At 72.8% G+C, this 88,513-nt stretch carries 68 protein-coding genes and 2 pseudogenes (1 of these 70 running past the window's edge); 48 read left to right on the top strand and 22 right to left on the bottom strand.

Features of this window, described 5'->3' with window-relative positions; translation table 11 throughout:
- Positions 1-77, top strand: partial view of an ABC transporter permease gene (locus ACFY2L_RS32390; protein WP_390661280.1) — the end only. It extends 1,525 nt beyond the left edge of the window; the window shows 77 of its 1,602 coding nt (coding positions 1,526-1,602); its start codon lies beyond the left edge, outside the window; it ends in the stop codon at positions 75-77.
- On the top strand, positions 77-1,099 hold the full coding sequence (locus tag ACFY2L_RS32395; protein WP_390824128.1) for an ABC transporter ATP-binding protein: 1,023 nt from the start codon (positions 77-79) through the stop codon (positions 1,097-1,099). Before ACFY2L_RS32390 ends, ACFY2L_RS32395 begins: the two co-directional genes overlap by 1 nt.
- Positions 1,100-1,222: 123 nt before the next feature.
- Here ACFY2L_RS32395 and ACFY2L_RS32400 read toward each other — a convergent pair whose 3' ends face one another.
- From ACFY2L_RS32400 to ACFY2L_RS32430, 7 genes and pseudogenes are all read right to left on the bottom strand, one after another.
- Positions 1,223-1,933: an LAETG motif-containing sortase-dependent surface protein gene (locus ACFY2L_RS32400; protein ID WP_390824129.1), complete on the bottom strand. Its 711-nt coding sequence runs from the start codon at positions 1,931-1,933 to the stop codon at positions 1,223-1,225.
- A gap of 163 nt (positions 1,934-2,096) precedes the next feature.
- Positions 2,097-2,426: a hypothetical protein gene (locus ACFY2L_RS32405; RefSeq protein ID WP_390824185.1), complete on the bottom strand. Its 330-nt coding sequence runs from the start codon at positions 2,424-2,426 to the stop codon at positions 2,097-2,099.
- A gap of 35 nt (positions 2,427-2,461) precedes the next feature.
- Entirely contained in the window at positions 2,462-2,881 is a 420-nt protein-coding gene (locus ACFY2L_RS32410; protein WP_390661277.1) for a VOC family protein, read from the bottom strand.
- A gap of 128 nt (positions 2,882-3,009) precedes the next feature.
- Positions 3,010-4,365 (bottom strand): hypothetical protein, encoded by a 1,356-nt coding sequence (locus ACFY2L_RS32415; RefSeq protein ID WP_390824130.1) that lies wholly within the window; start codon positions 4,363-4,365, stop codon positions 3,010-3,012.
- A gap of 353 nt (positions 4,366-4,718) precedes the next feature.
- Positions 4,719-5,435 (bottom strand): annotated as a pseudogene (locus ACFY2L_RS32420) (ABC transporter ATP-binding protein); the annotation flags it as partial.
- A gap of 195 nt (positions 5,436-5,630) precedes the next feature.
- Positions 5,631-6,995 carry an aspartate aminotransferase family protein gene (locus ACFY2L_RS32425; RefSeq protein ID WP_390661275.1) on the bottom strand — a complete coding sequence of 455 codons (1,365 nt, stop codon included), beginning with the start codon at positions 6,993-6,995 and terminating at the stop codon, positions 5,631-5,633.
- 19 nt (positions 6,996-7,014) lie between these two features.
- Entirely contained in the window at positions 7,015-7,533 is a 519-nt protein-coding gene (locus tag ACFY2L_RS32430) for an Lrp/AsnC family transcriptional regulator (protein WP_390661274.1), read from the bottom strand.
- Between the two features lie 174 nt (positions 7,534-7,707).
- On the opposite strand from ACFY2L_RS32430, the gene ACFY2L_RS32435 reads away from it, so the two are divergent.
- A complete protein-coding gene (locus ACFY2L_RS32435) occupies positions 7,708-9,147 on the top strand; it encodes a gamma-aminobutyraldehyde dehydrogenase (protein ID WP_390824131.1) in 1,440 nt (479 codons plus the stop codon).
- A 36-nt stretch (positions 9,148-9,183) separates the two neighbouring features.
- A pseudogene (locus ACFY2L_RS32440) lies at positions 9,184-10,372 on the top strand (PotD/PotF family extracellular solute-binding protein).
- 64 nt (positions 10,373-10,436) lie between these two features.
- Here ACFY2L_RS32440 and ACFY2L_RS32445 read toward each other — a convergent pair.
- Entirely contained in the window at positions 10,437-11,099 is a 663-nt protein-coding gene (locus ACFY2L_RS32445) for a YceI family protein (protein ID WP_390824132.1), read from the bottom strand.
- Between the two features lie 284 nt (positions 11,100-11,383).
- On the opposite strand from ACFY2L_RS32445, the gene ACFY2L_RS32450 reads away from it, so the two are divergent.
- The 7 genes from ACFY2L_RS32450 to ACFY2L_RS32480 all read left to right on the top strand — a co-directional run bounded on the left by ACFY2L_RS32450 (position 11,384) and on the right by ACFY2L_RS32480 (position 15,953).
- The gene (locus tag ACFY2L_RS32450; RefSeq protein WP_390661459.1) at positions 11,384-11,713 is read left to right on the top strand and encodes a sortase-dependent protein; all 330 of its coding nucleotides are present in this window, start codon (positions 11,384-11,386) and stop codon (positions 11,711-11,713) included.
- A complete protein-coding gene (locus tag ACFY2L_RS32455; protein ID WP_390824133.1) occupies positions 11,710-12,351 on the top strand; it encodes a class F sortase in 642 nt (213 codons plus the stop codon). Before ACFY2L_RS32450 ends, ACFY2L_RS32455 begins: the two co-directional genes overlap by 4 nt.
- Positions 12,348-12,854, top strand: a complete 507-nt coding sequence (locus ACFY2L_RS32460; RefSeq protein ID WP_390661267.1) for an RNA polymerase sigma factor — start codon at positions 12,348-12,350, stop codon at positions 12,852-12,854. Before ACFY2L_RS32455 ends, ACFY2L_RS32460 begins: the two co-directional genes overlap by 4 nt.
- Positions 12,838-13,368 (top strand): hypothetical protein, encoded by a 531-nt coding sequence (locus tag ACFY2L_RS32465; RefSeq protein ID WP_390824134.1) that lies wholly within the window; start codon positions 12,838-12,840, stop codon positions 13,366-13,368. Before ACFY2L_RS32460 ends, ACFY2L_RS32465 begins: the two co-directional genes overlap by 17 nt.
- 77 nt (positions 13,369-13,445) lie before the next feature.
- On the top strand, positions 13,446-14,405 hold the full coding sequence (locus ACFY2L_RS32470) for a hypothetical protein (protein ID WP_390661264.1): 960 nt from the start codon (positions 13,446-13,448) through the stop codon (positions 14,403-14,405).
- Positions 14,402-15,097, top strand: a complete 696-nt coding sequence (locus tag ACFY2L_RS32475; protein ID WP_390661262.1) for a hypothetical protein — start codon at positions 14,402-14,404, stop codon at positions 15,095-15,097. The genes ACFY2L_RS32470 and ACFY2L_RS32475 overlap by 4 nt, the downstream gene beginning before the upstream one ends.
- A complete protein-coding gene (locus ACFY2L_RS32480; protein WP_390824135.1) occupies positions 15,072-15,953 on the top strand; it encodes an inositol monophosphatase family protein in 882 nt (293 codons plus the stop codon). The genes ACFY2L_RS32475 and ACFY2L_RS32480 overlap by 26 nt, the downstream gene beginning before the upstream one ends.
- A 171-nt stretch (positions 15,954-16,124) precedes the next feature.
- Here ACFY2L_RS32480 and ACFY2L_RS32485 read toward each other — a convergent pair whose 3' ends face one another.
- On the bottom strand, positions 16,125-17,393 hold the full coding sequence (locus ACFY2L_RS32485) for an SLC13 family permease (RefSeq protein WP_390824136.1): 1,269 nt from the start codon (positions 17,391-17,393) through the stop codon (positions 16,125-16,127).
- Positions 17,394-17,485: 92 nt separating this feature from the next.
- Between ACFY2L_RS32485 and ACFY2L_RS32490 the strand changes: the two genes are divergently transcribed.
- Positions 17,486-23,275 carry a TIR domain-containing protein gene (locus ACFY2L_RS32490; RefSeq protein ID WP_390824137.1) on the top strand — a complete coding sequence of 1,930 codons (5,790 nt, stop codon included), beginning with the start codon at positions 17,486-17,488 and terminating at the stop codon, positions 23,273-23,275.
- 116 nt (positions 23,276-23,391) lie between these two features.
- On the opposite strand, the gene ACFY2L_RS32495 is transcribed toward ACFY2L_RS32490, so the two are convergent.
- Positions 23,392-24,264 carry a hypothetical protein gene (locus ACFY2L_RS32495; protein ID WP_390661258.1) on the bottom strand — a complete coding sequence of 291 codons (873 nt, stop codon included), beginning with the start codon at positions 24,262-24,264 and terminating at the stop codon, positions 23,392-23,394.
- Positions 24,265-24,607: 343 nt separating this feature from the next.
- On the opposite strand from ACFY2L_RS32495, the gene ACFY2L_RS32500 reads away from it, so the two are divergent.
- On the top strand, positions 24,608-26,308 hold the full coding sequence (locus tag ACFY2L_RS32500; protein ID WP_390824138.1) for an RNA polymerase sigma factor: 1,701 nt from the start codon (positions 24,608-24,610) through the stop codon (positions 26,306-26,308).
- 9 nt (positions 26,309-26,317) lie between these two features.
- On the opposite strand, the gene ACFY2L_RS32505 is transcribed toward ACFY2L_RS32500, so the two are convergent.
- Entirely contained in the window at positions 26,318-27,004 is a 687-nt protein-coding gene (locus tag ACFY2L_RS32505) for a glycerophosphodiester phosphodiesterase (RefSeq protein ID WP_390824139.1), read from the bottom strand.
- 23 nt (positions 27,005-27,027) lie between these two features.
- Complete coding sequence (locus tag ACFY2L_RS32510; protein ID WP_390824182.1) at positions 27,028-28,263, bottom strand: adenosine deaminase; 1,236 nt, start codon at positions 28,261-28,263, stop codon at positions 27,028-27,030.
- A 124-nt stretch (positions 28,264-28,387) separates the two neighbouring features.
- Here ACFY2L_RS32510 and ACFY2L_RS32515 point away from each other — a divergent pair, with 124 nt between their 5' ends.
- Positions 28,388-29,431 (top strand): hypothetical protein, encoded by a 1,044-nt coding sequence (locus ACFY2L_RS32515; RefSeq protein WP_390824140.1) that lies wholly within the window; start codon positions 28,388-28,390, stop codon positions 29,429-29,431.
- 40 nt (positions 29,432-29,471) lie between these two features.
- Here ACFY2L_RS32515 and ACFY2L_RS32520 read toward each other — a convergent pair whose 3' ends face one another.
- Positions 29,472-30,029, bottom strand: coding sequence for an NADAR family protein (locus tag ACFY2L_RS32520; RefSeq protein WP_390661254.1), 558 nt, complete (start codon positions 30,027-30,029; stop codon positions 29,472-29,474).
- 211 nt (positions 30,030-30,240) lie between these two features.
- Between ACFY2L_RS32520 and ACFY2L_RS32525 the strand changes: the two genes are divergently transcribed.
- The 7 genes from ACFY2L_RS32525 to ACFY2L_RS32555 all read left to right on the top strand — a co-directional run bounded on the left by ACFY2L_RS32525 (position 30,241) and on the right by ACFY2L_RS32555 (position 38,005).
- A complete protein-coding gene (locus ACFY2L_RS32525; protein WP_390661253.1) occupies positions 30,241-31,785 on the top strand; it encodes a gamma-aminobutyraldehyde dehydrogenase in 1,545 nt (514 codons plus the stop codon).
- 55 nt (positions 31,786-31,840) lie between these two features.
- Positions 31,841-33,088 (top strand): PotD/PotF family extracellular solute-binding protein, encoded by a 1,248-nt coding sequence (locus ACFY2L_RS32530; RefSeq protein ID WP_390661252.1) that lies wholly within the window; start codon positions 31,841-31,843, stop codon positions 33,086-33,088.
- Positions 33,085-34,245, top strand: coding sequence for an ABC transporter ATP-binding protein (locus ACFY2L_RS32535; protein ID WP_390661251.1), 1,161 nt, complete (start codon positions 33,085-33,087; stop codon positions 34,243-34,245). Before ACFY2L_RS32530 ends, ACFY2L_RS32535 begins: the two co-directional genes overlap by 4 nt.
- Entirely contained in the window at positions 34,245-35,174 is a 930-nt protein-coding gene (locus ACFY2L_RS32540; protein WP_390661250.1) for an ABC transporter permease, read from the top strand. Before ACFY2L_RS32535 ends, ACFY2L_RS32540 begins: the two co-directional genes overlap by 1 nt.
- Positions 35,175-35,975 (top strand): ABC transporter permease, encoded by an 801-nt coding sequence (locus ACFY2L_RS32545; RefSeq protein WP_390661249.1) that lies wholly within the window; start codon positions 35,175-35,177, stop codon positions 35,973-35,975.
- Positions 35,976-36,008: 33 nt separating this feature from the next.
- Positions 36,009-37,445, top strand: a complete 1,437-nt coding sequence (locus ACFY2L_RS32550; protein WP_390661248.1) for an NAD(P)/FAD-dependent oxidoreductase — start codon at positions 36,009-36,011, stop codon at positions 37,443-37,445.
- A 107-nt stretch (positions 37,446-37,552) separates the two neighbouring features.
- On the top strand, positions 37,553-38,005 hold the full coding sequence (locus tag ACFY2L_RS32555) for a hypothetical protein (RefSeq protein WP_390661247.1): 453 nt from the start codon (positions 37,553-37,555) through the stop codon (positions 38,003-38,005).
- A 119-nt stretch (positions 38,006-38,124) separates the two neighbouring features.
- Here ACFY2L_RS32555 and ACFY2L_RS32560 read toward each other — a convergent pair whose 3' ends face one another.
- Positions 38,125-39,738, bottom strand: coding sequence for a PucR family transcriptional regulator (locus ACFY2L_RS32560; protein WP_390824141.1), 1,614 nt, complete (start codon positions 39,736-39,738; stop codon positions 38,125-38,127).
- 95 nt (positions 39,739-39,833) lie between these two features.
- Positions 39,834-42,191: an ATP/GTP-binding protein gene (locus ACFY2L_RS32565; RefSeq protein WP_390824142.1), complete on the bottom strand. Its 2,358-nt coding sequence runs from the start codon at positions 42,189-42,191 to the stop codon at positions 39,834-39,836.
- Between the two features lie 253 nt (positions 42,192-42,444).
- On the opposite strand from ACFY2L_RS32565, the gene gabT reads away from it, so the two are divergent.
- From gabT to ACFY2L_RS32585, 4 genes are all read left to right on the top strand, one after another.
- The gene (gabT, locus tag ACFY2L_RS32570; RefSeq protein WP_390661244.1) at positions 42,445-43,779 is read left to right on the top strand and encodes a 4-aminobutyrate--2-oxoglutarate transaminase; all 1,335 of its coding nucleotides are present in this window, start codon (positions 42,445-42,447) and stop codon (positions 43,777-43,779) included.
- Between the two features lie 590 nt (positions 43,780-44,369).
- A complete protein-coding gene (locus tag ACFY2L_RS32575; RefSeq protein ID WP_390824144.1) occupies positions 44,370-46,058 on the top strand; it encodes a glycosyltransferase family 2 protein in 1,689 nt (562 codons plus the stop codon).
- Between the two features lie 175 nt (positions 46,059-46,233).
- Positions 46,234-46,968 (top strand): phosphatase PAP2 family protein, encoded by a 735-nt coding sequence (locus ACFY2L_RS32580; protein WP_390661242.1) that lies wholly within the window; start codon positions 46,234-46,236, stop codon positions 46,966-46,968.
- Positions 46,969-47,082: 114 nt separating this feature from the next.
- Positions 47,083-48,528 (top strand): aldehyde dehydrogenase family protein, encoded by a 1,446-nt coding sequence (locus ACFY2L_RS32585; protein ID WP_390824146.1) that lies wholly within the window; start codon positions 47,083-47,085, stop codon positions 48,526-48,528.
- A 97-nt stretch (positions 48,529-48,625) separates the two neighbouring features.
- On the opposite strand, the gene ACFY2L_RS32590 is transcribed toward ACFY2L_RS32585, so the two are convergent.
- The gene (locus ACFY2L_RS32590) at positions 48,626-51,463 is read right to left on the bottom strand and encodes a glycoside hydrolase family 3 C-terminal domain-containing protein (protein WP_390824147.1); all 2,838 of its coding nucleotides are present in this window, start codon (positions 51,461-51,463) and stop codon (positions 48,626-48,628) included.
- A gap of 327 nt (positions 51,464-51,790) precedes the next feature.
- Between ACFY2L_RS32590 and ACFY2L_RS32595 the strand changes: the two genes are divergently transcribed.
- The 7 genes from ACFY2L_RS32595 (at position 51,791) to ACFY2L_RS32625 (ending at position 62,871) form a co-directional block, all read left to right on the top strand.
- Complete coding sequence (locus ACFY2L_RS32595; protein WP_390824148.1) at positions 51,791-53,479, top strand: extracellular solute-binding protein; 1,689 nt, start codon at positions 51,791-51,793, stop codon at positions 53,477-53,479.
- Positions 53,479-54,531, top strand: coding sequence for an ABC transporter permease (locus ACFY2L_RS32600; RefSeq protein ID WP_390824149.1), 1,053 nt, complete (start codon positions 53,479-53,481; stop codon positions 54,529-54,531). The genes ACFY2L_RS32595 and ACFY2L_RS32600 overlap by 1 nt, the downstream gene beginning before the upstream one ends.
- On the top strand, positions 54,528-55,454 hold the full coding sequence (locus tag ACFY2L_RS32605; RefSeq protein ID WP_390661237.1) for a carbohydrate ABC transporter permease: 927 nt from the start codon (positions 54,528-54,530) through the stop codon (positions 55,452-55,454). The genes ACFY2L_RS32600 and ACFY2L_RS32605 overlap by 4 nt, the downstream gene beginning before the upstream one ends.
- Before the next feature lie 265 nt (positions 55,455-55,719).
- Positions 55,720-57,945 carry a 1,4-beta-glucanase gene (locus ACFY2L_RS32610; RefSeq protein ID WP_390824150.1) on the top strand — a complete coding sequence of 742 codons (2,226 nt, stop codon included), beginning with the start codon at positions 55,720-55,722 and terminating at the stop codon, positions 57,943-57,945.
- Entirely contained in the window at positions 57,942-59,930 is a 1,989-nt protein-coding gene (locus tag ACFY2L_RS32615) for a beta-galactosidase (RefSeq protein WP_390661235.1), read from the top strand. The genes ACFY2L_RS32610 and ACFY2L_RS32615 overlap by 4 nt, the downstream gene beginning before the upstream one ends.
- The gene (locus ACFY2L_RS32620) at positions 59,927-62,128 is read left to right on the top strand and encodes a glycoside hydrolase N-terminal domain-containing protein (protein WP_390824151.1); all 2,202 of its coding nucleotides are present in this window, start codon (positions 59,927-59,929) and stop codon (positions 62,126-62,128) included. Before ACFY2L_RS32615 ends, ACFY2L_RS32620 begins: the two co-directional genes overlap by 4 nt.
- A 26-nt stretch (positions 62,129-62,154) precedes the next feature.
- The gene (locus tag ACFY2L_RS32625; RefSeq protein ID WP_390661233.1) at positions 62,155-62,871 is read left to right on the top strand and encodes a hypothetical protein; all 717 of its coding nucleotides are present in this window, start codon (positions 62,155-62,157) and stop codon (positions 62,869-62,871) included.
- A 28-nt stretch (positions 62,872-62,899) separates the two neighbouring features.
- Here the strand turns inward: ACFY2L_RS32625 and ACFY2L_RS32630 are convergent, their stop codons facing one another.
- The 3 genes from ACFY2L_RS32630 to ACFY2L_RS32640 form a co-directional block, all read right to left on the bottom strand.
- The gene (locus tag ACFY2L_RS32630) at positions 62,900-64,081 is read right to left on the bottom strand and encodes a sulfotransferase family protein (RefSeq protein ID WP_390661232.1); all 1,182 of its coding nucleotides are present in this window, start codon (positions 64,079-64,081) and stop codon (positions 62,900-62,902) included.
- 118 nt (positions 64,082-64,199) lie between these two features.
- Positions 64,200-66,239, bottom strand: coding sequence for a TIM-barrel domain-containing protein (locus ACFY2L_RS32635; RefSeq protein ID WP_390824152.1), 2,040 nt, complete (start codon positions 66,237-66,239; stop codon positions 64,200-64,202).
- A gap of 114 nt (positions 66,240-66,353) precedes the next feature.
- Positions 66,354-67,367, bottom strand: coding sequence for a LacI family DNA-binding transcriptional regulator (locus ACFY2L_RS32640; RefSeq protein WP_390661229.1), 1,014 nt, complete (start codon positions 67,365-67,367; stop codon positions 66,354-66,356).
- A gap of 454 nt (positions 67,368-67,821) precedes the next feature.
- Here ACFY2L_RS32640 and ACFY2L_RS32645 point away from each other — a divergent pair, with 454 nt between their 5' ends.
- The 12 genes from ACFY2L_RS32645 (at position 67,822) to ACFY2L_RS32700 (ending at position 80,896) form a co-directional block, all read left to right on the top strand.
- On the top strand, positions 67,822-69,759 hold the full coding sequence (locus tag ACFY2L_RS32645; protein WP_390661228.1) for an acyl-CoA dehydrogenase family protein: 1,938 nt from the start codon (positions 67,822-67,824) through the stop codon (positions 69,757-69,759).
- Positions 69,760-69,842: 83 nt separating this feature from the next.
- Positions 69,843-71,096: a 1-deoxy-D-xylulose-5-phosphate reductoisomerase gene (gene dxr, locus ACFY2L_RS32650; RefSeq protein ID WP_390824153.1), complete on the top strand. Its 1,254-nt coding sequence runs from the start codon at positions 69,843-69,845 to the stop codon at positions 71,094-71,096.
- An 8-nt stretch (positions 71,097-71,104) separates the two neighbouring features.
- The gene (locus tag ACFY2L_RS32655) at positions 71,105-72,397 is read left to right on the top strand and encodes a M50 family metallopeptidase (RefSeq protein WP_390824183.1); all 1,293 of its coding nucleotides are present in this window, start codon (positions 71,105-71,107) and stop codon (positions 72,395-72,397) included.
- A gap of 202 nt (positions 72,398-72,599) precedes the next feature.
- Complete coding sequence (ispG, locus tag ACFY2L_RS32660; RefSeq protein WP_390824154.1) at positions 72,600-73,757, top strand: flavodoxin-dependent (E)-4-hydroxy-3-methylbut-2-enyl-diphosphate synthase; 1,158 nt, start codon at positions 72,600-72,602, stop codon at positions 73,755-73,757.
- 475 nt (positions 73,758-74,232) lie between these two features.
- A complete protein-coding gene (locus ACFY2L_RS32665) occupies positions 74,233-75,081 on the top strand; it encodes a GNAT family N-acetyltransferase (RefSeq protein ID WP_390662640.1) in 849 nt (282 codons plus the stop codon).
- Positions 75,082-75,102: 21 nt separating this feature from the next.
- Positions 75,103-75,636, top strand: coding sequence for a GNAT family N-acetyltransferase (locus ACFY2L_RS32670; RefSeq protein WP_390824155.1), 534 nt, complete (start codon positions 75,103-75,105; stop codon positions 75,634-75,636).
- Positions 75,637-75,708: 72 nt separating this feature from the next.
- Positions 75,709-77,412, top strand: a complete 1,704-nt coding sequence (locus tag ACFY2L_RS32675) for a proline--tRNA ligase (protein ID WP_390662642.1) — start codon at positions 75,709-75,711, stop codon at positions 77,410-77,412.
- 117 nt (positions 77,413-77,529) lie between these two features.
- Positions 77,530-77,922 (top strand): hypothetical protein, encoded by a 393-nt coding sequence (locus tag ACFY2L_RS32680; protein WP_390824156.1) that lies wholly within the window; start codon positions 77,530-77,532, stop codon positions 77,920-77,922.
- Positions 77,922-78,887 carry an FAD:protein FMN transferase gene (locus ACFY2L_RS32685; RefSeq protein WP_390824157.1) on the top strand — a complete coding sequence of 322 codons (966 nt, stop codon included), beginning with the start codon at positions 77,922-77,924 and terminating at the stop codon, positions 78,885-78,887. Before ACFY2L_RS32680 ends, ACFY2L_RS32685 begins: the two co-directional genes overlap by 1 nt.
- Positions 78,884-79,465: a ferric reductase-like transmembrane domain-containing protein gene (locus ACFY2L_RS32690; RefSeq protein WP_390824158.1), complete on the top strand. Its 582-nt coding sequence runs from the start codon at positions 78,884-78,886 to the stop codon at positions 79,463-79,465. Before ACFY2L_RS32685 ends, ACFY2L_RS32690 begins: the two co-directional genes overlap by 4 nt.
- Positions 79,462-80,679, top strand: a complete 1,218-nt coding sequence (locus ACFY2L_RS32695) for an NADH-ubiquinone oxidoreductase-F iron-sulfur binding region domain-containing protein (RefSeq protein WP_390662646.1) — start codon at positions 79,462-79,464, stop codon at positions 80,677-80,679. The genes ACFY2L_RS32690 and ACFY2L_RS32695 overlap by 4 nt, the downstream gene beginning before the upstream one ends.
- Before the next feature lies 1 nt (position 80,680).
- Positions 80,681-80,896 (top strand): ferredoxin, encoded by a 216-nt coding sequence (locus ACFY2L_RS32700; RefSeq protein ID WP_390662647.1) that lies wholly within the window; start codon positions 80,681-80,683, stop codon positions 80,894-80,896.
- A 60-nt stretch (positions 80,897-80,956) separates the two neighbouring features.
- Here ACFY2L_RS32700 and ACFY2L_RS32705 read toward each other — a convergent pair whose 3' ends face one another.
- The 3 genes from ACFY2L_RS32705 to ACFY2L_RS32715 are packed head-to-tail and all read right to left on the bottom strand — an operon-like array spanning position 80,957 to position 82,981.
- On the bottom strand, positions 80,957-81,880 hold the full coding sequence (locus tag ACFY2L_RS32705) for an aminoglycoside phosphotransferase family protein (RefSeq protein WP_390662648.1): 924 nt from the start codon (positions 81,878-81,880) through the stop codon (positions 80,957-80,959).
- A 28-nt stretch (positions 81,881-81,908) separates the two neighbouring features.
- Positions 81,909-82,394 (bottom strand): ferritin-like domain-containing protein, encoded by a 486-nt coding sequence (locus ACFY2L_RS32710; protein WP_390824159.1) that lies wholly within the window; start codon positions 82,392-82,394, stop codon positions 81,909-81,911.
- Positions 82,391-82,981 carry a hypothetical protein gene (locus ACFY2L_RS32715; protein ID WP_390662650.1) on the bottom strand — a complete coding sequence of 197 codons (591 nt, stop codon included), beginning with the start codon at positions 82,979-82,981 and terminating at the stop codon, positions 82,391-82,393. Before ACFY2L_RS32715 ends, ACFY2L_RS32710 begins: the two co-directional genes overlap by 4 nt.
- Positions 82,982-83,184: 203 nt before the next feature.
- Between ACFY2L_RS32715 and rimP the strand changes: the two genes are divergently transcribed.
- The 4 genes from rimP to infB all read left to right on the top strand — a co-directional run bounded on the left by rimP (position 83,185) and on the right by infB (position 88,343).
- On the top strand, positions 83,185-83,688 hold the full coding sequence (rimP, locus tag ACFY2L_RS32720; protein ID WP_390662651.1) for a ribosome maturation factor RimP: 504 nt from the start codon (positions 83,185-83,187) through the stop codon (positions 83,686-83,688).
- Between the two features lie 2 nt (positions 83,689-83,690).
- Positions 83,691-84,677, top strand: a complete 987-nt coding sequence (nusA, locus tag ACFY2L_RS32725; protein WP_390662652.1) for a transcription termination factor NusA — start codon at positions 83,691-83,693, stop codon at positions 84,675-84,677.
- A gap of 136 nt (positions 84,678-84,813) precedes the next feature.
- Complete coding sequence (locus ACFY2L_RS32730) at positions 84,814-85,110, top strand: YlxR family protein (protein ID WP_390662653.1); 297 nt, start codon at positions 84,814-84,816, stop codon at positions 85,108-85,110.
- Positions 85,111-85,259: 149 nt separating this feature from the next.
- On the top strand, positions 85,260-88,343 hold the full coding sequence (gene infB / locus ACFY2L_RS32735) for a translation initiation factor IF-2 (RefSeq protein ID WP_390824160.1): 3,084 nt from the start codon (positions 85,260-85,262) through the stop codon (positions 88,341-88,343).
- The last annotated feature ends 170 nt before the right edge of the window (positions 88,344-88,513 follow it).

Here is an 88,513-nt window from a genome sequence, read left to right on the forward strand (position 1 = left end):
CGATTCTGATGGTGGTGTGCGCGGTGGCCCTGCTGGTGCTGGAGCGGCTGCGGACCGACCGGACGGGGGAGTTCTGATGCCACTGCTCGAACTGGAGCGTGCCACCGTGCGGTTCGGCGGACGGGCGGTGCTCGACGCCGTGGACCTGGGGGTCGCCGAGCACGAGGTGGTGTGTGTGCTCGGGCCGAGCGGCAGCGGCAAGTCGACGCTGCTGCGGGCGGTCGCCGGGCTCCAGCCCCTGGACGCCGGGCGGGTCTCGCTCGACGGGCGGGACCAGGCGGGAGTGCCCGCGCACCGGCGGGAGCTCGGGCTGATGTTCCAGGACCACCAGCTCTTCCCGCAGCGGGACGTCGGCGGCAACGTGGCCTTCGGGCTGCGCATGCACGGCGCCTCCAGGAAGGAACAGGAGCAGCGGGTACGGGAGTTGCTCGACCTCGTCGGTCTGCCCGGGGCCGGCCGCCGGGCCGTCGCCGCGCTGTCCGGCGGTGAGCAGCAGCGGGTGGCGCTGGCCCGTGCGCTGGCGCCCCGGCCGCGGCTGCTGATGCTGGACGAGCCGCTCGGCCAGCTGGACCGTTCACTGCGGGAGCGGCTGGTCGTCGAACTCAGGGAGCTCTTCGGGCGGTTGGGCACCACGGTCCTCGCGGTCACCCACGACCAGGGCGAGGCGTTCGCGCTCGCCGACCGGGTCGTGGTGATGCGGGACGGGCAGATCGCCCAGTCCGGTACGCCCGTCGCGGTGTGGCAGCGGCCCGCCGACGCGTTCGTCGCCCGCTTCCTCGGCTTCGAGAACGTGGTGGAGGCGACGGTCGCCGGGGAGGTCGCGGTCACGCCCTGGGGCAAGGTGCCGGTGCCGGACGGCTCCCCGCAGGGACCGCGCACGCTGCTCGTCCGCCCCGCCGGAGTACGCCTGACCGACGCCGACGAGGGCCTGCGCTGCACGGTCGTCGCCCGCACCTTCAAGGGCACCCATGTCGCCGTCCACCTCCAGCCGGAGGGCGCACCGCGACTGGAGGCCGCCTGCCCCCTGCACGAGGCGCCGGAGGCCGGCGCCACGGTCGGAGTGATCTTCGACCCGACGGAAACCACGGTGCTCGGCTGACGGGCGCACGCCTGGGTGCAGCGCCGGTACGGGCGGGAGAACGCGGCCCTGTAAGCCCGAGCCCGCCCCTGCTGAAGCACAGGGGCGGGCTCGTCCAGGGCAGGAACTCCGATGGGGCGCGGGTCAGCGGTTGTTGGAGCCGCGGCGGCGCATGCCGAAGAAGACCGCGCCGCCGCCGATGACGACCAGCAGGGCCGCGATGCCGGCGATCAGACCGGTGTTGGAGGCGCCGGTCTCGGCGAGGTTGGACTCCTGGGCCGCGGGCGACGGGGCGTTGCTCGCGGACGGCGCGGCGCCGTCGTCCGCCGAGTCCGACGGGCTCGGCGACGCGGTGTCGGCCGGGGTCGAGGCGGAGTCCGACGGCTTCCCGGACTCCGGCTCCGACTCCGAGGGCGCGGTGGACGGGGTGGAGGTGTCGTCGGCCTCGCAGGCCTCGGCCGGGGTGGTCAGGTTGCCGGCGATGTCCTCGTCCACCAGGACCTTGCTGTTCTTGGTGGCCTTGACGTGGATCCGGTAGACGGCGTTGGGCGCCCAGTCCTCGGTGAAGGCGATGGTGACGCCCTTCTTGGACCCCTCGACCGTCTGCTCGCCGACCTGCCTGAGGTCGGCGCCGTTGTTCTCGAGGAAGACGGTGACGACGGCCGGGGTGCCCGACGGGTCCTTGTCGGTGACGGTGATGACGCCCTTGGCGCCGTCACAGCCGGCAGCCGCGGAGAAGTCACCTATCTCGCAGGCCAGCGCGGTGCCGGCGGCACTGAACGCGAGGGCGGCGGAGGCGGCGGTGACACCGAGGAAACGCACCGAACGGGCGGCGGTACGGCGGGAAAGGGACACGTTTGTCCTTTACGGGAAGCGCAACTGCGGGGGGTGGAGGGGGAGATGGCGCCCCCGGTGATGCCGAGTGCGTCACCATCCCCAGCAGGCTCACAGGTCTATAAGCGTTCCATAAGAAGTGTCAATGCGGGGACGCCTCGGAGCCGTTGGCTTTGCCCGCTTATTAACCACCGAGACGTTTCAACGCCTCCGGAGCCTCCTCGATCCGGTCAACGAGGGCGATACGGGACTCCATCGACCGCCGCCCTTCCTCATCGCCCACCATCCGTGCCCCGGCGAGCAGTTCGTCGAGCGCGTTCGACGTCGCCGTCGGACGTCGTCCGCTGGGGCCAGGCGTAGGTCCGGGCGGCAGGACCAGGGCGTCCGAGGTGTTCAGGGCGAGCAGGGCGGCCGTACGGGCCGTCAGGTCGACGGCCTGGACACGACGGGGGAGGGAGAGGACCTCACGGTCGGGGGAACCGTCGAACGGCTGGGCGGGTGTCGTCGGACGCACCCGCCCTTGCCGGGCACGGCCGGGCGGGAGGAGGGTCAGCTCTCGATGGCCGCCGGGTCCATCCAGACGATCTCCCAGGTGTGACCGTCGAGGTCGTCGAAGGAACGGCCGTACATGAAGCCCATGTCCTGCGTCTCGCCGCCGACCGAGCCGCCGAGCGACAGCGCCCGGTCGACCAGTTCGTCGACCTTCTCGCGGCTCTCGGCACTCAGCGCGATCAGGACCTCGCTGGTCTTCGTGGCGTCCGCGATCTCCTTCTTGGTGAAGGTCGAGTAGAACGGCTTGGTGAGCAGCATCGCGACGATCGTCTCGCTGATGACCACGGAGGCCGCGTTGTCGTCGCTGAACTGCGGGTTGATCGAGTAGCCCAGCTCCGTGAAGAACTTCTTCGAGGCGTCGAGGTCGTTCACGGGCAGGTTGACGAAGATCATCTGCTGGTAGGCGGGGGCGGTCATCGGTCTCTCCCATCGGGTGGATGCGGGGGTGCGTCTCGTGTGTGCTGTTCGGTGGGGTAGACCGGGGGGCCGCGCGGAACTCATCGGTGCGCGCGGTCCTTTCCCTACGGGTTTTCGGTGCGCGTTCCTCAGCGGGCCAGCGGGAGCGACGCCAGCTCCGCCACCACCAGGGTCAGCGGGACGAAGAGGCTCAGCAGGGCACCGGTGCGCAGCGCGGCCGCAGTGCGCAGCGTCCTGGTGGGGGCGCCGAGGCGGAGCAGGGCGGCGGTAGTGTCGGCGCGGGCCTGCCGGGCCTCCACGGCGGCCGTGAGGAGCGTGGCGACCGTGCAGCCCGCCACGACCGAGGCGCCGAGGGCGGTGAGGGGACCGGAGGAGGGGTCGGCGGGGTCGTACAGGGCGGCCACCGCGTACGCGCCCGAGGCCACCGCGCAGACCACGCCCAGGGGGCCGCCGATGCGGGAGGCCTCCTGCATGAGGCCGCGGCCCGCGAGCAGGCGCAGCGCGCCGGGGCGGGCGGTCTGCAGGAGGCGGCCGCAGAGGTGGGTGAGGCCGGGGCCGGCCAGGGCCAGGCCGAGCGCGGTGAGGGTCCAGCCGAGGAGGACCGCCGTGGGGGCGGTGGGCAGGCCGGTGGGGAGGGTGAGGTCGGCGGCGGTGGAGGTGCGGCTGGCGTAGCCCTCCACCGCCAGCCCGGTGGCGAGGAGGGCGGCGCCCCAGGGGAGGGCCGTGGGGTTGAGGGGCGGGGGGTCGTGGGGGGTGAGGTCGGGCAGAGGGGACGGGGTGTGCCGGGTGCCGTCGGCGGGGGCGGCGGCCGGGGCTGCGGCAGCGGCCGGCGCTGGGCGCGCGGGCTGGACGGTGCGGCTGCCGAACCGCCCGTACGTCCCGGAGCGCGCCCCGGGTCCACGACCGCCGCCGATGTTGCCGATCCCGCCGAAGCGGCCGAGGAGCCCGGTGGCCGACTGCGCTGCCAGGAGGGTGTCGCGGGGGCGGAGCATCAGGGCCACCGACACCGACGCCGTGACCGGGACCAGCGACAGGAGGGTGAGCGCCGCCGGCAGCGGCAGGGGGTGGTCCGCCGCCAGGAAGTCCGCTGCCGCCCCGTCGAAGGGCATGCCCGTCAGGTCCCCGCGCAGGTGGAGGAAGAGGAGGAGGGCCAGCATCGAGCCGAGGAGGGTGGACAGGGCCGTGGTGGTCGCCGAGACGGCCATCAGACGGGCCGGGCCCAGGCCGATGGCCGCCAGGCCGGGGCGGGGCCGGGTGCCGGGGTCGGTGCGGGCGACCGCGAGGGCGAGGTGGACCGTCGCCGCCAGGGGAACCGCGCACCAGGCCAGGCGGAGGAGGGAGGCCGGTGAGGCATCGGGGTGGGTCAGGGCGTTGCCGAGGGTGGAGAGGAGAAGGAAGCCGGTGGCCGCCGAGGCCGCCGCGACCAGCAGACGGCGCAGCTGGACGGCGGGGTGGGCGCTGCGGGTCAGACGGAGAGCGAGCACGTGGCCCCCTGGCCTTCCGGTTCGGCCCCCTGCCCTCGCGGCTCCCCCCGACCGTCCGTCTCGTCCGGCCCGCTCCCGCGGCGGTCCGCGTCGCTCCTGCGGTGTTCCGAGCCGGCCTCCTCCCGGTGGTCCGGCCCGGTCTCCTGGCCTTGCGGTTCGCTCTGCCGACCGTCCGGCCCGGTCGTCCGGCCGTGCGCCTCGGCCCCGTGGGCGTCCAGCTCCGGCCTCCGGTCTTCCGGGGCGGCCTCCCGGCCTTCGTGCTCCGTTGTGCGATCAAGCTGCTCGGTCCCCCGGCCGTCCGGCTCGGAGGGCTCGGGTCTGCGGGCGGGTCCCTGGGGTTTCGGGGTGGGGGGCCGGGTGTTCGGGTGGGTGATCGGGGGGAGGTGGATCGTTGTGACGCGGCGGCCGTCCAGGAGGGTGATCCGGCGGTCGGCCAGGGCCGCGGTCTCCGTGTCGTCGGTGGCCAGGACCACCGTGATGCCGTGCGAGCGGGCCGCCGTGGTGAGCGTCCGCAGGACGTGGGCCCGGTCCGCCCGGTGCAGCGGGGCCGTCGGTTCGTCCGCGAAGAGGATGGAGGGAGCCGGTGCGAGCGCGCGGGTGATGCAGACGCGCTGGCGTTCGGCCTGGGTGAGTTCGTGCGGGCGGCTGCGGGACTTGTCGCCGACGTCGAGGCGTTCCAGCCACTCCAGCGCGGCGGCCTTGGCCCGGCGGCGGCTGGTGCCGCGCAGCATCAGGGGGAGGGCCGCGTTCTCCCATACGTTCAGCTCGGGGACCAGGACCGGCGCGGGGTCGATCCAGCCGAAGCGGTCACGGCGCAGCCGCTCGCGGGCCATCGGACCCATGGTGTGCAGGGGCACGCTGTTGAACCAGACCTCGCCGCGCTGGGCGGGCACCAGGCCGGACAGACAGTGCAGCAGGGTCGTCTTGCCGCTGCCGCGCGGGCCGCTGACGGCGAGGATCTCCCCCTCCCGCACGCCCAGCGAGACACCGCCGAGGGCGGGGGAGCCGTCGCGGTGCGTGAAGTGCAGCGAGCGTGCCCAGAGCACGTCGTGGTCCGGCGGGGCCTCCATGGGCGTACACCTCGGTTCAGATCCGTGATTCCGTGCCGTCCCCCGTCCGGGGGAACGAAGGCAGGGCCGATCGGTCACGAGCACGCTAGGCAGGCGTGGGGGGATGGCCGGACAGCACACGGCCCCGGCCCGCCGTTTCTCACTCGAACGGCAGACGCCGGGGCCGGTGTTGATCAGCTGATCAGGCCGTGACGATCACAGCTTCGTCCACGCCTCCGTCAGCGTGGCGCGCAGGATCTGCTCGATCTCGTCGAAGGTCTCCTGGTTGGAGATCAGCGGCGGGGCGAGCTGGACGACCGGGTCGCCGCGGTCGTCGGCACGGCAGTACAGGCCGTTGTCGAAGAGGGCCTTGGACAGGAAGCCGTACAGGACGCGCTCGGTCTCCTCGGCGTTGAAGGACTCCTTCGTCGCCTTGTCCTTGACCAGTTCGATGCCGTAGAAGAAGCCGTTGCCGCGGACGTCGCCGACGATCGGCAGGTCGTGCAGCTTCTGCAGCGTCTGCAGGAACGCGCCCTCGTTGTCGAGGACGTGCTGGTTGATGCCCTCGCGCTCGAACAGGTCGAGGTTGGCCAGGCCCACGGCCGCCGAGACCGGGTGGCCGCCGAACGTGTAGCCGTGCAGGAAGGTGTTGTCGCCCTTGTAGAAGGGCTCGGCCAGCCGGTCGGAGATGATGCAGGCGCCGATGGGGGAGTAGCCCGAGGTCATGCCCTTGGCGCAGGTGATCATGTCCGGGACGTAGCCGAACTTGTCGCAGGCGAACATCGTGCCCAGGCGGCCGAAGGCGCAGATGACCTCGTCCGAGACGAGCAGGACGTCGTACTGGTCGCAGATCTCGCGGACGCGCTGGAAGTAGCCGGGCGGCGGCGGGAAGCAGCCGCCGGCGTTCTGCACCGGCTCCAGGAAGACCGCGGCGACTGTCTCCGGGCCCTCGAAGAGGATCTGCTGCTCGATCTGGTCGGCGGCCCAGCGGCCGAAGGCCTCGGGGTCGTCGCCGAAGATCGGGGCGCGGTAGATGTTGGTGTTCGGGACCTTGTGGGCACCCGGGACGAGCGGCTCGAAGGGGGCCTTCAGTCCGGGCAGGCCGGTGATGGACAGGGCGCCCTGCGGGGTGCCGTGGTAGGCGACCGCGCGGGAGATGACCTTGTACTTGTTCGGCTTGCCGGTGAGCTTGAAGTACTGCTTGGCGAGCTTCCAGGCGGTCTCGACCGCCTCGCCGCCGCCGGTGGTGAAGAAGACCTTGTTCAGGTCACCGGGCGCGTGGTCGGCGAGCCGTTCCGCCAGCTCGACGGCCTTGGGGTGGGCGTAGGACCAGACGGGGAAGAACGCGAGTTCCTGGGCCTGCTTGAAGGCGGTCTCCGCGAGCTCCGTGCGGCCGTGACCGGCCTGCACCACGAACAGGCCGGCGAGACCGTCGAGGTAGCGCTTGCCCTTGTCGTCGTAGATGTAGGTGCCCTCGCCCCGGACTATCGTCGGGACCGGGGAGTTCTCGTACGAGGACATGCGGGTGAAGTGCATCCACAGGTGGTCGTACGCGGTGCGGCTGAGGTCCTTGGTGCTCACGGTTATCGGGTCCTCACGGTTATCGGGTTCCCCACATGTAGGTCTGCTTCTTCAGCTTCAGGTAGACGAAGCTCTCGGTGGAGCGCACGCCGGGCAGGGCACGCATGCGTTTGTTGATGACGTCCAGCAGGTGGTCGTCGTCCTCGCAGACGATCTCCGCGAGGATGTCGAAGGAGCCCGCGGTCATCACCACGTACTCGACCTCGGGCATGCCGGTGAGCGCGTCGGCCACGGACTCCACGTCGCCCTCGACGTTGATCCCGACCATCGCCTGCCGGCGGAAGCCCACGGTGAGCGGGTCCGTGACGGCGACGATCTGCATCACGCCCTGGTCGAGCAGCTTCTGGACGCGCTGGCGCACGGCCGCCTCGGACAGGCCCACCGCCTTGCCGATCGCGGCGTACGGCCGGCGGCCGTCCTCCTGGAGCTGTTCGATGATGGCGAGGCTCACGGCATCCAGGTGAGGGGTGCTGCCGTTCCTGGACTCGCGGGAGTCCCTGTGCTCTGCGCTTCGACTGGCCACGGCCTCACTGTGCACGACGTCTCGACAGTTCCGCAAGGCCGGGGCGATGAAATTCGTTGTTTACGTGAGTGAGATCTACGGATTCCGCAGCGCCGGTGGGATCGGGGGTGTTGAAAACGTCGGGGCAACGATTAGTGTGGTGTCTCAGTCATTGGACACATGGCACACGCGAACTTGGAGGGCCGGTCAGTGAGCACCGAGCTGCGTCGTCTGCGCAACTACATCGACGGTGAGTTCCGGGACGCCGCCGACGGACGGACCACCGAGGTGGTCAACCCGGCGACGGGCGAGGCGTACGCGACCGCGCCGCTGTCCGGCCCGGCGGACGTGGACGCCGCGATGGCGGCCGCCGCCGCGGCCTTCCCGGGCTGGCGGGACACCACGCCCGCCGAGCGCCAGAAGGCCCTGCTGAAGATCGCGGACGCCTTCGAGGAGCGCGCCGAGGAACTCATCGCGGCCGAGGTGGAGAACACGGGCAAGCCGATCGGGCTGACCCGCTCCGAGGAGATCCCGCCGATGGTCGACCAGATCCGCTTCTTCGCGGGCGCGGCCCGGATGCTGGAGGGGCGCAGCGCCGGCGAGTACATGGAGGGGATGACGTCGATCGTCCGCCGTGAGCCGGTCGGCGTCTGCGCGCAGGTCGCGCCCTGGAACTACCCGATGATGATGGCCGTGTGGAAGTTCGCCCCCGCGATCGCGGCGGGCAACACGGTCGTCCTGAAGCCCTCGGACACCACCCCGGCCTCCACCGTCCTGATCGCCGACATCGTCGGCTCGATCCTGCCCAAGGGCGTCTTCAACGTCGTCACCGGCGACCGCGACACCGGGCGGCTGATGGTCGAGCACCCCACCCCGGCGATGGCCTCCATCACCGGCTCGGTCCGCGCCGGCATGTCCGTCGCCGAGTCCGCGTCCAAGGACCTCAAGCGCGTCCACCTGGAGCTGGGCGGCAAGGCGCCGGTCGTCGTGTTCGAGGACACCGACATCGCCAAGGCCGTCGAGGACATCTCCGTGGCGGGCTTCTTCAACGCCGGACAGGACTGTACGGCGGCCACCCGCGTCCTCGTCCAGGAGTCGATCCACGACGAGTTCGTGGCCACGCTCGCCAAGGCCGCGTCCGAGACGAAGACCGGGCAGCCGGACGACGAGGACGTGCTGTACGGGCCGCTGAACAACCCCAACCAGCTGAAGCAGGTCTCCGGCTTCATCGAGCGCCTGCCCGCCCACGCCAAGGTCGAGGCGGGTGGCCACCAGGTCGGCGACAAGGGCTACTTCTACGCGCCGACCGTCGTCTCCGGGCTGAAGCAGGACGACGAGATCATCCAGAAGGAGGTCTTCGGACCGGTCATCACCGTCCAGTCCTTCTCGGACGAGGAGCAGGCGGTGAACTGGGCCAACGGCGTCGAGTACGCCCTCGCCTCCTCGGTGTGGACCAAGGACCACGGGCGCGCGATGCGCATGTCCAAGAAGCTCGACTTCGGCTGCGTGTGGATCAACACCCACATCCCGCTCGTCGCCGAGATGCCGCACGGCGGCTTCAAGAAGTCCGGCTACGGCAAGGACCTTTCGGCGTACGGCTTCGACGACTACACGCGGATCAAGCACGTGATGACGTCCCTGGACGCGTGATTGCCGGTCCACAGGGGTGAGGGGCATGCTGCGCGCATGCCCCTCAGCCCGAACCCGCCCCCGCCGTCCCGCCGTTCCCTGCTGGGCGCCCTCGGCGGCACCGCCGCCCTCGGCGCGCTCGCCGGCTGCGGGGTGCGGGCCGCGTACGTGGCGCCCGGTGAGCGGGCCGCCGTCGACGTCTCCGCCACGGACAAGCGGCTGACCTGGGCGAACTGGCCGCTCTACATCGACACGGACGACGACGACCCGACGCGGCGGCCGACGCTGGACGCCTTCGAGAAGAGCACCGGCATCTCCGTCGGCTACGCCGAGGAGATCAACGACAACGACGAGTTCTTCGGCAAGATCAGTCCCGCCCTGATGAACCACCAGCAGACCGGCCGGGACCTGATCGTCGTCAGCGACTGGATGCGCGCGGTTCGTCCGGCTGGGCTGGGTGCAGGAGATGGACCGGGACCGCCAGCCGAACGTCGCCGAGCACCTCGACCCGCTGCTGCGTTCACCCGCCTTCGACCCCGGGCGCAGGCACACCGTGCCCTGGCAGTCCGGCATCACCGGCATCGCCTACGACCGCCGCGCGCTCGGCCGCGAGATACGCGCCGTGTCCGAGCTGTGGGCGAACGACCTGAAAGGCCGCGTCACCCTGCTGTCCGGCCTGGACGAGGCGTTCGCGCTGCTCATGCAGGGCAACGGCGTCGACATCACCCGGTGGACGGCCGACGACTTCCACACCGTGTGCGACGAGGTGGAGAAGCGGGTCGGCGACGGCCGGATCCGCCGCTTCACCGGCAACGACTACACCAAGGACCTGGTCAGCGGCGACGTCCTGGCCTGCCAGGCGTACTCCGGCGACGCCCTCCAGCTCCAGGCGGACAACCCCGGCATCCGCTTCGTGGTGCCCGAGGAGGGCGGGGAGCTGTGGTCGGACTCCCTGATGATCCCCGACCTCGCCCGGCACAAGAGCAACGCCGAGCGCCTCGTCGACCACTACTACCAGCCCGAGGTGGCCGCCGAACTCGCGGCCTGGGTCTCCTACGTCTGCCCCGTCCCCGCCGCCCAGGCGGTCCTCGCCGACTCCGGCGACGAGGAGACGGCGGCCCTGGCGGACAACCCGCTGATCTTCCCCGACGCGGCGATGCGCGACCGCCTCGCCGTCGCACGCGACATCACCTCCACGGAACGCCTGGAGTTCGCCCGACGGTGGAACGCGATCGTGGGCCTGTAGGAGACCGGTCCCGGTCCTGCGGCCGGTGCCGCCGGTCCCGGTCCTGCGGGTTGGTGCCGCCGGCTCAGCCGCCCGGGATCGTGCGGATGGCGGCGATGTCGAACTGCAGGCGCACCTTCTCGCTCACCATCGCGCCGCCCTCCGCGAGCCGCTGGTTGTACGTCAGACCCCACTCGGAGCGGTTGATGGTGGTCGTGCCGTCGAAGCCGACCCGCTCGTAGCCGAAGGGGTCGGTGACATGACCGATGTAGGTCAGTTCCAGATCCACGGGGCGGGTGGTGTCCTTGATGGTGAGGTCGCCGGTCATGCGGTAGACATCGTTGCCGTCGAGCCGCACGGCCGTGCTCGTGAAGCGCATGCGCGGATAGGCCGCGGCGTCCAGGAAGTCACGGCCGGTGAGGTGGGCGTCGCGTTGCTCGACCCCCGTGTCGACGGAAGCCGTCGACAGGATGATCTCGGCCCGGGAACGGGCGGGATCACGGCCGTCGAAGTAGAGCCGGCTCCGGTACTCGGTGAAAGCACCGCGCACGGTCGTCACCAGGGCATGGCGGACGGAGAAACCGATACGGCTGTGTGCGGGGTCGATCATCCATTCCCCGGTCAGCGCCGCCAGGGCGGGATCGGGCAGTCCGCCGCCGGGAGCGAACGCCGCGAGGTCGTGGGGGAGTGGGGAGTCCGTGGGGGGAGCCGGGCGGCGCCGGGACGCAGCACGGGTGAACAGGTTCATGATTCACGTGACTACGCCACGGCGGAAAGCGCCGCAAGTGTGCTCCAGGACTCGCGCACAGGGTCACCACGAATTCTCCCGAGGCGTCGGGGGAGTTCGCCCGGGCGGGGCGCGAAAAAGCGGGAAGAATCGCCTTCTCGCGCCCACCCCGCGCCATGACGCGCGGCGGGCACGGTCCGGGCGCACGGCGGCTTTGCCATCTCTTTGCAACGCGTGTCCCCGCTGCCTCGTCTCTCCGCTCGATCCGTCAACGGACCGATGAAAGAGAGCGACACATGCGACTCATGTCCCGAACGGGCCTCGCCGCCCTGGCCCTCGGCACCGCCCTGCTGGCGGGAGCGGCGCCGGCGTTCGCCGACGAGGCGGCGACCCCCGTGCCCAGCGGCACCGAGGCGGCCGAGGCCACCCCCGCCCCCGCGGAGGACCGCGGCGCGGCCCCGTCCGCCGTGCCGAGCCAGGTCGGCGTCGTGCCCAGGGGCGCGGCCGACACCGGCGTGGGGGAGACCTCCGAGGGCCACGGCGGGCTGATCGGCGGCGGTGCGGCCGCCGCGGCGGCCGCAGCGGCCGGCGCGGGCGTCCTCGTCGTACGCCGCCGGAGGGCGACCGGCGCATGAGCCCCCTCTCCAGGCGCGCCCCGGCCGCCGCGGCCCTCGCCGTCCTGCTCGTGGGCTGCGGCGGCTCCCCGGCCGACCGGGCCACGGACCGGCCCGCGGACCGGTCCACCGCACGCACCGCCGGCGGCACGTCCCCGGCGTCCCCCTCGCGGACCGGGCGGGCCGCGCGGCCCCTCGCGCGCTCGGTGCCGGTCGCGCTGCGGATCCCGGCCATCGGCGTCGACACCCCGGTGATGCGGCTGGGGCTGGCGGCGGACGGCACGGTGCAGGTGCCCCCGGTCGAGGCACACGACCGGGCGGGCTGGTACGGGCACTCGCCGACGCCGGGGCAGACCGGACCGTCGGTGATCCTCGGCCATGTCACCGTGGGCGAGTACGGCGACGGTGTCTTCCGGCACCTCGACCGGCTGCGCCGGGGCGACCGGATCACGGCGCGCCTGGGGAACGGCACGACGGCCGAGTTCGCCGTCACCGCGGTACGGACCGTCGACAAGGCGGACTTCCCGACCGAGGACGTCTACGGGAACGTGGACCGGCCGGAGTTGCGTCTCATCACGTGCGGAGGTCCCCGCAGCGGGGACGGATACCGCGACAACGTGATCGTCTTCGCCGCCCTGACCTCCGCGGGAGAACGTTGAAACGGCCCGCTCGCTCCCGTGAGCGTGAGAGGGCGGCGTCCGAACTGTTCGCCGCCCTCTACCCACGCCTCGCCGGCTGGTGCCGCCGGCTCGTCGACGACGACGGGACCGCCCACGAGATCGCCTCGGAGGCGTTCACCCGGCTCTGGGCCCGCTGGACGTCGGTGGCGGAACCCCAGGGCTTCCTCTACGTCACCGCCGCCAACCTGGTCCGCGACCACTGGCGCAAGCTGGAGCGCGAACGCCGGGCCGTGCGCCGGGCCACCGCCGAGGCCGCGACGAGCCCGCCGGCCGCGGCGGACGACCCGTCGGTCCGTCTGCTCGTGCAGTCGCTGCCGGACCGGCTGCGCGTGCCGATCATGCTGCACTACTACGCTGACATGCCGATCCGGGAGGTGTCCGTGCTGACCGGGCGCAAGGAAGGGACCGTCAAGGCCGACCTGCACGCGGCCCGCGAACTGCTCCGCGCCCACTTGAGGAGAAGCCTTGATCACACCCGCTGACGACTTCGACGACGGCCCGGACCTCGACCGCCCCGACCCCGACGACCCGCTCACCGTCGTCCTGCGGCCCGCCCACGGACACCTCGCCCCGCCGCCCGGCCGCTATGCGGAGATCCGCCGGGGCGCGGCCCGCCGCCGGGTGCTGCGCGCGGCGGCCGGGGTCGGCGCGACCTGCGCCGTCGCCGCGCTCGCCGTACTGCTGCCGCTGCGGCTCACGGCGCACGACGCACCGGTGCGTCCGGCGGTCCCGCTCGCCCCGCCGCCGGCGAGCAGCCCGTCGGCCGGCGCCGGCACCCCGACCGCACCGGACACCTCCGCCACGCCCGGCCCGTCGACCGTGCCCGACCGGTCGGCGACCCCCCGGCCGAGCGCGCCGGCCCCCGCCGGGGAAACCCGCGGCGCCGAGGCCCGCGACACGGGCGACATCCGCGGTGCCGCTCCCACCGGCAGCCGCTCGTCCACCGGTACGGACGCGCCCTCGGAAGCGCCCTCGGCGTCAAGTACGCGCCGCTGAGGCCGATTTGCACGCCGTAGCCGTCGGCCGGTCGATGCTCCTACCATGGAAGTCGCCGTCGGGGGAGGGTGGGGGACGTGTCGCGCAGCACACCGCAGCCGTCAGGGCGCCGGCTGGAGGACTCGATCGCCTGGGCGGTCAGGAACGCGGACGGGGTCGTCGCCCTCGGCGTCGCCCTGACCGTCGGCCTGCTGGACATCACGGACAAGGGCTTCGACAAGGACAACGACATCGTCTCCGGCGCCATCCTGCTGGTGCTGGCCGCCCTGGTCTTCGGCTCGCTGACCGAGCGCCGGCGGCGGATGGCCGACATCCGGGCCGCCACCGCCGCGACCGGGCGGGCGATCGAGGACCTGGCCATGGTGCGCACCCTGGCCGGTCCCGAGGTGGGCCTGGCGCACGAACAGGCCCGGCGCTCCACCTCCCGCTGGGTGTTCAAGGGCGGCACCGGCACCTACCTGCGGGCCGTCACCCTGCCGCAGTGCGTGCTGGAGGCCCAGCGGCAGCGCCGTGCCCTCAGCATGAAGATCGACATCGTCAACCCGGCCGACGACCGGGTCTGCGAGGCCTACGCCCGCTTCAGACGCACCTTCGGCCACGGCGACACCGGCGGCTGGACCACCGAACGCACGCGCAAGGAGTCGTACGCCACCGTCCTGGCCGCCGGCTGGCACCGGCAGCGGCTGGACACCCTGGAGATCGACGTGCACCTGAGCTCCGTGGCCCCCGCCCTGCGCTTCGACCTGTCCGACACCTGCCTGATCATCACCCAGGACGACCCGCGCCGCGTCAGCCTCTGCGTGGAGCGGGACCGGCCGCTGTACGACTACTACGTCACCGAGCTGCACCAGAGCCGCGAGCAGGCCGTCAAGCTCGATCTGCGGGAGGCCACCGAGCTGAGCGACGAACCGACCGTCGACGAGGTCAGACGGCTCCTGGACCGGCTCGGGCTGCCGCTGCCGACGAGCTACACCGACCGTGACGTCGGCGACATCATCGACAAGGCGCTGCGCGCGGAGGACCCCTACCGCAGGTGAGCGCCCTTCTTCGGTCCGGCGAGGGGGAGACCATGGACTACCCGGCCCTGGAACGGGCCGCCCGGCGGGGTGAGACCGCCGAGCTGGTGCGGCACGCCGCATCGGAACTTCAGCAGGTCGTGTCCGGCCGCCGCGCGCTGCGCGCGGTGCGCCATCCACTCGGGTTCGTCTGTCTGCCCGTGCTGCGGGACGGGCCGGACGGCGTCTGCGTCCACGTCTTCGGACCGACGGACCCGATCCTGACGCACCATCAAGTGCACTCGCACAGCTGGGACCTGATCAGCACCGTGCTGTACGGACAGCTGGACAACCGGCTGATGGGGGTGGCCGAGGAGACCGCGCAGCCCACCCACCGGGTGTTCGAGGTGCACAGCCGGCCCACCGGCGTCGACGAACTGCGGCCCACGCGGCGGCTGGTGCGCTGTGTGCCGGGTCCCGGGCAGACGAGCTCACGGGGCCAGACCTACGCCCTGCCGGCGGGTGAGTTCCACACCACCGCGGTACCGGACGGCCGTCCGACCGCCACCCTGGTGCTGGGGCGGACGCTGCCCGGCCGGGCGGACCTCTCCCTGGGCCCGTTGCGGGCCCCGGGCCACCGGGTGGTCCGCAGGATGTGCGACGCGGCCCAGACCGCCCGGATCGCCCAGGCCGCGCTCAGGAGGATCGATGAGCCCGAACCCCCTCCCCGCTGACCCGTCCGCCGCCTCCCCGGCCGGCTTCGTCTCCGAGTGCCGTACGGCCGTGGCGGCCGCCGAGGCGGCGGGGGCCCTGCTGCGCTCCCGCTTCCCGGACGGCTTCGCGGCCCGCCCCAAGGGCGGACGCGGCGATGTCGTCACCGACCTGGACCTGCTCGCCGAACGCCTGATCGTCGACCGGATCCGCGCCGACTTCCCGCACGACCGGATCCTGGCGGAGGAGACGGGAGACGCGGCCGCCGGGGACGGAGGCGCCCGCACCTGGCTGGTGGACCCCCTCGACGGCAGCAACAACGTGGTGATCGGGCTGCCCGTCTACGTCGTCGGGATCGCCCTGTGCGTCGACGCCGTGCCGGTGGTCGGTGTGGTGCACGAGCCGGTCACCGGCCGCACCTGGTCGGCCCGGCGCGGCGCCGGTACCCACGGCCCGGCCGGCCTGCTCGCCCCCGGCCCCCGGCCGTCCTCCCCCTCCGGGCCGCTCCTGGCCTGGACCCAGGGCCACGCGGTGCGCCGTGACGACCCCGCCGCCCGCGCCCTGCGGCACACCCTGGAACTGCGCTCCCGGCGGCTGCTCCAGCTCTGGGCCCCGCTGGCCGCCTGGGCCATGCTCGCCCGGGGCGACATCGACGGGTTCGTCGGCTACCGCGCGGAGGCGATCGACCTGCCGGCCGGCGCGCTGCTGGCCCGTGAGGCCGGGGTGGCCCTGCGGCACCTGGACGGCAGCGAGTTCACCGCCGCCTTCACCGGCCCCGACACCAACCGCACCTTCGTGGCGGGCCGCCCCGAGATCCTCCCCACCCTGCTGAACCTGACGTCAACCTCCGCACCCCCACTCCTCAACACCACCCCGTGACCCCCGCCCCACCGGCGTCCCCCACCACCGCCCCGAAGCCCCCCGCCACCCCAACGGCCCCGGCACGCTGCCCCTGGCGTCCTCGCCGAGGCGCCCGCCGGCGCGACGGCCGGCCCGGCGTCCGTTCCCAGGAGCCGTGCCACCGGTCCCGGTGTGGGGCCGAGGGCGTTGCTAGCGGGTTGCCGCCAGTGCCGTGACCGCGGCCGTCACCGAGGTGAGGGCCAGGGCCGCGCCCGTGGCCATCAGGCGGGCCATCGGTACGCGGACGCCGTACGCGACGCACCGCTCGTACCAGAGGAGGGTCGCCAGGGAGGCCCACGGGGTCACCACCGGGCCCGCGTTGGTGCCGATGAGGAGGGCGAGGAGCTGGTCGTGGTTGCCGACCGGGACCGCGCCCTCGCCGGCCAGGTAGACGGGCAGGTTGTTGAGGACGTTCGACAGTCCGGCGCCGACCGCCGCCGCGCGGAACAGGCCCAGGGTGCCGCCGTCGTGGCCCACCGCGGAGGCCAGCAGCTCGTGCAGACCGTGGGCGTTGACCGTCTCCACCACCAGGAACATGCCGGGCACCATCACCAGCAGCCGCCACGGCACGAGGGACCAGCGCAGCGCCGGGCGGTCACGCACCGCGAACACCGCGACGGCCACCGCCGCGGCCGTCGCGGACGCGATCCACAGCTCCACGTCCGCGACCAGGATGGCCAGCAGGAAACCCCCGCAGGCCAGCGCGCAGGCACGGAACACGACGCGGTCCGCGGGCCGGTGCACGCCGGGCGGCAGGTAGCGGTCGGCGCCCTCGGGGCCCGGCGCGCACACCTCCTCCACCCGGGCCGCGCCCGGCCCGCCCCCCGGGCGCCTCCGCGGCGCGGGAGCCCGCCGGTCCCGGCGCCAGTAGAACCCCCACAGACACGCCATCGTCACCGCGATCGCCGCCAGCTGCGGTGCCCACATCCGGCCGGCGAGCCCCAGCGAGGACAGCGCCACCCGGTCCGCGGCCAGCAGGTTCGTCAGGTTGGAGACGGGCAGGAGAAGACTCGCCGTGTTCGCCAGCCACACCGTCGTCAGGGCGAGCGGGACCGCCGCGATCCCGACGCGGGCGGCCAGTGCCAGCATCACCGGTGTCAGGAGCACCGCCGTGGTGTCCAGGTTCAGCGCGATCGTCGTGACCGACGCGAACGCCACGCACAGCAGGAACAGCAGCGGATAGCTGCCCCGCCCCGCCCGTGCGACCCGGGCCGCCACCACGTCGAACACCTCGGCCCTGCTGGTCAGTTCGGCCAGCACGATCACCGTGCCGAGGAACGCCAGCAGCGGAGCGATCCGGCTCATCGCGTCGCCCGCGTCGGCGGCCGGCAGCAGCCCCGAGGCCACGCACACCAGTCCGGTCACGAGCAGACCGATCGCCACCCGGTCCAGCACATGCAGACGCCGTAAGACAGACACGGGGGAAGGGTCGCACACATGTGCTGCCGTGTGACCAGGGGGTTGGCGTGAAATCAGCCCAAAACGACGCTCGTCCATTGCATCATGAATATATGGGGGACCGTCAGATGACCGGTGACACCGGGCCGTTGGACTTCTTCGTCAGTTACTCGCCCGCCGACGAGCGGTGGGCGTCCTGGATCGCCTGGACGCTGGAGGAGGCCGGGTACCGGACCGTCCTGCAGGCCTGGGACTTCGTGCCGGGCACGAACTTCGTCGACTTCATGGACCGGGGCGTGAGCGAGTCCGCGGCCGTCATCGCCGTCCTCTCGCGCAACTACGAGCGGTCCCGGTACGGCCGGATGGAGTGGCAGGCCGCCCTGCGCGCCGACCCCGACGTGCCCGAGCGGCGGCTGATCACCGTCCGGGTCGAGGACATCCCGGTGGAGGGGCTGCTCGCCACCATCACCTACGTCGACCTGGTGCCCGTCACCGATCCGTCCGCCGCCCGCGACCTGCTGCTCACCCGGGTCCGGCAGGCCCTCGACGGCCGGGCCCGGCCCGCTCTGCGCCCCGACTACCCGGGGAACGGACAGCCCGTGCCGCCCGCCCCCGCCGTACCGGTCGCCCCGCGCACCGGCCGGCCGCTCGGGCGTCCCGGCTGGGCCGGCCGGCGCAGGCCCGCCGCGCCGCCGGCCTATCCGAGGGCCGCCGGGGAAGCGGCGGTCCGCGAGGCCGTCACCGTGCTGCACCTCGCCGGGCCGGCCTTCGGGCGGGGACAGGATCCGGCCGAATTGCAGGCGGCGATCTGGGGGGATCTCGTCGAGCTCGCCGACGCGGGAGCGCCCTCCCCCGACCTGCTGGTGGTCACCGGCGACCTCACCGCCTCCGGCAGCCCCCGCGAGTTCGACCAGGCCCTCGCCTTCCTCACCGGCCTGCGCGCCCTGCTCGGCCTGGAAGCGCACCGCGTCGCCCTCGTCCCCGGCGGCCATGACGTCAACCAGGCCGCCTGCCGGGCCTACTTCAGCACCTGCGAGGCCGACGAGATGCCGCCCCGGCCGCCCTACTGGCCCAAGTGGCGCCACTTCGCCCGGGTCTTCCAGGAGCTCTACCAGGGCCTCGACGCCGTCTTCGACAGCGACCAGCCCTGGACCCTGTTCCCGGTCCCCGAGCTGCACACGGTCGTCGCCGGCCTCAACTCCTCCATGGCGTACAGCCACCGGCCCGACGACCAGTACGGCATGGTCGGACCCGAACAGGCCGCCTGGTTCGCCCAGGCCCTCAGACCCTACGAGGAGGAGGGCTGGCTGCGGATCGGCGCGCTGCGCCACGCCCCGGGGACGGCCAGGCCGGGGGTGCCGCACGGGGCGGCCCAGGACGGCTCCGGGCCGCTGCGCGACACCGAGGTGCTGGCCCGGCTCACCGCACCGCGCCTGCACCTGCTGCTGCACGGCCCGGCCGGACCCGGCGGCCGCCCCGCGCTGGCCACCGCCTCCGGCGAACTGCCGCTGCTCGGCGCCACCGGACCCGCCCGGCACCAGCTGCTGCGCATCGGCCGGGACGGTCTCGCGACCTGGCCGCGCCCCGGTGAACCGCGGCGCGACCGGGTCGAGTGGCACCGCGTCCACCGGGTGTTCCCGCCCGACGACTCCCCCCGCGACCCGGCCGTGCCCACCACCCCCGAACCGGAGCCGCGAGCGGTGCCGTCGGCGGCGGAGGTGCTGCTCGCCCGCGTCGCCGAGGTCTGCCGCACCCGGCACGAGGGCGCCCAGCTCCGCCAGGTCGACGGCCCCGTGCCCCAGCTCCTCGTCACCTGGACCCAGGCGGGCTTCGTCCGCCAGCAGCGCGTCGTCGTGCACATCGGCACCCCGTCCGAACAGGACGTCGACCGGGTTGTCGCCCTGGTGCACGCGGCCGACGCCGAGACCGAGGCCGAGCTCGTCCACGACGGCCCGCCGCCCACCCGCGAACTGCGCGACCACGCCCGCCGCAGAGGCGTCCGGGTGCGCAGCTTCACCGAGTTCCAGGGTCTCCTCGACCTGCGCGCCTACGTCGGCGCCCAGAACGAACGGCTGCGCACCGACCCCCGTTACCCCCCGGGCATGTACCTGCCCCAGCGGTACCGCGAGGTGGAGCGGCTCGACGCCGAGGACCGCGACGGCCTGGTCGACGAGATGCTCCGGCTGCTCGACTCCGACCAGGGCCGCTTCCTGCTGCTGCTCGGCGACTTCGGCCACGGCAAGACGTTCGCGCTGCGCGAGCTGGCCCGCCGCATCCCGGCCGAACTCCCGCACCTCGTCCCGCTGCTGGTGGAGCTGAACGCGCTGGACCGGGCCTACTCCTTCGAGGGACTGGTCGCCGCCCACCTCGCGGCGCACGGCGTCGACAACATCGACCTGCGCGCCTTCCGGTACATGCTCCAGCAGGGCCGGATCGTGCTCCTCTTCGACGGCTTCGACGAACTCGTCACCCGCGTCACCTACGACCGCGCCGCCGAACGCCTCCAGGTGCTGCTGGACTCCGCCGTGGACAGCGCCAAGATCGTCGTCAGCAGCCGCACCCAGCACTTCCGCTCCCAGGGCCAGGTGCTGACCGCCCTCGGCGAACGCGTCGGGATGCTCCCGCACCGCCGCGTCCTCGCGGTCCAGGAGTTCACCCCGCAGCAGATCCACTCCTACCTGGTCAACCGCTACGACGGCGACGAGCGCGCCGCCGACCGCAGACTGCGCCTCCTGGACGCCATCCCCGACCTGCTCGCCCTGTGCCGCAACCCCCGCCTGCTGGGCTTCGTCGCCGACCTCGACGACGAGCAGCTGCGCGCGGTCGCCGGAGCCGGCCGCGCCCTCAGCCCCGCCGGCCTCTACCAGGAGGTCCTCACCGCCTGGCTCACCTTCGAACAGCACAGGGCCGGCGGCCCAGGCCGCGCCCCGGGACTCAGCCTCGACCAGCTGTGGAACGCGGTGACCGCGCTCGCCCTCCGGCTGTGGCAGAGCGGTCAGGAATCCCTGCGGCTCGACGAGCTGACCGACGTGGCCGAGACCCTCACCGGTCTCGCCGGCAGCCGGCTGTCCCCGGGCCAGGCCGCGCACGCCGTCGGCTCCGGCAGCCTGCTGGTGCGCAGCGAGGACGGGGTGTTCCGGTTCATCCACGGCTCGGTGGTGGAGTGGCTCATCGCCCGCGAGTGCGCGCTCCGGCTGGTCGCCGGGGACAGCGCCCTGCTCGGCCGGCGTCCGCTGAGCCAGCTCGCCGTGGAGTTCCTGTGCGACCTCGCCGACCACCGTGCCTGCCAGGCATGGGCCGAACGCACCCTCGACGGCGACGACGAGGTGGCCCGCGCCAACGCCGTGAAGATCCTCTCCCGGCTGCGGGTGCCCGCCCACACCGACCTGCGGGGCGCCGCGCTCGCCGGGGAGGACCTCTCCTACCGGGACTTCTCCGGCGTCGACCTCACCCGCGCCGACCTCACCGACGCCCGGCTGGTCGGCGCCAACCTCTCCGGCGCGGTCCTGCGCGACGCCCGGCTGACCGGCGCCCGGCTCGACGGCGCCGACCTCTCCGGCGCCGATCTGCGCGGCGCCGACCTGCGCCGGGCCCGGCTGATCCGCACCGATCTGACCGGCGCCAGGATCGCCGGCGGCCGCTGGCAGCGGGCCGCGCTGATCCGGGCCACCACCGATCCCGGTCTGCCGGCCGCCCCCGAGCTGGCGTCGGCCGCCCTCGCCCCGGGCATGGCCGTCGACTCCGGCTTCCGGCCCTCCGCGGTCGGGGTCCCGTACGGCTTCGACATGCGCACCAGCCGGCTGCCCGAGCCGATCTCCTACAGCCCCGACGGCGAACTCCTCGCCGTCGGCGCCGAGGACGGCGGGGTGCTGGTCTGCGACGCCGTCACCGGCACCGCGCTGCGCACCCTGGAGGGCCACACCGACCGCGTCTACGCCGTCAAGTTCCGCGAGCGGGTCCTCGCCACCGGCAGCGCCGACGGGACCGTACGGCTGTGGGACCCGGTCTCCGGCCGCTGTCTGCACCTGCTGGAGATCCACCCGCGCGGGGTCTGGCCGGTCGCCCTGGACGCCGACGGCTCCCTGATGGCCACCGGCGACGCCGACGGGGTGGTCACGGTCTGGGACACGGCCTCGGGCACCCTGCTGCACCGGCTGCCCGGACACACCGCGCCCGTCTACACCGTGGCCTTCGGACCGGGCAACGCCACCCTGGTCACCGGGGACGCCTCCACCGCCGTCCGCCTGTGGGACCTCGCGACCGGGCGGCCGGCCGGTGAACTGCCCGGCCACCGCAGCGCCGTGTACCGGGCGCGGTTCAGCCCGGACGGGACCCTGCTGGCCACCGGGGACCGGGGCGACGGTCGGCGCAACGGCACGGTCCGGGTGTGGGACCTGGCCGGCCGTCGCCCGAGACACGAGTTCACCGGGCACGCGGGCCGGGTCTACACCCTCGACTTCCATCCCGGCGGCCGGTTCCTGGTGAGCGGGGACACCGAGGGGGAGGTACGGCTGTGGGACCTGGCCGCGGGGACGGGCGCCGGCCTGCTCGGCGGCTGCCGGGGTGCCGTGTACCAGGTGCTCTTCGACCCGGACGGCACGCTGCTCGCCGCCGGGGACAGCCAGGGCGTGGTCCGGCTGTGGCGTGTCGCGCCGGAGGCCGACCCGGTGGCCGTGCCGCTCACCCGGCAGCCCGCGGAGCACCGCGGCTCGGTCTGGGTCTGCAAGTTCCGCCCGCACGGCGACACCCCCGCCCCGGACGCCGGCGCGGTCCTGGTGACCGGAGGCAACGACGGTGTCGTACGGCTCCACGACCCCGCCACCAGCCAGGGCCGCCGCATCCTGCGCGGCCACGGGCGGCGGATCGGGACGCTCTCCTTCAGCGGCGACGGCTCGATACTCGCGGCGGGCGGCAACGACGGCGTGATCCGGCTGTGGGAGCCGCCCACCGGACGGCGGCTGCGGGAACTGACCGGCCAGAGCGACCGCCTGGTCTCGGCCGTGTTCAGTCCCGGCGGCAGCCTGCTGGCCACCGCGAGCAGCGACGGCGACATGTATCTGTGGAACGCGTCGACGGGTGAGTACCAGCGCGAGATGGACGTCGAGACGGACCACGTCTGGGCCGAGGCGTTCAGCCCCGACGGCGAACTGCTCGCCACCGCCAACGACGACGACACCGTACGGCTGTGGTACCGGGCCACCGGAGCGCATGTCGTGACCATCGGCGAGCACTTCGGGCGGGTGCGCTCCATCGCCTTCCGGCCCGACGGGCAGTTCCTGGCCACCGGCTGCGACGACCGCAAGGTGCGCCTGTGGCATCTGGCCGAGCACCGGATCACCGCCGTCCTCGACGGCCACACCGACCGGGTCTACGCGGTGGCGTTCGCACCCGACGGCTCCTGGCTGGCCAGCGCCTCCTGGGACGGGGACGCCGTCGTCTGGCGGGACGGGGTGGCGGTCCACCGGCTGTCCGGGCACAGCGGCAAGCTGTGGACGGCCGCGGCGCATCCGCTGCGTCCGCTGCTGGCGACGGCCGGCGACGACCGCACGGTCCGTCTGTGGGACGCACACACCGGCCGGGAGACCGCCGCGCTGAGCGGCCACACCGGGCGGGTGCTGGCGGTGGCCTTCAGCCCCGACGGCTCGCTGCTGGCCAGCGGCGGCGAGGACGGCACGGTCCGGCTGTGGGACGTCCCGGCCGACGGCCCGGCGGTCCTGCGCGCCACCCTGGTCGGACTGCCCGGCGGCTGGGCCGCGCTGGCGCCGTCCGGCGGCTACAAGTACGAGGGGGACGTCACCGGCGAGTTCTGGCACGCGGTCGGCATGTGCCGGTTCGAGCCGGGGGAGCTGGACGGACATCTGCCGGGGGTGCGCAACGTGCCGCCGGAGGAGCCGCTGCGGTGAACCCGTGATCTCCCGTACGCGGCGCGCGGCCGGTCGTTCTGGGGGGCGTTTCGAGAGTCCTGTGCGGTGCCCGTGCCGGGCGCCGCGGGTGCTGTGCGGGACTCTCGAAACACCCCCTAGTGCGCGGTGCGCACGGTGAACGCCGCCGTGTGCACCGCGCCGCCCGCCTTGAAGTCCAGGAACAGCCGGTAGGTGCCGGCGCTGGGCGTGGTCGCGGCGAAGGAGACCTCGGGCCCCGACGTACGGCCGGCCCGCGCCTCCTCGTGCGGGTGCACGTGCAGGTAGGCGAGGTCGCCCGAGCGCAGGGCGACCAGGTGGCCGTAGGCGCCCAGGTACGGCTGGAGGTCCGTGACCGGCCGGCCGCCGCGCTCGACGGTGAAGGCGAGGTCGCTCTCCTCGCCGGCCGCGAGGCTCCCGCCGAGCGTGACGGTGTAGCCGTCGACCGTGGTCGTGGCGGAGGGCGGGGGCGGCTGCTTCGCGGTGTAGGAGCCGGTGACGGTGAGGTCGGCGCCCAGGGTGAGGCCCTCCTCGGCCCCGGCCGGGCGGAAGTCCGCGAAGACGCGGTAGGAGCCGGCGGCCGGGAGGCCGACCCGTGCGCTCCAGGTGCCGTCGGCGGCCCGGGTGGGGTGCAGGTGGCGGTAGGTGGTGAGGTCGCGGGAGGCCAGGATCAGGTGAAGCTGCTTGGTGTGCTCGGTCGCGTACGCGGTGACCGGGTCGCCGTGCGCGTCCCGGACGGTGAGGCGCAGGGTGCCGGTCCGTCCGGCGGGCAGGCTCCTGGTGGCCAGGTCGAGGGTGTAGCCGCCCTCGGAGACCTGGAGGCCGGCCGGGGTGAGGCCGGTCGGTTCCGCCGTCCCGGAGTGCGCCTCCCCGTGGGCGGCGGGCGCGGGTGGTGGGGAGCCCGGCCCGAGGGCCGCCCCGATGCCGTAGGCGGCGCCGAAGACCACGGCGAGCATGGCGGTGAACGCACCGATCGTCCGGAGGGGTTTCATGGCGGGCTCCCGTCGTCACTGGATACCTCTAGGGGGTATACGGCCTACAGGTTATACCCCTAGGGGGTATCGCGCCACTTGATGCGGGGACTCTCCTGGGACGGGTCGGTGACCGGAAGGCTCGTGACGATCTTCCGGCGGGGCGCGCGGGGACGGATCCTCACCGGGGAGGGCACCCGCCCCTGACCGCACCCGGAGCAACTTCCGCCCCCGACCGGTGAGTTGTCGGGGTCGCCCCCTACGGGTGCCGGAAAAAGTGTTATCCCGCGGCCGCTGCGGCCGTCCCCTCGGGTGTGATCTGCGACCTTGCCGACAACGGGGCCCCGGCTGAGAGGGTGCGGGCATGAGGACGTACGCCGACGCCGAGGCCGGCCGGCACTGGCGCGCCACCATCGCCGCCGCGCAGGCCGGTGACCGGCACGCGCTGGACGAACTGGTGGCGGGCTGGCTGCCCCTGGTCTACAACGTCGTCGGCCGCGCCCTCAACGGCCACGCCGACGTCGACGACGTCGTCCAGGAGACCATGCTGCGCGCCGTCGGCAACCTCGGCTCACTGCGCGACCCCGACAGCTTCCGCTCCTGGCTGGTGGCCATCGCCATGCGGCAGGTCCGCGACCGGGCGCGCCGCAGGACCGACCGGCACCTCGACGAGAGCGCCGCCCGTGACGGCGCCTCCGACTTCGCCGAACTCACCGTGCTGAAGCTCCAGTTGGAGGGCCAGCGGCGTGAGGTCGCGGAGGCGGTGCGCTGGCTGGACGACGAGGACCGGCACCTGCTGTCCCTGTGGTGGCTGGAGGTGGCGGGCGAACTCACCCGGCGCGAACTGGCCGCGGCCGTCGGCATCAGCCGGCAGCACGCCGCCGTGCGCGTCCAGCGGGTGAAGGAGCGCCTGGAGGTCTCCCGGGGCATCGTGCGCGCCCTCGACGGCGCCTGCCCCGGCCTGCGCGACCTGACCGCCCGCTGGAACGGCCGTCCCGACTCCGTCTGGCGCAAACGGCTGGCCCGGCACATCCGGGGCTGCGGCTACTGCGGCGACACCCGCGAGACCGTCGTGCCGGCGGAACGGCTGCTCGCCGGCATCGCGCTGGTGCCGGTCCCGGTCGGCTTCACCCTCTCCCTCGGCCTCGGCGGCAAGACCGCGGTGGCCGCGACCTCCGTCGGCTGGACCGCCAAGGTGCTGGGCGTGCTGACCAAGCCCGCCGTCGTGATGACGGCGGGCGCGACCCTCGCGGCGGGCGGCGCCTACGTCGCCGTACGGACACCCGACGACCCGCCCCCGCGCGCGGCCACCGTCCCGACGGCGGTGAGCACGTCCGCCGGGCCGTCGCACTCACCCGGCCCGTCCCCGTCCGGCTCGCCGTCGGCGTCCTCCTCCCCCTCTCCGTCACCGTCCCCGTCGGCGAGCGCGAAGACGTCCCGCTACGGCAGCGTCGTCGACGCCGTGGACCGGGCGCCGGACCCGGACACCCCGCCCGCGGCCCTGCCGCACCGGCCCGGATCCGGCGTCACCAGCACCGGCGGCGCGCACGCCACGCTGAACCATCGCGGGGACGGCGTCACGCTCAGCGGCCGGGGCTATGTCCTCGTGCGCTGGCAGATCTCGCCGCAGTACCGGGCCGGCGCCCTGGTCATGCCGAGCTGGACCGGCCTGAAGGGCAGGGTCTTCCACGTGGCCTCGGGCGGCGGCCGCCGCATGGACGACCCCGTCAGCAGCACCGACCCCACCGCCACCGGCATGGGCAGCTCCACCACCGGCTACGCCGTCCTGCCCGACGGCACCCAGCAGATGTGGCAGAACGAGTACTTCTACGTCGACGGCCGCGTCACCCTCACGGTGAACGAGCGGGGCGCCGACTACGGCCTGAACGTCTTCCCGACCACCTGGGACAAGGCGGAGGAGGACCTCACCCAGGGTCCGGACCAGGGGGCCGTGCGCTACGGCCTCGTCCGCGACACCGGCGGCGACGACACCCCCGTACCGCAGTACCTCACCCGCGGTACCCCGTCCGACCCGGCGACCGTGGCCCAGCGCTCGCGCGTGTAGCGCGTGCGGTCAGCCCCGCTCGCGCAGCGCGGTCAGGACGTCGACGCGGTTGGTGGTGATCGAGTCGACGCCCAGGTCGATGAGGCGGCGCATGGAGCGGCGGGTGTCGGGGGTCCAGACGGACAGCAGGTAGCCGTCGTGGTGGACGCGGGCGGCCAGGGCCCGGTCCACCAGGGTGAAGCGGTAGTTGAGCCAGCGGGGCTTCACCGCCGCGAGCAGCCCGGCGCGCGGCGGGGCCAGGCTGGTGCAGGTCAGCGCGATCTCCGCGGACGGATCCGCCGCGCGGACGGCGAGCATGGCGGCGGCGTCGGCGCAGTAGTACACGCGGTCCGCCGCCCCCGCGTCCCGGACGGTGTCCACGATCCGGCGCGCCGTGCGGACCTCCCGGGTGCCCGGCAGGTCCAGCATCACCCGGCTGCCCTCCGTCGCGGCGAGCGCCTCCGCGAGGGTGGGCACCGCGCCCGCCGTCAGCCCCCGCACCTCGGCGGCCGACAGCGACACCAGCGGCCGGTCCAGCTCCCACAGCCGTTTCAGCGTCGCGTCGTGCAGCAGCACGGGCACGCCGTCCCGGGTCAGGCGTACGTCGAACTCGACGGCGTCCGCGCCCAGGGCGAGCGCGGAACGCAGCGAGTCGAGCGTGTTCTCCCGGAAGCGGTAGGGGTCGCCGCGATGGGCCACGGCAGTCAGGGTCTGCATGCAGCCCATTGTGTCCGGGGTCCTCAGGGAGCGAGCCACCCGGCCGTGAAGGTGTCGATCTCGTCCTTGATCCGGTTCTTGCCGGCCTCGTCGAGGAAGGACGCCTCGACCGCGTTCCTGGCGAGGCCGGCGAGGCCGCGCTCGTCGAGGCCGAGGAGGCGGGCGGCGACGGCGTACTCGTTGTTGAGGTCGGTGCCGAACATCGGCGGGTCGTCGGAGTTGATCGTGACCAGGACACCGGCCCGCACGAAGTCCTTCAGGGGGTGCTCCGCGAGGGTGCGGACCGCGCGCGTGGCGATGTTGGAGGTGGGGCACACCTCCAGCGCGACGCGGTGCTCGGCGAGGTGCGCGAGCAGCTTCTCGTCCTGCGCCGAGCTGGTGCCGTGCCCGATGCGCTCGGCCCGCAGGTGGGTCAGCGCGTCCCACACCGTCTCCGGACCCGTCGTCTCGCCGGCGTGCGGCACGGACCGCAGCCCGGCGGCGATCGCCCGGTCGAAGTACGGCTTGAACTGCGGGCGCGGTACGCCGATCTCGGGACCTCCGAGCCCGAAGGAGACCAGCCCCTCGGGGCGGATGCGGTCGTCGGTGGCGAGCCGCGCGGTCTCCTCGGCGGACTCGAGCCCGGCCTCGCCCGGGATGTCGAAGCACCACCGCAGCACGGTCCCGAACTCCGCCTCGGCCGCCTTCCGGGCGTCCTCGATGGCGTCCATGAAGGCCAGTTCGTCGATCCCGCGCCTGGTCGAGGAGAACGGCGTGATGGTCAGCTCGGCGTACCGCACCTGCTGCCGGGCCAGGTCCCGGGCGACCTCGTACGTCAGCAGCCGGACGTCCTCCGGGGTGCGGATGAGGTCCACGACGGACAGGTACACCTCGATGAAGTGGGCGAAGTCCGTGAAGGTGAAGTAGTCGACCAGGGCCTCGGGGTCGGTGGGCACCCTGGAGTCGGGGTGCCGGGCGGCGAGTTCGGCGACGATGCGGGGGGAGGCGGAGCCGACGTGGTGGACGTGCAGTTCGGCCTTGGGCAGTCCGGCGATGAACGCGTGCAGGTCGCGGGCACCGGCGGTGTCACCGGCGGCGGCGGTGGGGCCGGTGGCGGTGCCGGACGCGGCGGCTGCGGAGGCGTCGAGGCGGTCGGTCAAGGGGTCCTCCCCGGGACGGCGTCCCGGGCCGTGAGGACGGGCCGGACGGGACGCGGGTGATCGGCTGATCGGTGAGTCAGGATCATCGTAGGCGGGGAGCCGGGGGAGAGGGGCGGCCAGTCCTTGGCCGGAACTCGGGGGGTGCGCCCGCCGGGCCCGCGGCCCCGGGCCCCTCGCGCCTCACCCCCGGCCCCACGGGCCGTAGCATGACGGGACGTTCGACAGAACAGAGGGGAACCCGCGCATGTCCGACGACGCGCCGACTCCGGCCGGTGACGCCGGCCGTGAAACGTGGCCCGCGCCCGCCGCCGACGAGGCGGCCGGCCCGCGGGACGCGGCTCCCGGGGCGCGGTCGGACGAAGGGCCGCGGGACACGCCCGTGAACAGGGTGCGGTGGGACAAGGCGCCGGCGGCCCGGGCGGCGACGGACGAGCCGCCGACGGACGAGCCGCCGACGGACGAGCCGCCGACGGCCGGGGCGACGCCGGCCGAGGCGCCGGCGGGCGGCGATTTCGCACCGGACCCCTCGGCCGTGGCCGGCGGCGACGGCACCCAGGACGGCCCCGGCCGCACCCTCGCCGAGATCGCGCCGCCGGCACCGCGGGATCAGGCGCCGCCCTCCGTGCACGACCAGCTGACGGTCACGTCCCTGCCCGGTGCCACCCCGCAGCCGCCCGCCGACGCCGGGCCGCCGCAGGCCCCGGCCGGCGGCGCCCCGCAGCCCTGGGCCAGTCCCGTCGCCCCGCCGGCGAACGGCTCCTTCGCCTCCTTCCCGCCGCCGGACCCCGCCACGGCGTCGGGCGGTCCGCCGCCCCACCCCTTCACCCCCGGCGCCGTCCCCTCGCCGCCCCACCCCTTCACGCCGCCGCTCGCCCCGGCGCCGCCCAACCCGTTCGCCCCGCCCGTCGCCCCCGGCGGCGCCGTGCCCCCGCCGCCGATCTCCCCGGACGGCCCCGGCCAGCTCCCCTACGGCTACCCCGGCGGCTACGGCTATCCCGCCCCGCCCCCGGGCGGCTCCTACTGGCCCGGTGTGCCGCAGGGCGAGAGCAACGGCATGGGGGTGGCCGGGATGGTGCTGGGGATCGTCTCGGCCGTGATCTTCTGTCTGTGGCCGCTGGCGATCGTCCTCGGCATCCTCGGCATCGTCTTCGGCGCGATCGGCCGCCGCAAGGCCCACCGCGGCGAGGCCACCAACCCGGGCCAGGCACTGTCCGGCATCATCTGCGGCAGCGCGGGCATCGCCCTCGGACTGGGCCTGGGCGTCCTGGTGATCCTGGCTCCTACCTAGGCCCCCGGCCGCCGCACGCTCCGCCTCAGGGCCCCCGGGCTCACTCGCCCCGCAACCGCCCCCGTGCCTCCATCAGCGCGAAGCCCAGCAGGTTCGGGCCGCGCCAGCGCTCCGGGTCGCCGGCCGCCTCGTCGTCCGCCGCGAGGCCGATGCCCCAGACGCGGTCCACGGGGCTGGCCTCGACCAGGACGCGCTCGCCCGTGCCCAGCAGGAAGGCGGCGAGCTCCGGGTGCGCGGCGAACTTGTGGACGCTGCCCTCGACGACGATCCGGAACCGCTCGCGCTCCCACACGGCCTCGTCGAAGCCGCGCACCAGCCGCCCGGCCTTCTTGGCCTGCGAGGGATGAGCGGCGGCCAGCGCCCGCTGCTCCGCCTCCGCGTCGCCGAACAGCCGGGCCTTCCGCGCCATCATCCAGTGCTCGGCCGTCGCGTAGGAGACCCCGTCCACCGCGAACGGTGACGGCCACCACTGGCTCAGACAGCTCGGGCCCACCCGGCCGTCCGGCCTGGGCCGGTGTCCCCAGAAGTGCAGATACTTGATTCTCGTCCCCGCCCGGACCTCCCTGACCAGGGCCTCCCGGCAATCGATCTTCTCCATGCACGCCAGCATGGCAGGCACCACTGACACTGCGTCCTGCCTTTTCCGCCCCGACTCGACACCTGGTCGACAGATTCCGTCGCGTAACCAAAAGGCAACAACGGAATCACTTGTTGGAGTGCCATTGCTCTGTCAGGATCGGCACTCAAATCGAGCTGGAGCTACGCCACCCGCCCCCGCACCACGCGGGGCGAAGGCGGAGGAGAGCGACATGCAGAACCCGGGCACCGCCACCCCGGACACCACCGAGAGGTTCCCCGCGCGGGAACGCTTCGCGGACGGCGCTCAGTACGTCGCGGGCCGTCTCACCCGCGGCACCTCGGGACACACCCACGCCGTGGTCGACCCGGCCACCGGCGAGGAGGTGTACCGCTACGAGCTGGCCTCGGCCGCCGACGTCGACGCGGCCGTCGCCGCCGCCCGCGCGGCCTTCCCGGGCTGGTCGGGGGCCACCCCCGCCGAGCGTTCCGAGGCCCTGCACCGCTTCGCCGCCGTCCTCGCCGACCGGGCGGAGGAGTTCGCCCGCGCGGAGTCCCTGCAGTGCGGCAAGCCGCTGAAGCTGACCCGTGAGTTCGACGTCCCCGGGACCATCGACAACATCGCCTTCTTCGCCGGTGCCGCACGCCATCTCGCCGGCCAGTCCGCCGGTGAGTACTCCGGCGACCACACCTCGTACGTCCGCCGTGAGCCGATCGGCGTCGTCGGCTCCATCGCCCCCTGGAACTACCCCCTCCAGATGGCCGCCTGGAAGATCCTCCCGGCGATCGCGGCGGGCAACACCATCGTCCTGAAGCCGGCCGAGCTCACCCCGCTCACCTCCCTCCTGTTCGCCCAGACGGCGACGGAGGCCGGCATCCCCGACGGTGTGATCAACATCGTCACGGGGACGGGCCGGGAGGCCGGCGAGCACCTCGTGGCGCACCCCGACGTCGCCATGACCTCCTTCACCGGCTCCACCGCCGTCGGCAAGCGCGTCGCGGAGGTCGCCACCGCCACCGTCAAGCGCCTCCATCTGGAGCTCGGCGGCAAGGCGCCCTTCCTCGTCTTCGACGACGCGGACCTGGAGGCCGCGGCCCACGGAGCGGTCGCGGGCGCGCTGATCAACACCGGCCAGGACTGCACGGCCGCCACGCGCGCGTACGTGCAGCGGCCCCTGTACGAGGCGTTCGTCGAGCGGACGGCCGCCCTCATGGAGACCGTCCGGGTCGGGGATCCGTTCGCCGCGGGCACCGACATCGGTCCGCTCGTCTCGCACGTGCAGCGCGACCGTGTCGCCGGCTTCGTCGACCGGGCGCGTGCCCACGCGCGCGTGGTGACCGGCGGCGAGGCGCCCCGGGGCGACCTCGAGGACGGGGCGTACTACCTCCCCACCCTGATCGCGGACGCGGCCCAGGACAGCGAGGCCGTCCAGTCCGAGATCTTCGGTCCGGTGCTGGTGGTCCTGCCCTTCGACGACGACGACGAGGGCATCCGGCTCGCCAACGACACCCCGTACGGCCTCGCGGCCTCCGCGTGGACCCGGGACGTGTTCCGGGCGAACCGGGCGACCCGCGAGATCGAGGCGGGATGCGTGTGGATCAACGACCACATTCCGATCATCAGCGAGATGCCGCACGGGGGCTACAAGGCCTCCGGCTTCGGCAAGGACATGTCAGCGTATTCGTTCGACGAGTACACCCAGATCAAGCACGTTATGTTCGATAACACCGCGGTGGCCCGGAAACCCTGGCACCGCACCGTCTTCGGGGACCGTTAGCGACCGGAACCGGGCCGCCGACCACGGCCGAACCTCCCGAAAGGGCACCACGCGCATGGAGCAGTACGAGCCCGACCGCCTGAGCCCGGCCCAGGTGGCCGCCATACGGCGCAGCTTCCGCAACGGCAGGGCGGCCATGACCCGCCGGTCGCTGCTGCGCGCCTCCGCCGGCGGCGCGCTCACCCTGGGCGGCCTCGGGGCGCTGAGCGCCTGCGGGATCCCCGCCGCCGGCAAGACCCAGGGCGGCACGTCCGCCGAGGACCACTCGGCGAAGGAGAAGACCGTCAACTTCTCCAACTGGACCGAGTACATGGACGTCGACGACAGCGGCAAGCACCACCCCACGCTCGACGCCTTCACCGAGCGGACCGGCATCAAGGTCAAGTACACCGAGGACATCAACGACAACAACGAGTTCTTCGGCAAGATCAAGCCGCAGCTCGCCGCGGGCCAGGACACCGGCCGCGACCTGATCGTCCTCACCGACTGGCTGGCCGCCCGTCTGATCCGTCTGGGCTGGGTCCAGAAACTGGACGCGTCCAACCTGCCGCACGCCTACGCCAATCTCTCGCAGCAGTTCCGCAGCCCCGACTGGGACCCGGGCCGGGCGTACTCGTACCCCTGGCAGGGCATCTCCACGGTGATCGCCTACAACAAGAAGGCGCTCGACGGCGTCGAGGTGAAGTCGGTCTCCGACCTGCTCGACAACCCCAAGCTGAAGGGCCGCGTCGGCTTCCTCACCGAGATGCGCGACAGCGTCGGCATGACACTGCTCGACATGGGCAAGGACCCGGGGAACTTCACCGACGACGACTTCGACGCGGCCATCGCCCGCCTCCAGAAGGGCGTCGACAGCGGCCAGATCCGCCGCTTCACCGGCAACGACTACACCTCCGACATCACCAGCGGCGACTTCGCGGCCTGCATCGCCTGGGCCGGTGACGTCGTCCAGCTCAAGGCGGACAGCCCCGACGTCGACTTCGTCATCCCCGACAGCGGCTACCTGACGTCCAGCGACAACATGCTGATCCCCAACAAGGCACGTCACAAGACGAACGCCGAGCGGCTCATGGACTACTACTACGAGCCCGAGCCGGCCGCCGAGCTCGCCGCCTACATCAACTACGTCTGTCCCGTCGACGGCGTGCAGGGCGAGCTCGCGAAGATCGACAAGGACGCGGCGGCCAATCCGCTGATCATCCCCGACAAGGCCATGCAGGCGAAGTCCCACGCCTTCCGCTCCCTGAGCTCGAAGGAAGAGACGGCCTACGAGGCGAAGTTCGCGAAGCTCACTGGGGCGTGACGACGATGAAGACCACAGACAGCGGCAGCGGCGACGTCCGCCTGACCGGCATCAGCAAGACCTACGGCTCCTTCACCGCCGTCCATCCGCTGGACCTGACCGTCCCGCAGGGCTCGTTCTTCGCCCTGCTCGGCGCCTCCGGCTGCGGCAAGACCACCACCCTGCGCATGATCGCCGGCCTGGAGGAACCCTCCTCCGGCACCGTCCACCTCGGCGACCAGGACGTCACGGCCCTCCCGCCGTACAAACGCCCGGTCAACACCGTCTTCCAGTCCTACGCCCTCTTCCCGCACCTCGACATCTTCGAGAACGTCGCCTTCGGTCTGCGCCGGCGCGGCATCAAGAGCGTGAAGAAGCAGGTCGAGGACATGCTGGAGCTCGTCCAGCTCGGCGAGCAGGCCCGCAAGAAACCGCACCAGCTCTCCGGCGGCCAGCAGCAGCGGGTCGCCGTGGCCCGCGCCCTGATCAACCACCCCCAGGTGCTCCTCCTCGACGAACCGCTCGGCGCCCTCGACCTCAAGCTGCGCCGCCAGATGCAGCTGGAGCTCAAGCGGATCCAGACGGAGGTCGGCATCACCTTCGTGCACGTCACGCACGACCAGGAGGAGGCCATGACCATGGCCGACACGGTCGCGGTGATGAACGCGGGCCGCGTCGAGCAGCTCGGCTCGCCCACCGACCTGTACGAGAACCCGCAGACCACCTTCGTCGCGAACTTCCTCGGCACCTCCAACCTCATCGAGGCCGAGGTCGACACGAAGAACGGCGACGACATCGTCCTCAGGGCGGGCGGCGGCAAGCTCGTCCTGCCCGGGACCCGCTGCTCCGCGCCGGCCACGGCCGGCGGCAAGGTGCTGGTGGGCGTCCGCCCGGAGAAGATCTCCCTCACCCACGCCGACGACGCGGGCGAGATCCCCGAGGGCCGCAACCGCATCTCCGGGAAGATCGCCAACTCCTCCTTCATCGGCGTCTCCACCCAGTACGTCATCGACAGCCAGGTCTGCCCCGAGTTCGAGGTCTACGCCCAGAACATCGACCGCGACGCCCGGCTGGTCCCCGGCGCCGACGTCGTCCTGCACTGGAGCCCCGCCCACACCTTCGGCCTGGACGCCGCCCAGGACATCGACGCCGGCACCGAGGAAGAGGCGGCGGTCTGATGGCGACGCTCACCGAGGCGCCCCCGCCTCTCTCCCCGACGGCCCCGGAGAAGAAGCCGCCCCGCAGACGCGGCCGCTGGACGCCGTACTGGCTGCTGCTGCCCGGCCTGCTCTGGCTGATCGTGTTCTTCGCGCTGCCGATGATCTACCAGGCCTCCACGTCCGTGCAGACGGGCTCCCTGGAGGCGGGCTACAAGGTCACCTGGCACTTCGCGACCTACTGGGACGCGCTGAGCGCGTACTGGCCGCAGTTCCTGCGCTCGGTTCTGTACGCGGCCGCCGCCACGGTCCTCTGCCTGGTGCTCGGCTATCCGCTGGCGTACCTGATCGCCTTCCGCGCCGGACGCTGGCGGAACCTGATCATGATCCTGGTGATCGCGCCCTTCTTCACCAGCTTCCTGATCCGCACCCTCGCCTGGAAGACGATCCTCGCCGACGGCGGCCCGGTCGTCGGCGCCCTGAACACGCTGCACGTCCTGGACGTCACCAGCTGGCTCGGCTGGACCGCGGGCGACCGCGTCCTCGCCACACCGCTCGCGGTCGTGTGCGGTCTGACGTACAACTTCCTGCCGTTCATGATCCTGCCGCTCTACACCTCGCTGGAACGCATCGACGGGCGGCTGCACGAGGCGGCGGGCGATCTGTACGCCAAGCCGATCACCACCTTCCGCAAGGTCACCTTCCCGCTGTCGATGCCGGGCGTCGTCTCCGGCACGCTGCTCACCTTCATCCCGGCGGCCGGCGACTACGTCAACGCGGAACTCCTCGGCTCCACCGACACCCGCATGATCGGAAACGTGATCCAGACGCAGTTCCTGCGCGTACTGGACTATCCGACGGCCGCGGCGCTGTCGTTCATCCTGATGGCGGCGATCCTTTTCATGGTCACCTTCTACATCCGCAGGTCCGGGACGGAGGATCTGGTCTAAATGCCCTTCGTCAACTGGCTCAGGCGCAATCTCGTCGTCATCGCGGGACTGCTGACACTCGGCTATCTCCTGCTGCCCAACCTCGTCGTCACGGTGTTCTCCTTCAACAAACCGAAGGGGCGCTTCAACTACCAGTGGCAGCAGTTCTCCACGGACGCCTGGAAGGACCCCTGCGGCGTCGCCGGCATGTGCGGCTCGCTGTCGCTCAGCCTCCAGATCGCGGTCTGGGCGACGATCGGCGCGACCGTGCTCGGCACGATGATCGCCTTCGCGCTGGTCCGCTACCGCTTCCGCGCGCGCGGCGCCGTCAACTCGCTGATCTTCCTGCCGATGGCGATGCCCGAGGTCGTCATGGCCGCCTCGCTGCTCACCCTGTTCCTCAACCTGGGTGCCCGACTCGGGTTCTGGACGATCCTCATCGCGCACATCATGTTCTGCCTCAGCTTCGTCGTGACGGCCGTCAAGGCGCGCGTCATGTCGATGGACCCGCGGCTGGAACAGGCCGCCCAGGACCTCTACGCCGGACCGGCGCAGACGTTCCTGCGCGTCACCCTGCCCATCGCGGCCCCCGGAATCGCCGCGGGCGCGCTGCTCGCCTTCGCGCTCTCCTTCGACGATTTCATCATCACCAATTTCAACGCGGGCTCCACCGTCACCTTCCCCATGTTCGTCTGGGGATCGGCACAGCGCGGGACGCCCGTCCAGATCAATGTCATCGGCACGACGATGTTCCTCGTCGCCGTACTGCTCGTCCTGAGCTCGATGGTCATCGGCAGCCGCCGCCGGAAACAAAAGGCCTGAAGCCTTTCGGAACCCTCGTAGGGAGTTGGAATCATGGCCCCGAGCGCCATGAGCCGTGGCACACAAGACACCCGCTGGACCAAGGCACTCTCCGAAGCCCAGCCGGTCCCCTACTGGCTGGAAGACCCCGGCAAGCCCCGTCCCGAGCCCGCCCTCACCGGCGCCGAGACCTGCGACCTGCTGGTTGTGGGCGGCGGCTACAGCGGCCTGTGGACCGCCCTCGTCGCGAAGGAGCGCGACCCGCTGCGGGACGTGGTGCTGCTGGAGGGGCGCGAGGTGGGCTGGGCCGCCTCGGGCCGCAACGGAGGATTCTGCGCGGCCTCCCTCACCCACGGGCTGCCCAACGGGCTGGCCCGCTGGCCCGACGAGATCCACAAGCTGCAGGAGCTGGGCGCGCGCAACCTCGACGAGATCGAGGCGGCGATCGCCCGGCACGGCATCGACTGCGACTTCGAGCGCACCGGCGAGATCGACGTCGCCACCGAGACGTACCAGGCGTGGGAACTGCGCGACTGGTACGAGGAACTGGAGCGCAAGGGCCTCGCCGAGGGCATCGAGTTCCTCGACGCCGACGCGGTCCGCGAACAGGTCGCCTCGCCCACCTTCGAGGCGGGCCTGTACGACCGGCGGGGCGTGGCCATGCTGCACCCCGCCAAACTCGCCTGGGGCCTGAAACGGGCGTGCCTGCGGCTGGGCGTCCGCGTCTACGAGCACACCCCCGCGCTCGACCTCACCTCCTACGGGGCGGGAACGGCCGTCCGCACGCCGTACGGGCGGGTCCGGGCCCGGCAGATCGCCCTCGGCACGAACATCTTCCCCAACCTGATCAGGCGGGTGCGGGCGTACACCGTCCCGGTCTACGACTACGCGCTGATGACCGAGCCGCTCACCGCGGAACAGCTCGGCGCCGTCGGCTGGAAGAACCGGCAGGGCCTCGGGGACAGCGCCAACCAGTTCCACTACTTCCGGCTGTCCGCCGACAACCGGATCCTGTGGGGCGGCTACGACGCGATCTACCCCTACGGCGGACGCGTCCGCGCCGAGTACGACGACCGGCCGGAGACGTACGCCAAGCTCGCCGAACACTTCTTCACCTGCTTCCCGCAGCTGGAGGGCGTCCGCTTCACGCACGCCTGGGGCGGGGCGATCGACACCTGCTCCCGCTTCTCGGCGTTCTTCGGCACGGCCCACCAGGGCCGGGTCGCCTACGCGGCCGGGTACACGGGCCTGGGCGTCGGGGCCACCCGCTTCGGCGCCGAGGTGATGCTGGACCTGCTGGCGGGGGAGCGGACCGAGCGCACCTCGCTGGAGATGGTGCGCAAGAAGCCGCTGCCCTTCCCGCCCGAGCCGTTCGCGTGGACCGGGATCGCGCTCACCAAGTGGTCGCTGGCGCGGGCGGACGCGCACGGCGGCCGGCGCAATCTGTGGCTGAAGGCGATGGACCGGCTGGGGCTGGGCTTCGACAGCTGACCCGGTTCACTCCATCGGGTGACAAAAACCCGCGTAATGCCCGCCGGGGACCTCCCTCTCCTCCCTCGTGACGCGATCGCGTCCACGGGAGAAAGGGAGGTCCTCTCATGGCTGGGGCGAAGACGGCGGCCGCCTGGCTGGCATCCGTCGCACCGGATCCCGAGGCCTGCCGCTGGGAGTGGGAGCGCAACCCCCAGGGGGTCGCGCTGCTGCCGGCGGGCAGGGCCTGGGACGTACTGATCCTGCCGGGCGAGCTCGGCTACCCCACGCTCGACGTGCTCACCCGCATCCTCGACCGGCCCGGGCCCGTGCTGGTCGACTTCGGTGACCACCGCACGGGCTTCTTCGTGCCGCCGGGCACGGCCGCCCGCTGGCTCGGCACCGGCATCCGCACGGCAGGGGCGGGCACCTGGATCGTCGTGCCGTACCCGAACCGCTCCACCGGCACCATCCGCTGGCTGGTCCCGCCGGACGGTTCCGGCACCCTGACCGACCCGGTCCTGCTCGAACTGGCGATGCACGAGGCGGCGGCGGAGCTGGCAACGGGAGAGGACGGCTGACCGCCCCGCGGAGGCAGGAGGCAGGAGGCAGGAGGCAGGAGGCAGGGGGCAGAACGCAGGAGGCAGGGGGCCGCGGGGAAGGCGGGGGCCGTCCGCTGCGGGACGCTGCGCCCCGCCCCTTACGAGGCGCTGTCCGCCGAGGTCGCCTTCAGCGCCAGCCACAGTTCCATCCGCACGTCCGGGTCGTCGAGCGAGCGGCCGAGGATCTCCTCCACGCGGCGCATCCGGTAGCGCAGGGTGTGGCGGTGGACGCCCAGGTCGGCTGCGGCCGCGTCCCACTGGCCGTGGCGGGAGAGCCAGGCGCGCAGCGAGGCGACGAGGTCGCCGCGGCCGGTCGCGTCGTGCTCGTACAGCGCCCGCAGCAGACCGTCCGCGAACGCCTTCACCGCGTCGTCCGCGAGCAGCGGCAGCACCGAGCCCGCCGCGAGCTGTTCGTGCTCGACGAGGACCCTGCCCCTGCGCCGCGCCACCGACAGCGCCTGCTCGGCCTGCCGGTACGCGGCCGCCGCCGCTATCGGACCGGCCGGGGCGGACAGGCCGACGACCGGTTCCTCGCTCTCGCGCGCCTCGCCGCCGGAGCGAGCCCCCTCCAGCGCCGCCGTGTACCGGGCGACCGCGGCGACGGCCGCGCCGCCGTCCGCCGCCAGGACCACCAGCCGGCCGCCCTCGGGCACCACGAGGACGGCCTCGCCGGAACGGGCGGCGGCGGACTCGACCACTTCGGTGAGGGCGCCCAGGGGGTCGGCGTCCTGCTCGGCGGTGGACGGCGGCTCGGCCACGAGCACCCGGAACGGGGCGTCCAGCAGCTTGCCGTACAGGTCGCCGGCGACGGCGCGGGCGTGGTCCGGCTCGCCCGCCAGGAGCATGCGCAGGACGGCCGTGCCGATGCGCTGCTCCGCCGCGTGCAGGGAGCGGGAACGCTCCGTGGTGAGGGTGAGCAGGGCGATCGCGGAGTGGACGGCGTACCGCTCGGCCGTGCCCAGGGCGGACGCGGTGCCCACGGCGAGCGCGGCCCGCGGGCGGCGCCCGGTGCCCAGGGTGTGCAGCTCGATCCGGTCGGCGTTCCCGGCCGTCTCCCCGCTCTCGGCCGGCCCCGCCCCGCCCACCACCGCCGACGCCGGCGCCGGGCGCTCCCGCAGCCGCTCCACGTCCGGCGTGAGCCGCGCCGCCCTCCGGCCCGCCCACTCCGGGGCGGCCGCGACGACGGCGCCCGACGCGTCGTAGAGCGCCGCCCAGCCGTCGACCTGCGAGGCGAGCGCGGCCAGCAGCCCTTCCGGGCCGTCGGTCAGCGCCTGCTTCGTCAGCTCCCGCTGGGCCGCGAACCCGGCCGTCACCGCCCGGTACTGATCGGCCGCGATCGCCGCCGACACGGCCTTGCTGATCGCGAGGAACGGCGTCCGCCGGGGCACCTCCAGGAGGGGGAGGCCCTCCTGCTCGGCCGCGTCGACGAGCGCCTTCGGCACCTCGTCGTAGTTGACGCCGACGGCGAAGCCGAGCCCGACCACCCCGGCCCCCACCAGGCGCTTCACATAGCGCCGCATGGCCTGCGGGTCCTCCGCGTCCAGCTTCAGCGCGGTGATCAGCAGCAGCTCCCCGCCCTCCATGTACGGCACCGGATCCGCGAGCTCGCTGACATGCGCCCAGCGCACCGGCACGTCCAGGCGGTCCTCACCGGCCCGCACGGTCAGCTTGAGCGCGGAGTGGTGGACGAGCGAGGCGAGCGTGGGAGGCATGGGGCCCTCAGTCAGGGGAGTGTGATCCTTTGGCCGCCGCGTAGGAAGGGCCTCTGCCGATTCTGCCTCACTGGAGGGGTCCTCGTACGCCCCTTTCAGCCCCGCAGGTCCACCAGCAGCGGCGGTGTGTGCTCGCCCTGGACGCTCGTCAGGGACAGCACCGCGTGACCCGGCGGCACCTCGTGCGCCAGCCGGGACGCCGACCACCGCTCCCGCTCGACCTGGCGCACGGTCACCGCGTCCGTGGTCACCGCCTTGCCGGTCACCAGCTTGCGCAGCGCGTGGATCGCGCGGGTCATCGGCTGGTCGGCGAAGACGGTGTGCTTGGCGACCTCCGTGGTCTCCACCCACTCGGTGCCCCAGGTCTGCGCGAACCGGCTGCCGTCCCAGGTGGTGATCCCGGAGAACGCCATCCGGCAGCCCACCGCCCCGTACAGCGGCCCGTGCAGCGCCTCCGGCACGTCGCCGACGGTGCGCAGGGAGAGCACCACGCCCGCGTTCTGCGCGCGCAGCCGCTGGATCCGGCGGACCGAGTCGGCGGTGACCGTGCCGGTCGCGTCGTCCAGGACCAGGCAGGCGAAGTGCGCGCGCCGGCCCTCGCGTACGACGGCGTGGAACTGGGCGAGCACGAGCCGGGTGATCAGCCGCCCGGCCTCCTCGTGGCCCCGCTCGGGCAGGTCGACGCGGACCCGCAGCGGATGGTGGGCGACGGCACGGAGGGAGAACGCCCGGTGCGTGTCGCCGCCCCCGCCGAAGAACCCGGCGAACACCGGACGGTTCAGCAGCGCCAGCCGGTCGGCGAGGGCGCGGCCCGGGTCGCCCGGGGCGCCCGTCTGCCGGATCCGCGCCTCCAGCTCACGGCGCATCACCTCGTCCCCGGCGACCGCCTCCCGCAGTGCGGCCAGCGCGCCCGGCTCGCCCTCCAACAGCTCGCGCAGCTCGGCCGGCCCCGGGAAGCGGCCGTGCGCGGCCCGGAAGGGGCCGAGCAGCTGGGCGAGCGCGGTCGCCGCGCCCTGGCCGCTCACCGCCTCCAGGTCGCCGGCCAGCGCCTCGGCGAGGATCCCGGCCGCCTCGTCGGGGTCGTCGGACTCGGCGTACAGGTCCAGGTCGTGCACCGAGGACGGGTCGCCGATCCGGACGATCACGTCGTAGGAGGAGTCGGCGCCGAGCGGGCCGCCGCCGGGCGAGGACACCGCGACGACCGCGCAGCCGCCGGTCAGGGCCTGGAGGGCCAGCGCCTCCGTCAGCGGTTCGACCAGCGTGCGGGTCTTGCCCGAGCCGGACGGGCCGACCACCAGCAGCGAGGTGCCCAGCACGTCCGGGCCGAGCGCGGCGCCGGCGTCGTGATAGGTGACCGGGGTGCGTTCGGCGGCCACCCAGCGGCCGATGCGCACCTGACCGGCGAGCAGGTCGTGGCGTGCGGTGCGCCGGGGCAGGTCGCGGGCGCCGGAGGGGTGGGTCCAGGCGGCCCCGCCCTGCCGCAGCACGGTCTCCCGGAAGTCGGGCAGGCCCGCCGTCCAGGCCCGCCGCACCCGTGCGCAGTCCACGTCGTTCATCCGCCCCGCGGCCACCTCGCCGGTCAGCAGCTCGGCCGCCTCGTACTGCCCGGCGTCCCGCAGCTCGGGCCACTGGGCGCGGGGCAGCTCCACCGCGGCCGCGGTGGCCTGCGGGCGGTCGCGTGAGGCGAGCCGCTCCCTCAGGTACGGCCACCAGCCGCCGAGCCTGGCGAAGGGCCACACCACCAGCAGGGTGACGACCGCGTACAGCGTGTCCGTGAACAGGACGGAGGCGAACAGCTCGTAGCTGCCGGAGATCAGGACGACCAGCGAGAAGAGCGGGTCGACGACGGGCAGGGCGTCCCAGCCGACGCCGAAGGCGCCGGGGAACACGAAGCTCAGGGCGGCCAGCGCGCACAGCAGGGCGAGCAGGGCGCGGGCGGGCTGCGGACGGCGGCCCACGAAGTGCCGCATGGCCTCCGGCCAGCTGCCCAGCCGGCCCATGGCACAGACGAGGACCGCGAAGAACACGCCGTCGTAGACCACCCGGGCCTCGGCGCCCTCCATGGTCTTCGCGGAGGCGATCGTGCCGCCCCACCACCAGTCGTCCGGGGTGAACAGCCGCAGCAGCGTGAACTGGTACGGCAGGCTGCCGCGCCGCCACAGCGACCACAGCACCAGGGCCACCACCAGCGGCACCAGCATGCCGATCACCGTGACCGGCGCGAGCCGCTCCGCCGGCCGGGCGGCCTTCGGCAGCCGGTACCCGAAGCGCCAGACGCCGGGCTTCGCGGCGGGCCGTTCCTCGTTCAGCCACGCGGCGACGGCGGAGGAGGGCTCCCCGGCCGGCCGGCCGGGCGCGTGGGCGGGCCGGGGCGGCATCTGCGGAGGCCCCGCAGGGCGCGGCACAGGATTCGCATGCGTACCCCGCGCGTCCCGCGTCCCGTCGCTGTCCATCGCCCTTGCCCCCTGACCAGCCGCTCCGTGCACCGTCAGCGGTCAATCTAACGCCCCCGCAAGGGGAGTTCACCGCTTACACGGCCGGGCTGCGACGATCGCCGCCCGGGTGTCACTGTCCACGGCGGACAACCGGCGTCGCCGACACCGCCCACATGGAGCATGCCCACCCCCCGTCACCCGTCCTAGCCTGCGAGAAAAGAAGGAAAGCGTCCCCAGAACGCCAGGACACCAGAACCTCCAGGAGCCCCTCATGACCGCCCTTCCGCAGGAGCGCCGGATCGTCACCGCCATCCCCGGCCCGAAGTCGCAGGAGCTGCAGGCCCGCCGCCTCGCCGCGGTCGCGCAGGGTGTGGGCTCCGTGCTGCCGGTGTTCACCGCGCGCGCGGGCGGCGGCATCATCGAGGACGTCGACGGCAACCGTCTGATCGACTTCGGCTCCGGCATCGCCGTGACGAGCGTCGGCGCCTCCGCCGAGGCCGTCGTACGCCGGGCCTCCGCCCAGCTCGCCGACTTCACCCACACCTGTTTCATGGTCACCCCGTACGAGGGCTATGTGGAGGTCGCCGAGGCCCTCGCCGAGCTCACCCCGGGTGACCACGCCAAGAAGTCCGCGCTGTTCAACTCCGGCGCCGAGGCCGTGGAGAACGCGGTCAAGATCGCCCGTGCCTACACCAAGCGCCAGGCGGTCGTCGTCTTCGACCACGGCTACCACGGCCGGACGAACCTGACGATGGCGCTCACCTCGAAGAACATGCCGTACAAGCACGGCTTCGGCCCGTTCGCGCCCGAGGTCTACCGCGTCCCGGTCGCCTACGGCTACCGCTGGCCGACCGGCCCGGAGAACGCCGGCCCCGAGGCCGCCGCGCAGGCCATCGACCAGATCACCAAGCAGGTCGGCCCGGACAACGTGGCCGCGATCATCATCGAGCCGGTGCTCGGCGAGGGCGGCTTCATCGAGCCGGCCAAGGGCTTCCTGCCGGCGATCAGCAAGTTCGCCCAGGACAACGGCATCGTCTTCGTCGCCGACGAGATCCAGTCCGGCTTCTGCCGCACCGGCCAGTGGTTCGCCTGCGAGGACGAGGGCATCGTCCCGGACCTGATCACCACCGCCAAGGGCATCGCGGGCGGTCTGCCGCTCGCCGCCGTCACCGGCCGCGCCGAGATCATGGACGCCGCGCACGCGGGCGGCCTGGGCGGCACCTACGGCGGCAACCCGGTCGCCTGCGCGGGCGCGCTCGGCGCCATCGAGACGATGAAGGAGCTCGACCTCAACGCCAGGGCGAAGAACATCGAGGCGATCATGAAGGCCCGCCTCACCGCCATGGCCGAGAAGTTCGAGGTCATCGGTGACGTCCGGGGCCGCGGCGCGATGATCGCCATCGAGCTGGTCAAGGACCGTACGACCAAGGAGCCCAACCCGGAGGCCACGGCCGCGCTCGCCAAGGCCTGCCACCAGGAGGGCCTGCTGGTCCTGACCTGTGGCACCTACGGCAACGTGCTGCGCTTCCTGCCCCCGCTGGTCATCGGCGAGGGCCTGCTGAACGAGGGCCTCGACATCATCGAACAGGCCTTCGCGCGCATCTGACGGACCTCCCGGAGGCCTCGCGGCGCGCATCTGAGCCGGGGCCCCGCACAGCTGATTCCCATGGACGGCAGACCGTGTGAAGAAGGTGTGCGGGGTGGATGGCGGGACGGGGATCCGCCTGTCGCACCGGGTGCCGCTGCCGTACGTTCTACCCAGATGAGAGATACACCCGCCCACAGGGGACTGTGGGCGAACCCCCAGGCCGGGGCCTCCCCAGCTTCGACCTGGTCGTGCCCTCGCGCACACAACCGGAGCCTCCGGCTTCGGATCTCCTCACCGATCGGACGGTCGCCCGCCCCAAACCCCCCGGGGCGGCCGGCGTTCCGATCCGGACGGCCGCCCCGGAACCTCCCCCCCTGTTCCGGGGTGGCCGACCTCCTTCGCCTTCCCCGCCGCACTTCCTCCGCCGGCACGGACCACGGCGTACAACCCCGGACCCCTGTCCGGGGTCTCTTCTCCTGAGCCCGGGGCGCCCGGTGGCGGGAAATCAACTGTTAACGCCTCCACAACAGTTGAGGACTTTGCGACACCGGTAAACGAAGGGTAAAACTGGGGCTTACTTGTCATGAACGGTTCCCGGGGGGGAATTGGTGTCGGAACCAACCATCACGGTCGTCATCGGGGCGTACAACGCCATGCCGTATCTGACCCGCTGTCTGCAGTCGGTGATCGAGCAGCAGCCGGGCCCCTACACACTGGAGTGCGTGGCCGTCGACGACGGATCGACCGACGGCACCGGCGAGGAGCTGGATCGTTTCGCCGCCGAGCATCCGGATCTCGTGCGCGTCGTGCACCAGCCGAACTCCGGCGGGCCGAGCGGTCCGCGCAACGTCGCGACCGGCCTGGCCAGGGGGCGCTACGTCTTCTTCCTGGACGCCGACGACTACCTGGGCCCGCACGCCATGCGCCGGATGACGGAGATGGCCGAGCGCAACGGCTCCGACGTGGTGCTGGGCAAGTACGTGGGCGTGGACTGCGACGTGCCCCGCTCCATGTTCGAGGCCAGCGAGGAGGTCGTCGACCTGGCCACCTCCCGCGTCTGGTACGCCCTGACCCCGCACAAGCTGTTCCGGCGCTCGTTCCTCCAGGAGCGGGGGCTGCGCTTCGACGAGGACATCCGCATCGGCGAGGACCGCCTCTTCGTCACCAAGGCGTATCTGCAGGCCTCCGTGGTCTCGGTGGTCGCCGACGAGGACTGCTACTACAAGGTCAGGCGCGACGACAACGGCAACATCACCAGCAGCTACAGCGACCTGGCGAAACGCTTCGAGACCGCCCGGCGGATCATGGCCGCGATCAGCGCGTACAGCGAACCCGGCCCGGTGCGCGACGCCGCGCTGCTGCGCACCTTCCGGGGCGGACTGCTGGACTCCTTCTCCTGGCGGTTCCCGCTGCTGGAGGAGAGCGAGCAGCTCAAGGCCATGGCGATCGTCAAGGAACACGTCGACGCGTTCTACACCCCGGAACTCGACGCCCGGATGACCGTCCCGCACCGCCTCTTCGCCCACTTCGCGCGGCACGGCATGCGCCGCGAGCTGGTCGAGGTCGTCGAGTTCCTGAAGGAGGAGCGGGCCGGGCAGCGGCCCCCGCACGACATCGTCGTGGACGCCGGCCGCGCCTACGCGGCCCATCCCCACTTCCGCGACGAGCGGACCGGTGTCCCCGACTCCTGCTACGACGTCACCGACGACCTGCGCCAGGACGACCGGCTGGACGCCGTGGAGTGGCAGCGCAAGGGACGTCGCGGTGTCCTCCGGCTGCGCGGCCACGGCTTCATCGAGAAGGTGCCCACCCGTGAGCCGGCCACCGAGCTGGTCCTGCGGGCCCGCGGCGACGGCCGGGAGGTCCGCCTCCCCACCCGCCCCGCCCCCGCGCCCGCCCTCGACGCCGCCCACGGCACCGCGGGCTTCACCGTCGACATCGACATCACCCGGGCCCTCGACGGCGGCCCGCTGACCAAGGGCGTGTGGGACGTCTACCTCGACGTCCGCACCCAGGGCCTGAGCACCCGGCGCAGATACGGCGCCCGCAAGGCCGACGACCTCGCCCCGGCCGCCGGCGGCACCAGCGCCGGCCTGGCGGTCAAGCCGTACTACACGGCGTACGGCAACCTCAGCCTGGACATCACCGCCGCGAAGGCGAAGCGCGGGCGGAAGGGGCTCAAGCGGCGCGTGCGCAGAAAGCTCGGCGGCCTCGGCCGGAGGATCGGCGCACACCACCTGAGAACCATGGCCCGCCTCCGCCACCGCTCCACCCCGACCAGAACCAACCACCCCTGACCGCAGGCGTGCGGCTGCGTCGGGTGGGTGCCACCGGTCGCGCCGCTTGTGCGGTCGTACGTTCTGGCCGGCCGTCAGGGGGTGAGTCGTGCGCGTGGGTGTGGCGCTGCGGGTTCTGGTGGTCCCGACACGTCGCGTGCGCCCGGTGGCCCCCGTCCCTGAGAGGGTGTACGGCATGCCCATCAGCTCCGACCGGCAGACCGGGGACAGTCCCGGGACGGCCGTGCCCGTGCCCGTGCCCCCGCCCGCATCCGCCGGGCGCTTCGCCCCGCTGCTCGCCCTGCCCGCCCTTCTCTTCGCGCTGATCACCTGGCAGGTCGTCGTGGACGGCGGTCTGCTGCGCCTGGACGGCCGCCTCAGCCGGGCGCTGATCCACCCGGACAGGCTCGCCGAGCTGCTGTCCGACCTGGGGAACGTGCAGGTGGCGGTGCCCGTGCTGGTGCTGGTCACGGTGTACGTGGCCCTGCAGGGGCAGGCCTCGGGCGCGGCCCGCTGGTGGCTGCCGCCCGTCGCCGCGATCGTCCTGCTGACACTGGTGCCGCTGATCGTCGTACCCCTGAAGGAGTGGACCGCCCGGCCCGGTACACCGGTCGTCCCGCCCGCCACGGGCTACTACCCCTCGGGGCACACCGCGACGGCGGCCGTCGCCTACGGCTGCGCGGCGATGATCCTGCTGCCGTGGCTGCTGACGGCCCTGGCTCGGCGGCTGGTCGTCGCCGCGGCCTGTCTGCTCGTGCTCGCCGTGTCCTACGGGCTGGTCCGGTGCGGGTACCACTGGCCGCTGGACGTGGTGGCCAGCTGGTGTCTGTGCACGGTGCTGCTCGGCGCGCTGTGGCTGTTCCTGCGCGCCGCGACCCGCCCCCGAGCAGGCGCTGCCACGACGCCGGACGCCCACCGCGCCAAACCGTAGTACGCGCGCCGTCCACCAGTACGACTCGGACAAGCCCAGCCGTGCCCGGCCGCCCCTACCGTGGACACGCACACCACAGCACACCCCCAACGCGGAAGGGCCGGGAACTCGACTATGACTTCCACCCACGCCTTCTGGCTCGCCGGCCGCCAGGCCACCGGCGAGGACAGCTTCGACGTCACCTCCCCGTGGGACGGGCGACTCGTCGGCAGGGTCAGCGTGCCGACGGACGCGCAGGTCGAGGAGGCCGTGGCCGCCGCGTACGCCGTGCGCGAGGAGTTCGCCGCCACCCCGGCCCACGTCCGCGCCGCCGCCCTCGACCACGTCAGCAAGCGCCTCGTCGAGCGCACCGAGGAGATCGCCCAGCTGATCTCCGCCGAGAACGGCAAGCCGATCAAGTGGGCGCGGGGCGAGGTCGGCCGGGCCGTCTCCGTCTTCCGCTTCGCGGCCGAGGAGGCGCGGCGGTTCAACGGCGGCGAGGCCCAGCGGCTCGACACCGACCTCGGCGGCCAGGGCCGGCTCGCGCTCACCCGCCGCTTCCCGAAGGGCGTCGTGCTCGGCATCGCGCCGTTCAACTTCCCGCTGAACCTGTGCGCCCACAAGGTCGCCCCGGCCATCGCGGCCGGCGCGCCGATCATCCTCAAGCCGGCCCCGGCCACCCCGCTGTCCGGTCTGATCATCGGCGACCTGCTCGCCGAGACGGAGCTGCCGACCGGCTCCTGGTCGATCCTGCCGGTCTCCAACGACCGCATGCCCGCGCTCGTCCAGGACGAGCGGCTGCCGGTCATCTCCTTCACTGGCTCCGAGAAGGTCGGTTACGCGATCATGGACTCGGTGCCGCGCAAGCACTGCACCCTGGAGCTGGGCGGCAACGGCGCGGCCGTCGTCCTCGGCGACTACGCGTCCGACGCCGACCTCGACTGGGCGGCCGGCCGCATCGCCACCTTCTCCAACTACCAGGGCGGCCAGTCCTGCATCTCGGTGCAGCGGGTCATCGCCGACGCCTCGGTCTACGACCGGCTGCTGCCGCGTATCGTCGCCGCCGTGGAGGCGCAGGTCACCGGTGACCCCTCCGACGCCGCCACCGATGTCGGCCCGCTGGTCAGCGAGGACGCCGCCAAGCGGGTCGAGACCTGGGTGGACGAGGCCGTGGCCGCGGGCGCGTCCCTCCTCGCCGGCGGCAAGCGCGACGGCGCCTCCTACGCGCCGACCGTCCTGACCGACGTACCGGCCGACACCAAGATCGCCTGCGAGGAGGTCTTCGGACCGGTCCTCACCGTGCAGAAGGTGGACGGCGAGGCCGAGGCCTTCGCGGCCGTCAACTCCTCCAAGTACGGCCTCCAGGCGGGCGTGTTCACCCATGACCTCCAGGTCGCCTTCCGTGCCCACCGCGCGCTGGAGGTCGGCGGAGTCGTCATCGGCGACGTGCCCTCCTACCGTGCCGACCAGATGCCGTACGGCGGCGCCAAGCAGTCCGGCGTGGGCCGCGAGGGCGTGCGGTTCGCGATGGACGACTACACGTACGAGCGGGTGCTGGTCCTGACGGGGATCGCCCTCTAGCTCATGGGAACCATTTTCATATAGGCTCCCCGAAGGGGCCCGGCACCGATGCCTTCCGGTGCCGGGCCCCTTCTCTGCGCCGGCTTCCCCCGGACCCTCAACCGGAGAAGCCGACGTGCGCCAGCCGCAGTGGGCCGCGCAGCCTGAGGTGCAGGTCGTGCACGCCGTCGGCGGTGAAGGGCGCCTCGACGGAGAGATAGTCGTACGGACCCGGTGTGGGCGTCCCGATCGTCACCGTGGCCGCGGCCGCACCGCCGCCCAGGGACAGCTCGACCGTGCCGTGCCCGGCCACCGTCACCGTCACGCCCGTCGTACCGTCCCCGAAGTCGCAGGCCCGGTACACCAGTTCACCCGAGCCGCCGGCGACGGGCGTCACCGCGTCGCCCGACACCTTCGTCAGGTCGACGATCTCCGTACCGCTCTGCTCGTCGAAGTCGGCGGCGGCGATGCCGCGGCGCAGGGCGGGGCGGGCGACGGCCGCCTCCCCGTCCAGTACGACGGTCGTCCGCAGACGGATGTCCTCGCTGGAGCCGCCGACCATGAGGTCGTACGGTCCGGGCTCCGTGCGCCAGCCGCCCCGCGCCACGTCCCAGAACGCGAACGCGGACAGCGGGACCTCGAAGGACAGCGCCGCCGTCGCGCCCGGCGCGAGGGTGATCCTGCGGTGGTCGAGCAGCTCGCGGCGCGGCCGGGTGACCGACGGCTCCACGGCGCGCGTGTAGAGCTGGGCGACCTCGTCGGCCGTCATGTCCCCGGTGTTGGTGACCGTGCAGGAGATCCGCGCCCGGCCGTCCTCGACCTCCACCGTCAGACCGGCGTACGCGAAGGACGCGTACGACAGGCCGTGGCCGAACGGGAAGAGGGGCCGGCCCTCGAAGTACAGGTAGGTCTGGCGGGCGCCGATCACGTCGTAGTCGAGCAGATCGGGCAGGTCGGCGTCGTCGGCGTACCAGGTCTGGGGGAGCCGGCCGGCGGGGGAGACGTCACCGGCCAGCACCCGGGCGAGGGCGGTGCCCCCGGCCTGGCCGCCGTGGGCCGTCCACAGCACCGCGCCGAGCCGGCCCGTCCCGACCGCGTACGGGTACGCCGACACCAGCGCCAGCACCGTGCGCGCGTTCGCGGCGCGGGCCGCGTCCAGGATCCGCTCCTGATGGGCCGGGAGGCTCAGCGTCGTACGGTCCTCGGTCTCGCGGCCGTTGATGTGCGGGTCGTTGCCCGCCACGACCACCACCACGTCGGCCCGGGCCGCGACCCGGGCCACCGCGTCCTCGCCCCGTTCCACGACGACGACCTCGAAGACCTCGGCCTCCTCCTCGGCAACCCGGACGCCGTCGGCGGCGACACAGACATGGCGCCCCGTTCCCAGGTGCCGGAGGAGGTGACCGTTCCCGTGGGGTTCCAGACGGAACGTCTCCTGGACGATCCAGCCGCCGGGCTGGTCGGCGGAGGCGCGCAGCAGGCCGTCCTCGGCCACGGAGAGATAGCGGCCGTCGGGCGCGCGCAGGGTCAGCACGCCCTCGCCCCACTCGGCGAGCGCGAGTTCCGTGCCGGCCGGGTCCGTGGTCAGCGGCGGGAGGTCGGTGCGGCCCGCGAGCAGCGCCGGGTCCAGGGCGCCCTCGGCGCCGCGCGCCGCGTCGGACGCCCCGGGGGCGCCCGGCACCTTCAGGAACGTTCCCGCGGAGGTCTTCAGCAGGACCCGGTCCACGCCCTCCGCGAACTCCACCCGCTCGGCGCCGAACCGCTCGTACAGCCCCTCCAGGGGAGTGGAGCGGTGCATCAGGGTGCCGCTGTACCAGTCGAGCTTGCACTCGTCGGCGAGCAGACCGACCACCGCGATCCGGGTGTCGGCGGCCAGCGGCAGCACCCCGTCGTTGCGCAGCAGCACGATCGCCTGCTCGGCGGCCTCCCCGGCCAGGACCCGGTGGGCCGGGGTGTCGAACTCGCCGGTACCCGCGTGCGGGTCGTAGTGCGGGTCGAACTCGCCCAGGCGGAACCGCACCGAGAGCTGCCGGCGGACCGCCGTGTCGATGTCCGCCTCCGTCAGCAGGCCCTTCTCCAGAGCCCCCGCGATCCTGGCGACGATCTTCGAGCCGTCCGTGCCGTGGTCGGTGAAGCTGTCGACGCCCGCCTGGAGCGCGGCCGCCGTCGCCTCCTCGTGGGTGTCGAAGTAGTGCTCGGAGTCCACCAGGTTGGAGGGCGCGCCCGCGTCCGAGCAGACCAGCAGCTCCTCCGTCGTCCAGGCGCGCAACTGCTCGCGCAGATACGGCGAGACGTGGTTGGGGCGGCCGTTGACCAGGTTGTACGCCGGCATCACACCGGCCACGGCGCCCGCCTCGACCGTCTCCTTGAAGGCCCGCAGGTCGTACTCGTGCAGCACCCGGGGACGGACCGACGAGGACGTGACGTCCCGGCCCGTCTCGTTGTTGTGCGCCAGCCAGTGCTTGAGGACCGGGGCCGTGCGCCAGTACGTCGGATGCTCGCCGCGCAGCCCGCGGGTGTACGCGGTGGCGATCGCGGACGTCAGCTTCGGGTCCTCGGAGTAACCCTCCTCGTTGCGGCCCCACAGGGGATGGCGCAGCAGGTTGACCGTGGGGGACCAGACGTTCAGACCCACGCGCTCGTCGCGGGCGCGCATCGCCCGGGCCTCCTTGGACACCGCCTCGCCGACCCGCCGCACGAGATCCGGGTTCCAGGTCGCGCCCAGTCCCACGGCCTGCGGGAACACCGTGGCCGGGCCCATCCACGCCACGCCGTGCAGGGCCTCCTGGCCGGTGCGGAACGCGGCGAGGCCGAGCCGCTCGACGGCCGGGGCGAACTGGTGCAGGAAGGAGACCTTCTCGTCCAGGGTCAGGCGCGACAGCAGATCGTCGATGCGCTTCGCGAACGGCAGATGCGGATCGCGGAAAGGCGGCGTGTGCGGCGTGGATGCGGTCACGTGGGGATCCCTTTGCGATGGAGCGGGGAGGCTCTTTCGAAGCGCTTCGATGCTCATTCGACGCAGGGGTGGGTGTCAAGAGAACCTCACGCTTATTTCAAGCAGCGCATAAGAACAGGTCACCCCGTGCACCTCGGAGGAATCTTGGAACCGGCCCTTGTGCACCCCCCAGTGTTCACTTAACCTCGCAGCAACATCGAAGCGCTTCGACTGAAAATGTCCGTGACACGGGTCGGAGGATCCGCTTCAGCTCAGCCAGTTCCACTCGAGACACCGCAGCCGACGGCCACCGCCGGGTGTCCTGGTGCGCCATGAAGGGTTGACGCAATGACGCCGAACGCCGCTTCCCCCTCTTCTGGTCCTTCCGGCCCGAGCCGGAGAAGCTTCCTCGCCTCCACGGCGGTCGCCACCGCAGCGGTGGCGGGAGGGATGCCGCTGCTGGCCGCCTGCGGGGGTTCGGACAGCGGCTCTCGCGAGGGCACCACGTCGGGCAAGGCCGCGGACAAGCTGCTCCCGGCGTACGTCGCCAGCACGGTCGCCAAGCCGGACCTTCCGTCGAAGAACGGTTCGGCGGCCGGCTTCACCGGCAAGGTCGACCTCGCGGCCCTCGCCACCTCGGTCCCGGACAAGCTCGGCACCGGCGCCCCCTTCAAGATCATGTCCCCGTTCTGGGGCTCCCCGCCGAAGGCCGGATGCGCCTACTACACGGCGCTCGACGCCGCGGCGGGCACCAAGGTCACCTGGCAGAACCAGGACGGCAACACCTACGGCCAGAAGCTCGGCGCCGTCCTCGCCTCCAGCTCCATACCCGACATGGTGGTCGTGCCGAGCTGGGAACTGGTCGGCAAGATCTCCAACGCGGTCACCGCGAAGTTCATGGACCTCGGCCCGTATCTGGCGGGCGACAAGGTGAAGAAGTACCCGAACCTCGCCGCGATCCCCTCCGACGCCTGGCGCATGGGCATCTTCGGCGGCGCGCTGCGCGGCATCCCGATGCCCTCCGCCACCGCCTCCTGGATCGTGCCCTACTACCGCAAGGACATCTTCGACAAGAAGGGCTACACGGTCCCCGGCTCGCCCGACGAGTTCCTCAGCTGGGCCAAGGACGTGACCAGCGCCAAGGCCAAGGTGTGGGCGTGCGGCGACATGAACTGGACCGCGTGGAACATCTTCGGTGTCCGCGGATCCGGACCGATCGGCTGGAACATCGGCGACGACGGCAAGCTGACGTACCGCATCGAGCAGCCCGAGTACCTCGAGGCCCTGGAGTGGACCCGCAAGCTGTTCGACGCGGGCGTGGTCCACCCCGACGACAAGGCGCGCTCCGGCGACGCGGGCCAGCGGTTCACCGCCGGGCAGATCCTCGTCTTCAACAGCGACATGTCCGCCTGGTACGGCAAGACCGCCGAACAGGCCGCGTCCCAACCGGACTTCCAGATCGAGGGCATGGACATCTTCGGCGCCGACGGCGGCGACCCGGCCCTGTACGCGGCCCAGCCCGCCGGCATCTGGTCGATGATCCGCAAGGGCGCGTCGAAGACGACGATCGAGAACGCCCTGGCCGCCGCCGACTTCGCGGCCGCTCCCTACGGCACCAAGGAGCGGATGCTCGTCGACTACGGCGTCGAGGGCACCCACTACACGGTGAAGGACGGCGTCCCGGTCAAGACCGACCAGGGCAACTCCGAGGTGATCAACGCCTGGGTGATGCTGGCCGCGCCGGCCGCCTACTACGCCCACCCCGACCACCCCGACGTGGCCCGCAAGCAGGTCGAGTGGCAGCAGCGGATGGGCGCCTTCATGAAGAAGACGTCCACGTACGGCATGAACATCGTCGAGCCGACCCGCTACGCCAACCTCTCCAGCCAGTTCGAGCAGCTGGAGATCGACTACGTGCGCGGCAACCGCAAGCTGTCGGACGTGCAGGCGGCCATCTCCACCTGGAAGTCCTCCGGCGGCGACAAGCTGCGCGACTGGTACAAGCGGCTCATCGACAAGAACGGCAGCGGCAACTGATGTCTCTCACGGCCGGGAGCAGGCCCGAAGGGACTCGTCCCCCCGCGGCCGTCGAGGAGCCGGTGGCCGCGGTCGCCGCGGCGGCGGCGAAGCGGCGGGTGCCGCGCGGGGCGGGCAGGACCGGCAGGGTTCCCCTGCGGATCCGGCTGCGCCGCGACCGCACCCTCATCCTGATGACGCTGCCCGTCATCGTCCTGCTCCTGCTCTTCAACTACATCCCGCTGCTCGGCAACGTCGTCGCCTTCCAGGACTACGACCCGTACATCTCCAGCAACGGCGTCACGGCGATCTTCCACAGCCCCTGGGTCGGTGGGGAGCAGTTCTCGCGGATGGCCGACGACCCGCTGTTCTGGAGCGCCGCGAGGAACACCGTCGTCCTGTTCGTGCTCCAGCTGGTGCTGTTCTTCCCGATCCCCGTCGCCCTCGCGCTGCTCATCAACAGCGTGATCCGGCCCCGGGTGCGGGCCGTGGCGCAGGCGATCATGTATCTGCCGCACTTCTTCTCGTGGGTCCTCGTCGTCACCGTCTTCCAGCAGATCTTCGGCGGCGCGGGCATCATCGCGCAGACGCTCGACGACCACGGGTGGAGCGGCTTCGACCTGATGACGAACGCGAGCCTCTTCAAGTACCTGGTCACCGCGCAGGCCGTGTGGAAGGACGCCGGCTGGGGGATCATCGTCTTCCTCGCCGCGCTGGCCGCCGTCAGCACCGATCTGTACGAGGCCGCCGCCATGGACGGCGCCGGACGCTGGCGGCGCATGTGGCACGTGACGCTGCCGGCGCTGCGGCCGGTGATCGCGCTGCTGCTGGTCCTGCGGGTGGGCGACGCGCTGAGCGTGGGCTTCGAGCAGTTCCTGCTCCAGCGCGACGCGGTCGGCGTGGGGGCCAGCGAGGTCCTCGACACGTACGTGTGGAACATGGGTATCCAGAACGGCGACTTCAGCTACGCGGCCGCGGTCGGCCTCGTCAAGGGCGCCATCGGAGTCTGTCTCGTCCTGGGCGCGAACAAGTTCGCGCACCTGCTCGGCGAGCAGGGGGTGTACCAGAAATGAGCCTCAACACTCAGCTCGTCCGCAGCCTCAGGGCTCCCGCCCGCCCCGCGTGGGAGGAGACGCCCAGCAAGGCCGGACTCACCGCGAAGGGCGGCTTCCTCGCGCTCTGCTGCCTGGGGGTGCTCGGTCCGCTGTGGATCGTGATCGTCACCAGCCTCTCCCCGAAGTCCGTGATCGACCGGGTCGGCGGCCTCGTCGTGGTCCCGCAGGGCATCACCTTCGTCAACTACACGGAGCTGCTCAGCGGAGGCCAGGTCAGCCGGGCGATCCTGGTCTCCTTCGGGGTCACGCTCTGCGGCACGCTGTTCTCGATGACGGTGTCGGTGCTCGCGGCGTACGGCCTGTCCCGGCCGGGCAGCCTGGGCCACCGGTTCCTGCTGATGACCATGATGGCGACCATGTTCTTCGGGGCCGGCCTCATTCCGACGTACCTTCTGGTGCAGTCGCTGGGGCTCACCGACACCTATCTGTCCCTGATCCTGCCGAGCGCGGTCAGTGTCTTCAACATCCTCGTCCTCCGGGCCTTCTTCATGGGGATCTCTCCGGAACTCACGGAGTCCGCCCGCATCGACGGGGCCGGTGACCTGCGCATCCTGCTGACCATCATCATGCCGCTGTCACGGGCGGTGCTGGCCGTCATCTCCCTGTTCTACGCGGTCGGTTACTGGAGCGCCTGGTTCAACGCCTCCATCTACCTCACCGACCAGCAGATGATGCCGCTGCAGAACGTGCTCATCCAGCTGGTCCAGAAGAACTCCGAGGCGCCGACCGGCCTCCAGCAGGCGGTGCGCACCGGTCAACTGTCCGCCCTGGGACTGCAGATGGCGGTCATGGTCCTCGCCCTCATCCCCGTCGCGATCGCGTCGCCCTTCGTCCAGCGGCACTTCAGGAAGGGCATGCTGACCGGCGCGGTCAAGGGCTGAAGCCCGAGGGGGAGCTGCCCCCCAACGGGCCGACCGCCGTCCCGCGGCCGCACCGCCGCGCCGGCCGAGCGCGTGCTTCCCCGCATCCCGGGGCATCGCCCGTGCCGCACACCGCGGCCGCGGCAGTAGTGCCTCCCCACCACCGCAAGGGGGCCCGGGGGACCCCGGGCGGCACGGGGGGCGCGGCCGCACCCCGCCGGCGCGGGCGAGCACACCCCACCCGCCCCGTACGAACCCCCCGCACCCCGAACCCGACGAGGTACCCATGCCCCCCTCCCCGCTGACCCGCCGCACCGTCCTCGCCGGCACGGCCGCCGCCGCCGCGCTCACCGCCGCCCCCTCCTCCCACGGGCGCGCGGAGGCCGCGGACTCCACCCCCGCCGCCCCCGCCTACCGCTGGCGCACCGCCGTCATCGGCGGCACCGGCTTCGTCACCGGCGTCCTGTTCCACCCCACCGTCCGAGGCCTCGCCTACGCCCGCACCGACATCGGCGGCGCGTACCGGTGGGACGACCGGGCCGCCCGCTGGACCCCCCTCACCGATCACCTCGGCTGGGACGACTGGAACCTCCTCGGCGTGGAGTCCCTCGCCGTCGACCCCGCCCACCCGGACCGTCTCTACCTCGCCCTCGGCACGTACGCCCAGTCCTGGGCCGGCAACGGCGCGATCCTCCGCTCCGAGGACCGCGGCGCCACCTGGGCCCGGACCGACCTCACCGTGAAGCTCGGCGCCAACGAGGACGGCCGGGGCGCGGGGGAGCGCCTCCTCGTCGACCCGCGCGACAGCGACACCCTCTGGCTGGGCACGCGGCACGACGGGCTCCTCAGATCGACGGACAGAGGCGCCACCTGGGCGGCCGCCGGCGGCTTTCCCGCCACCCCGGCCGCCGCGGGCCAGGGCGTCACCCTCCTCGTCGCCGCCGGCCGTACGCTCTACGCGGGCTGGGGCGACTCCGACGGCACGGCGGCCTCGCCCGCCCTCTTCCGCACCGCCGACGGCGCCACCTGGGAAGTCGTCCCCGGGCAGCCCTCCGGCACCTCCGCCAGATTCCCCGTCCGCGCCGCCTACGACCGCCACACCCGCGAGCTGTACGTGACGTACGCCGACGCGCCCGGCCCCAACGGCCAGTCCGACGGCAGCGTGCACAAGCTCGCCACCACGAGCGGCAGATGGACCGACGTGACCCCGGCCGAGCCCGGCGGCACCACGAGCGACGGCTCCGCCGACACGTTCGGCTACGGAGGCGTCGCCGTGGACGCCCGCCGCCCCGGCACCCTCGTCGTCTCCACCAACAACCGCTGGGCGGCCTTCGACACCCTCTACCGGACCACCGACGGCGGCCGCACCTGGACCTCCCTGAAGGACTCCGCGGTCCTCGACGTGTCCGAGACGCCGTTCCTCACCTTCGGCGCCGACCGGCCCAAGTTCGGCTGGTGGATCCAGGCCGTCGCCGTCGACCCGTACGACTCGCGGCACGTGGTCTACGGCACCGGCGCCACCCTCTACGGCACCCGGGACCTCAAGCACTGGGCCCCGCAGGTCCGCGGCCTGGAGGAGACCTCCGTACGTCAGCTGATCTCGCCCCCGGCCGGGGAGGCGCACCTGATCAGCGGCCTCGGGGACGTCGGCGTGATGTACCACGAGCGGCTCACGGCGTCCCCGTCCCGGGGCATGGCGACGAACCCCGTGTTCGGGTCGGCGACGGGACTCGCGCAGGCCGCGGCCGATCCGTCGTACGTCGTGCGCACCGGCTGGGGCGACCACGGCAACGGCGCCCGCTCGCACGACGGCGGCAGGACCTGGACGCCCTTCGCGGCCCAGCCCGCCCTCGCCAAGGACGCGCCGGGGCCGATCGCCGTCAACGCCGACGGCGGCGTGCTGCTGTGGACCTTCGTGCACTGGGACGGCACCAAGTACCCGGCGCACCGCTCGGCGGACGACGGCGCGACCTGGACCGAGGTCCCCTCCTTCCCGAAGGGCGCCACACCGCTCGCCGACCCGGTCGACCCGACGCGCTTCTACGCGTACGACACCGACACGGGCACCCTGTACGCCAGCACCGACAGCGGCCGCACCTTCACCGCGCGGGCGACCGGACTGCCCTCCGGGGACAGCCAGTTCCAGCTGGCCGCGGCCCCGGGACGCTCCGGCGACCTGTGGCTGAGCACCAAGGGGAACGGCCTGTACCGGTCCACCGACGGCGGCGCGGGCTTCACCCGGCTGACCAGCTGCCGGGCCTCGTACACCCTGGCCTTCGGCAAGGCGGCCGACGGCGCCGACTACCCGGCGGTCTACCAGGTCGGCTCCACGGAGGCGATCACCGCCGTGTACCGCTCCGACGACGCCGCGAAGACCTGGGTGCGGATCAACGACGACCGGCACCAGTGGGGCTGGATCGGCGCGGCCATCGCCGCCGACCCGCGCCTCCACGGCCGCGTCTACGTCGCCACCAACGGGCGCGGCATCCAGTACGGGGAGCCCGTCCGATGAGCGCGCCCGCCGGGCCCGCCCGGCCCACCCTCGCCGACGCCACCCGGGGCCGCATCCTCTTCGGCGGCGACTACAACCCCGAGCAGTGGCCCGAGGAGACCTGGCAGGAGGACGTCCGGCTGATGCGCGAGGCCGGCGTCAACTCCGTCACCCTCGGTGTCTTCTCCTGGGCGAAGATCGAACCCGAGCCGGGAGCCCGGGAGTTCGGCTGGCTGGACCGTCTCATGGACCTGATGCACGACAACGGCATCGGTGTCGTCCTCGCCACCCCCACCTCCTCCCCGCCCCCGTGGCTCGGCCGGCTCCACCCGGACACCCTGCCGCGCACCGAGGACGGCCGGACCGAATGGTGGGGCGGCCGGCAGCACTTCTCCCACTCCAGCGCCACGTACCGCCGGCACGCCGCCGCCCTCACCGAGGACCTGGCCGCCCGCTACGCCGGCCACCCCGCCCTCACCCTGTGGCACATCAACAACGAGTACTGCACGGCCGACCACGGCGACGAGGCGGCCGCCCGCTTCCGCCGCTGGCTGCGCGCCAGGTACGGCACCCTCGACGCCCTCAACACCGCCTGGGGCACGGCGTTCTGGAGCCAGGGCTACGACACCTGGGACGGCATCCTGCCCCCGCGCACCCCGCACTACCTGAAGAACCCCACTCAGGTGCTGGACTTCCGGCGCTTCACCTCCGACATGCTCCTGGAGTGCTACCTCGCCGAGCGCGACATCGTCGCCCGGCACACCCCGCACATCCCGGTCACCACGAACTTCATGCCGCTGTTCTCCGGCCAGGACGCCTGGCGCTGGGCCGAGGAGGAGGACGTCGTCTCCGTCGACCTCTACCCCGACCCGCGCGACCCGCTGGGAGCCCAGCACGGCGCGCTGGTCCAGGACCTGACCCGGTCCCAGGCAGGCGGCCCCTGGATGCTGATGGAACAGGCGGCCGGCCCCGTCAACTGGCGGGGGGTGAACCACCCCAAGCCGCGCGGCCTCAACCGCCTCTGGTCCCTCCAGGCGGTGGCCCGCGGCGCGGACGCCGTCTGCTACTTCCAGTGGCGTCAGTCCCGCCAGGGCGCCGAGAAGTTCCACTCCGGCATGGTCAGCCACGCCGGCGAACACGGCCGTACCTTCCAGGAGGTCAAGCGGCTGGGCGCCGAACTGGCCGCCCTCGGCGCCCACACGGCCGGCCGGCCCGTGCGGTCCGACATCGCCCTCCTGCACGACTGGCACGCCTGGTGGGCCGCCGGCCAGGACGGCCGCCCGTCCACGCGGGTCGACCACCCGGCCGTGCTCCACGCCTGGCACCGCGCCCTGTGGGAGGCCGGGTTCGCCACCGACTTCGCCCACCCCGCACACGACCTCACCCGGTACAAGCTGGTCGTCGTCCCCCAGCTGTACGCCATGACGGACCCGGCGATCGACAACCTCCTCGGCTTCGTCCGCGCCGGCGGCACCCTCGTCTCCGGATTCCTCACCGGGGTCGCCGACGAGGACGACCGGATCCGCCCCGGCGGCATGGACCCCCGGCTGCGCGAGCTGTTCGGCATCCGCGTCCTGCACGAGTGGTGGCCGCTGGAGACGGGGGAGACCGCCGAATGCGACGGCTTCCGGGGCACCCTGTGGTCGGAGGAGCTGGAGGCCCCGGGCGAGGTGGTGGAGGCCCGCTACAAGGGCGGTGAACTCGACGGACTGCCCGCCGTACTGCGGCGCGACCGGGCCTGGTACCTCTCCACCCTTCCCGAGCCCGACGCCCTGCGCGCCCTGCTCACCCGGATCGCGAACGGCGCGGGTGTCCGGCCCGTCCTCGAAGGGCTTCCGCCGGGCGTCGAGGCCGTACGCCGGGGCGAGCTGCTGTTCCTCCTCCACCACGGCCGCGAGCCGGTGACCGTCGCCGTCCCCGGCACCCACCACGACCTGCTGACCGGCACCGATTTCACGGACGAGATCACCCTCGGACGCTACGGCGTGGTGGTGTTGCACCCATGAACCACGCCCCCGCCACCCACCCCGTCCACGGCACCTGGGAGCCCGAGCCCGCCGCCCGCTGGGAGGACGCCTTCCTCAGCGGCAACGGCCACCACGGCACCCTCACGTTCGGAGACCCGAACGACGACTGTGTCATCGTCACCCACCACAGCCTGGTCCGCCCCAACGGCGCCGAACACGCCCGCCCGCCGCAGCTCGCCGCCGCCCTCCCCGACCTCCAGGACCGGTTGCTCGGAGGAGAGCTCACGGCCGCCGAGAGCTTCACCGACCACCGCCCCCTGCAGTGGGTCCAGCCCTTCCACCCCGCCTTCCGGATCCGGCTGCGCAGACCCTCCCCGGCCGAGCCGCGCCGCTACCGCCGCTCCGTCGACTACACCACCGGAGAGACCACCGCCACCTGCGCCGGCTGGACCGGCCGCGGCTTCGTCTCCCGCGCCGACGACGTGATCGTCCACCAGGTCACCACCCCCGACCTGGACATCTCCCTGGACCACCGGCTCCCCGGCGCGCCCGCCGGCCTCACCGTCGGCCACGGCGCCGTCCTCACCCCGTACGGCGCCCTGCTCACCCTGCGCGCCCGCTACCCCGGCGGCGAGCGCGCCTACACGGGCGTGACCCTCGTCGCCGTCACCGGCGGCCGCACCGCACTCACCCTGCCCGGCGTACGGATCACCGGCGCGCGGTCCGTGCTCCTCCTCACCCGGGTGCGCCGCCACACCGGCGAACCGGACGTCATCGGGGAGCAGCGCGCCCTCGCCGGCCTGCCGCTCTCCTACGACACCCTCCTCGACCGCCACCTCGCCCTGCACCGCACCGCCTACGACCGGGTCACCCTCGACCTGCACGCCGAACCCGCCGAACGCGCCCTCCCCGGCTCCGAGCTGCTGAAACGCCCCCGCAGCACGGCCCTCCTGGAACGCCTCTTCGCCGCCGGCCGCTACCACCTGCTCTCCTCCTCCGGCCTCAACCCGCCCCGGCTGCCCGGCCTGTGGACCGGCGACTGGGACACCGCCTGGGCCGGCGCGTTCACGCACGACGCCAACGTCAACCTCCAGACCGCCTCCGCGACGGCCGCCGCTCTCCCCGAGGTGACCGAAGCGCTCGCCGCCCTGATCCACCGCCAGTTCGACGACTGGCGGGAGAACGCCCGCGCGGTCTTCGGCACCCGGGGCGTGGTCGCGCCCGCGCACAGCGACGGTGAGTCCGGGCTGACGTACCACTTCAGCCGCGAGTACCCCCTGCACCTGTGGACCGCCGGAGCCGACTGGCTGCTCAAGCCGCTCGTCGACCACGACGAGTCCCGCGGCGCCCGCGACCCGCGCACCGCCGCCGCCCTCGCCGAGGTCGCCCGCTTCTACGAGGACTTCCTGACCCGCACGGACGCCGGGGGACGGCTCGTCGTCGTCCCCTCCTACTCACCCGAGAACCGCCCCGCCAACGCCGGCTGGGGCGCCCTCAACGCGGCCATGGACCTCTCGGCGGCCCGGCACGCGCTGCTCACCGCCGCCGACTACCACCCCGGCCCGGACGCCGACCGGTGGCGGGCCCTCGCCGACCGCCTTCCCCCGCACCGGACCAACGCCGACGGCGCCCTCGCCGAATGGGCCTGGCCGGGCCTCCAGGACACCTACGACCACCGCCACCTCAGCCACCTCTACGGCGTCTGGCCGCTGGACGAGATCAACCCCTTCGACACCCCGCGCCTCGCGGCCGCCGCCCACCGCGCGCTCGAACTGCGCGGCGCCGAGAACGACTCCGCGCACGGCCACCTCCATCACGCCCTGATCGCGGCCCGGCTGTGCGACGGCCGGCGGGTCGCGCACGCGCTCACCCAGGTCCTGGAGGGCGACTTCTTCCACGCCTCCCTGATGAGCGCCCACTATCCCCACCGCGACGTCTACAACGCGGACGCCGCGCACACCCTGCCCGCCGTGCTGATCGAGGCGCTCGTCCACTCGACCCCCGACCGGCTGGTCCTGCTCCCCGCGCCCGGCCCGGCGCTCCCGTCGGGCGAACTGCGGGGCGTGCGCACCCGGTTCGGCGCCGAGCTCGACCTCACCTGGGGGCCCGGCGGGGCGCGGGCCGTCCTGAAGCCGCACCGCACGCACCGCATCGAACTCCGGACTTCCTCCGGCGACCCGCGGTCCCTCGACCTGGTCGCCGGAGAGGACCACGTCCTCACCCTGGGGACGTGGTAGCTCCCCCCACCCATGGAAGGGACACCATGGCAGCGACACACACCCGCGGCAGGGTCACCCGGGCCCTGCTCGCCCCCGCCCTCGCGCTCGGCGCCACCGTCGGCCTGGCCGCCGCCCCGGCCCAGGCCGCCGTCTGGAGCTCCTGCGACCAGTGGGGCAACACCAGCCTGAACGGCTACACCCTGTACAACAACATCTGGGGTTCCGGCGCCGGCAGCCAGTGCTTCTGGGCCAACTCCGGCACCAACTGGGGCGTCTGGGCCGACCACCCCAACACCGGCGGCATCAAGTCGTACCCCAACTCCAAGAAGGTGATCAACAAGACGATCACCTCCCTCGGCTCGCTCACCAGCAGCTACAACGTCACCGTCCCGTCCTCCGGCGCGTACAACACGTCGTACGACATCTGGGACACCGACTACGACTACGAGATCATGCTCTGGGTCAACAAGACCGGAGCCGTCGGCCCCCTCGGCACCTCGCAGGGGAACGTGACGCTCGGCGGTCACACCTGGACCGTCTACAAGGGCAACAACGGCGCCAACGAGGTCTTCTCCTTCGTGCGCACCTCGAACTCCACCTCCGGCACCGTCAACATCCTCCCGATCCTGAAGTGGATCAAGGACACCAAGGGCTGGTTCGGCAACGAGACCATCGGGGACGTGCAGTTCGGCTTCGAGATCACCTCGTCGTCCGGCGGCCTCGACTTCCAGACCAACAGCGAGACGGTGAGCAGCAGCTGACCGCCGGGGCCGGGGCCGGCCGGCGCCGCTACGCCCGGTCGACCTCGGCCCGCAGCGCGTTGTAACCGGCGAAAGCCGTCTCGACGTCCGCGCGGGTGAGGCCGTAGCGGGCCAGGTCGTAGTGGTGCGGCCGGCTGCCCTTGGGGCGGGCGGCCACCTCGGGCAGCCGGGCCGCGTCGGCGTCCGTCCAGCGGGCGCCCACGGCCTCGTAGAGCTTCGGGGCGCCCGAGGCGGGGTCGGAGCCGAGCCAGGAGTACGGGACGTCGATCAGCGCCTCGCGGGGGATCGCGGCGCGGGCGGCGAGGCCGCGGGCCATGGACCGGCTCAGCAGCTCCAGCCAGGTGGCACCCAGTTCATGCAGGTCCAGGGGGCGCAGGGTGAGGGCCATGCCGTGCTCGATCAGGCTGCAGAAGGACGGCACGACGGCCGCCGGATCGCGGTGCGTCCACACGATCGTGGCGTCCGGGAAGACGGAGAGCAGCGCGTCGAGGTTCCCGGTGTGCAGGGGGGACTTCAGCACCCAGCGGCGGCGCGGTCGGCCGTACTGGAGGACCTGGTAGATCTGCTTCAGGTACGCGTAGTCGGCGGTGAAGTCCCGCGCGTCGAGCCGGGCCCGGTACTCGGGGATGCGGGCCTGGGACAGCGGCATGACCGTGTGCGGCAGGGCGAAGGTGCACTCGTCGGGGCCCTCCGCGGTCATCGGGTGGATGTCGCGGTAGCGCGGGGAGAACAGGTTGATCGCGCCGACCGTCGCGCGCGCGGCCGCGATCGCCCTCTTCCGCTGCCGGGGTGTGCCCTCCAGGTCCGGGGTCAGCAACTCCCACAGGCGGGGACATCGGTGTTCCTCGGACAGCGACAGCACACCGTGGGTGAGGGTGGTGGCGGTGCGCGGCAGGCCGACGACGAACACCGGTCGCTCCACCGGCTCCCGCGCGATCTCCGGGTGCTCGGCGATCAGCCGCCGCACCCGCGCGCGGTTGTCCAGGTGCCGGCGCACATGGCCCTGCGCCGACCACCAGCCGACCGGGGTGAGGTGCTCGTCCCGGGCCCAGTGGCGCAACAGGAACCGGAACTCGGCGGTGAATTCCGCACCCGCCGCCCCGGCCCCGGCGGCCAGGCGGTCGAAGGCACGGTCGGGGGTGCGGCGGGACCCGAATCCGGGCCTGAGCAGCAGATTGGCCAGGGTGAGGGGGAGCGGGGCGGAGGACATGGCGGCAAGCCCTTTCACGAGCGGACGAGGTGGGGTTTGTGCCCCCACAACTACCGCTCCATGCAAGGGAGTTGCCTGATCCACCAGGAGGTGGCCGACGTCCCCCGCCCCACCGTCGCTATTCGGCCACCGGCAGCCGCGCCCCGTCCCGCAGGAACAGCGGGATCCGGTCGAGCGGGGCGTCGACCGTCACGGCCGTACCCCCCTCGTACGTCTCACCCGTCCACGCGTCCGTCCAGGTGGCGCCCGCCGGCAGGTGGACCGTGCGGTCCGTGGCGCCCGCCGTGAGCACCGGCGCCACCAGCAGGTCGCGGCCGAACAGATAGGCGTCGTCGACCGTCCAGGCCGCCCGGTCCCCGGGGAACTCCAGGAACAGCGGCCGCATCGGCGGCAGCCCCTCCTCGTGGGCCTCCCGCATGACCTCCAGGACGTACGGCTTCAGCCGCTCGCGCAGCCGCAGGTACTTCTCCAGGACCGCCCCGGCCTCCTCGCCGTACGACCACACCTCGTTGGGGCCGCCCGTCATCTCCGGACCCAGCGGCATGCCCGGGTCGCGGAAGCCGTGCAGCCGCATCAGCGGGGACAGCGCGCCGAACTGGAACCAGCGGACCATCACCTCCCGGTACGCCGGGTCGTCCGGGTCGCCGCCGTGGAAGCCGCCGATGTCGGTGTTCCACCACGGGATGCCCGACAGCGCGGTGTTGAGGCCGGCCGCGATCTGGCGGCGCAGGGTCGGGAAGTCGGTGCCGATGTCACCCGACCACAGGGCGGCGCCGTAGCGCTGACTGCCCGCCCACGCCGAGCGGTTGAGGGTGACCACCTCCTCGCCCTCCGCGCGCAGGCCCTCGTAGAAAGTGCGGGCGTTCTCCGCCGGGTAGAGGTTGCCGACCTCCAGGCCCGGGCCCGCCCAGTAGCGCAGGTTCTCCTGGAAGCCGGGCTTCAGCTCCGGCTCGCAGGCGTCCAGCCAGAACGCCGTGATCCCGTACGGGGCGAGGTAGTTGTCCCGGACGCGCGACCACACGAACTCCCGGGCGCCGGGGTTCGTCGCGTCGTAGAAGGCCACCTGGACCGTCGAGGCGACCTCCTTGTCCGGCCAGTCGGCGTGCGCCAGCGGGCCGTACTGGGTGCCGATGAAGTGGCCGCGCTGCTCCATCAGCGAGTGGTTCTCGCTCAGCGGCGACACCGACGGCCACACGCTCACCACCAGCTTGACGCCCAGCTCGTCCAGTTCGCGGACCATCGCCGCCGGGTCCGGCCACTCCGCGGGGTCGAACTTCCAGTCGCCCAGGTGCGTCCAGTGGAAGAAGTCGCACACGATCGCGGAGAGCGGCAGTCCCCGGCGCTTGTACTCCCGTGCCACGGCGAGGAGTTCGTCCTGGGTGCGGTAGCGCAGCTTGCACTGCCAGAAGCCCGCCGCCCACTCCGGCAGCATCGGCGTGCGGCCCGTCACCGCGCTGTAGCGGCGCTGGCCGTCGGCCGGGCTGCCGACGGTGATCCAGTAGTCGATCTGCCGGGCGGAGTCGGCCACCCAGCGGGTGCCGTTCCCGGCCAGCTCCACCCGGCCGATCGCCGGGTTGTTCCACAGCAGGGTGTAGCCCCGGCTGGAGGTGAGCACCGGGATGCCCACCTCGGCGTTGCGCTGGACCAGGTCGAGGACGAGCCCCTTCTGGTCGAACCGGCCGTGCTGGTGCTGGCCCAGGCCGTACAGCTTCTCGTCCTCGTACGCGGCGAACCGCTGCTCCAGCCGGTGACCGCCGTGTCCGACGGGCGTGTAGAGCCGCGACCCCGGCCACCAGAAGTGGGCCCGCTCCTCGGCCAGCACCTCGCCGCCGTCGTCCGTGCGCAGAAAGCGGACCAGGCCCTCGGCGTCCACCTCGACGGTCAGCGCGCCGACGGTCAGCCGCCCCCGCCCGTCCTCGATCTTGATGGTGGACGGCGTCGGCGGCGCGTCGTCGAGCAGGGCGCCCGGCAGCCCGTCGAGCACGGGTCCGCCGAGCCGGGCCCGTACCCGGACCGCGTCGGGTCCCCACGGCTCGATGCGCAGGGTCTCCTGGCGGCCGCTCCACTCCAGCGCGCCGTCCCGCTCGCGGAGGACGCCGACGGTGGGGGACGACTGCGCGAGGCTGACCTGGGGCTGGTTTTCGGCAGGCTGATTCACGTGGGTGCTCCTGTGCTCCTGAGGAGTGCGGACATGGGGGTGCCCTGGCATGGCACAACAGCGACAAGAAGGCGGAGTGGGGGCCGGAGTGGGTCAGGGACCGGGCGGGGCGGGTCAGGAGAGGACCGGCGCCGGGCCCGTGCTCGCCCGGACCGTCAGCTCGGGTGCGATCAGCACGACGTCGTCCTTGCCGCGCCCGTCGAGCTTGGCGACGAGATGCTCCACGGCGTACCGGCCCATCTCCTGCGCGGGGATGGCGACCGAGGTCAGCCGCACGGACGCCTGGACGGCGACCTGGTCGGGGCAGATCGCGACCACCGACACGTCCTCGGGGACGGCCCGGCCCTGCTGACGCAGCAGCGCGAGCAGCGGCTCGACCGCCGACTCGTTCTGGACGACGAACCCGGTCGTGCCCGGGCGTTCGTCGAGGACGCGGGCGAGGGTGACGGCCATCGCGTCGTACCCGCCCTCGCAGGGGCGGTGCAGCAGCCGTACACCCAACTCCCTGGATCGGGCACGCAGTCCGTCGAGCGTGCGCTCGGCGAAGCCGGTGTGCCGCTCGTACACCGCGGGGGCCTCGCCGATGACAGCGATGTCGCGGTGACCCAGCGTCGCGAGGTGCTCCACGCACAGCGCGCCGGTGGCCGCGAAGTCGAGGTCGACACAGGTGAGGCCCGAGGTGTCGGCGGGCAGCCCGATCAGCACCGACGGCTGGTCCGTCGCCCGCAGCAACGGCAGCCGCTCGTCGTCGAGTTGCACGTCCATCAGGATCATCGCGTCGGCGAGCCCGCTGCCGGTGACCCGGCGGACCGCGTCCGGGCCCTCCTCGCCGGTGAGCAGCAGGACGTCGTAGCCGTGGGTGCGGGCCGTGGTGGCCACCGCGATGGCGATCTCCATCATCACCGGCACGTACATGTCGGTGCGCAGCGGGATCATCAGCGCGATGATGTTCGACCTGCTGCTGGCCAGCGCCCGCGCCCCCGCGTTCGGGTGGTAGCCCAGCTCGCGGATGCTCTGCTCGACCCGCTGCCGGGTGGTCGCGGAGATGGACCGCTTGCCGCTGAGGACATAGCTCACCGTGCTCGCCGAGACTCCGGCGTGCTGGGCGACCTCGGCGAGGGTGACCATCCAGCTCTCCAAGCTTTGTGAAGCGCTTCGACAGTGCGCAGGGTGAACACGGGCGAGTGAGGGTGCTTCGACAGTAGCCCCAGCAGAGGTGGGTGTCCATAGGTTGTCGAAGCGCTTCGACAGCGAGTTGTGGCGGAATCGTGGAGAAGGTGCGCTCTGCCTACCACGTGCAAGCGCTCACCGGCGAGAGAGGACCGGGAGAAGACGCGGAGGCACTCGTCCGGCGCAAGCTGCCCGGTGACGACAGGTACGTCTCCGGCGCCGGGTCCGGCACCGGGTGTCCAGGGGAATCGGTCGCTCGACACCGGGTCCTCCTCCGTCACCGCCGGCCGAGGCGGGCCGAACGGGCACGCGAAGGGTGGCGGGGTCGTCCCGGATCGGGTACCAACGATCGAGTAGCACCGATCGGTAACCGATGTGGTCCAAGATCCCTATTCGCGGCGAGGTGAGCCTCATGTCCGCACCACCCCTCAAGAAACCCACCGTCACCGAGCGTGAGGCACGCCAGGTGGCGGAGGCCGCCCGGGAGCAGGACTGGCGCAAGCCCAGCTTCGCCAAGGAGCTGTTCCTGGGCCGCTTCCGCCTCGACCTCATCCACCCCCACCCGCTCCCCACCGACGAGGCCGTCCGGCGCGGCGAGCAGTTCCTGGCCAAACTCCGCACGTTCTGCGAGACGAAGATCGACGGAGCGCTGATCGAGCGCGAGGCCCGCATCCCCGACGAGGTCGTCGACGGGCTCAAGGAGCTCGGCGCCCTCGGCATGAAGATCGACCCCAAGTACGGCGGCCTCGGCCTCACCCAGGTGTACTACAACAAGGCGCTGGCCCTGATCGGCTCGGCCAGCCCCGCGGTCGGCGTACTGCTGTCGGCCCATCAGTCGATCGGCGCACCGCAGCCGCTGAAGCTGTTCGGCACCCCCGAACAGAAGCAGGCCTTCCTGCCGCGCTGCGCCACCACCGCCATCAGCGCCTTCCTGCTCACCGAGCCGGACGTCGGCTCCGACCCGGCGCGGCTCGCGACGACCGCGGTGCCCGACGGGGACGACTACGTCCTCGACGGGGTGAAGCTGTGGACGACCAACGGCGTGGTCGCCGACCTGCTGGTCGTGATGGCCCGGGTCCCGAAGAGCGACGGCCACCCCGGCGGCATCACCGCCTTCGTCGTGGAGAGCGACTCGCCCGGCATCACCGTCGAGAACCGCAACGCGTTCATGGGTCTGCGCGGCATCGAGAACGGCGTCACCCGCCTCCACCAGGTCCGGGTCCCCGCCGCGAACCGCATCGGCCCCGAGGGCGCCGGCCTCAAGATCGCCCTGACCACCCTCAACACCGGCCGGCTCTCCCTGCCCGCGTCCTGCGTGGCCGCCGGCAAGTGGTGTCTGAAGATCGCCCGCGAGTGGTCGACGGCCCGTGAGCAGTGGGGCAAGCCGATCGCGCACCACGAGGCGGTCGGCGCGAAGATCAGCTTCATCGCGGCCACCACCTTCGCGCTGGAAGCCGTCCTCGACCTCTCCTCGCAGATGGCCGACGAGGACCGCAACGACATCCGCATCGAGGGTGCGCTGGCCAAGCTCTTCGCCTCCGAGATGGGCTGGCGGATGGCCGACGAACTCGTCCAGATCCGCGGCGGCCGCGGCTTCGAGACCGCCGCGTCGCTGAAAGCCCGCGGCGAGCGCGCGGTCCCCGCCGAACAGGTCCTGCGCGACCTGCGCATCAACCGCATCTTCGAGGGCTCCACCGAGATCATGCACCTGCTCATCGCGCGCGAGGCCGTCGACGCCCACCTCTCCGTCGCCGGCGACCTCATCGACCCCGACAAGTCCCTCCAGGACAAGGCCAGGGCAGGCGCCAACGCGGGTGTCTTCTACGCCAAGTGGCTCCCGAAACTGGTCGCGGGAGCGGGCCAGCTGCCGTCGTCGTACACGGAGTTCAAGTACGGCGGCGCGGACCTCTCCGTGCACCTGCGCTTCGTCGAACGGCACGCCCGCAAGCTCGCCCGCTCCACCTTCTACGCCATGTCCCGCTGGCAGGGCCGGATGGAGACCAAGCAGGGCTTCCTCGGCCGGGTCGTCGACATCGGCGCGGAGCTGTTCGCGATGAGCGCGGCCTGCGTCCGGGCCGAGCTGCTGCGCTCGCGCGGCGAGAACGGCCAGGAGGCATACCGGCTCGCCGACGCCTTCTGCCGCCAGTCCCGGCTGCGCGTCGACGCGCTCTTCACCCGCCTGTGGAGCAACACCGACGACCTGGACCGCAGGGTCGTCAAGGACGTCCTCGCGGGCAGCTACGAGTGGCTGGAACAGGGCATCCTCGACCCGTCCGGAGAAGGTCCCTGGATCGCCGACACGACCCCCGGTCCCAGCGAACGGGAGAACGTCCACCGCTCGATCGGGTGAGCAGCGGCACACAGGGTGACGGGGTGCCCTCCTCGGGGGGCACCCTGTCCCTGCCGCCCGCGCGGTGCGGCCACAATGGGGGGATGAGCGACAGTCCAGCCCCCCTCGCCGACCCCCATCTCGTCTACGACCCGGTGGGCGACGGCCCCAAGGACGTGGTGGTCCTCGGCTCCACCGGATCGATCGGCACCCAGGCCGTCGACCTCGTGCTGCGCAACCCCGACCGGTTCCGCGTCACCGGCCTGTCCGCCCACGGCGGCCGGGTCGCCCTCCTCGCCGAGCAGGCCCGCCGGCTGCGGGTGCGGACCGTCGCGGTCGCCCGCGAGGACGTCGTACCGGCCCTGCGCGAGGCGCTGCGCGCGCAGTACGGCGCCCAGGAGCCGCTCCCCGAGATCCTCGCCGGACCGGACGCGGCCACCCGGCTCGCCGCCTCCGGCTGTCACACCGTCCTGAACGGCATCACGGGCTCCATCGGCCTCGCGCCCACCCTCGCCGCCCTGGAGGCGGGCCGCACCCTCGCGCTCGCCAACAAGGAGTCGCTCATCGTCGGCGGCCCGCTGGTCAAGGCGCTCGCCAAGCCCGGTCAGATCATCCCGGTCGACTCCGAGCACGCCGCCCTCTTCCAGGCCCTCGCCGCCGGCACCCGCGCCGACGTCCGCAAGCTCGTCGTCACCGCCTCCGGCGGCCCCTTCCGCGGCCGTACGAAGGCGCAGCTCGCGGACGTCACCGTCGAGGACGCCCTCGCGCACCCCACCTGGTCCATGGGCCCGGTGATCACTATCAACTCCGCGACCCTCGTCAACAAGGGGCTGGAGGTCATCGAGGCACACCTCCTCTACGACATTCCCTTCTCGCGGATTGAGGTGGTCGTGCACCCGCAGTCGTATGTCCACTCGATGGTTGAATTCACGGACGGATCGACACTGGCCCAGGCGACGCCCCCCGACATGCGCGGGCCCATCGCCATCGGCCTCGGCTGGCCCCAGCGCGTCCCCGACGCCGCGCCCGCCTTCGACTGGAGCACCGCCTCGACGTGGGAGTTCTTCCCCCTCGACAACGAGGCCTTCCCCTCGGTGAACCTCGCCCGGCACGTGGGCGAGCTCGCGGGGACGGCCCCCGCGGTGTTCAATGCCGCCAACGAGGAGTGCGTGGAGGCGTTCCGCACCGGCGCGCTGCCCTTCAACGGGATCATGGACACCGTGACCCGGATCGTCGAGGAGCACGGCACCCCGGTCACGGGAACCTCACTCACCGTGTCGGACGTCCTCGAAGCGGAGACCTGGGCGCGCGCCCGCGCCCGGGAACTGACGGCACAGACGGCGGAGGCCCGCGCATGACGACCCTGATGTTCATCCTCGGGATAGTGGTCTTCGCGGTGGGCCTGCTCTTCTCGATCGCCTGGCACGAGCTGGGCCACCTCTCCACGGCGAAGATGTTCGGCATCCGGGTGCCCCAGTACATGGTCGGCTTCGGCCCGACCATCTGGTCGCGCAGGAAGGGCGACACCGAGTACGGCATCAAGGCCATCCCGCTCGGCGGCTACATCCGCATGATCGGCATGTTCCCGCCCGGCGACGACGGCCGGATCACGGCCCGCTCCACCTCCCCCTGGCGCGGCATGATCGAGGACGCCCGCTCGGCCGCCTTCGAGGAGCTCCAGCCCGGCGACGAGACCCGCATGTTCTACACGCGCAAGCCGTGGAAACGGGTCATCGTCATGTTCGCCGGCCCGTTCATGAACCTGATCCTCGCGATCGGCCTGTTCCTCACCGTGCTCATGGGCTTCGGCATCCAGCAGGAGACCACCACCGTCGGCTCGGTCTCGCCCTGCGTCATCGCGCAGAGCGAGAACCGCGACACCTGCAAGTCGACCGACAAGGCCTCCCCGGCCGCGGCCGCGGGCCTGAAGAAGGGCGACAAGATCGTCTCCTTCGACGGCGTCCGCACCGAACAGTGGGACACGCTCTCCGACCTCATCCGGGACAGCGCCGGCAAGGACGTGGCGATCGTCGTCGAACGCGGCGGCAAGGACGTCACCCTGCACGCGACCATCGCCACCAACCAGGTCGCCAAGAAGGACGGCTCCGGCGCCTACGTCCAGGGCGAGTACGTGAAGGCCGGCTTCCTCGGCTTCGGCGCGGCCACCGGAGTGGTCCAGCAGGACTTCGGCCAGTCCGTGGAGTGGATGACCGACCACGTCGGCCAGGCCGTCGACTCCCTCGTCGCCCTGCCCGGCAAGATCCCCGCCCTGTGGGACGCCGCCTTCGGCGACGGCCCGCGCGAACCGGACTCCCCGATGGGCATCGTCGGCGCGGCCCGGGTCACCGGCGAGATCGCCACCCTGGACATCCCCGCGTCGCAGCAGCTGGCGATGTTCGTGTTCGTCCTGGCCGGTTTCAACCTCTCCCTGTTCCTGTTCAACATGCTCCCGCTGCTCCCGCTCGACGGCGGGCACATCGCGGGCGCCCTGTGGGAGTCGCTGCGCCGCAACACCGCCAAGGTGCTGCGCAGGCCGGACCCGGGCCCGTTCGACGTGGCGAAGCTGATGCCGGTGGCGTACGTGGTGGCCGGGATCTTCGTCTGCTTCACGATCCTGGTGCTGATCGCCGACGTCGTTAACCCGGTGAGAATCTCCTAGCCGTACGGCGTTGAGGGCGGCCCGGCACCGTGAGTGCCGGGCCGCCCTCCCTTTGGCGGGTTCCACGACGCAGGGGGTCCCCCCGCCGGGTGGTTCGTGGTGGGGGAGTGCTCGGGCCTCCGCCGGTGCCGTAATCTCGAAGCCTGGAACCCGCCACTGACGGGACCTGGGCCTTGATCCACGACTTGGGGTTGCACAGCAGATGACTGCGATTTCTCTCGGCATGCCGTCCGTTCCGACCAGGGTTGCCGAGCGCCGGAAGAGCCGGCAGATCCAGGTCGGCTCGGTGGCGGTGGGCGGTGACGCGCCGGTCTCGGTCCAGTCGATGACGACGACGCGTACGTCGGACGTCGGGGCGACGCTCCAGCAGATCGCCGAGCTGACCGCGTCGGGCTGCCAGATCGTCCGCGTGGCCTGCCCGACGCAGGACGACGCGGACGCGCTGGCGACGATCGCCCGCAAGTCGCAGATCCCGGTGATCGCCGACATCCACTTCCAGCCGAAGTACGTGTTCGCGGCGATCGAGGCGGGCTGTGCGGCGGTCCGCGTGAACCCGGGCAACATCAAGCAGTTCGACGACAAGGTCAGGGAGATCGCGAAGGCCGCGAAGGACCACGGCACCCCGATCCGCATCGGCGTCAACGCCGGGTCGCTGGACCGCCGCCTGCTGCAGAAGTACGGCAAGGCCACGCCCGAGGCGCTGGTCGAGTCCGCCCTGTGGGAGGCCTCGCTCTTCGAGGAGCACGACTTCCGCGACATCAAGATCTCGGTCAAGCACAACGACCCGGTCGTGATGATCGAGGCCTACCGGCAGCTGGCCGCTCAGTGCGACTACCCGCTCCACCTCGGCGTCACCGAGGCGGGCCCGGCGTTCCAGGGCACGATCAAGTCGGCCGTCGCCTTCGGCGCCCTGCTCTCCCAGGGCATCGGCGACACCATCCGCGTGTCGCTCTCGGCCCCTCCGGTCGAGGAGGTCAAGGTCGGCAACCAGATCCTGGAGTCCCTCAACCTCAGGCAGCGCGGCCTGGAGATCGTCTCCTGCCCGTCCTGCGGCCGCGCCCAGGTCGACGTCTACAAGCTGGCCGAAGAGGTCACCGCCGGCCTCACGGGCATGGAGGTCCCGCTCCGGGTCGCCGTCATGGGCTGCGTCGTCAACGGCCCCGGCGAGGCCCGCGAGGCCGACCTCGGCGTCGCCTCCGGCAACGGCAAGGGCCAGATCTTCGTCAAGGGCGAAGTCATCAAGACCGTCCCCGAGTCGAAGATCGTGGAGACCCTCATCGAAGAGGCCATGAAGCTGGCCGAACAGATGGAGGCAGCGGGCGTCCCGTCCGGCGAACCGTCGGTAGCGGTAGCGGGCTGACGCCCTCGTCCGACGAGCGGGAGCCGGCGCGCTGGTCTCCGACGACACCCGCGCCCCGGCCCCCGGCGCCGACCGGGCAGACGCGGCCCGCCCGTGCCCCCTGTCGCCAGGGAATCTCAGCTCCGGTGTTCGGGGGCGGATCCGGCCGTCCTCATCCCCCGCCCACCCGGAGCGGGCGGCCCTTCCCGGTGGTGGTCGGGGAAACGCGGCTCGTCCGCGTTCGGGGGCGGGGGCTGGCCGTCCCCGTCTCCCGCCCGCCCGTAGCAGGCGGGACTTCCCGGCGGTCGTCGGGGAAAGTCAGCCCGTCCGGCGATTGAGGACGAGGCCCGTTCGGGGCCGATGCGGGGGTCGGGGGCGGCAGCCCCCGGCGGGGTGACGGCAGCCGGCGGTCACCGTCGGAACACCGGGGGCGGCGCGGCTCAGCTTCCGCAGGTACAGTGCGGGGACCAGCAGCCCTGAGTGTGAGGCCCCGCAGTTGTTGACCCAGACCACCTCCCGGGTCCTCGAACCGAGCGACCTGGACGCCGCGCTCGCCGTCCTCGACCGCGAGCCGGTGGCCAACGCCTTCGTCACCTCCCGCGTCCAGGTCGCGGGCCTCGACCCCTGGCGGCTCGGCGGCGAGATGTGGGGCTGGTACGAGGACGGCATGCTGACCTCCCTCTGCTACGCGGGCGCCAACCTCGTCCCGATCTGCGCCACCCCGCGCGCGGTACGCGCCTTCGCCGACCGCGCGCGCAGGGCCGGCCGCCGCTGCTCCTCCATCGTCGGCCCCGCCGAACCCACCGCCCGGCTCTGGAGCCTCCTCGAACCCCACTGGGGCCCCGCCCGCGAGGTCCGCGCCCACCAGCCCCTGATGGTCGCCGACCGGATGCCCGCCGACATCGCCCCGGATCCCTACGTCCGCCGCATCCGCAAGGACGAGATGGAGACGATCATGCCGGCGTGCGTGGCGATGTTCACCGAGGAGGTCGGCGTCTCCCCGATGGCCGGCGACGGAGGGCTGCTGTACCAGGCGCGCGTCGCCGAACTCGTCGGCTCCGGCCGTTCCTTCGCCCGCCTCGACGACGAGGGCAGGGTCGTCTTCAAGGCGGAGATCGGCGCGGCGACCCCGCAGGCCTGCCAGATCCAGGGCGTGTGGGTGGCCCCGGAGTACCGGGGGAGGGGCCTGGCCGCTCCGGCCATGGCGGCCGTCCTGCGCTACGCCCTCGCGGACGTCGCCCCGGTGGCCAGCCTCTACGTCAACGACTTCAACACGGCGGCGAGAAGGACGTACAGGAGGGTCGGCTTCCAGGAGGTCGGGGCATTCATGAGCGTCCTCTTCTGACCCACCTGTAGGCTCCCCGCCATGGATCTCGTCATCGGCCCCCTGGACCTCCCCGCCCACGTGGACGAGGCCCTCGCGGTCCAGGCGGTCGCCTTCGGACTGGGCCCGGACGAGGTGGCCGTCCGCCGGCAGATCGTCCTGCGCCACATGACGTACCCGGGCGCGCGGGCCCTCGGGGCGACCACGGCGGAAGGCCGGCTGGCCGGATTCGTCTACGGCATGCCCAACGACCGCACCCACTGGTGGTCCACCGTCGTGGAGCCCTACCTCCGGGCCCAGGGCCACGACCTCTGGCTCGACGACTCCTTCGTCATCACCGAGCTGCACGTGCACCCCGCGTACCAGAACCGCGGCGCGGGCCGCGCCCTGATCACCGGGATCACCGACAGCGCGACCGAACCCCGCTCGATCCTCTCCGCGATCGACATCGAGAGCCCCGCCCGCGCCCTCTACCGCTCCCTCGGCTACCAGGACCTGGCGCGCCGCGTCCTCTTCCCCAGCGCACCCCGCCCGTACGCCGTGATGGGCGCCCCGCTCCCCCTGCTGCGGAAGTAAGGATTTCCGGCGACACCGCGCTCCCGGCTAACCTCCTTGCCATCACCCTTACCCGGCAGGAGTACGAGAACCATGGCGAACGCACCGGTCCAGCGCATGTCCCAGTTGATGGCGAAGACCCTGCGCGACGACCCCGCGGACGCCGAGGTCCTCAGCCACAAGCTCCTCGTCCGCGCGGGCTACGTCCGCCGCACCGCGGCCGGCATCTGGAGCTGGCTGCCCCTCGGCAAGAAGGTCCTCGCCAACGTGGAGCGGATCGTCCGTGAGGAGATGGACGCGATCGGCGCCCAGGAGGTGCTGCTCCCCGCCCTGCTGCCGCGCGAGCCGTACGACGCGACGGGCCGCTGGGACGAGTACGGCGCCGAGCTGTTCCGCCTGAAGGACCGCAAGGGCGGCGACTACCTCCTCGGCCCGACCCACGAGGAGATCTTCACCCTGCTGGTGAAGGACCAGGCGTCCTCCTACAAGGACCTGCCGGTCGTCCTCTACCAGATCCAGCACAAGTACCGGGACGAGGCCCGCCCGCGGGCCGGCATCCTGCGCGGCCGCGAGTTCCTCATGAAGGACTCGTACTCCTTCGACCTGGACGACGAGGGCCTCGCCCACTCCTACGCCCTGCACCGCGAGGCCTACCAGAAGGTGTTCGCGCGCCTCGGCCTCGACTACCGCATCTGCGCCGCCACCGCCGGCGCGATGGGCGGCTCCAAGTCCGAGGAGTTCCTCGCCCCGGCCGGCGCCGGCGAGGACACCTTCGCGGACTGCCCGAACTGCGACTTCGCCGCCAACACCGAGGCGATCTCGTACGAGCTGAAGCCGGTGGACGCCGACGGCGTGGCCGCGCTCGAGGAGATCCCCACCCCGGACACCCCGACCATCGAGACCCTCGCCGCCCACCTGGGCGTCCCGGCCTCCGCCACGCTGAAGAACCTGCTGGTGAAGGTCGACGGCGAGATCGTGGCCGTGGGCGTCCCGGGCGACCGTGAGGTCGACATGGACAAGGTCGAGGCGCACTTCGCCCCGGCGGTCGTCGAGATGGTCACCGAGGCGGACTTCACGGGCCGCCCGGACCTGGTCCGCGGCTACGTCGGCCCGCAGGGCCTGGGGGAGAAGGTCACGTACATCGCCGACCCGCGCGTGGCCCCCGGCACCGCCTGGATCACCGGCGCCAACAAGGAGGGCACGCACGCGAAGAACGTGGTCGCGGGCCGTGACTTCGAGGTCGGCGCGTACGTCGACGTCGTGGTCGTCCAGGAGGGCGACCCCTGCCCGAAGTGCGGCACCGGCCTCAGGCTGGACCGAGCGATCGAGATCGGCCACATCTTCCAGCTCGGCCGCAAGTACGCCGACGCCCTCAAGCTCGACGTCCTCGGCCAGAACGGCAAGCCGGTCCGCGTCACCATGGGCTCCTACGGCATCGGCGTCTCCCGTGCGGTCGCGGCCCTCGCCGAGCAGACCGCCGACGACAAGGGCCTGTGCTGGCCGGCCGAGGTGGCCCCGGCCGACGTGCACGTGGTCGCCGCGGGCAAGGCGCTGCAGACCGAACTGGCGCTTGAGGTCTCCGAGAAGCTGCGGACGGCCGGTCTGCGGGTCCTGGTCGACGACCGGGCCGGGGTCTCCCCGGGCGTGAAGTTCACCGACTCCGAGCTGATCGGCGTACCGAAGATCCTGGTCGCGGGCCGCCGCTCGGCGGAGGGCGTCGTGGAGCTGAAGGACCGCAGGACCGGCGAGCGCGAGGAGCTGACGGTGGACGAGGCGATCGCCCGACTGACCGCGTGACGCTTTAAGGCACCTCTCAGAGACTTCTGTCGGGGCGTATGGCCGCCTCACAGACTTCTCTCAGACCGTTCCCCGACCGTAGTGCGTGACAGAACGTCACTACGGAGGGGAACGGTCATGGCGACCAGGGAAGAGGAGCGGGGGGCCGCGGCGGCGGTCCGCAGAGGCGCACGGCGTACGGCGGCCTTCGCCGCCGCCGTCACGCTGGCCGGGGCGGCGGGTGTGTTCGCCCTGATCGGCACCATGCAGGCGGACGCCGGCACGACAGCGAGCGGCAGCGGGACGAGCTCCAGCACGAGCTCCGGCACGAGCTCCGGCACGAGCAGCGGCACGGACACGTCGAGTGACACGGCCGGCGGCTCCTCCACCGACACCTCGGGCGACTCGTCCTCGTCCTCGTCCTCCGACGACTCCTCGTCGAGCGGCTCCTCCTCGGACGGCTCCGGCAGCTCCGGCGGCCTCACCCCGCCCTCCGGCGGCTCGGCCGACTCCACCTCGGGGGCGTCGTGATGACCACGCCGCTCAAGCACCGCACCACGGCCGCCACCGAATGGCGTGCCCTCGGCACCACGGTCCGGCTGGTCGTCACCGACCCGGCCCTGCTGGACTCCTGCAACCTGCTCCTCGCCCGGCACCTCGCCGAGGTCGACGCCGCCTGCAGCCGCTTCCGCCCGGACTCCGAGCTCGCCGCCCTCGACACCACCGCCGGCCGCCCGGTCCGGGTGAGCCCCCTGCTCGCCGAGGCCCTCGACGTGGCCCTGCGCGCGGCCGAGGCGACCGACGGGGCCGTGGACCCCACCGTCGGCTCCGCCATGGACGCGATCGGCTACGACCGGGACTTCACCCTCGTCCGCGAGGACGACCGCCCGGTCCGGCTCACCCTGCGCCGCACCCCCGGCTGGCGCACCGTCAGCCTCGACCGCGCCACCGGCACCGTCACCCTCCCCGCCGGTGTCCGACTCGACCTCGGCGCCACCGCCAAGGCCTGGGCCGCCGACCGGGCCGCGCGGACGCTGGCCGACACGGCCGGGTGCGGGGTCCTGGTCGGCCTGGGCGGCGACACGGCCGTCGCGGGCGCGGCCCCGGCGGGCGGCTGGCAGGTCCGCGTGCAGGACGTCACGGGGCCCGTCGACGCGACACCCGCCCGGGGCGCGTACGCCACCGTCGGCCTGCACAGCGGCGGCCTCGCCACGTCCGGCACCACGGCCCGGCGCTGGCGGCGCGGCGGCCACGAGCTGCACCACATCGTCGACCCCCGCACCGGCCTGCCCGTGCGCTCCCCCTGGCGGACCGTCTCGGTCGCCGCGGCCACCTGCGCCGACGCCAACGCGGCGAGCACAGCGGCCCTGGTGAAGGGTGCGGGAGCGGAGCAGTGGCTGACCCGCCTGGGCCTGCCCGCACGGCTGGTCACGCAGAACGGGGTCGTCGTCACCACGCCCGGCTGGCCCACCGAGGTCCTGGAGGCCGCCGCGTGAACTCCGCGACCCTCTGGTACGCCAACCGGGCCACCGGTGCCGTCTGCCTCGTCCTCCTCACGGTCGTCGTCCTCCTCGGCGTCGCCGTCCGCCTGCGCACCCGCATCCCCGGCCTGCCCCGCTTCGGCACGGTGAGCCTGCACCGCGCGCTGTCCCTCTCCGTGACCGCCTTCCTGGCCCTGCACATCACCACCGCGGTCATGGACACCTACGTCGACATCACCGTCACGGACGTCCTGCTCCCCTTCGTCTCCGGCTACCAGCCCCTCTGGCTCGGCCTCGGCACGGTCTCGGTCGACCTGCTGCTCGCCGTGCTGATCACCAGTCTCCTGCGCGAACGCCTCGGCCACCGTGCCTGGCGGGCCGTCCACTGGCTGGCCTACGCCGCCTGGCCGGTCGCCCTCGTGCACGGCATCGGCATCGGCACGGACACCGGCACCGACTGGATGACCTGGCTGACCGTCGCCTGCGTCGCGGCCGTGACCGCCGCCTTCGCCGCCCGCCTCGTCCACGCGGCCCGCGCCGCCCGCCGTACCCCCGCCGCCCTCCTGCGCACCGCCGAAGGAGCCCGACCGTGACCGCCACCCACGCCGACCTCCACCTGTCCCCCCGTCTCCTCGCCCCCGGCGCCGCCCCGGCCGACCTCGCCGCCCATCACCGGCGCCACGGCCCCCTGTCCTACCGCGCTCCCGAGAGCATCCTGCGCGCGGTGGCCGCCTCAGGTCTCACCGGCCGCGGCGGAGCCGCCTTCCCGACGTACCGCAAGCTCGTCTCGGTCGCCGAGGCCGGGCGCCGTACCGGCCGGGCCCCGGTGGTCGTGGCCAACGGCGCGGAGAGCGAGCCCGCCAGCCGCAAGGACCGGACCCTTCTGCACCTCTCTCCCCACCTCGTCCTCGACGGCCTGCAGATCGCGGCCCACGCGGTCGGCGCGGGGGAGGCGTACATCGGCGTGGAGGACGGCGCGACCTGGCTGGAATCCGCCCTCGCCCAGCGCACCGCCGACCCGCTGCCCGTGCGGGTCGTCCGGCTGCCCCCGTCCTTCCTCTCCGGACAGGCCTCCGCCCTGGCCCGGTTCGTCTCCGGCGGCCCCGCCCTCCCCGCGCACCGGCGCCCGCCGGTCCGTGAGCGGGGCGTGCACAGGGCCCCGACCCTCGTCCAGAACGTCGAGACCCTCGCCCACCTCGCGCTCGTCGCCCGCTACGGCGCCGACTGGTACCGCAGCGCCGGCACTCCCGCCCAACCGGGCAGCGCCCTGTGCACGATCCACGTCGCGGGACGCGAACCCCGGGTGACCGAGGCCCCGTACGGCTTGCCGCTCGCCCGTCTGCTGCCGCTGGAGGGCGCCTCGGCGGTCCTCGTGGGCGGCTACCACGGCACCTGGATCCCGGCCCGGGAGGCCGCCGAACTCACCGTCGACGCCGCCTACTTGGGCGCCGGCGTGCTGGCCGTGCTGCCCGCCGACCGGTGCGGCCTCACCGAGACGGCCCGCGTGCTGCGCCACCTCGCCCTGCAGTCGGCCGGCCAGTGCGGCCCCTGCCTCAACGGCCTGCCCCGCATCGCCACCGCCTTCCGCACCCTCGCCGCACCCGGCCCCCAGGGCACCGTGCGCACCGACCTCGCCCGCTGGTGCGGCCTCGTCGAGGGCCGGGGCGCCTGTCACCATCCCGACGGCACGGTCCGTCTGGTCCGCAGCGCCCTCACCACCTTCGCCGCCGAGGCAGACGCCCACACCCACGGCCACTGCACGGCGACCGACCGCACCCCGCTGCTGCCCGTTCCCCAGGAGGCCTGACATGGACGCGCACATGGAGTTGGACCTCGACCGGACGTCCTGCCGCGGCCACGGCCTCTGCGCGGAACTCCTCCCGGACCACATCACCCTGGACGAATGGGGCTACCCGTTCGTGGACCACGCCCCCCTCCCGGCCCGCGCGGTGAAACGGGCCCGCAGAGCGGCGGCGGACTGCCCGGTCCTGGCCCTCAGACTGACGGCCAGTCCGGCACCCTGAGCGGCACGGGGAACCGCGCGAGCCGGCACCCCGCGCCCGCAGCCGAGGACGGACCGACCCTCACAGCCATCCCGCGAACTCCAGCAGCAACTCGGCATCCCTGGGCCGCCCCACGCGCAGGGCCCGCACCCCCGACTCCACGGCCCGGAAGAGACTCCACCCCCGCACCCGCTCCTGATCCAGCTCCAGCGACTCCGCCAGCTTCCGCACCCGCCGCCGCGTGGTCGCCGCCCCCGACGGCGAGGCGATCAAGTCCTCCACCCGGTCCCGCACCAGCCGCGCCAGATCGAACGCACACTCCCCGACCACCGGATCCGGCCCCACCGCCAGCCACGGCGACCGCTCGCCCGCCAGCACCTTGCTCTGCCGGAACGTCCCGTGCAGCAACCGCCGCTCCGGCTCCGCCGCCACCAACTCCTCCCGGGCCAGGAGAGCCGCGTCCACCAGCGCGCCCACCTCGGAGCCGACGGCGGTCCCCCGCATCGCCTCCGCCTGCCGCCCGGTCCGCTCGGCCACCGTCTCGAAGACACGCGCGCCGCCCGCGCCGCCCGCGCCGCCCTCGTCGGGAGGCTCCACCCACAGCCGCCGCAGCGTCCCCGCCGCCTCCAGCAGCGCCTTCGCCTCCGGCAGCGACCGCACCGACACATCCGGGTGCAGCCGCTCGAGCAGCAGCACCCCCTCCGCCGAGGGCCCTTCCAGCAGGTGGACGGCGCCCAGACCGCCCCAGTGCGCCAGCGCGGCCCGCTCCGCCTCCGGGCGGAACCGGGGCGGTGCCAGCTTGAGCACGGCGGGCGTCCCGTCCGCGCGGCGCACCAGCACCACCAGGCTGCTGCGGCCACCCGGCACCTGCACCCGCTCGACGGTCAACTCGCGTAGAGCGGCGGCCTGTTGGACCGCCGCCGGCAGCTTCTCCAACCAGTCGTCACCGCTCGGTGCCGTCTCACCGAGCGCCCTCACCAGACGCTGCGGCGGTTCGAAAGCCATGCGCGAGTCGTTCCCTTCCCTCTCCGGGCTACGCGGTCGGTGTCGCCGAGACTCCGGAGGTGGCCGCGTCCGTACCGGCCCGCTCGGCGAGCCCAGGGAAGGCTACGCTCCCGCCGCGCCAGCGCGCCGCGCGCACCGCCGCCTCCCGCAGCGCCCCGGCGGCCTCCCTGCGCCGCTCGTCCCCGGCTGCCCGCACCAGGTCGGAGTACACCCCGGCCACGCGGTCCTCCAGCTCCGCGGCGAGCCGGACCGCCGCCGCCGAGTCCGCCACCGGGAACGGCAGCGCGTACCCGGCGTTCGCCGCGACCGGCTCGCCGCCCAGGTCGCGCACCTCGCGCACCAGCGCGTCCCGGCGGGCCCGGTGCGCGTCGTACGCCGACCGTGCCTCGGTGCGCCGCTCCTCGCGGATCCGCCCGCCGACGACGCCGTACCCGTACACGGCGGCGTGCTCGGCGGCCAGCGCCGCCTGGAGTGCCGTCAGTTCCGCGCTCGTCGCCCCGCGTGCCCTCCTCATCGCTTCCCCTCCGTCAGCAGATACGCGTGGGCGGCGCCGGCCGCCGCCACCGAGGCCAGCAGCCGGGCCAGTTCACCGGGGACGTCCACCAGCGCCGCGGTCCGGGTGTCGGCCAGCGTCCGCTCGGCGTCGGCGAGGGAGGCGAGAGCGTCCTTCTCGGTCGACGGGGACGCCGACGGGGACGCCGGCGGGGAAACGGAGGCCGGGGGAGACCCCGTTGGAGACCCCGACGGAGAGCCCGGAGGGGAACTCGACGCGGAAGCCGAGGGTGACGGGGACGCCGCTGCCTTCTCGTCGCCCCCGAACGCCTCCACATGCCGTGCGACCTCCGCCCGCAGCGGTGCGAGCCGTGCCGCCAGCGCGGGATGGGCGGCGAGGACGGTGTCGTACCGCTCCACCAGCAGGGCGCTCTCCCGCGCCGCACGCGCGCGTGCCCGCTCAGTGACCGAGGGGCTGGCGCCGACGCTCTCCTCGGGGCCGTCGGAACGGGACGAGCAGCCCACGAACAGCGCGGCCCCGGCGGCCGACGCGAGCAGGGTTCTTCTGCGCGGCCCCGAGGGGGCGCGCGACGGGAGCGGGAACGGCACGGCAGACGTCCTCGGGGAACTCGTACGAAAGAAAGACGAAGCAGGGAACAGGCCCGTGATCACCGTACCTTCGGACCCGCCCGGCCGAGGTCTCCGCCACCCTCCGTGCACAGGTGGACGGCAACACTCCCCGCGACCGGATACCCTTTGACCAGACACGCGACCCATCCCACAACAGCACACGCGGCCGAGGAGTCACCCGGATGAGCACCACCCAGAGCGAGAGGCTGCGAGAGCTCCTGGAACCGCTCGTCGCCTCCCAGGGCCTGGATCTCGAAGAGATCGCCGTGGACTCCGTAGGACGCAAGCGCGTGCTGCGTGTCGTCGTCGACTCCGACACCGGGGCGGACCTCGACCGGATCGCCGATGTGAGCCGCGCGCTCTCGGCGAAGCTCGACGAGACGGACGCGATGGGCCAGGGCGAGTACACCCTCGAGGTCGGCACCCCGGGCGCGGAGCGCGCCCTCACCGAGCACCGCCACTACGTGCGCGCCACGGGCCGCCTGGTGAAGTTCCAGCTGGCCGAGGGCGGCGAGCTCCTCGCGCGGATCCTGAAGGCCGACGACGACGGCCTCGACCTCGAAGTGCCCGGCGTGAAGGGCCGCAAGGCCACGACCCGCAGAGTCGCCTTCCCGGAGATCGAGAAGGCGCGCGTGCAGGTCGAGTTCAACCGCAAGGACAAGGACGAGAAGGAAGAGGAGGCGTAGCCGTGGACATCGACATGAGTGCCCTGCGGGGCTTGGTACGGGAGAAGGAGATCTCCTTCGACCTGCTGGTCGAGGCGATCGAGTCGGCCCTCCTCATCGCCTACCACCGCACCGAGGGAAGCCGCCGGCACGCGCGCGTGGAGCTCAACCGGGAGACCGGGCATGTGACCGTGTGGGCGAAGGAGGACCCCGAGGACCTCGAGGAGGGCCAGGAGCCCCGCGAGTTCGACGACACCCCGTCCGGCTTCGGCCGTATCGCCGCCACCACCGCCAAGCAGGTGATCCTGCAGCGGCTGCGCGACGCCGAGGACGACGCGACGCTCGGCGAGTACGCCGGCCGCGAGGGCGACATCGTCACCGGAGTGGTCCAGCAGGGCCGCGACCCCAAGAACGTACTCGTGGACATCGGCAAGCTGGAGGCCATCCTCCCGGTGCAGGAACAGGTCCCGGGAGAGACGTATCCGCACGGCATGCGACTGCGGTCGTACGTCGTCCGGGTGGCGAAGGGCGTGCGCGGTCCCTCGGTCACGCTTTCGCGTACCCACCCCAATCTGGTGAAGAAGCTCTTCGCCCTCGAGGTGCCGGAGATCGCCGACGGGTCCGTCGAGATCGCCGCCATCGCGCGGGAGGCGGGTCACCGCACGAAGATCGCGGTCCGTTCCACCCGTTCGGGCCTGAACGCCAAGGGCGCCTGCATCGGCCCCATGGGCGGCCGGGTGCGCAACGTGATGGGCGAGCTGAACGGCGAGAAGATCGACATCGTCGACTGGTCGGACGACCCGGCCGAGATGGTGGCGAACGCGCTGTCCCCGGCCCGGGTCTCCAAGGTCGAGGTCGTGGACCTCGCGGCCCGTTCCGCGCGCGTGACCGTGCCCGACTACCAGCTGTCCCTGGCGATCGGCAAGGAGGGGCAGAACGCCCGTCTCGCCGCCCGTCTCACCGGCTGGCGGATCGACATCCGGCCGGACACGGAGCAGGCGTCCGAGTAGACGTCCGACCTGCGGTGGCGCCGGCCGGGGAATAGATCCAGGCCGCGGTCCGCTTAGATCACGTCAGATGTATCGCGGCAACTGTTCGAATCCTGCCCCAAAGGGGTGAGGTGGCCGCGGGGAGGTAGACTTAACTGTGTCTGGCCGGACGCACGCCGGAGCATGCCCTGAACGCACCTGTGTGGGGTGCCGGGAGCGGGCGGCCAAGACGGATCTGCTGCGCATCGTGGCGATCAAGGACGCATGCGTCCCCGATCCTCGCGGTACGCTGCCCGGCCGGGGTGCGTACGTACACCCCGCACTGGTCTGTCTCGACCAGGCGGTGCGCCGCCGGGCGTTCACGCGGGCGTTGCGCGCCGCGGGAGCGCTCGACACAAAGGCGTTGCGCCAATACGTCGAGCAGACGACAGTTGCCGATCAGGCAACACCGTAAGAAGCGCGTCGCGCGGAACGTCCGTGCGGCTCAGGTACCCCGCGAGTTGGAAGTAGGTCGAGATTGCGATGAGCACTCGATGAGCACGCGATGAGTACGCCCATGAAGTAGCGACGGTCCGGACGCAACCCGGACCTAAAAGGAGCGAAGTGGCTAAGGTCCGGGTATACGAACTCGCCAAGGAGTTCGGTGTGGAGAGCAAGGTCGTCATGGCCAAGCTCCAGGAACTCGGTGAATTCGTCCGTTCGGCGTCTTCGACCATCGAAGCGCCCGTAGTCCGCAAACTGACTGACGCCTTCCAGGGCGGCGGCGGCAAGTCCGCCAAGCCCGCCCCGCGCAAGGCCGCCCCCAAGCCCGGTGCGCCCTCCCCGGCGCAGGCCGCGCGTCCGGCCGCCCCGCGTCCGGCCGCCCCGCGGCCCGCGGCGCCCCAGCCGCCGGCGGCTCCCGCCGCCCCGGCTCCGGCCGCCTCGTCGGCCCCCGCGCCGGCCGCCCAGGGTCCGCGTCCGGTGCCCGGCCCCAAGCCCGCGCCGCGTCCGGCCCCCGCCGCCCCGGAGTTCACCGCTCCGCCGTCGGCTCCGGCCGCCCCGCAGGCCCCGCGTCCGGCCGCCCAGGGTCCGCGCCCCGGCGCGCCGCGCCCCGGTGCCCGTCCGGGTGGACCCGGCCAGGGTCAGGACCGTGGCCAGGGCCAGCGTCCCGCCGCCCAGGGTCAGCGTCCCGGTGGCGCCGGTGCGCCGCGTCCGGGCGGTGCCCGTCCGGCCGGTCCGCGTCCGGGCAACAACCCCTTCACGTCCGGTGGCAACGCCGGTATGGCCCGTCCGCAGGCGCCGCGTCCGCAGGGCGCTCCGCGTCCCGGCGGCCCCGGTGCCCCCGGCGCCGGTCCCCGTCCGCAGGCCCCCGGCGGCCAGGGCGGCGGTCCCCGTCCCCAGGCTCCCGGTGGCGCGCGTCCCTCTCCGGCGGGCATGCCCCGTCCGCAGGGTGCGGGCCCCGGCGGTCCGCGTCCGGGCGGTCCGCGTCCGAACCCCGGCATGATGCCGCAGCGTCCCGCTGCCGGCCCGCGTCCCGGCGGTGGCCCCGGCGGCCGCGGTCCGGGCGGTGCGGGTCGTCCCGGCGGCGGCGGTCGCCCCGGTGGCGGCGGCTTCGCCGGCCGTCCGGCCGGTCCCGGTGGCGGCGCCCGTCCGGGTGGCGGCGGCGGTTTCGCCGGTCGTCCCGGTGGCGGTGGCCCCGGCGGCGGTGGCGGCGGCTTCGGTGGCGGCGGTGGCCGTCCCGGCTTCGGCGGTCGTCCCGGCGGTCCCGGTGGCCGTGGTGGCACGCAGGGTGCGTTCGGCCGTCCCGGCGGTCCGGCGCGTCGTGGCCGCAAGTCGAAGCGTCAGCGTCGCCAGGAGTACGAGGCCATGCAGGCCCCGTCGGTCGGCGGTGTGATGCTGCCTCGCGGCAACGGCGAGACGATCCGTCTCTCCCGCGGCGCGTCGCTCACCGACTTCGCGGAGAAGATCAACGCCAACCCGGCGTCGCTCGTCGCGGTCATGATGAACCTCGGCGAGATGGTCACCGCGACCCAGTCCGTCTCCGACGAGACCCTCCAGCTCCTCGCGGGCGAGATGAACTACGAGGTTCAGATCGTCAGCCCGGAGGAGGAGGACCGCGAGCTGCTCGAGTCCTTCGACATCGAGTTCGGCGAGGACGAGGGCGACGAGGACGACCTGGTGGTCCGTCCCCCGGTCGTCACCGTCATGGGTCACGTCGACCACGGTAAGACCCGCCTGCTCGACGCCATCCGCAAGACGAACGTCATCGCGGGCGAGGCCGGTGGCATCACCCAGCACATCGGTGCCTACCAGGTCGCGACCGAGGTCAACGACGAAGAGCGCAAGATCACCTTCATCGACACCCCGGGTCACGAGGCGTTCACCGCCATGCGTGCGCGTGGTGCGAAGTCGACGGACATCGCGATCCTCGTGGTCGCGGCGAACGACGGCGTGATGCCGCAGACCGTCGAGGCGCTCAACCACGCCAAGGCGGCCGACGTCCCGATCGTCGTCGCGGTCAACAAGATCGACGTCGAGGGCGCCGACCCGACCAAGGTGCGCGGTCAGCTGACCGAGTACGGCCTGGTGGCCGAGGAGTACGGCGGCGACACCATGTTCGTCGACATCTCCGCCAAGCAGGGTCTGCACATCGACGACCTGCTCGAGGCGGTCATCCTGACCGCCGACGCCTCGCTCGACCTGCGGGCCAACCCGAACCAGGACGCGCAGGGCATCTCGATCGAGTCCCGCCTCGACCGCGGCCGCGGTGCCGTGGCGACGGTCCTCGTCCAGCGAGGCACGCTGCGGGTCGGCGACACGATGGTCGTGGGCGACGCCTACGGTCGCGTGCGCGCCATGCTCGACGACAACGGCAACAACGTGGCCGAGGCCGGCCCGTCGACGCCGGTCCAGGTCCTGGGTCTGACCAACGTCCCGGGTGCCGGCGACAACTTCCTCGTGGTCGAGGAGGACCGTACGGCCCGCCAGATCGCCGAGAAGCGTGCGGCCCGCGAGCGCAACGCCGCCTTCGCGAAGCGCACGCGCAGGTTCTCCCTGGAGAACCTGGACGCCGCCCTGAAGGCGGGCGAGGTCCAGCAGCTGAACCTGATCATCAAGGGCGACGCGTCCGGATCGGTCGAGGCTCTGGAGTCCTCCCTCCTCCAGCTGGACGTCGGCGAAGAGGTCGACATCCGCGTCCTGCACCGCGGTGTCGGTGCGGTCACGGAGTCGGACATCGACCTGGCCATGGGCTCCGACGCCATCGTCATCGGCTTCAACGTGCGCGCGGCCGGCCGTGCGCAGCAGATGGCCGAGCGCGAGGGCGTGGACGTCCGCTACTACTCGGTCATCTACCAGGCGATCGAGGAGATCGAGGCGGCCCTGAAGGGTCTCCTCAAGCCGGAGTACGAAGAGGTCGAGCTCGGTACGGCGGAGATCCGCGAGGTCTTCAAGTCGTCCAAGCTGGGCAACATCGCCGGTGTCCTCATCCGCTCGGGCGAGGTCAAGCGCAACACCAAGGCGCGCCTCATCCGCGACGGCAAGGTGGTCGCGGAGAACCTCACCATCGAGGGCCTGCGTCGCTTCAAGGACGACGTCACCGAGATCCGCGAAGGGTTCGAGGGCGGTATCAACCTCGGCAACTTCAACGACATCAAGGTCGACGACGTCATCGCGACGTACGAGATGCGGGAGAAGCCGCGGGTGTAACCCCGGTGTTCGGGTGCCGGGCCGCGGGGACGTCGTTCCCCGCGGCCCGGCACCGCGCCGTGTCGCGGGGGGGGGGGCCCCCCCCCCCCCCCCCCCCCCCCCCCCCCGGGGCCCGCCCCCCCCCCCCCCCCCCCCCCCCCCCCCCCCCCCCCCCCCCCCCCCCGGGCCGG

Origin of the sequence: Streptomyces sp. NPDC001381, from assembly GCF_042895685.1 — a bacterium.
Lineage (GTDB): Bacteria > Actinomycetota > Actinomycetes > Streptomycetales > Streptomycetaceae > Streptomyces.

Coding starts and splice junctions, on each gene's coding strand:
- ACFY2L_RS32395 (WP_390824128.1), top strand. CDS start 77: ATGCCACTGCTCGAACTGGAGCGTGCCACCGTGCGGTTCGGCGGACGG.
- ACFY2L_RS32410 (WP_390661277.1), bottom strand. CDS start 2,881: ATGACCGCCCCCGCCTACCAGCAGATGATCTTCGTCAACCTGCCCGTG.
- ACFY2L_RS32445 (WP_390824132.1), bottom strand. CDS start 11,099: ATGAACCTGTTCACCCGTGCTGCGTCCCGGCGCCGCCCGGCTCCCCCC.
- ACFY2L_RS32450 (WP_390661459.1), top strand. CDS start 11,384: ATGTCCCGAACGGGCCTCGCCGCCCTGGCCCTCGGCACCGCCCTGCTG.
- ACFY2L_RS32455 (WP_390824133.1), top strand. CDS start 11,710: ATGAGCCCCCTCTCCAGGCGCGCCCCGGCCGCCGCGGCCCTCGCCGTC.
- ACFY2L_RS32480 (WP_390824135.1), top strand. CDS start 15,072: ATGAGCCCGAACCCCCTCCCCGCTGACCCGTCCGCCGCCTCCCCGGCC.
- ACFY2L_RS32490 (WP_390824137.1), top strand. CDS start 17,486: ATGGGGGACCGTCAGATGACCGGTGACACCGGGCCGTTGGACTTCTTC.
- ACFY2L_RS32495 (WP_390661258.1), bottom strand. CDS start 24,264: ATGAAACCCCTCCGGACGATCGGTGCGTTCACCGCCATGCTCGCCGTG.
- ACFY2L_RS32500 (WP_390824138.1), top strand. CDS start 24,608: ATGAGGACGTACGCCGACGCCGAGGCCGGCCGGCACTGGCGCGCCACC.
- ACFY2L_RS32505 (WP_390824139.1), bottom strand. CDS start 27,004: ATGCAGACCCTGACTGCCGTGGCCCATCGCGGCGACCCCTACCGCTTC.
- ACFY2L_RS32515 (WP_390824140.1), top strand. CDS start 28,388: ATGTCCGACGACGCGCCGACTCCGGCCGGTGACGCCGGCCGTGAAACG.
- ACFY2L_RS32520 (WP_390661254.1), bottom strand. CDS start 30,029: ATGGAGAAGATCGATTGCCGGGAGGCCCTGGTCAGGGAGGTCCGGGCG.
- ACFY2L_RS32525 (WP_390661253.1), top strand. CDS start 30,241: ATGCAGAACCCGGGCACCGCCACCCCGGACACCACCGAGAGGTTCCCC.
- ACFY2L_RS32530 (WP_390661252.1), top strand. CDS start 31,841: ATGGAGCAGTACGAGCCCGACCGCCTGAGCCCGGCCCAGGTGGCCGCC.
- ACFY2L_RS32540 (WP_390661250.1), top strand. CDS start 34,245: ATGGCGACGCTCACCGAGGCGCCCCCGCCTCTCTCCCCGACGGCCCCG.
- ACFY2L_RS32545 (WP_390661249.1), top strand. CDS start 35,175: ATGCCCTTCGTCAACTGGCTCAGGCGCAATCTCGTCGTCATCGCGGGA.
- ACFY2L_RS32550 (WP_390661248.1), top strand. CDS start 36,009: ATGGCCCCGAGCGCCATGAGCCGTGGCACACAAGACACCCGCTGGACC.
- ACFY2L_RS32555 (WP_390661247.1), top strand. CDS start 37,553: ATGGCTGGGGCGAAGACGGCGGCCGCCTGGCTGGCATCCGTCGCACCG.
- ACFY2L_RS32560 (WP_390824141.1), bottom strand. CDS start 39,738: ATGCCTCCCACGCTCGCCTCGCTCGTCCACCACTCCGCGCTCAAGCTG.
- ACFY2L_RS32565 (WP_390824142.1), bottom strand. CDS start 42,191: ATGGACAGCGACGGGACGCGGGACGCGCGGGGTACGCATGCGAATCCT.
- gabT (WP_390661244.1), top strand. CDS start 42,445: ATGACCGCCCTTCCGCAGGAGCGCCGGATCGTCACCGCCATCCCCGGC.
- ACFY2L_RS32580 (WP_390661242.1), top strand. CDS start 46,234: ATGCCCATCAGCTCCGACCGGCAGACCGGGGACAGTCCCGGGACGGCC.
- ACFY2L_RS32585 (WP_390824146.1), top strand. CDS start 47,083: ATGACTTCCACCCACGCCTTCTGGCTCGCCGGCCGCCAGGCCACCGGC.
- ACFY2L_RS32595 (WP_390824148.1), top strand. CDS start 51,791: ATGACGCCGAACGCCGCTTCCCCCTCTTCTGGTCCTTCCGGCCCGAGC.
- ACFY2L_RS32600 (WP_390824149.1), top strand. CDS start 53,479: ATGTCTCTCACGGCCGGGAGCAGGCCCGAAGGGACTCGTCCCCCCGCG.
- ACFY2L_RS32605 (WP_390661237.1), top strand. CDS start 54,528: ATGAGCCTCAACACTCAGCTCGTCCGCAGCCTCAGGGCTCCCGCCCGC.
- ACFY2L_RS32610 (WP_390824150.1), top strand. CDS start 55,720: ATGCCCCCCTCCCCGCTGACCCGCCGCACCGTCCTCGCCGGCACGGCC.
- ACFY2L_RS32615 (WP_390661235.1), top strand. CDS start 57,942: ATGAGCGCGCCCGCCGGGCCCGCCCGGCCCACCCTCGCCGACGCCACC.
- ACFY2L_RS32620 (WP_390824151.1), top strand. CDS start 59,927: ATGAACCACGCCCCCGCCACCCACCCCGTCCACGGCACCTGGGAGCCC.
- ACFY2L_RS32625 (WP_390661233.1), top strand. CDS start 62,155: ATGGCAGCGACACACACCCGCGGCAGGGTCACCCGGGCCCTGCTCGCC.
- ACFY2L_RS32630 (WP_390661232.1), bottom strand. CDS start 64,081: ATGTCCTCCGCCCCGCTCCCCCTCACCCTGGCCAATCTGCTGCTCAGG.
- ACFY2L_RS32640 (WP_390661229.1), bottom strand. CDS start 67,367: ATGGTCACCCTCGCCGAGGTCGCCCAGCACGCCGGAGTCTCGGCGAGC.
- ACFY2L_RS32645 (WP_390661228.1), top strand. CDS start 67,822: ATGTCCGCACCACCCCTCAAGAAACCCACCGTCACCGAGCGTGAGGCA.
- dxr (WP_390824153.1), top strand. CDS start 69,843: ATGAGCGACAGTCCAGCCCCCCTCGCCGACCCCCATCTCGTCTACGAC.
- ACFY2L_RS32655 (WP_390824183.1), top strand. CDS start 71,105: ATGTTCATCCTCGGGATAGTGGTCTTCGCGGTGGGCCTGCTCTTCTCG.
- ispG (WP_390824154.1), top strand. CDS start 72,600: ATGACTGCGATTTCTCTCGGCATGCCGTCCGTTCCGACCAGGGTTGCC.
- ACFY2L_RS32670 (WP_390824155.1), top strand. CDS start 75,103: ATGGATCTCGTCATCGGCCCCCTGGACCTCCCCGCCCACGTGGACGAG.
- ACFY2L_RS32675 (WP_390662642.1), top strand. CDS start 75,709: ATGGCGAACGCACCGGTCCAGCGCATGTCCCAGTTGATGGCGAAGACC.
- ACFY2L_RS32680 (WP_390824156.1), top strand. CDS start 77,530: ATGGCGACCAGGGAAGAGGAGCGGGGGGCCGCGGCGGCGGTCCGCAGA.
- ACFY2L_RS32685 (WP_390824157.1), top strand. CDS start 77,922: ATGACCACGCCGCTCAAGCACCGCACCACGGCCGCCACCGAATGGCGT.
- ACFY2L_RS32700 (WP_390662647.1), top strand. CDS start 80,681: ATGGACGCGCACATGGAGTTGGACCTCGACCGGACGTCCTGCCGCGGC.
- ACFY2L_RS32705 (WP_390662648.1), bottom strand. CDS start 81,880: ATGGCTTTCGAACCGCCGCAGCGTCTGGTGAGGGCGCTCGGTGAGACG.
- ACFY2L_RS32710 (WP_390824159.1), bottom strand. CDS start 82,394: ATGAGGAGGGCACGCGGGGCGACGAGCGCGGAACTGACGGCACTCCAG.
- rimP (WP_390662651.1), top strand. CDS start 83,185: ATGAGCACCACCCAGAGCGAGAGGCTGCGAGAGCTCCTGGAACCGCTC.